Here is a 114,051-nt window from a genome sequence, read left to right as displayed (position 1 = left end):
GGCGTGCCGCCCGCGGCGCGGGAGAGGTCCCGCAGGACCTCGACGCCCGAGTAGGAGCCGCGCGCGATGGTCCTGCGCAGTTCCGCCTGGATGTCCCCTGCCGCCTCGGCGAAGGGCCGCCCGGCGGTGAGGTCGACGTCCAGCAGGACGGAGCTGCTGAAGTCGCCGATGAGCAGTTCGGTGTCGGGCCGGCTCAGGTCCCGGTGGAACAGGGGGAGGTTGAGCAGGAACCTCGGCTCGGCGCTCCAGGCCGCGAGCACCTCGGCGAACGCGGCGGCCAGTACCGCCGTCGGGGTCAGCCGGTGCTGCCTGGCCCGTTCGGTCAGGATGCTCATGCGCCGGGACGTCAGGTGGTGGTGCAGGCGAGTGGTGCGGTGGTACCGGGGTGCGGCGGATTCCGGGCTGAGCGGGTCGATGACCGTGGGCAGTTGAGGCGGAGCGCTCAGTCCGTCCAGTCGTTCGCGCCACCAGTCGCGCGCGGAGGCGACATCGGCCTTCCGGTCCGCCCGGCTCTCCCGCAGGTAGTCCCGGTAGCTGTGGCCGATGTCCGGCAGGGGGGTGTCCGGATCGTCGTAGAGGTGCCGGAGGTCGGCCAGGAGGACGCGCATGCTGGCGGCGTCCGCGCCGACCATGTCGAGGTCGATGTGGAGGCGGGTCCGGCCGTCGGGCAGCAGGCTGAGGGCGACGTCGAACACCTCGCCCCGCTCGACGTCCATGCGTCGGTGGGTGTAGTGCTGCCGCAGCCGTTCGAGCGTCTCGGCGCAGTCGTCTGCCGGTTTCCGGGTGAGGTCGTGCACGGTGACCGCCGGCTGCGACGGCTCGGCGAGGATGCGCTGCCGTCCGTCGTCGAGCACCTCGACGCGCAGCATCTCGTGACGTCGGCGCAGCTCGGTCACGGCGTCGGCGAGGCGCTCGGGGTCGAGGCCGGATCCGTCGAGTTCGGCGTAGAAGTGGGCTCCCACACCGCCGAGGGGCTGGTCGTCCTGGCGGCCGATCCAGTAGGCGTGCTGCATGACGGCCAGGGGGAAGGCACCGTCCGGCTCGGTCTCTTCCCGCCTCCCCGCGTCCGCTCCGGGCAGGTCGGCCCGTACCGGCTCGGGGGTGTCCGGCTCGTCCGACGCCGCTGTCCTCGGGGCGGCGTTCAGGAGTGTCAGCCAGTCCCGCAGCGTCGCCGCCTCGGCGAGCTGTTCGTAGCCGACCCCGATGCCCTGACGACGCCAGTCGGCGGTGAGCCGGATGAGTCCCAGGGAGTCGAGCCCGAGCTCGAACGGGTCGGCGTCGAGGTCGAGTTCCGTGCGGGGGACGTCCAAGGCGTCGGCCACCGCCGCCAGTACCTGCGTCCCCTCCACCTGCCCCGGTGTAGGCGCTTTGCTCACGAGTTCCAGTTCCTCCCTCACCACACCGCCCGGTGATTCAAATGACAATCATATTCACTTAGCCTAGCCTAGATGTGCGGCTCTGTGGGGCACCACCACCAACATCCGCACCACGCCTCGGAGGAGAAACATGGGAACGACCTCGGTACAGGGAGCGCTGTCCGGCAGACCGGACTGGCCCGGCTGGCCACCGGAGGCCGCACGGCACTACCGCCAGGCCGGCTACTGGCGGGACGAGGTCTTCGGTGATCTCCCGGCCCGGCAGGCGTCGGCACGTCCGACGGCCACGGCCCTGGTCGACGGAGACCGCCGCTGGACCTACTCGGCACTGGAGGCCGAAGTCGAGGGCCTGTACCGGTCCTTGCACCGTCTCGGACTGCGCCGGGGCGACCGGGTCATCGTGCAGCTGCCCAACCGCGCGGAGTTCGTGCTGCTGTGGTTCGCGCTGCAGCGGCTCGGCGCCGTACCGGTCCACGCCCTGCCCGGACACCGTCGCCACGAGATCGCGCACCTCGCCCGGATCACCGAGGCGGTCGCCTACGTGATCCCCGACCGGCACGCCCGCTTCGACTACCGCACGCTGGCCGCGGACCTCGGCGCCGACCACGCGTCACTGCGCCACACGATCGTCGTCGGCGACACGGGGGACCACAGCGGCTTCGTCCCCTTCGAGACGTTGCTCGATCCACGGGCACCCGCCGTCGCGTCCCCCGAACCCCCCGTCGAGTCCGGTGACTTGGCTCTCCTCCTGCTGTCCGGAGGCACCACCGGCACGCCCAAGCTCATCCCGCGGACACACCAGGACTACGCCTACAACGCGCGAGCCGCGGCCGAGGTGTGCCGGCTCGACGCGGACTCGGTCTACCTGGCCGTCCTGCCGATCGCCTTCAACTTCACGATGAGCTGCCCGGGCGTTCTGGGAACGCTGCACGCCGGCGGGACCGTGGTGCTCTCCCCCAGTCCGAACCCCGGCACCGCCCTCGAGCTGATCGAGCGCGAGAAGGTCACCATCACCGCCGTCAATCCACCGCTGGTCCCCTACTGGCTGCGGGAGTTCGAGGAGCGGCGGCCGGACGTCTCCAGCCTCGCCGTCCTCCAGGTCGGTGCGGCGCGGCTGGCCGACGACCTCGCGCGCCGTATCGAGCCCACGCTCGGAGCCCGGCTGCAGCAGGTGTTCGGCATGGCGGAAGGACTGCTCAACCTGACCGCGCTCGACGACCCGGACGCGATCATCTGCTCCACGCAGGGCCGCCCGGTCTCACCGGCGGACGAGGTCCTCGTCGTCGACGGGGACGGCGCGCCGGTTCCCGACGGGCACGTCGGAGAGCTGCTGACGCGCGGTCCCTACACGCTGCGCGGGTACTACCGCTCCCCCGAACTGGCGAGGACCCACTTCACCGAGGACGGCTTCTACCGCACCGGAGATCTCGTCCGGCGGCTCCCCACCGGACACCTCAGCGTGGTCGGCCGCGTCAAGGAGCAGATCAACCGGGGCGGCGAGAAGATCGACGCCACCGAGGTCGAAGAGCACCTGCTCGCCCATCCCGGCATCGACTCCGTGGCACTCGTGGCCGCGGCGGACCCCGAACTCGGCGAACGCTCCGTGGCCTTCGTCGTGTGTACGGGCCCGGTGCCCGGAACCCGGGAACTCGCCTCCTTCCTGCGGGAACGCGGTCTGGCGGCCTACAAGGCACCGGACCGGGTGAAGGCGGTCGAGCGGATGCCCCTGACCCCCGTGGGGAAGACGGACAAGAACGCGCTGCGGGAGACGGCACGGCTCGAGGACGGGCAGGCCTGATGACGCCCGCCACACCGCCCGGGCCAGACGCTGCCCGGGCCCGCGGGAAAGGAGACCTGGTGCGCGTATCCGTGGACCGCGATGTCTGTGTAGGTGCCGGACAGTGCGTACTGTCCGCCGAGTCCGTGTTCGACCAGGACGGAAACGACGGGCTCGTAGTGCTCCGGACACCGGAACCCCCCGCTGCGGTGCTGGACGGCGTCCGCGACGCGGTGGACCGGTGTCCCGCGAGGGCCATCACGCTGAACGAGGGGTGACCTGCTCCGAGACGAGCGGCTGGGCGCGGCAGAGCTGCCGAACGACGTCGCGGCGCGACTCCCGAGGTCCCCGGATCGGGAATCGCGTCGCGTCGGCTCCCGCGCCCACGCGCACGCCTTCTTGTCGTCGCGGGGTGGGTAGCCCGGCGCGGCGGCCGGCGAACTCCCCCTTCGGCCTGACGACCGGGTTGCCGTCGTGGCCGAGCCCGCATTCCGTACGGCGTGCTGCCTGAGCAGGTCTCAGGTCTCATCCACACCTGGCACAGTTCCCTCACGGCCCGGCCCGGCCGCCCGGCGGGCGCGGGTGCGGGTCGGCAGGAACGAGCGTGCCGTCCATCAACTCCAGGCGTCGGCCCGCCGTGGCGGCGACGGCCTCGCTGTGCGTGATGAGGAGTACGGCAACGCCCCGTTCCTGTCGCAGCTTCGCCAGCATGCCGAGGACTTCCCGCTCGGTGGCGCCGTCGAGGGACGCGGTCACCTCGTCGCAGAGCAGCACACGGGGCCCGGCGGCGACGGCCCGGGCGAGGTTCGCCCGCTGGCGTTCTCCCCCGCTCAGCTCGCCGGGGCGACGGTCCGCGGCCTTCTGGGGAAGGGAGACCGCGCTGAGGAGTTCCGCGACCGGGGACGGGACGAGACCGCCGCGGACGGCCGCCCGTCGTGCTCTCTCCAGGGCCGTGCCGACGGTCTCGCGCGGGTTGAGCGCGGCACGGCTGTCCTGGTCCACATGGGCCACCAGGAGCCGGTCGGCGGCCGTTCTCCGGGCGACGGGCCACGGCTGTGGTGTTCCGTCCAGCCAGAGACGGCCACCGCTCGGTTCCAGCGTGCCCGCCAGCGCCCGCGCCAGCGTGGTCTTGCCCGCTCCGGAGGCGCCCATGACGGCCACACACTCACCGGCGCTCAGTGCCAGGCTCGCACCCCGCAGTACGGGTTTCGCGCCGGGCCCTCCCCGGACGTCGTCGGCGCTCAGCACGAACGTCTCCCCCTCCGGCGCACGAGGAGCAGGTGCCGCTGCGACCGGTCGCCGGGGAGCGCGCGGCCGCCCACCGCCGCCGAGGCCGGCCACGGTGTCGTCGGTGAGCGTGCCGCGGGACAGGGCGACCCTGCGGTGGGTGAGGCGGTCGACCACATCCAGGTCATGGCTCACCACCAGCATCGCGGCATGGCCGGCGGCGGTGGTCAGGAGGTGGATCAGATTCTCCGTCGCCCTCGTGTCCAGGCCGCTGGTCGGCTCGTCGAGGACGATCAGCTCGGCGCCTACGGCCAGCGCCGCGGCCAGGGCCACGCGTTGGGCCTGGCCTCCGGAGATCTGGTGGGGAAACGCCCGCGCCAGGTCCGCGGGCAGCCCCATCCGCTCCAGTGCGTCCGTACGGAAGGAGGTGAGTTCCGCACGTCCCGTTCCGGACCGGCGGGCCGCTCGGTCCAGCACCCAGCCGACCCGGTGTTCGGCGGGGAGCGCGCTGGCGCAGTCCTGCGGCAGGTACGCGGCCAGGCGCCCACGCACCCGCCGTGCGCCGGCGGGTGAGAACGGGTCGTGGTCCGCGACCCGGACCGTGCCGCCGACCCGTGCCAGCCCCTGCCTCGTATAGCCGAGCAGGGCGTGTGCCAGTGCCGTCTTGCCCGACCCCGACCGGCCGACCAGGCCGACCCGTTCTCCCGGCCGTATCGTCAGCGAGCAGTCGGACAGCACCGTCCGCTCGGCGGACGACAGGCTCAGGTTCGCGACCTCCACCAGGTTCATCGCGCGGTGTTCCGTTCGTCTCGTGGGCGCCCGACGGGAGACGTGAGGCGGTCCGCGGCCAGGGTCATACCGAGCGCGAGCATGACCAGCAGCAGGGCCGGAGCCAGCACCGGCCACGGCTGGGCTCCCGCGCCCACCGCGTTCTCCCGTACCAGCCGGCCCCAGTTGGCGGCCGGCGCCGGTGCGCCCAGGCCCAGGAATCCGGCCGTCGCGCAGAGCTGAGTGGCGGCGATGAAGCGAAGACCGGCCTCGGCCCACGCCTCGGAGGCGATGTTCGGGACGATGTCGTGCCGAATGACAGCGAACCTGCTGTCTCCGCGTGCCAGCGCGGTGCGTACGTAGGACAGCTCGGCCAGCCGGGCGGTGGCCGCGCCGATGACACGCACGGAGAACGGCAGGCTCACCAGGGTGACGGCCACCAGTACGGCGAGCTCGCTGCCGGGCCTGCCCGCCGCGACCAGCAGCATGATCAGGAGCGGGGGGACGACGGCCAGGCCGTCCACGACGCGCAGTACGCCCTTGAGGGGTCCCCGTCTGGCCAGGCCGGCCCAGGTGCCGATGGTCAGTCCGGCGATGCTGCCCAGCGCGGTCGCGGCCAGCGCCTGCAGTACGAGGGTCCGGCCGCCGTGCGCCGTCCTCGCCAGCGCGTCGCGCCCCAGCATGTCGGTGCCGAACGGCCGCGACCAGCTCGCCGGTTCGAAGGGGACGCCCACCCGTTCGGTCGGTGAGGGCAACGGAAGCCACGGTCCGGCCAGTGCGACCGCCACCGTCAGGACCGGGACGGCCGGCAGCAGCCATCGGAGCATCGTGCGTGTCATGACGTCCTCCGTCCGGCCCGGAGCCTCGACGCGGGGCGGGAGCGGACGTTCAGCCATCCGGCCAGCAGATCACCCGTGAAGAGGATCAGCAGGGCGGCCCCCGCCAGGACCAGCCCGAGCCCCTGCACCATCGCTACGTCCCGATAGGCGACCGCGCGGGCCAACTCGCTGCCCACCCCGGGGTAGTTGAACAGCGTTTCGACCACCAGGCTGCCGCCGAGCAGCCCGGCCGCCATCACGGCCAGTCCCTGGATGCCTGGCGCGGCGGCTGCGGGCAGCACATAGGACCACGCCAACCGCACCCCCGACTCGCCGTCCAGACGGGCCTGCTCCACCACGGGGCTCTGCGCGGCGCCGACCACAGCGGCGCGGACCAGACGCGTCGCCACCCCGAGACCCGCCAGAACCAGCGCGGTCACGGGCAGCACCAGCATGTCCGGATGCTGCCAGGGGGCATCGCCCGGCGGGAACAGCGACACCGCCGGGAACAGCCCTCCCTGGTGGGCCAGCACCACGACCAGACCGGTGGCCAGGAGGAACTCCGGCAGTGCGATCAGTGTCACCGTCATCGACGACAGCAGCCGGTCCTCGAGCCGGCCGGCCCGGAGACCGGCGAGCAGCCCGAACGTCACCGCGAGCGCGGCGATGCCGGCCACCGCGAGTCCGACGAGAACCACCGAATTCCCGAACCGCGAGGCGAGGACCTCACTCACCGGCCGGCCGGCGGCGGAGGAGCGGCCGAGGTCGCCGGTCAGCGCGTCGCCCAGCCACGACACGTAGCGTGCCGCGGCGGGCCGGTCCAGCCCCAGGCGCTCCCGGATCTCGGCCCGTTCGCTCTCGGTGGCGTCCGCGCCGGCGACGACTCCGGCCGCGTCCCCGGGCAGCACCTCGGTCGAGAAGAAGAGCACCGCCGACAGCAGCAGCATCATCGCGGCGGCCGTCACGCCGCGGACCACCCCGAACCGGATCACGCCGAAGCGAGTTCGGCGGCCGAGAGGTCGGGGAACTGCTGAACCCGCACACCGCTCAACCTGTCGGTGTGGGCGTCCACCGTGGGGACGAACACCGGGACGATCTCGTTCCCCTTCTCCCACAACAGGCGCTGCGCCTCGTGGGAGGCCTTCTTCCGGTCCGCCTCGGCCGGCGCGCTGCGAGCGGTGGACACCAATCTGTCGATGTCCGGGAAGGTCCCGGGCGTGTGGTTGGCCTCGAAGGGTGCCGGCGGGTTGTAGCCGGCGGCGAACGGGAGGCGCTGGTAGGCCTCGTAGTCCGCGAAGAGCTGCCCGGCCGGCAGTTCCTTCAGGCTCGCCTTCACCCCGATCGCCCGGAGGTTCTCCACCATCAGTGTGGCCGTCTCCACCATGCCGGTCAGCTCGGGGCCGGCGGTCAGCTCGATCGACATCCCCTCGTGACCCGCCTCGCGCAGCAGCGCCTTCACCTCGTCCGGGTCGTGGGACCGCTGCTCCAGGCCGGCGTGGTAGCTGGGGAAGCCGATCGCCGGGACGTCGTTGCCGATCTCGGCGCGGCCGAAGTACACCGTGTCCACGATGGCCTGACGGTCGATCGCCAGGCGGAACGCCCTGCGCACGCGCTCGTCCTTGAACGGCGCGTGCGACATGTTCATCTCGAACCGCAGGTTCGACACGTACGGCGGCTCACCGGCGCTCACGGTGAACCCGCGGTCCTTCTCCAGGCTGCGCGCGGTGAAGGGTGACACCCCGCTGACGAAGTCGGCGCGCCCCCCTCGCAGCGCGTTCACCCGCGCCTCGGCGTCGCCTATGGACAGCAGGTGGATCTCGTCCAGGTGCACGTCGTCCCCGTAGTAGTCGGGGTTGCGGCGCAGCAGCGTCTGCTGCCCCGGCTCGAACGCCTCGATCACGAACGGCCCGCAGGACGGCGTCCCGGGGGTGAACTCGGTGGTGCCGTCCTTGATGACCAGCATGCTCTGGCACAGCAGGAGGCGCCCGTCCGCGATCGGGCCGGCGGTGGGCAGGCGGAGGGTGCGCCGGTCGAGCTCGCGGGCGGCGGCGAGGTCGAAGTTGCGCCCCACGAGGCGGGTGAACGGCAGACCCTCCAACTCGTCCGGCGCGCGCAGCGAGTAGAGCAGGTCGGCGGCGGTCACCGGGGATCCGTCGGTGAAGGTGACGGAATCACGCAGTCGCAGGGTGTACGACGTGAGGTCGTCGCTGGTCTCGATCGTCTCCAGGATCCCGTAGGCGACGCCGTCCGGCTGCCCCGTGTCGATGGCCCCGAGGGGTGCGTGGACGAGCCGCGCCCGGACGAAGTCGAGGGCGGTCGGTCCGACGAGGTAGTTCAGCGTCTCGCTCGACCCGCCCCCGGCGAAGGCCGCGCGCAACGTCGTACCCGCGCCGTCGCCCCCGTCGTCCGACGGGGAGGAACAGGCGGTCAGCAGCCCGGAGACGCCCGCGGCGGTCAGGGCGCCGAACCCGAGGAAGGCGCGACGGGAAAGATTACTCACAGTGTGTCCTTGTTTGCCGGAGGAGAGACGGGTGCCAGGCACAGGCCTGTCCCGACCTGGGCGCGACGGAGGGGCGCCCGAGCGAGCGCGTCGGGCAGCCGGAAGCCTCGGCTTCGGCCGGCTCACGCCCGGGACCGTGGCGCCTCGGCCACCAGCATATGGAAACCATAATCGTTCCCAACTAGGTTTACATGAAAATGATTACCAATTAAGCTGCTCGGCATGGTGGATGTCGACGAGGCAATGCTGACGACGTATCTGAAGACCAACCGGGCGTTCATGGCGCCGGTCGTCGAGCAGGCCGTCGGCCTGCTCGGCCTGGAAGGCCGGCGCCGCGTCCTCGACGTGGGCACGGGCGCGGGGGGCGGTCTGGTCGCTCTCGCCCGTGCCGCCGGCGGCCGGGCCCGCGTCCTGGGCGTGGACCGCAACGAGGGCGCGCTCGCGCTGGCCCGCGAGCACGCGAAGGAGGCGGGCGTCCTCGACCAGGTGCACACCGAGACCGCGGACCTGGACGACGTTGCCGCAAGAGCCTTGGGGGACAACCGTTTCGACGCGATCTGGGCGAGCGACGTCATCTGGCCGGGGAACGTCGAGGACCCCGCGGCGGCAGTCGCGCGGCTGGCCGGGGCGCTGTCGGCGGACGGCGTGCTCGCGCTCTTCACGAGCAACTACTACAGCTCGACGTTCCTTCCCGGTCACACCCGCCTGGAGCGGCGGCTGCTCACCGCTTCGGAGCTGAACTGGGGGATTCCCGCCGACGGTCCGGACCACTACGCGCGGCACGTGCACTGGATGACCGCGGCCGGCCTGCGGGACGTGCGGCTGCACGTCCTTCCCCGGGTCGGCTTCCCCGCGGACGCCGACCCGACGGTCCGTCCCTATCTGGAGAAGGTCGTGTGGCCCGAACTGCTGGCCGCCGCCCGGGCACGGGGGGAGGACGCGGGGATGAGCAAGGAGGACATCGCACGGTGCGAGGCCCTGCTGACCCCCGGACATCCTCAGTACGTGGTCGACGAACCGGGCTACTACCTGGTTCATCCCACTCTGCTGGTGACCGGACGCCGCTGATCCCCCCGGCGTCACCCCTACCCCTCACTGGGCACGCCTTCCGCCGCCGTGGCGAAGCGGCCGCCCTCATCGACCTCGCACGGGAAGGCACTCGCACATGCCCAGGGCCATGGACGGCGTCGCCGACGGCCTGCACGCACATGTCGTGGAGTTGGACGCGGCCATCATCGAACTGGTCCGCCGGCGTACCGAGATCTGTGCCCAGCTGGCGGCCCGGCGCCGGGCCGCCGGAGTACCGGCGATCGAACTCGCCCGGGAGAACGCGGTCCTGCGGCGATACGGCGAGGCACTCGGGCGCCCCGGCGTTCCCCTGGCGATGTGCCTGACGGAGCTGGGGCGACGGTAGTTCCGGTGTGCGCCGCGCGCGTCCCGGGCAAGGCGTGCGCGGCGCCGGCCACCGGCAGGGCTCGGAACCTCTGAAGGGCGGGAGCTACGGAAGTCGCCAGTCCACCGGCTGAGCACCCTGCCGGACCAGCAGGTCGTTGGCCCTGCTGAACGGACGGGAGCCGAAGAACCCGCGGTCCGCCGACATCGGCGACGGGTGGGCGGACTCGACCGCCGGGAGGTCCCCGAGCAGTGGCCGCAGATTACGCGCGTCACGGCCCCACAGGATGGACACCAGCGGCGTGCCGCGGGCCACCAGCGCTCGGATCGCCTGCTCGGTGACCTCTTCCCAGCCCTTGCCGCGGTGCGCGGCGGGCTTGCGCGGCGCCGTCGTCAACGCCCTGTTGAGCAGCAGCACCCCCTGCTCGGTCCACGGTGTCAGGTCTCCGCTGGACGGCCGGGACAGTCCCAGGTCCGTATGCAGTTCCCGGAAGATGTTCTCCAGGCTGCCCGGCAGGGAACGCACCTCGGGCGCCACCGCGAAGCTCAGCCCGATCGCCATCCCCGGGGTGGGATAGGGGTCCTGACCGACGATCAGGACGCGGACGTCGTCGAACGGCTGCTGGAAGGCCCGCAGGACGTTGGCCCCCGACGGCAGGTACGTCCGTCCGGCCGCTACCTCCGCCCGCAGGAAGTCTCCCATCGCGGCGATGCGTCCAGCCGCAGGTTCCAGAGCCTTCGCCCAGCCTGCTTCAACAAGTTCATGCAAGGGTCGTGGTGCCACGGCGCGTCACTCTACTGGCAGACAACCGGTCCCCGCACAAGCACCGGGGCCCCTCCCCCGAGGACGCCGCCCTCGGCGCTACTCTTCCTCTCACGTCGAGGTCGTCGAGCCGGTCCGGCGGACCGCGGCATCGCCGCAGTCGGTCACCGGTCACCGGGAGGCGGGGAGTCTGTTGGATCCAGTGGCCGAGCCGCTCCGCCGGGGTCATCACGCCCTGCCGGCCCGTCGTCGCCGATACCCGGCCCCCAAAAGCCCCGCCCACGCGATGAGGCCGTGCCTCGTCGCGTGGGGCCGTGACCACCGGTGCCTGCCGTGACCGGCGGCTTCCTGGCCGTGGACTCCGGCGGTTCGGGGCTGCGCGTCGTCGTCGGTGCGGCGGGAGGCGACGGACGCGGCCCGGACGGGCTCGGGCGGCGTGCGTCGCGGGAACCGGTCCGCACCGGTGCGCGCGGCATCGATCCCGGGCATCTGCTCGCGCAGCTGCTGCCGATGGCCAGGGAGCTGACCGCCGAGACCGGTGTGACCCGGCTCGGCACGGTCGTCGTCGGGGCCGCCGGACTGGCCACCCTGGGCGACGCCCTGCGCGCCGAGCTGCCGGGCGCGCTGGCCCGCGAGCTGGGCGTGCGGACGGTCGCCCTGGTCGCCGACGCCGTCACCGCCTACGTCGGCGCCCTCGGGCCCCGGCCCGGAGCCGTGGTCGCCGCGGGCACCGGTCTGATCGCGACCGGCACCGACCTGATCCGCTGGCGCCGGGCGGACGGCTGGGGCCATCTGCTGGGCGACTGCGGCGGGGGCGCCTGGATCGGGCGGGCCGGCCTGGAGGCGGCGCTGCGGGCCCACGACGGGCGACCGGGCGGCTCGGCCCTGCTGCTCGCCCGGGCCGAGGAGCGTTTCGGCCCGGTGGCGGAGCTGCCCGGGCAGCTGTATCCGCGTACGGACCGTCCCGCCGTCCTCGCCTCCTTCGCTCCCGAGGTGGTCGCCTGCGCGGCCGGCGACCCCGTCGCCGCGGACGTCCTGCGGGCCGCCGCGCGGCACCTGGCCGACTCGGCCGCCGCGGTGTGCCCGTCCGGCGGCGAGCCCCGCCTCGCGGTCACCGGTGGCCTGCTGAAGATGGGCGACCCCCTCGTCGTACCGCTGGAGGAGGAGCTGGCGAAGCGGCTGCCGCACGCACGACGGACGACCGCCGAGGGTGATCCACTGCACGGTTCGGTGCGGATCGCGACCGACCTGGCGGCCGGCTCGCTCGTCCTTCCGAGCGACGACAAACTGCTGTGGGTGACGACTGTGCCGGGCGGCCGGCAATTCGGTCCGCCGGCGAGGTGAATAGTGCCGATGTCGGCCGATCCGTACATCACTCATCAGACAAAACCGGACGGATACCGCTCACCTGCACCCTCCCCGAACAGGGAAACCCAGGAAACCAGTAACATGCGGCGCCATGAGCTCCCCCACTGGGCCCGCGTCCGGCCTGCCAGTACGAATGCCGCGCCCCCGCCAGCCCGGACGGCACCGCCGTCCCGAACCCCTGGTGGCTCCCGAGGGCGCGCCGGCGCTCGTCCTCGCGGTGCCGGGGACGCCCAGTAGCGCCACCCGAGGCCTCGCGGACGAGGTCATCAGCATCGCCCGGTCCGAGCTGCCCGGCCTCGACGCCCGGATCGGCCACCTCGACGGGGACGACGAGGAGTTCCCCTCCCTGTCGACCGTCCTCGTGCGGGCCGCCGAGGAGCGCACCGCCCGCTACGAGCAGGCGCGCGCCGCCGGCCTGGAGGTGAAGGAGCCCGAGGGCCCCGTCGCCGTCGTCGTACCGCTGCTGGCCGGCCCGGACGGCGCGCTGCTGCGCCGGATCCGGCAGGCCGTCATGGACAGCCGGATCGCGGCCGAGCTGACCGACGTGCTCGGCCCGCACCCGCTGCTGGCGGAGGCGCTGCACGTGCGGCTCTCCGAGGCCGGCCTGGCCCGTGCCGACCGTGCCCGGCTGTTCACCGTGGCGACCGCCGCGGACGGCATCATCCTGGCCTCCGTCGGCGGGGACGAGGCCGTCCAGGCGGCCGGGATCACCGGCATGCTGCTCGCCGCGCGCCTCGCCGTGCCGGTGATGGCGGCGGCGCTGGACGAGGAGGGCTCGATCGCGTCCGTGGCCGAGCAGCTGCGTTCCTCGGGCTCGCAGCAGCTGGCGCTCGCGCCGTACCTGATCGGCCCGGAGATCGAGGCGTCCCTGCTGGCGGAGGCGGCCGAGGAGGTGGGCTGCTCCACCGCCGAGCCGCTCGGCCCGTACCCGGCGATCGGCAAGCTGGCACTGGCCAAGTACACGACCGCGCTCGGCATCTCGCCGCAGCAGCCGCAGGGCGCACCGGTCCGCTGACCCACGGGCGCCCACCCGCGCCCCGTATGCCCGGCCGAAAGGGCCCGCTCACGTACCGGAGCGGGCCCTTCGCCGTGCCGTACGGCCGCCGGGGGCGGCCGGCGCAGCCACGCGGGTCCGCGCCGTGCGCCCATGGGCGGGGCACCGGCCTGTCCGGGGCACAGCCCTGGTCGTGCCGTACGGGTGGACGCGGGTGAGCCGTGCGGCACGTGCACGGGCCGCACGGCGCGGGGCGCGACGGCGGACCGCCGCCCCGGTCAGCCGAAGACGACGCAGGACGCCGCCGGTACCGCGAGGGAGCCGGCGCGCCGGGGTACGCCGGTCTCCGGGTCGAGCGCGAACCAGGTCACGTCTCCGGAACGTTCGTTGGCCGCGTACAGGAAGCCGTCCGACTCGGCGATCTCCCGCGGCCAGTGCCCGCCGCAGGGCACGGTCCCGAACAGCCGCAGCCCGTCCGGCTCCACGACGAACACGGACAGGACGTCCTCGCCGCGGGTCGCCGTCCACACGAAGCGGCCGTCGGGCGAGACGACGACGCCGGACGGGTAGGCGTCGCCGGACGGGGCCCCGGGCAGCACCGGCACCTCGGCGAGGGGCTGCAGTACGCCGTCGGCGGCGTCCCAGCGGCAGACGGTGACGGTGGGCGCCAGTTCGTTGACCACGTAGGCGCGGGAGCCGTCCGGATGGAAGGCGAGGTGGCGCGGGCCCGAGCCGGGGCGCAGCGCGATCTCCCGGTGCACGGCGAGGGAGCCGTCCGTCAGGGTGCAGACCCGCACCGAGTCGGTGCCGAGGTCCACGCTGACGGCCCACCGCCCGCTCGGGTCGGGCCGCACCTGGTGGGCGTGCGGCCCCTGCTGGCGCTGGGCGTGCGGGCCCGATCCGGTGTGCCGCAGGACGCCGGACGCGGACCGGGCGAGGCCGCCGTCGGGACGCAGGGGTACGGCGGTGACGCTGCCGGAGCCGTAGTTGGCGGTCAGCACGTGCCCGGCGTACAGACTGAGGTGGGTCGGCCCGTCGCCCCCCACGGGCACCGGCCGCCCGACGGGCTCGGGTTTGTCCCCCGTCACCCGGAGGGCGGCCACCGCGCCCTCGGCCGTCTCGCTGACGGCGTAGAGCATGTCCCCGCCGGCGGCCAGGGCCAGGTAGGAGGGGTCGGGTACGCGGTCGGTGCCGCTGAGGACCGTGAGCGCGCCACTGCCGGGTGCGACGGCCGCCGTCACGATGCCGGGGCCGCCGGCCGCCGTGAACGACCCGATGAACGCCCGCCGCTGCCGCCTGCCGCCGTCTGCCACCGCTGCTCCCTCTCGTCCCGCGCCGTTCCGCGCCGTCCCGCGCCTCGTCGAGTGCCGACTGATTCGTCTGCCCCGGGGCGACGGTAGCAGTCGGTCAGTTGCGGTCCAGACCAAACGGGTGGCGCGGGGCCGGAGGGCTCAGGCTCCGACGAGCGGCGAGCCGGAGGGGGTGCGCAGGGGCGCGGCGAGGTCGGCCAGGGCGCGTTCCAGGCCGTGGAGGTGGGCCAACGCGGGCTCGGCGGCGCGCGGGCCGTCCTCGTGCGCGGGGACGGCGCCACCGCCGGTGAGTGCCTCGACCGCGCTCTCGACACGCCAGCAGGCTGCCGCCAGCCGGGCGTCGTGCGAGGCCTCCGGATCGGCCGCGACGGCGACCAGGCCGCGGATCTCCCGGGCGCAGTCGTCGAGCAGGGCGAGTACGCGGCGGGCGCGTCGCTTGCGGCCGTACATCGGGTTCAGCGGGTGCACGAGCGGGGCGACCGACAGCCGCACCCGGCCCAGCAGCTGCTCCAGCTCGGCCACGCGCGGCGCCGGGTCCGCGCCCTCGTTCCCGGCGAGGCGGGCGGCCGCCTCGCCGGTGCAGGCGTGGACGCAGCGCAGGGCGCGCTGGATCCAGGCGTCGGTGACGGCGTGCGTGGTGACGGGCAGGACGAAGAGCACGGCGAGGGCGGCGCCGAGCGCCCCCACTCCGGTCTCGGCGAGCCGCAGGGCGAGCAGGCCCGGGCTGAGGAAGTCCAGGAGGCCGTAGAGCAGCTCGGCGAGCAGCGTCACGCAGAGCATCATCCAGGTGTAGGACACCGCGGCGGAGTAGAAGATGCCGAAGACGCAGGCCGCGGCGAGGACGGCCGTGGGCAGCGCGGATCCGGCCAGCGGGAAGGCGATCAGGAAGCCGAGGCCGATGCCGACGACGGTGCCGAGGACCCGGCGGAAGCCGCGGACCAGGGTCTCGCCGCGCGAGGTGGTGTTGACGAACACCCACCAGGTGGCGCCGACGGCCCAGTACCAGCGCTCCTCGGACACGAGCTGGCCCACGACCAGGGCGAAGCCGGCGCCCGCGGTGGCCTGGACGGCCTGGCGGGTGGTGATGCGGGCGAGTCCGGTGGCGGCGGGCGGCGCGGGCACGGCGGGCGGGGGCAGGCGGCGCTCGTAGCACCACAGGCCGAAGCGCACCGCCGCGGCGGCGGCCACGGACAGCAGGACGGCGGCGTACATCTCGGGGAGCCGGTCCGTGGTCGCGTGCAGGAACTGGGCGATGAAGAAGGTCATGAAGGCGAACACGCCGAGGCTGTGTCCGCGCGGGCCCCAGCGGCGCGCGTACACGCCCGCGCCGACGACGGCGAGGAAGGTGAGGTCCCTGGCCACGGGGTGGTCGTGCAGCGCGGCCGCCGCGGTCAGCACGGGCAGTCCGGCCACCGGCAGCAGCGCGGTGGTGACCGCCTGCCCCCGCACGGTGGCGTCGGTGACGGTGAACAGCGCGAGCAGCGCGGCGAGCCCGCCGATGACGGCGCCCACCAGAGACGTACCGGCCAGGCCGCACACGACGACGGCCAGCCCGATGCCGAGCACGCCCCGCGCGGCGAACCGCAACCGCGACCGTCCCGGGTCCGGGCTCACGAACACCCTCTTCAGCACTGATTACCGCCCCCTCACGTACTGGCGCCCACCGGCCCGAAGCCACTGGCATGAAAAAGGCGCCGCGGGATCCGCAGCGCCATCGACCCTTCTATAGGAGCATCTCCGGCACCAGTGGCTCAACAGGCTCGTTCGGAAGTGCGCCATTGGTACAGTTCTCACGGCATGCCTACGGCCATCGAAGAGCCAATGGCCGACGAGGGGACCCGGACACCCATGGCCGTCGACGAACTCGACACCCGCATCCTGCGGCTGCTGCTGGAGCAGCCGCGCACCAGCGTGCGGGAGTACGCCCGCCTCCTCGGGATCGCCCGCGGCACGCTCCAGGCCCGGCTCGACCGCCTGGAGCGGGACGGCGTGATCACCGGGACGGCACCGTCCCTCTCCCCCGCCGCGCTGGGCCACCCGGTGCTCGCGTTCGTGCACATCGAGGTCACCCAGGGCCACCTGGACGAGGTGGGCGAGGCGCTGGCGGCCGTACCGGAGATCGTGGAGGCCTTCTCCATCACGGGTGGCGGCGACCTGCTCACCCGGGTCGTGGCCCGCGACAACGCACACCTGGAGGACGTGGTCCAGAAGCTGATCAGTCTGCCGGGAGTGGTCCGCACCCGCAGCGAGGTGGCGCTGCGCGAGCGCGTCCCGCACCGGCTGCTGCCCCTGGTCGAGTCGATCGGACGTACGGCGCGGAAGTGACCGCCGGGTCCTTGGCATCCTGTACCCCATGAGCACTCTCGGCGGCATCTCGGTCATCTTCGATCTCGACGGAACGCTCGTGGACAGCGAGCCGAACTACTACGAGGCGGGCCGGCAGACCCTCGCCGAGTTCGGCGTACCCGACTTCACGTGGACCGACCACGAGGGATACGTGGGCATCAGCACCCAGGAGACGGTCGCCGACTGGAAGCGGCGGTACGGCCTGCGCGCCCCCGTGGAGGAACTGCTCGCCGTCAAGAACCGCCACTATCTGGAGCTGGCCCGCACGTCCGCGCGCGCCTACCCGGAGATGCGGAAGTTCGTCGAGCTGCTGGCGGACGAGGGCGTGCCGCTGGCGGTGGCGTCGGGTTCGTCGCCCGAGGCCATCGCGGCGATCCTGTCCCGTACCGGGCTGGACGCGCAGCTGCGCACGGTCGTCTCGGCCGACGAGGTCGCGCGGGGCAAGCCCGCACCGGACGTCTTCCTGGAGGCGGCGCGGCGGCTCGGGGCGGCCCCGGCCGACTGCGTGGTCCTGGAGGACGCCGTTCCCGGAGCCGCCGCCGCGCACGCGGCCGGAATGCGCTGCATCGCGATCCCGTACGTCGCGGCACAGGCCGACGCGCCGGAGTTCGCCGCCGCCGGTCTGCTGGTGCGCGGTGGCCAGGGCGAGTTCACCGCGCGGGCGGCGTACGACTGGCTCGTACGGACGGCACGGCCGGCCTGACCGTACTCGTCAGTACCGTTGACGCTCCCGTACCCCTTGCCTATCTTCTGGGCGATCTTTCGAACGGCATTCGATATTTCGAACCGAAGAAACGAGGAGCACATGGCAGCGCCCCTCTCCCGGCGGACCCTTCTGCTGGCCACGGCGATCGCCGCGGGAACGCCCGCGGTCTCGTACGCGGCGGGCGGCCGGCCCGGCGCGGCGCCGCGGGCGCCGGCCGCGCTCGCCGGCCCCGCGGCACCGGCGGCCTGGTCCGTACGGCCGTTCGGACTTCAGGACGTGACGCTCGGCCGGGGCGTCTTCGCCGACAAGCGGCGGCTGATGCTGGACCACGCCCGCGGCTACGACGTGAACCGGCTGCTCCAGGTCTTCCGCGCCAACGCCGGTCTCCCCACCCTCGGCGCCGTCGCCCCCGGCGGCTGGGAGGGACTGGACGGCGAGGCCAACGGCAACCTCCGCGGTCACTACACCGGCCACTTCCTGACCGTGCTGTCCCAGGCGTACCGCAGCACCGGGGAGCGGGTCTTCGCCGAACGGATCGACACCATGGTCGGCGCGCTGACCGAGGTGCGCGAGGCCCTGCGGCACGATCCCGCCGTACTGAGCACGGACGGACGGTTCGGCGCCGCGGCGGAGAACGTGCGCGGCTCCCACCAGTACGTCGTCCTCCCCGCCGGTGTCCTCGGCGACACCCCGGCGATCACGCTGGCCGCCTGGGTGAAGCCCACCCACGACGGCGACTGGGCCCGTGTCCTCGACTTCGGCGACGACACCCACCGCTACCTCTACCTCGCCGCCCGCAACGCCGACGGCGTGCCGCGCTTCGCCATCACCGGCAGCGGTGCCGCGGGCGAGCAGGGCCTCGACGGCACGGCCGCACTGCCCCTGGACGAGTGGAGCCACCTGGCCGTGACCCTCGCGGACGGCACCGGCACCCTCTACGTCGACGGCGTCGCCGTGGCCCGGAACACGGCGATGACCGTGACCCCGGCGGTGCTCGGCCCGCTCGCCCACCACTGGCTCGGCCGCTCGCACTACCCCGCCGACCCCGTCTTCGCGGGCGCCTTCGAGGAGTTCAACGTCTGGTCGCGCGCCCTGAGCGCCGCCGAGATCGGCGCGTTGCGGGACAGCCGGGCCGCCGACACCCCGGCGGGCCGGGGCGACCTGGCGTCGTACGCCTTCGACGAGACCGGCGGCGGGTCGTTCGCGGACGCCTCCGGCCGGGGTCTGACGGCCACGCTCCGCCGCACCTGGGGCGGGCCCAGCCATCCCGGCTTCCTCGCCGCGTACCCGGAGACGCAGTTCATCCAGCTGGAGTCGATGACCGGCAGTGACTACACCAAGGTCTGGGCGCCGTACTACACGGCGCACAAGATCCTCAAGGGTCTGCTGGACGCCCACCTCGCCACCGGCGACGACCGGGCGCTGGACCTCGCGTCGGGCTTGTGCGACTGGATGTACGCGCGGTTGTCCGCGCTGCCCGCGGCCACCCTGCAGCGGATGTGGGGCATCTTCTCCAGCGGGGAGTTCGGCGGCATCGTCGAGGCGATCTGCGACCTGCACGCGGTCACCGGTGAGGCGGACCACCTCGCGCTGGCCAGGCTGTTCGACCTCGACCGGCTGATCGACGCCTGCGCCGCCAACACCGACGTCCTCGACGGCCTGCACGCCAACCAGCACATACCGATCTTCACCGGCCTGGTGCGGCTGTACGACGAGACGGGCGAGGAGCGCTACCTCACCGCCGCGAAGAACTTCTGGCGCATGGTCGTACCGCACCGCATGTACGCCATCGGCGGCACCAGCACCGGCGAGTTCTGGAAGGCGCGGGACGTGATCGCGGGCACCATCGGTGCCACCACGGCCGAGACCTGCTGCGCGTACAACCTGCTCAAGCTGAGCCGGACGCTGTTCTTCCACGACCAGGACCCGGCGTACATGGACTACTACGAGCGGGCCCTGTACAACCAGGTGCTCGGCTCCAAGCAGGACAAGCCGGACGCGGAGAAGCCGCTCGTCACCTACTTCATCGGGCTGACACCCGGCCATGTGCGCGACTACACGCCCAAGCAGGGCACGACCTGCTGCGAGGGCACCGGGATGGAGAGCGCCACCAAGTACCAGGACTCCGTGTACTTCGCCGCGGCCGACGGCAGCGCCCTGTACGTCAACCTCTACAGCCGGTCCACGCTCACCTGGGCCGAGCGGGGCGTCACCGTCACCCAGACCACGGACTACCCCGAGGAGCAGGGCAGCACGCTCACCATCGGCGGCGCCGACGCCTCCTTCGCGCTGCGGCTGCGGGTGCCCTCCTGGGCCACCGCGGGGTTCCGGGTCACCGTGAACGGCCGTGCCGTACCGGGGACTCCGGCCCCGGGCAGCTACTTCACCGTGTCGCGGACCTGGCGCCGGGGCGACACGGTGCGGATCCGTGTGCCCTTCCGGCTGCGGGTGGAGAAGGCAGTCGACGACCCGTCGTTGCAGGCCCTGTTCTACGGCCCGGTCAACCTGGTCGGCCGCAATCCGTCCACGGACCTCCTGGAGTGCGGGCTGTACCGCGACGCGGGTCTCTCCGGGGACCTGCTGCCCACGCTCACCCCCGTGTCCGGCAAGCCGCTCCACTACACGCTGGACGGCACCGAGTGGGCCCCGTTCGCCGAGGGGACCGAGGACCCGACGCACGCCTGGTTCCGGCGCGCGGAACCCCGGGTGGTCCTCGGCGGCACCGACTCGGGCGTCGCCAACCCGGCGAAGGACGACGGCACCACGCTGCTCGACGAGATCTGGGCGGCGGCGCCGTTCCGCGGCAAGGGCGCGCTGCTGGCACACGTGCGGTCCACGGTGGACGCGTGGGTGGGGGCCGGGCTGCTCGGGGCCGACGACGGCGAGCGGGTGCTGCGGACCGCGCGGAGGGCGTCGTACGCGGACTGACGGCGGCGAGTTTTTACCCGCGGAAGTGATCGGTTCGCGGCCCGCGTCCGTACCTCCTGGTGTCCGAGCCCGTCCTCGCCCCAGGAGGCACGATGCGCATCACGCGCACCACGGCAGGGACCGCCTTCGTGGCCGGTGCCCTGGTCCTCACCCTCACCGCGCTCGCCTACCCGGCCGTGCTCGGAGTGCGGAACACGGCCGGCAGCCAGGACCGTGTCATCACCAACACGGTGTTCGGGCCGCTCACCGAGGCCGACCGGGACTTCGTGGTGAAGGTCCGTGCCGCCGGGCTGTGGGAACACCCGCTGGGGCTCATGGCCATCGAGCGGGGGACGACGCCGGAGATGAAGGAGGCCGGCGAGCACCTGGTCGTCGGGCACGCCCGGCTCGACGCGACCTGCCGCAGGATCGCGCCCGAGCTGGGCATCACCCTGCCCAACCAGGCGTCCCCGCAGCAGCAGCAGTTCGTGACCACCGTGGACGGGACCACGGGCAGGCAGTTCGACACCACCGCGGTCAACATCATGCGCATCACGCACGGCCAGATCTTCCCGGCCATCGCCGAGATCCGCGCCAACACCAGGAACAGCCTGGTGCGGCAACTGGCCGACCAGGCCAACGACACCGTGCTCGACCACATCACCGTGCTGGAGAAGACCGGCCTGGTCAACTTCGACCAGGTCAACTTCCAGCAGTCGGCCCCGCCGAACCTGCCCGGGGTTCAGCTCACGCCGCCGGCGCCGCAGCAGGGTGAGCCGGTGCTCTCCCTCACCGCACCACCCGGACTGGAGGTCGACACCTCGGCGCCGACCCCCGGTCCGACGGTCCGCTGACCCGGGAGGCGGCTGCCGCGTCAACCGCGGCGGGGCTTGCCGCGCCTGCCGCCCTTGGGGCCGCCGCCCTTGCCGCCGGTCCTGGTGCCGCCCTTGCTTCCGCCCCTGGCCCCGCTCCTGGTGCTGCCGCCGGCGCCGCGACGATCGCCGCCGGCCTGCTTCCCGGCCGCCGGTTTGCGCCGCGCGGACGCCGTTTCGGTGCGCTCGCCCTTCGCCGGAGCGGCCTGCCGGCCACGGGTGCTGTTGACGGTCCGGCCCCGGACGATGCCGATGAAGTCCTCCACCCGGTCCGTGTGCGCGTCCTCGGGCCAGGACAGCGCCACGCTCGACTCGGGGGCGTCCGTGACCGTCCGGTACGTGAGGTCCTTGCGGTGGTGCAGGCGCGCCAGCGACAGGGGCACGAGCAGCACCCCGATCCCGGCGGCCACCAGCTCGACGGCGTCCGCCGTGGTGGCCGGACGCTCGAGTGCGGGCCGGCCCGGCGGCCGCTCCCAGCCGAGGACGTCGTCCAGGGGGTGCAGCACGATCTCGTCGGCCAGGTCCTCGACGGTCACCTCGTCGGCCGCGGTGACGACGTGGTCCTTGGGGACCACCACGACCGTGGTCTCGGTGTAGAGCGGGATCGCGCTGAGGGCGGTGCGGTCCACGGGCAGCCGCACCAGCCCGGCGTCGGCGTCGCCGCGCAGCAGCGAGCCCCCCGCCTCGGCGGCGGTGACCTGGGTCAGGGACAGCGGGACGCCGGGCAGCCGCTCTTTCCAGATGCGCACCCATTTGTCGGGCGTCACCCCCGGAACGTACGCGAGCCGGAACGCGGGGGGTTCTTCCGAGCCTGTCACCCGGCCAGGTTACCGGGCGTGGTCGGCGACGGCGGCCACCGGGCACGGCCGGCGGCCTCGGTCACCGGGCGTGGTCGGCGGTCGCTCGGACGCTCGATACCCTTGACACCATGACGTCGCACCAGAACACCCAGACCATGAAGCCCGCGACCGCGGCGAAGAAGCTGGGTGTGTACCTCGAGGCCACACCCGCCGAGTTCCGGGAGGGCGTCGTCACGCGCGCCGAGCTGAACACGCTCCAGGCCGACCCGCCCGAGTGGCTGCGGGACCTGCGGCGCGACGGTCCGCACCCGCGGCCGGTGGTGGCCGCCAAGCTCGGTGTCTCCATCGCGGGACTGCACCGGGGCGGAGTCACGGAGCCGCTCACCACGGAGCAGATCGAGGCGCTCAAGCAGGAGCGCCCCGAGTGGCTGGAGCGGGAGCAGGCCGTCCAGGCCGACGTCCGCAAGGAGGCGGCCCGGGTGAAGAAGCTGCACGCCGAGCGCGCGGAGCGGGCCGCACGCGCGGAGCGCGACTGACGCTCACCCCTCGGCCTTCTGCTCCGTCACGCTCCACGCGTACTGCAGCCAGTCCGACAGCACTACGGCGCTCAGGCCCGCGCACAGCAGCCTCGCGGCCCGGGGAGCGACGGCGTAGGTGCCGACGAGCCCTCCGGCCACCCAGGCCGAGGTGCAGAACGGGCAGGACACCAGGTCGCCGACGGCGCGGCGCAGGCCGCTGCCGCGCGGGGCGTCCATCACCTCGTCCGCGTCGCTGTCACGCTCGCGGCGGGTGAACGGAGCCCGCAGGAAGCTGGTGACCTTGTCCTTGGTCAGCAGCCGGGACGCCTTGAACGTCGCCGTCCCCAGCAGGGCCACGTCCCAGGGCGGGACGGTGTCGGGCAGTCGCAGCCCCCGCCGCCGCGCGGTCACGGCGAACACCGCGACTGTGGCCGCGAACGTCGTCGTGAGCGCCGCGTATCCCCCGAGGGGGGTCTCGTCGTCTTCGCCGTAGCCTTCGCCGGGGCGCTGCTCGCCGTCCGTCATGGATACCTCCTGTGCGGGGCCGCTTCTTCGCCGGGGCCGGGTGCCCGTTTCCTCCCGTCTCCCACATGTGCGCGAGCCGCGGTCAGTACGGTGCCGGTCCGCCGAAGAGGTCCGCGCAGTCCGGGGAGAGGCCGGCCAGGAGATGGTCGACCCGTTCGCCGGGCACCGCCTCGGTGAGGGTGGAGAGCACGGCACCCGCGTCCCATTCCGCGGTGCGCGGCCGGGCGCCGGTCTGCTGCGCCACGCGCCGCAGGAACTCCTCGCGGCCGAAGGACTCGGGACGCCCGCGTTCCAGGCGCAGCACGTCGTCCAGGGGCGCCGGCAGGTCCGAGGCCAGACCCGCGGCCTCCTCCGGGTCGATGCGGGACGCGATCACCCAGAGGACGGCCGTACTGACCTGCTCGGCCTCCTCCTTGCTGTGGTACTCGCCGCGGTCGCGGACCAGGGTCAGGAATTCGTCGAGCCGCACGGCGCCGCCTCCTTCCGCCGGTTCTCGCTCCGGGCCCGGGTGCCCTCCGCCCGGGCCGGGAAACGGGCGTGGTCTCACCTGCGTGCCCGCCGGGCGTCGGCGACGGAGGCCACCCGGGTCATGGCGTCCTCCCTGAACAGGGCGTGTCCCGCGGCGATCCGCTCCCGCCGGGCCGGCCCCGGGGCGGTGAGCCGCCGCAGTGCGCCGAGCAGCGCGGTCTCGTCCTCGGCGACGTCCGACACGCCGAGCGCGGCCATCCGCCGGACACCGTCCGCGCCGTGGCCGGGTATCGGGCGGTACCCCACGACCGGCAGTCCGGCGGCGAGCGCCTGTACGGCGGTCTGGCCGGCGGCGTTGTCGACCAGGGCGCGGGCGGCGTGCATCAGGCCGGGCATGTCCGTCACCCAGCCCAGCGCGAGTACGCCGGGTGTGCCGGACAGTTCGCGGCGCAGCCGTTCGTTGTCCCCGCAGAGCGCGACCGGGAGGAGGCCGTGGTCCGTGAGGAGCCGGACGGTGGCGTTCAGGCGCGAGCCCACTCCCCAGGCGCCGGCGGACAGCACCACGGCGGGCCGCCCGGGGCCGAGACGGTCGAACAGCCCCCGCCACCCGGCCGCTCCGGGGGCGTCGGGAGACTCGGCGAAGAACTCCGGGGCCACGACCGGACCGCACGTCCACGCGGAGGTACCGGTGCTCTCCCGCACCTCACGCGCCGCGTCCTCCGTGAGGCACAGGCAGTGGTCGTTGCCGGGGTGGAGCCACTGGCGGTGGACGGCGAAGTCGATCACGAGGACGACACTGGGCACGGACAGCCGGCCCCGGGCCCGGAGGTGACCGGTGAGCTGGGCGCCGAGGTGGAAGACGGGTACGACCACGTCCGCGCCGGTGCGCTCGGCCAGCTCGCGCAGCCGGCCGCCGGCGAGCCGGGCCAGGGGCGTGGCGCCGGGGCGGTGCCCGGCGCCGGGGCGCAGGAAGAGGCGGTACAGGGCGGCGTAGGCCCAGGGGAAGTGGCGTACCGACCCGCGGTAGAAGTGCCGCAGCGCACCGCCCAGACCGCACGGGAGCAGCGCGAGGACGTCGACGACGAAGGCGTCGTCACCGCGTTCCCGGGCCCGGCGGACCAGTTCGTCGGCGACCGTGTCGTGCCCGGCGCCCATGCTCGCGCTGACCACCAGCAGCCGTCTGCCGTCCCGTGGGGCGTACGGGCCGGCCGGGCGGCGGGGCGCTGATGAGCTGCGAGGATGCACGGCGGTCCAAGTTGCCCGGCCGTCACATTCCAAACCACCACACAAGCGGGCGTTTCGGGCGCCGTATCAGGGATACTCCGTGACCGCCCGTCCGGCCGGACGCCGGAGCCCGACCACCTGGTCGGTCGCCTCCCCGGTGTCCGCCCCGAGTCAAGGTGGTGCCCATGGTCCATGCCTTCTCCCGCCCCCGCTCCGCTCCGGGGCCGCAGGTCGTCGCGCCCGACGCGGACCACGCCAGGCCCCGCCGGGAGCCCGTCGGTGACCGGGGCCCGCGGACGCGCACGGCGCTCGTGACGGGGGCGTCCTCCGGCATCGGCGCGGCCGTGGCCCGCCGGCTGAGCGACGAGGGCGGCTGGCGGCTGGTGCTCAGCGGGCGTGACCCGGCCCGGCTGCGCGAGGTCGCCGAGGAGGCGTCGGCCACCGCCTTCGCCGCGGACCTCACGCTGCCCGGCGCCGACCGGCAGCTCGCCGACTTCGCGCGGTCCACGGTCGGGCCGGTGGATCTGCTGGTGGCGGGTGCCGGGGTCGGCTGGGCCGGGGAGTTCCTGGACATGCCGCCGCACACCATCGACGAACTGTTCGACATCAACGTGCTGGCCACGCTGCGGCTGGTGCGGCTGGTGCTGCCGGGCATGGTCGAGGCGGGGTCGGGGCGGGTGGTGCTCGTCGGCTCGCTGGCGGGCAGCGTGGCGGTGCGCGAGGAGGCCGTGTACTCCGCCGCCAAGGCCGCGGTCGGCGCCTTCGCGGACGCCCTGCGCTACGAGCTGCGGGGCACGGGCGTGGGCGTCACGCACGTGGTGCCCGGTGTCGTCGACACACCGTTCTTCGAGCGCCGCGGCGCTCCCTACCTCCGGTCCAGGCCGCGTCCGGTGCCCGCCGAGCGCGTGGCCGAAGCGGTACGGGTCGCGGTGGTGCGGGGACGGGACGAGGTCTACGTCCCCGGCTGGCTGCGACTGCCGTGCCGGGTACGGGGCGCGGCTCCGGGGCTGTACCGGCGGCTGGCGGCGCGGTTCGGATGAACTCCGGATGAGCGGGAGCGCGCGACGGTGAGTGTCCTCACCGTCGTCCTGGCCCTGTTCGCGGCGTTGTCCAACGCGGCGGCGTCGGTGCTGCAGCGCCGGGCCGCGGCGCAGGACGAGGGCCGGGCGGGCGCCGTCCACACGGTGGTGCGCTCGCTGCTGCGGCTGGTGCGCGACCCGTACTGGGTGGGGGGCGCGGCGCTGCTCGCGCTGACGACGGTGCTGCAGGCGGCCGCGCTGGCGGTGGGCAGTCTGGCCGTCGTCCAGCCGCTGATGGCCAGTGAGCTGCTGTTCACCCTGATGGTCGGCAGCATGGTCTTCCACCGGCGGCCGGACCCGCGGACCTGGCTGGCGTTCGTGGCCCTGGCCGTGGGGCTCGCGCTGTTCCTGGGGGCCGCCGCGCCGTCGGCCGGCCACGACACCGCGACGCCGGGCCGGTGGGGCTGGGCGGGCCTGGCGCTGTTCGTCGTGGTGACGGCCCTGGCCTCGATCGGCACCCTGGTACGGGGCGCGCCTCGCGCCGCGCTGTTCGGATCGGCGTCCGCGGTGGCGTTCGGCGGGACGGCGGGACTGCTGAAGGAGGTCACCGGGCGGCTCCCCCAGGGGGTGGGCGCCGTCCTGACCCAGTGGCCGCCGTACGCCACGGCGGTGGTCGGGGTGATCAGCTTCCTGCTGCTGCAGAGCGCGCTGCGGGCGGGAACCCTCGCGGCGTCGCAGCCGGCGCTGACCCTCGGCGACGCGCTGACCAGCGTCGCCCTGGGCTGGGCCCTGTTCGGCGAACAGATCGCCCTCGGGGTGCGGGTGCTGCCCGAGCTGACCGGCGTGGCGCTGATCGGGCTGGGCAGTGTCGGGCTGGCCCGCGCGCCGTCGGTCCAGGGTGCGTGGGACACGGTGCCGGCCGCACGGGACGGACCCGGGCCGGGCGGGCGGACCCGGGGGCGGCGGGGGGCATGACCACGCTGCGCCGAACGGCGGCACGGCGCGACGGGCGCGTCGGACGCGGCCGCGCGATGGTGGAACAACGGCAAGACGCCGCGACGGAAGGACTCGGTACGGGAGGGCTCGGTACGGGAGGGCTCGGTACGGAGGGCTCGGTACGGGAGGGCTCGGTACGGAGGGCTCGGTACGAAAAGACGCGGAACGGAAAGACGGCGCACGGACAGGAGACACACGGATGCGCGAGGGGTCGCACGCCGGACCGGCGGTGTACGCCGTCGCGCCGGTCGTCGTCGCCGCGCTGGCCCACATCGGCCCGGCCGCGACCTGGCTGCCGGAGCTTCGCCGGCGCCGCTTCCCGGGCCTGGCCGGACAGGGCCGCCCCGACCACGTCGCCCTCACCTTCGACGACGGCCCCGATCCCGCGTCCACGCCGCACTTCCTCGACGTACTGGACGGGCTCGGGGTACGGGCGACGTTCTTCCTCCTCGGCGAGAACGTCGTACGCCACCCGGCGCCGGCCCGCGAGCTGGCCCGGAGGGGGCACGAACTCGCCGTCCACGGCTGGGCGCACGACCGCCCCTGGCTGCCGGCGCCGGCGCGGGACGCGCGCGAGCTGGCGCGTGCCGTCACCGCGGTGGGCGAGGCCGCCGGACGCGTCCCGCGCTGGTACCGCCCGCCCTACGGCATCCTCACCTCCGGACGCTGGGCCGCCGCCCGCCGGGCCGGACTGCGGCCGGTGCTGTGGACCGCGTGGGGCAAGGACTGGCGGCAGGACGCCACGCCCGCCTCGGTACGGGCGACCGTCGCGGCGGACCTGCGCGGGGGCGGCACGATCCTCCTGCACGACACCGACCACGTCTCCGCCCCGGGCAGCTGGCGCGCCGCCCTCGGCGCCCTGCCGGACATCGTGCGCGACTGCCGTGCGGCGGGGCTGACGGTGGGGCCGCTGGCGGAACACGGGGTGGTCGGGTCCGCCCCGCCCCCGGGAGACGGGGCGGCGGTGCGGGCCCCGGTGACCTCGGGGGCGCCGCCGTTTCGGTCTGCGGCGCCGGGACAGCCGTAGGGCCATGACGGACCGGGACGATCAGTGCGCCGAGGCGCCGGAACCGGCGCGCCCTCCCCCGGGGCCCGCGCGAGCAGGCCGTGCCGCCGAAGGAGCACGACGTGCGCCGGCGGCGGCTTCGCGGCGATCTCACGCGGGCCTTCGTGCACGCGATGACGCGGGAGTACGCCGTCCGCCCGGCCGGCGGGTCGACGCCTCCCTGACCCGTCCGCCCGGCCCGCGACTCGACGCCTCCCTGACCCGTCCGCCCGGCGACTCGACGCCTCCCTGACCCGTCCGCCCGGCCCGCGAGTCGACGGCGCCCTGACCCGTCCGCCGCCGGTCCGCGTCAGGCGGCCGCCCCGGTCAGGTCCCGGTGGATCGGCGCCGCCCCGCCCGTCAGGGGCGCGCCCGTGCCGCCGCGCCGGGTGGCGACGATCTCCGCCGCGATGGACAGCGCGGTCTCCTCGGGCGTCCGGGCGCCGAGGTCCAGGCCGATCGGCGAGCGGAGCCGGGACAGCTCGTGTTCGCCGAGGCCGGCCTCGCGCAGCCGCCGATTCCGGTCCTCGTGGGTGCGGCGCGAGCCCATCGCGCCGACGTACGCGACCGGCATCCGCAGGGCCTCCGTGAGCAGCGGTACGTCGAACCTGGCGTCGTGGGTGAGGACGCACAGCACCGTGCGCCCGTCGGTCGGGGTGCTCCGCAGATAGCGGTGCGGCCAGTCGACGACGACCTCGTCGGCCTCCGGGAAGCGGGCCGGCGTCGCGAAGACGGGCCGGGCGTCGCAGACCGTCACGTGGTGGCCGAGGAACTTGCCGGCCCGCACCAGCGCCGCCGCGAAGTCGACCGCGCCGAAGACGATCATGCGCGGCGGCGGCACGCTGGACTCGACGAGCAGGGTGAGCCCGCCGGGGCAGTGCGAACCGTCCTCGGAGAGGCCGACCGTGCCGGTGCGGCCGCTGTCCAGCAGGGCCCCGGCCTCGGCCACCGCGGTGCGGTCCAGGTCCGGATGACCGCCGAGGCCGCCCTCGTACGAGCCGTCGGGGCGGACGAGCAGGGCCCGCCCGAGGAGACCCGCCGGGCCCTGGACGACCCGGGCGAGGGCCGCGGCCCGGCCCCGGGCGGCGGTCGACAGCGCCGCCCGGAACACCTCCCGCGAGGGCGAGCCCGCGCCGACCGGCGTGACCATCACGTCGATGACCCCGCCGCAGGTCAGCCCGACCGCGAAGGCGTCCTCGTCGCTGTAGCCGAACCGTTCGCGGACCGTCTCGCCGTCCCGGAGGGCCGCGGTGCACAGCTCGTACACCGCGCCCTCCACGCAGCCGCCGGAGACCGAGCCGATCACCGTGCCCTCGCTGTCCACGGCGAGGGCGGCGCCGGGGCCGCGCGGTGCGCTGCCGCCGACGGAGACGACGGTGGCGACGGCGAACTCCCGGCCCTCGGCGAGCCAGCCGTTCAGCTCGTCGGGGATGTCAAGCATCCGTCCCGCCCCCGACTGCGGGCACGGTCGCCGACAGCACGCGGTCGGGCCGGATCGGCAGGCTGCGGTGGCGTACGCCGGTCGCGTGCCAGACGGCGTTGGCGACGGCCGCCGCGGCGCCCACGATGCCGATCTCGCCGACGCCCTTGATGCCGACCGGGTCGTCCGGATCGGGGTCGTCCACCCAGTCCGCCTCGATGTCCGGGACGTCGGCGTGCGTGGCCACGTGGTAGCCGGCGAGGTCGGGGCCGTAGAGGCCGCCGCTCGCCCGGTCCCGGACCGCCTCCTCGTGCAGGGCCATGGAGATGCCCCAGACCATGCCGCCGACGAGCTGGTTTCGGGCGGTGAGCGGGTTGACGATGCGGCCCGCGGCGAAGATGCCGAGCATGCGGCGCACCCGCACCTCGCCGGTGGCGGTGTCCACGGCGACCTCGGCGAACTGCGCCCCGAAGGCGTGCCGCTCCTTCTGCGCGAGCGCGCCGAGGGCCTCGGTGGTGTCGGACCGTACGGTGATGCCCTCGGGCGGGACGGTCGTGCCCAGCGCGAGCCGCTCCCGCAGTTCGCCGGCCGCGACGGTGATCGCCCAGGCCCAGGAGCGGGTGCCCATCGAGCCGCCCGCGATCATCGCCGGTCCGAAGTCGCTGTCGCCGATGCGGACCCGGACCCGCTCGGGCGTGACCTCGAGTGCGTCGGCGGCGACCAGGGTGAGCGCGGTGCGGGCGCCGGTGCCGAGGTCGGCGGCGGCGATCCGCACGGTGAAGGTGCCGTCGGCCTCCGCGGTCACGAGGGCGGTGGACGGGCCGGCGCCCGCCGGGAAGGACGCCGCGGCCGTACCGGTGCCCAGCAGCCAGCGCCCGTCGCGGCGCACGCCGGGGCGCGGATCGCGCTCCGCCCAGCCGAAGCGGCGCGCTCCCTCGCTGAAGCAGGCGGCCAGGTTGCGGCTGCTGAACGGCAGACCGGAGACCGGGCCGGCCTCCGGCTCGTTGCGCAGCCGCAGTTCGACCGGGTCGACGCCGCAGCGCTCGGCGAGTTCGTCGAGGGCCGCCTCGATCGCGAACGACCCGGGTGCCTCGCCCGGCGCGCGCATGAAGGTCGGGGACGGTACGTCGAGCCGTACCACGTGGTTGGCCGTGTGGTGGGCGTCGGCGTCGTACATCACCCTGGCGACACTGGCGCCGGGCTCGACGAACTCGTAGACGGTCGACGTCTGGTTGAGCGAGCGGTGTTCCAGGGCGCGCAACCGGCCGTCGGCCCCGGCGCCGAGCCGGACGCGCTGGGTGGTGGGGCTGCGGTAGCCGGCCAGCGAGAACATCTGGCGCCTCGTCATCACCACCCGTACCGGCCGTCGCAGCACGGTCGCGGCCATCACGGCGGACACCTGGTGGGCGCGCAGGCCCTTGCTGCCGAAGCCGCCGCCGACGTGTTCGGAGCGCACCCGCACCGAGGACTCGTCGAGGGAGAACATCTTCGCGAGTTCGCTCTGGACCCAGGTGGTGCCCTGGTTGGAGTCGACGACCTCCAGGCGGCCGCCGTCCCAGAGGGCGGTGGCCGCGTGCGGCTCCATCATGCTGTGATGCTCTTCGGGGGTGGTGTACTCCTCGTCCACCACGACGGCGGACGCGGCGAGCCCGGCCGCCAGGTCGCCCTTCCCGGTCTCGGCGGGCATGTGTCCGTCGGCCGGGTAGGCGTCGGGACGGCCGGCGGTGAGCGTGGTGTCGTGCGGTTCCACGTCGTAGGTGACGACGAGGGCCTCGGCGGCCTCCCTCGCCTGCTCGGGCGTCCCGGCGACGACGAGGGCGACCGGCCAGCCCGCGTGCGGCACCCGGTCGTTCTGGAAGACGGCCGCGGTCGGGTCCGGCGCGATGCCCAGCAGGCCGACGTAGTCGGTGTCGACGCGCGGGGCGTTGCCGTGGTGGAGGACGGCGAGCACGCCGGGCATGCCGAGGACGGCGTCGGCGTCGATCGAGCGGATGCGGCCGCGGGTGACGGTGGACAGCACCAGCCAGCCGTGCGCGAGGTCGGCGAAGGGGATCTCGCCGGCGTAGCGGGCCGCTCCGGTGACCTTGTCGCGGCCCTCCACGCGCGTGTGCGCGGTGCCGACGGCGCCCTTCACCGGTGTACGGCCGGTCGTGGCGGTCGTCATCGGGCGGCCTCCTCGGCGAGTTCGGTCAGGACGGCCACCACGAGGTTGCGCATGAGGGTCACCTTGTATCCGTTGTCGGGCAGCGGCCTGGCGGCCGCGAGTTCGGCGTCCGCGGCGGCGGCGAAGGTCTCGCCGCCGGCCGGCGCGCCGATCAGCACCTGTTCGGCCGCGCGGGCCCGCCAGGGCCGGGAGGCGACCGCGCCGAAGGCCAGCCGCGCGTCGCGTACGACACCGTCCTCGACGTCGAGCGCGGCGGCGACCGAGCCGATCGCGAAGGCGTACGAGGCGCGCTCGCGCACCTTGCGGTAGCGGGAGCGGGCGGCGACCGGGGCGGGCGGCAGGACGACGCCGGTGATCAGCGCGCCGGGGGGCAGCGCGGTCTCCCGGTGCGGGGTGTCGCCGACCGGGAGGTAGAAGTCGGCGAGCGGCGACTCTCCCGGTCCGTCGGGGGTTTCGTAGGCGACGACGGCGTCGAAGGCCGTCAGGGCGACTCCCATGTCCGAGGGGTGCACGGCCACGCAGTGGTCGGAGGCGCCCAGGACGGCGTGGTTGTGGTGCTCACCGGTGATCGCGGGACAGCCACTGCCGGGAGCACGCTTGTTGCACGGCTTGCTCACGTCGGTGAAGTAGCCGCAGCGGGTGCGCTGGAGCAGGTTGCCGCCGACGGTGGCCATGTTGCGCAGCTGCCCCGAGGCACCGGCCAGGACCGCCCGCGTCAACGCCGGGTAGCGGCGGCGTATTTCGGGGTGGGCGGCGAGGTCGCTGTTGGTGACGGTGGCGCCGACACGCAGGCCGCCGTCGGCGGTCGGCTCGATGCCGTCCAGGGGGAGTTCGCGGACGTCGACGAGCCGGGCGGGGCGTTCGACGCCGGTCTTCATCAGGTCGACGAGGTTGGTGCCGCCGCCGAGGTAGCGGGCGTCCGGGTCGGCGGCGAGCAGCGCCACCGCGCCGGAGACGTCTTCGGCACGCTGGTAGCCGAACTCCCTCATGCCGCTGCCTCCTTCGCGGTCTGTGGCCGGGACGACGGCCGGGACGGGTCCCCGGCCTTCTCATGGGCCTCCGCCGCGCGGGCGACCGCCTGGACGATGGACACGTAGGCGCCGCAGCGGCACAGGTTCCCGCTCATCCGTTCCCGGATCTCGTCCGGTGTCAGAGGGGGCGGCCCGGCCTCGGGCCGTACGTCGTCGGTGGCGGCGCTGGGCCAGCCGGCCGCGTGTTCCTCGATGACGGCGACGGCCGAGCAGATCTGGCCGGGTGTGCAGTAGCCGCACTGGTAGCCGTCGAGATCGAGAAAGGCCTGCTGCACCGGGTGCAGCCGGTCGCCCTCGGCCATGCCTTCGATGGTGGTGATCTCCCGCCCCTCGGCGGCGACCGCGAGGTTCAGGCAGGAGACGGTGCGGCGCCCGTCGACCAGGACGGTGCAGGCGCCGCACTGTCCCTGGTCGCAGCCCTTCTTGGTGCCGGTGAGATCGAGGCGCTCGCGCAGGGCGTCGAGCAGGGTCGTGCGGTGGTCGACGGTCAGCTCGTGCTTCTCGCCGTTGATGTGCAGGATGACGGCGCTGGACGTCGACGAGGGCGCTGGGGCCATGATCAGCCTTCTTTGGTGTCTGGTGACAGTGAAAACGGGCTGGAGGCGGTGGGATTCGTGCGTGGCCGGGTCCGCCGGCCGTATCCGCCGCTAGAGTGGGCGAATAACCGGACAACTGTCCGCTCACTGGAAACGTAACGGACAGCTGTCCGCTTAGCAAGGACGGGATTCGGCCACGAATCCGGAAGGAAGACAGTGCCTCAGTCGGAGAACGAGAAGCCGGACAGGGACCAGAAGGACACTCCCCTGCGCTCGGACGCCCTGCGCAACCGCGAGCGCATCCTGCACGTGGCCACCGAGGAACTGACGCGCCGCGCGGACGCCCCGCTGAGCGCCATCGCCAGGAAGGCGGGCGTCGGGCAGGGCACGTTCTACCGCAACTTCCCGAACCGGGAGGCTCTCGTCCTGGAGGTCTACCGCTACGAGATGCGACAGGTGGCCGATGCCGCACCCCAGCTGCTGGCCACGCGGGAGCCCGAGCAGGCCCTGCGTGAGTGGATGGACCACCTCGCCCGGTTCGCCATGACCAAGGCCGGCCTGGCGGACGCGATCCGGCTGGTCACCAGCGCGCCCGGCGGGCCGGCGAAACCGGGCCCCGCCCCGGTGATGGAGGCGGCCCGGCTCCTGCTGCGCGCCAACGAGGAGGCCGGCACCATCCGGCCCGGGGTCTCCGCGGACGACTTCTTCCTCGTCATCGGCGGTCTCTGGCTGATCGATCCCGACGAGGACTGGCAGCCGCGGGTCACCCGGTTCCTGGACTTCGTCATGGACGGACTGCGGGCGGGAGCGCCAGGCCGGTGACCGCGCCCCGGAAACGGTAACGGCGCTCGGGGCGGCCCGCCACCCCGTAGCGCAGGGAGACCTCCGCGCTGCCGACCGTGTGGAAGTACTCCAGGTAGCGGCGGGCGCTCACCCGGGAGACGCCGGTGCGGGCCGCGCACTCGCTGGCGGACAGGGTGCCGTCGGCCTCACGCAGCGTGCGTTCCACCAGCTCGGCGGTCTCCACGCTCATGCCCTTGGGCAGCGCCGGGACCGCGGCGGCCGGCGCCGCCGCTCCCGCCAGTACCCGGTCGACGTCGGCCTGGCTGCGCACCACCGTGCCGAGCAGCCGGCCCCGCTGGGCCGCATAGCGCTCCAGCCGGACCCGCAGGTCCTCGAAGTCGAACGGTTTGAGGAGGTAGTCGACCACGCCGTGCCGGACGGCGCCGCGCACCGCGTCCGCCTCCCTGGCCGCGCTGACGACCATGACGTCGCAGTCGTGGCCGGCGGCGCGCAGCCGGGGGATGACGTCGAGGCCGAAGACGTCCGGCAGGTACAGGTCGAGCAGGATGAGGTCGGGACGCAGTTCCCCGGCGGCGGCGAGCGCCTCTTCCCCGGTACCGGCGACCCCGACGACCCGGAAGGGCGCGACGCGCTCGACGAAGGCCCGGTGGACCCGGGCCACCATGAAGTCGTCGTCGACGACGAGCACGCCGATCACGGCGCCGGCGACATGGGGCGCGGCCTCCGTCGCAGCGGTCGTAGCCGTCACAGCCGCCGTAGCCGCCGTAGCCGCCGTAGCCGCCGCGTGGACCGTACCCGTCGTAGTAGCCCGGCCCGCCGTAGCCGCCGCGTGGACCGTACCCGTCGTAGTAGCCCGGCCCGCCGTAGCCGCCGCGTGGACCGTACCGGTCGTACCGGTCGCGTCGGCCGTGCCGCTCCTACCCGTCATGGTGCTGCTCCTTCCGCCACCGCGTCGGTGAGGTGGCTGACGGTCATGCGTGCGGTGAACATGGCCCCCTCGGGGGTGTTGGTCACCGAGATCTCACCGCCGTGACGCTCGCAGACCAACCTGGTCAGCGCCAGGCCGATACCGCGCTCGCCCTGCCGGGCGGCCTTGGTGGTGAAGCCGTGGGAGAAGACCTCACGGGCCAGTTCGGGCGCCACGCCGGGCCCGGAGTCGCGGACCACGATCTCCACGCTGGAGGCGTCCTGTCTCAGCTCGACCTCGACCCACGCCTCGTGGTCGGTGCCGGGCGCCGCGGCGGCGTCCACGGCGTTGTCGACGAGGTTGCCGACCACGGTCGCCACGTCCGCGGCGTCCTCCGGGGCGAGCCGGTCCAGGGCCGTGCGGTCCGATACCCGCAGGGCGACCCGGCGTTCGGCCGCGAGGGAGGACTTCGCCGTCAGCAGCGCGGCGACGGCCGTGTCGCGGACCCGGCGGCTGAGGGTGACGTCCAGGGACTGGCGGCGCTGGTTGAGCGCGCGGATGTAGCGCACCACCTCGTCCTGCTCGCCGATCTCGATGAGCCCGGAGATGGTGTGCAGCTGGTTGGCGAACTCGTGGGCCTGGGCGCGCAGCAGCTCGGAGGTGCTGCGGAAGGAGCCGATCTCCCGTTCGAGGCGGGCGAGTTCGGTGCGGTCGCGCAGGGTGGTGACGGAGCCGAGCGGCCGGCCGTCCTTGCTGACGGTCATGCGGTTCATCACCAGGACCCGGCCGTGTCGGACGACGACCTCGTCGCGCGGCTCGGCCGTGTCCGCCGTGGCACCGGCCAGGACGTCGCGCAGCCTTCCGTCGATACCGAGTCCGTCCAGGCTCTGGCCCACGCAATCGGCGGGCAGGCCGAGCAGGCGCCGGCCCATCTCGTTGACCAGGGTGAGCCGGTGCTGCGGATCGAGGGCGACGACGCCCTCGGCGATGCCGTACAGCATGGCCTCCCGGTGCTCGGCGAGCCCGGCGATCTCGCGCGGCTCCAGGCCGAGGGTCTGCCGTTTGACGCGCCGGGCGAGCAGCCAGGAGCCGGCCACGCCCAGGCCGCTGGCGATGCCGAGGTAGGCGAGGAGGTAGGAGGAGGCGCCATTGAGGCGCTGCCACACCGTCGGGTCGGCCTCGCCGACCATCACCGTGCCGAGGTGCCGGCCGAGGGTCTGGCGGGTGGCGCCGAGCACCGGGACCTGGGCGACGAGCTCCCGGCCGCCCTGCACGGTCAGCGGGCCCGACCAGCCGCGTCCCCCGACGGCACCCTCGCCACGGGGCAGCAGGCCGCCGATCATCGTGGGGTCGGTGGAACTGACGACGCGGCCGTCGGCGTCGGCCACCGTGACCGAGGTGACCCCGGACTGGGTCTGGGTGGAGTTCACCAGAGGGGCCAGGGCCTCCCGCGGCACGGGGCGCAGGAGCTGGCTGCGGACCAGGGGCGTGGCGGCCAGCTGTTCGGCCAGGGCGGCGACCCGGCGGCCCTCGACGCGGTTGAAGGTGGCCTTGGACTGGGCGAGCGAGACGGCGGCGACCGCGAGCAGGACCACCACGACGATGGCGAGCTGGAGGACCAGCATCTCGCCCGCGAGGGTCTGACGGCGGAAGGTGGGGGCCACGGCGGACTCGATCTCGACTGGCGGAAGACGGGGGCGCGGGACGGCGGACGCAGGCGGGGACGGGGGACGGGGCAGGGACGACCGGCGGGTGTGCCGGGTCGCCATCATGGCGCCCACCTGCGGCGAAAGAAAGAGATGTGCTGTCTTCGCAACGAACCGGCGACCCACCGGCGACCCACCGGCGACCGCAATGACCACAACCTCCCTTGGTTCCGGAAGGAAGACAGGGCGCCGCCGCACGGGCACCATGTGGCCCACGTCACCCTCCCCCACAGGGCTCCCCCCGTACCGCTCTACCCAACCGACAGGTGGTGTCATACGTGCGCCTGCGCACCCCCCTTGCCCTGCTCGGGGCCGCCGTGCTCGTGCTCGCGGGACCGCCGTTGCTCTCCACGGGCAGCGACTCCGAGACCGGCACGCAGATCCCCGGCCTGCGCTTCATGGTTCCCAACACGCCCGGCGGCGGATACGACATCACCGCCCGCACGGCCGCGAAGAACGCCGAGGACGCCGGGCTCACACACAACATCGAGGTGTTCAACCTGCCCGGAGCGGGCGGCACCGTCGGCCTGAGCCGGCTGGTGAGCGAGCACGGCAACGGCAAGCTCGCCATGTCCATGGGCCTCGGCGTCGTCGGCGCCGTCCGCTCCAACCACGCGCCCAAGACCCTCGCCGACACCACGCCGATCGCGCGGCTCACCGAGGAGCAGGACGTCGTCGTGGTCGGCAAGGACTCGCCGTACAAGACGATCGACGAGCTGGTCACCGCCTGGAAGAAGGACCCCGGCAAGATCCCCGTCGGCGGCGGTTCGTCGCCGGGCGGGCCCGACCATCTCGCGCCGATGCTGATGGCGCAGGCCGCCGGGATCTCCCCCAAGTCGGTCAACTACATCCCCTTCGACGGCGGCGGCGAGCTGCTCGCCTCGATCCTCGGCAACAAGGTCGGCTTCGGGGTCTCCGGCGTCGGCGAGTACCTGGACCAGATCAAGGCGGGCGAGCTGCGGGTGCTCGCGGTGACCGGCCCGGAGCGGGTCGACGACCTGAAGGACGCGCCGACGCTGAAGGAGTCCGGCTACGACGTGGACTTCACCAACTGGCGCGGCATCGTCGCCCCGCCCGGCCTGTCGGAGGCGGAACGGGACAAGCTGGTCCGCCTGGCCGAGGAACTGCACGACTCCCCGGAATGGAAGAAGTCGATGGACCAGAACGGCTGGGACGACGCCTTCCTGACGGGCGAGGAGTTCGGCGCGTTCCTGGACGCCCAGGACAAGCGTGTGGTGTCGGTACTGAAGGAGCTGGGACTGTGACGACGCCGACGACCGAACCCACCACGCGGACGGCCTCGGGCCGGCGCGCGTGGCTGCGCGACCACTCCGAACTGGGCGTGTGCGTACTGCTGCTGGCGCTCGGCGCGCTCGTCCTGACCGACGCGCTCACCATGGACGTCGACCTCACGCAGCGCGGGCCGGTCGGCCCCAAGACCGTCCCGATCGCGGTCGGCGTCGGGCTGCTGCTGATCGCCGCGCTGCTCGCCGTCGACGTCCTGCGCGGCGGCCGGGGCGAGGCCGAGGGCGGCGAGGACATCGACCTGTCCGAGCCGGCCGACTGGCGCACGGTGCTGCTGCTGTCCGGGATCTTCCTCGGCGCGGCCGTGCTGATCGAGCCGGCCGGCTTCCCCGTCGCCGGGGCGCTGCTGTTCTGGGGTGCCGCCTTCGCCCTCGGCAGTCGCCGCGTGGACCGCGATCCGCTGATCGCCGCGGTGCTGTCCCTGTTCACCTACGTCGTCTTCGACAAGCTGCTCGGAGTGCCCTTGCCCGGCGGTCCGCTGATGGGAGTGCTCTGACATGAACGCCCTGAACTCCCTCATGGACGGCTTCGGTACGGCCCTCACCCCGCTCAACCTCCTGTGGGCCGCCCTGGGCGTGCTGCTCGGCACGGCCATCGGCGTCCTGCCCGGCATCGGCCCGGCGATGGCGGTGGCGCTGCTGCTGCCGGTGACGTACGGGCTCGATCCGGTCGCCGCGTTCATCATGTTCGCCGGCATCTACTACGGCGCGATGTTCGGCGGTTCGACCACCTCCATCCTGCTCAACACGCCCGGCGAGAGCGCCGCCGTGGTCGCGGCCATGGAGGGCAACCCCATGGCCAAGGCGGGGCGCGGCGCCCAGGCGCTGGCGGCCGCCGCCATCGGTCACTTCGCGGGCGGCATGATCGGCACGATCCTGCTGGTGGCGCTGGCGCCGACGGTCGCCGACCTGGCGGTGGACATCGGCGCGCCGGACTACTTCGCCATCATGGTGCTGGCGTTCATCGCCGTGACGTCGGTGCTCGGTTCGTCGCGGGTCAGAGGCCTGGCCTCGCTGCTGATCGGTCTGACGATCGGCCTGGTGGGCCTGGACCAGATGACGGGACAGCAGCGGCTGACCTTCGGTTCCCTCCAACTCGCCGACGGCGTCGACGTGGTGATCGTGGCGGTCGGCCTGTTCGCGATCGGCGAGGCGCTGTGGGTGGCGGCCCACCTGCGGCGCGGGGCGGCCGAGCCGATCCCGGTGGGCCGCCCCTGGCTCGGCCGCGCCGATGTGAAACGGACCTGGAAGTCCTGGCTGCGCGGCCCGTTCATCGGCTTCCCGTTCGGCGCGATCCCGGCGGGCGGGGCGGAGATCCCCACCTTCCTGTCGTACGTCACGGAGAAGCGCCTGTCCAAGAACAAGGACGAGTGGGGCAAGGGCGCCATCGAGGGTGTGGCCGGCCCGGAGTCCGCGGCGTCGGCCTCGGCGGCGGGCACGCTGGTCTCCATGCTGACCCTGGGTCTGCCGACGACGGCGGTCGCGGCGGTCATGCTGGCCGCCTTCCAGCAGTACGGCATCCAGCCCGGCCCGCTGCTCTTCGAACGCGAACCAGAGCTGGTGTGGGGCCTGATCGCCTCCCTCTTCGTCGGCATGGTGCTGCTCCTCGCGCTCAACCTGCCGCTGGCACCGGTGTGGGCCAAGCTGCTGCGCATCCCGCGCCCGTACCTCTACGCGGGGATCATGTTCTTCGCGGCGGTCGGCGCGTACGCCGTCGGCGGCGAGGTCGTCGACCTGGTGACCCTGCTGATCATCGGCCTGGTCGGCTTCGGCATGCGGCGCTACGGCCTGCCGATCCTGCCGGCCGTCATCGGCGTCATCCTCGGCCCGAACGCCGAGCAGCAGTTGCGCCGGGCCCTGCAGATCAGCGACGGCAGCGTGACGGGCCTGGTCAACACGCCGTTCGCGGTGACGGTGTACGCCGTGATCGTGCTGCTGCTGGCGTGGCCGTTGCTGAAGCGGCTGGTCCGCCGGGGGCGTGGCTGACCCGGCGGTCGGACGGGGCGCAGGTCCTGCGACCACGACGTGATCACCGCCACGGCGACCAACTCGCCGGTGGCGGCGCGTCCCAGCCACAGACTCAGCCCCTCCCCTCCCCCTCGGCCACGCGATCGGCACCATGGAGTCGGGGGATTCGCGTCCGGGACTGGAGGCACGCTTGTCCGGAGTCATGAGAAGTGACTGCCCTGTCCGGTGAGCTCAGGCGATCAGCTTCTGGGGGTGCGGATCGAACGCGATACGGGGGGCGAGCGCCCGTAGGAAGTCGGGAGCGTCGAACATCTCGCCGGCAGAGGTGACGCCTACGGCCTTGGTGCGGCCGGTGAGGACGCGGTCGAGGGCTTCGACGACGAGGGGCGCGGTGATGGCGTAGATGTCCTGACCGGCGGCTGTGGCCCGGCGTTCGGTGCCCCCTGAGCGGACGACGACGTCGACGAGGAAGGTCTGGTCGGAGCGGCCGCTCTCGTCGGCGGCGGTCGGGGCCGGTGTGTCCGGGGCGGTGACGTCGCGGGTCGCCTCGACGTTCATGTAGGTGGTCACGTCGGGAATGGCCAGGTGCTGGGGGACGGTCACGACGTCGGCCATGGTGAACTCCGCGACCACCGGTCGGCGTCCCACCGGCTCCGGGAAGGCCCACTGCACAGTGGGCGCGGCATCGGTGCGGCGCTCCCACTGTCCGCCGCGGTAGCGCAGGCGGAAGTCGCCGCGCCGCTCGCGGGAGACCGCGCCCGACAGCCGGGTGCCGGCGGTGGGGCGCCAGTCGCTGAGCGCGTAGGCGATGCGGGCCTCGTCGGCCGAGGTCCAGTCACCCATCGCCGCGGTGGCCAGCAGGTCGCCGAGGCCGCCGAAGAAGGCCATGGCCGGGACGATCACCGCTCTCGCGTCCCGGGCCCGCTCGCGGAAGTGCGCGAAGGTGTCGAGGTTGGCCTCGATCTCGGCGGCCACATCCAGGTACGGAATCCTGGCCCGGAGCGCGGCTTCGATCAGCGGGCCGGTGGTCGAGGCGAACGGGCCGGCGCAGTTGATGACCGCCACCGCGCCGGCCAGGGCCAGATCCAGCGAGGCCGGGTCGTCGACCGACGCCACCCGGGCTTCCAGCCCGTGTACGTCGGCCAGTTCGCCCAACGCCCGTGTGTTGCGCCCGGACGGCACCGGAGTGAACCCGCGCGCCGCGAGCTCCGCGACCACGAACTGTCCGGTGTGACCGTACGCGCCGAAAACCGCCACCAGCCGGCCTGTCTCCATGAGACTGCTCCCGTGTACTCGATCGTCCGCTGCGACGTCGATCCGCCGGCGGTCTGACACCCACATCCTGTCCGTTCGACGGGACTCGCACGATCGTCGGAAACGACATGCCCCATACACTTTCGGACATGCCCCGCATCGCGTTGGCCGTCACCGACGGCATGCTCCACTACGAACTGTCCGTGGCCCTCGAGGTCTTCGGAGCCGACCTGACTCATGTCGTGGACCCCTGGTACGACTTCGCCCTCTGCGGACCCGGCCCGGTGCGCGTCGGCCGCTTCCACCTGGAGCCCGACCACGGGCTCGACCACCTCCCGCGGGCGGACACCGTGGTCGTGCCCGGCTGGGCCGACACCGACCGCGAACCACCGGCGCAACTGATCGACGCGGTGCGCGCGGCCCACGCGGCGGGTGCTCGGGTGGCCTCCCTGTGCACCGGCGCCTTCGTCCTCGGTGCCGCTGGCCTGCTCGACGGGAAACGCGCCACCACGCACTGGGCCCACACCAGGGAACTGGCGCGGCGGCACCCGGCCGCCACCATCGATCCGGACGTCCTCTACGTCGACAACGGCGACGTCCTCACGTCGGCGGGCAAGGCCGCCGCCATGGACCTGTGTCTGCACCTGGTCCGCCTCGACCACGGCTCGGCCAACGCCAACAAGGTCGCCCGCCGCCTGGTCGTCCCCCCGCACCGCGACGGCGGTCAGGCCCAGTTCATCGCCACGCCCGTCCCCGAGCCGGGCAACCATCCCCTCGGCGAGCTCTTCCCCTGGGTCCTCCAACGCCTCGACCAGCCCCTCACCGTCGAGGACCTCGCCCGCCGGGCCGGTCTGAGCTCACGCCACCTGGCCCGCCACTTCAGGCACCTCACCGGCACCACGCCCCTGCAGTGGCTGCACACCCAACGCATCCGCCGCGCCCAGGAGTTGCTGGAGACCACCGATGCCACCGTCGACACCGTCGCCGAGGCCGCCGGAATGGGCACCGCCACCACCCTGCGCCGCCACTTCCAGCGCACCGTCGGTGTCCCGCCCGACACTTACCGCCGCACCTTCCGCCCCTGAAGGAACCGCTCACCCTGATCCCGGCATCCCGGCGCCCGCGAAGTACGCAGAGGTCTCCGCCGGACTGTGCGAGGAGCCGCCGGGCCGCCCGGCGGACGCGGTGATCGAGCTGTCCGGCCCCTGCTCACCGACGGTGGACGCTGACGGCGTAACCGCCCCCGTCGTAAGGGTCGGCGTCCCAGGTGGCGAAGCGGTCGACGAGGGTGAGGCCGGACGCGGCGCAGCAGTCGTCGTACTCCGGCAGCGTGAGGCTGGGCGGCACGGGCAGGTGGGCTTCGTCCAGGCCGAAGCCCGCGACCATCAGGCCGCCCGGGCGCAGGGCGGCGGACAGGCGCTCGACCACCGTGCTCTCCGTGCCGGAACTGAGCAGCGGGATCACATTGCCCGCGGCGACGACGAGGTCGAAGCCCGCCTCGAGGCCGAGCCGGGCGGGGTCGAACTCGGCCAGATCCGCCTGGAACCAGGGCAGTGCCGGCGCCTGCTTCCGCGCCACTGCCAGCATCGACGCGTCAAGATCCACCCCGACGCAGTCGTACCCGAGCTCCGCGAGCCGGATCGTGACCCGCCCGGTGCCGCACCCGGCGTCCAGCACCCGCGCCCCGGGAGGCACGAGGGCCGCGCAGAACCGCGCCTCGCCGTGCACGTCCTCGCCGCTGCGGGCCAGGGTCTCGAACCGTGCGGCGTAGTCCTCTCCGGATGTCTTCCCTGCCAAATCCGTCCAGCGGCTCATGGGGCCCACTGTAGCCCGGCCGTGTCGCCCCTCGAAGCGGCGGCCGGGCCCGCCCGCCGCGCGGCCCGTTACGGCCTCGGGGCACGGGGCACTCGCCGCCCATGGCATCCATACATGGCACCCGCCGTTCGCACGGTTCCGGCCGAGGACCGGCCGCGTCCGCCGCGATCGGTGCCGCGGCAGGCCTGACGGCCGCGGCCGGTCTCCTGCTCGGCCGCAAGGCGGCCACGATCAGCAAGGTGGGCAAGGGGCACCCGCTCAAGCACCGCGCGCTGGACCTGGCGGCCGGCGCGGTGCAGACGAAGTACCCGGTCGAGGCGATGAGCACCTACCTCAACGGCTTCCACATGTACGCCGACGACATGGGCCGCCAGGTGGAGGCCACGCACTTCTGCATCCACCTCCGGCACGACCTGCACCAGTGCGTGATCTTCGACCGGAACGCACCCGACGCCCGTCTGATCGGCATCGAGTACATCATCAGCGAGGAGCGCTTCCGTTCCCTGCCCGAGGACGAGAAGCGGCTGTGGCACAGCCACCACTACGAGGTGAAGTCCGGCAGCCTCATCGCCCCAGGCATCCCCGACCTGGCCGAGCACGCCTACTTCGAGGACCTCGTGACCACCTACGGCAAGACCTTCCACACCTGGCAGTACGACCGGGACGACTTCCCCTACGGCATCCCGCAGCTGATGATGGGCTTCACCGAGGACGGGCAGGCCTCGGACGAGATGATCCGGGCCCGGGACGACAGGCTGGGCATCTCCACGTCCCGCAAGCGGCGGAACCGGGCGGACATCCCCATGCCGGAAGTGGTCCCGGGCGCCAACGCCTGGGAGAGCGGCCGGACCGTACAGACCCGCGTCGAGGAGATGGATCTCAAGCGCTGACCGCCCCGCGCTCACCGCCTGGGCCAGCCGGAGGTGACGCCTGAGCCGTACACCGCCGAGGGCACCCGAACACCTGTGTCCGGTGAGACCGGCACCGTGGAAGCGGTCGCCACGGTCGCGGCCTACGGCATGGTCTCCCGCTTCCTGACGGCACTGGCCGCCCGAAGCGCCGTTCCGGGCGGCTGCCCCCTCAGCGCCTCCCGCCCCGCCCGGACCACCAGGTCGAGCGCGGTGTCGATGTCGGACGTGGTGGTGGCCGGGTTGACGGTGCACATCCTGAGGACCGTGCGGCCCTGGACGCGGGTGGTCAGCAGCAGTGCCTGGCCCGTGGCACGGACGGCGTCGCTGACGGACTGCTGGAGGCGGTCGACGGCGGGCGGGTCGACGGGGCAGCCCGGGGGCCGGCAGCGGAAGGTGAGGATACCGAGGCCGGGTGTGCTGGTGAGGTCGAGGTCGGGGTGGGCGGTGATGCGGGCGGCGGCGTGGTCGGACAGGTGCAGGCCGTGCTCGACGGCACGGCGGAAGGCCGCGGCGCCGAAGGTCTTGAGCGAGAGCCACACCTTCAAGGCGCGCAGGCCACGGGACTGCTGGGGGCCGAGGTCGTCGAGGTTGACCTCGTCGTGACGGGCCTCGGCGGGGTGGAGGTATCCGGTGTCGAGGTGGTGGCGGGCCATCCGGAAGGTGGCCCGGAGAAGCTCCGGGTTCCGGACGAGGACACAGCCGGTCTCGTAGGGCTGGAACAGCCACTTGTGCGGGTCGAAGGTGAGGGAGTCGGCGTGCCCCAGGGCGTCGCGCAGGTCGTGGCCGCGCTCGGAGAGGGCGAACGCCGCCCCGTGGGCGCCGTCGACGTGCAGCCACAGACCGTGACGGCGGCAGAGCCGCGCGAGGTCCGTGACGGGGTCGACGGCGCCGGTGCTGGTGGTGCCGACGGTGGCGACGACGGCGAAGGGACGCAGGCCGGCGGTGAGGTCGGCGTCGATCCGGGCGGCCAGGCCCCGCGGGTCGAGGCGTTGGCAGGCGTCGGGTTCGAGGGCGATGAGCTGGTCGCGGCCGAGACCCAGCAGGTGGACGGCGCGGGCGACGGAGGGGTGGGCCTGGGTGGAGCAGTAGAGGCGGGCGCCGACGGGATCACCGTCGAGGTGGTGGTCGCGGGCTGCGGCGAGTGCCGTGAGGTTGGCGACGGAGCCGCCGCTGACGAACAGGCCGCCCCAGTGTCCGGGCAGGCCCAGCAGCTCCTTCAGCCAGTCCAGGGCGGTCAGTTCGACGCGGGTGGGGCCGGAACCGACCAGCCACGCGCCGGGGACGCTCAGGTGGGCGGTGGAGAGCAGGTCGGCGAGGACCGCGGGATAGTTACCGGTGGTGGGCACGAAGGCGAAGCAGCGGGGGTGGTCGAACCGGATACCGAGCGGTAGTACGTCGTGGGCGAGGTGGTCGAGCAGTCCGGTCAGGTCGCCGCCGTCCTCGGGCAGCGGTTCGTCGAGGAGTGCCGCGAGCCGGGCGGGATCGGCGACGGTGTGCGGCGGGCCGTCCGCCACCGTGCACAGCCGCTGGACGACGAGGTCGACGGCATGGTGGCCGGCGTTCCGCATCTCCTCGGCGGACAGGGCGAGTTCACCGGGGCGGTAGGGGTGCGAGGTCCCACCGGGGCGGTGAGGGTGCGCGGTCCCACCGCCGCTCGCGGAGCGGGCCGACGGCACCGGGCCGGCGTCCGGGGAGACGCCGACCGGAGGCCCCCCGGCCGGGGAGGCGTCGACCGGGGGGCCTGTGCCGGTGGACGGGGTGTCGCTGGTCATACGGGATCACCTGTCGTGGTTCGGATCTCCTGGGTGAGGAGTCGTTCGGTCCAGGACCGGCCCCAGGGGCCGAGGGCGGGTCGCGGGGACACGTCGCAGAGGTGGTGGCCGGTCTGCACCAGCGCGAGTTCGTCGCCGGGCAGCACAGGGCCCGGGGAGGCGTGCGGCCAGAGCAGGGCCGTCCCGGCCTCCTGCCGTGGGAGGGGATCCGGGAGAGCCGTCTCCTCGAACGTGCCGGTCCCCTCGAGCGGTCCGAGCAGTTCGAGGGGCCCCTTTCCTGTCAGCCGGTAGTGACCGGGGCGAGGCAGGCCCGTGACGTTTCCGGGCCGCCGGGCGTGCACGACGAGCTGGGCGAGCCGCGGCACCGGCCGCGTCGTGGCGCGGACGGGCGGCAGTTCGGGCAGCAGACAGGCCAGCACGTGCAGCCCCAGCAGGGGCAGCAGTCCGGCGGCGGTCTCGGCCGCCTGGGCCAGGGAGGCCACCGTCTGGAAACGCGGGTTGATCTCGATGACCACGGGCGTCCCGTCGCCGACGACGAGATCGAGGCCGAAGACGCCCCGGAAGCCGTGCCGTCGCAGCACGTCGCCGACGGCGCGGGCGGTGTCCCGGACGCGGGAGAGGAGCGGCGCGGACAGGTCGGTGTCGTCCAGGAGCTGGTTGCCGCAGTGGGTGCCCCATCCCGGGGTCAGTTCGGGCAGGCCGACGAGCTGGTGGGAGACGGCGGAGACGACGGTCCGGTCCGCTCCCGCGCAGGCGCTGACGGTCAGCGGCAGTCCGGACACGCGTCTGCTGAGCCGCAGGGTGTGGCCGGCCCACGCGTCCAGGGCCGCGGGCAGCGCGTCCGGTGTGTCGACGGGGACGGTGCCGCGGCCCGCCAGGTTGTTCTCCCGACGTTGGAGCACCGCGGCGTCCCAGCCGTCCGGCCAGTGGGCGGCGGCCGACGGCTGCCGGTCCGCCGGGACGACCACGTGCTCGGGGACGGCGACACCCGCCTCGGCCAGCAGTTCCAACGAGTCGATCTTGTCGGAGGCGCGGGCGGTGATGCCGGCGGGCGGGGCGAGCAGGGGGCAGCCGTGCTGCCCGGCCCAGGCTCGCGCGTGGTCACCGTGTTCGGGGGCGAAGGCGACGGCGACCGTCCGCGCACCGGTGCGGTGTGCGGGCCGCGGCGGGGGCGGGGCCGTCAGCAGCGGGGAGACGGGCTCGTGCCGTACCAGTCCGGTGGCGGGCCGGCAGGTGGCCGGCAGGAACGCGGAGCGGTCGAGGAAGACGATCTCGTCGGCCAGCCGTTCCAGGCGAGCGGTTCCCTCGTCGGCCGCGACGCCTTCCAGCGTGACCGGGCGGGGACCCTCCGGTTCCCGTACCGACGGGAAGGCGACGGGCGCGGGCCCGGGCCGAGGCCGGGGCCGGGCGGGTGGCGTGGCGTTCGGGCGCACGATCAGTTCCTCCGGTGGTCGACGGCTTCGCGGCGGCGCGGCACGGGCGGCGGGGCGACGTCCGGCCGCAGCAGCCTGCCGCGGGAGACGGCCAGGCGGTCCAGGGTGTGCAAGGCGTCGGCGCCGGTCCCGAGCAGGGAAGGGCCGCGGCCGACGAAGCGGGCGCAGATGCCGTGGTGCGCGGCGTGCACGTCCGCCAGGGCGGCACCGAGGACACGTCCCGGAACACACCCCGCGGGGCAGGCCTCGGCGTGGGCCCTGCCCCAGATCCCCAGCTGCCTCACGAGGGCCCGGTGGTCGGCGGACCACAGTCCGGAGAAGCCGTCCCGCTCCTCGGGTGGTTCCATCGACGGCCGCACCTCTGTCTCGTAGGCGTGCGGGGCGAAGGACGCGGTCGCTTCCATGGCGGCCGCACTCGCCCGGAGCAGGACGGCCGCGTCCCGGGTCGCGGCCGGTCCGGGGTGACGTCCCACGGGTCGGGCGGTGGCGTCCCGCAGGGCGACGACGGTGACCGCGGTGAGCGCGAGGAACAGCCGGTGCCCCGCCCTCCAGCGGACCGTCGCGGTCCCGGCCGGTGCGCCGGCGGGGACGGGCGGTGCGCCGGCGGGGGCGGGCGCGCTCGCCCCGCAGACCGCCAGTGCCGTGTGCAGGGCGGCCCGGTCCTTCGCGGAGACCCAGGCACTCGCCTCGGCGGTGGTCCGCAGCAGTGCCCGCAGCAGGGTGTCCGCCGGGTCGCGGGAGGTACGTGCCACACCGAAGTGCGCGTCGTACACGGCTTCCCTGGGGTCCGCGAGGGGTTCGGCGTCCCCGGGACGGAGGGCGGCACCGGAGCCGGGCACCGGCCCGAGGCCGTCGCCCGGGGCGGGCTGCCTCTCCGCCGCGCCGCGGAGTGCCGAACGGGCGTCGGGCAGCAGTTCGGGCGGGGGCAGCCACACGGGGCTCGTACGAGTGATCATGACTCCATCGGGTGTGGACCTGGGCTGTCGCGCCTCTAATTTCCGCACATGAACGAGCACGCTTTTCGGACCGCCGCGGCTGACGCGGCGGGCCGCCTGGCCGACCACTGGCGGTCCCTGGCCTCCTGCGAACTCCCCGTGGTGCCGCCCGGTCCGCCGGGCACCACGCTCAAGGCACTCCCGGAGACGGCGCCCGAGCGGGGCGAGGACCTGGCCGGCATCCTCGAGGACACCTGGCACACGATCGTGCCGCAGCTGATGCACTGGCAGCACCCGAACTTCCTGGGCTACTACCCGGCCAACAACTCGCCCGCCTCCGTCCTGGCCGAGCTGGTCACGGCGGGCCTGGGCGTCCAGGGCATGATGTGGTCGACGTCGCCCGCCGCCACGGAACTGGAACAGCGGGTGTGCGACTGGCTCGTCCGCGCCCTGGGGCTTCCGTCCCGTTTCACGCACGCGTCCGGGCAGGGCGGCGGCGTGATCCAGGACTCGGCGTCGTCGGCCGCGCTGGTCGCCGTGGCCGCCGCCCTGCACCGGGCCTCCCGGGGCCGGTGGCGCGAGCACGGGACGGAGGGCCGGCTGCGCGTCTACTGCACGGACCAGGCCAACCACAGTGTGGCCAAGGTGGTCCGCATCGCCGGCGCCGGCGAGCCGGTCCTCGTCCCGACCGTCCCCGGCACGCACGTCATGGACCCCGTCGCCCTGGCCGACCGCCTCGACGCCGACCGGGCCGCGGGTCTGGTGCCCGCCGCCGTCGTCGCGACCGTGGGCACCACCGCCACCTGCGCCATCGACCCGGTGCCCCGGATCGGCGCCGTCTGCCGGGAACGCGGCGTCTGGCTGCACGTCGACGCCGCCTACGCCGGCAGTGCGGCGCTCTGCCCCGAACTGCGGGTCGAGGACGCGGATTCGGAACTCGCGGACTCCTACGCCGTCAACGCGCACAAGTGGCTGCGCACCGGCATCCCCTGCGACGTCCTGTGGGTCGCCGATCGGAAGGACCTGACCGACGCCCTCGGCGCGACCTCCTCCTACCTGCGCAACGACGCCACCGACTCGGGGCAGGTCGTCGACTTCAAGGACTGGCAGGTGCCGCTCGGCCGCCCGATGCGGGCCCTGAAACTCTGGTACGTCCTGCGCGCTCACGGGCTGGAGGAACTGCGGGAGGTGATCCGGCGCGACATCCGGCTCGCCGCCCTGCTCGCCTCGCTGGTCGAGCGGGAGCCCGGCTTCCGTCTCGTGGCCCACCGGCTGGGGCTCGTCGTGCTCCGGGCGGAGACCGACGAGTCGACCCGTGAGGTCACCCGTCGTCTCGCGGGGAAACCCGAGGTCCTGTGCACTCCCGCCACCGTGGACGGCCGGCCGGTGCTCCGCGCCGCCCTGGGGTCCCCGTACGCCGACGAGACGACCGTCCGCCGGGCCTGGGACACCGTCCGGGCCTGCGCCCCGCCCGCGTCCTGACCGGCCGGACGGCCCGCCGGGACCGGCCGGAGGCACTCCCCCGGCCGGTCCCGGTCCGGCCGGCGCCGGCCGGCCGGACCGCTCCGTCACAACAGACTCGGACGGACACCGATGAAGTCGACCAGCGTGTGGCTGACGCTGTCCTCCTTCACGATGCTCTGCCCGCTGGCCTGCAGGGCCTGGCATCCGTCGCCGACCTGGGCGCCGGGCGAGAGCAGCACGATGTTGCAGAGCATCACCGGTTTCTGCTCGGTCTGGTTGGAGTCGGCCGCGGCCTCCGTCCCGTTCGCCAGAACGGCGGCGAACGCCGTCAGCGACAGGCCGGCCGCACGCATCACGCCCCTGGAACGTCCTGCCGTCATCTCAGGCCCCCAGGGCGGCCGGGACGGCGACGTCGAGCCGGTTGACCAGATCGACGTCCTCGGTGTGGGTCTTCAGCACGCCCTGTTTCACACTCTGCCGTGCCTCGCACGAACTGTGAGCGGTGGTGGCGGCCGCTGGTCCGGTGTCACACAGCATCGACGGGCTGTGGGTGTTGATGTTGGTGTCCGCCGCGGCCACTCCTGCGGCGGCCGGCACCAGCACCCCCGCGGCCAGGGCCGCGGCTCCGACGAACTGACGGGTACGCATCGATGAACTCCTGAACTGAACGGGAACACCCGCCCCGGCTTCTCCGGCCGGACGCGGGGGAAGACGGAAGCCTCAGGGCAGCAGGCCGTCGAGCGGCGTGATCACGTCGGCGAAGTCGACGACGTCGAAGCTCTTGCTGTGGTGCTTGACCATCTGCTGGTCGACGTGCTGGTCCGTGACGCACGACTGCCCCTCACCGCTCACCGAGAGCAGCCCCGAACCGCACTTCATCGGCGGGTCGGCCAGATTGTCGTTGCTGTCCGCGTGAGCCGTCCCGCCCGCGCCCGCCACCATCAGGCCGCAGCAGAGCGTCAACACAACGCGCCTGCACCCATTCGCCATGTGCGCCATCTTCATCACCTTCACCGGTAACTCACAGCTTGTACGTGGTGACAACGGGGTACACCGGTTGGAGGACACTGCCCTGTGAAAAGCGGTTTTCCCGGCAATACGTTCGGGTGGCCCGGAGCACCGCCGGCCCGGTGCCGCCGTGCTCGGACCGAACGGCCGATCGCCCGGCTCTTCGGCGGTGCGGCTCGCGGCCGGTCCCCTCGTACCGCGCCCGTCCGCCCGCACGGTCCGCCACCACGTCCCTCCCCCGGCCCGCTCCTTGTTCGGCCGCCTCCTCAACCGTCCGGGAACCCCCTCCCGTACAGGGGCGTTGACAGGGGTTGCGGGGCGGGCGAGGGGAGGAGAACTGTGACGCGGAGACACGCACGGGATCCTTGGCGGCTGCTGCTGGTCGAAGACGACCGGGAGCTGGTCGGCATGCTCTCCGGCATACTGCGCGACGAGGGGTACGCCGTCGACGTCGCGGCCGACGGCCAGCGGGGCCTGCACCTCGGCCTCTCCCGGCAGTACGACGTGCTCGTCGTCGACCGGCGCCTGCCGGCGCTCGACGGCCTCGACCTCGTGAACCGGTTACGGTCCCGCGCCGTCCGGACGCCGGTCCTGCTGCTGACCGCGATGGGGACGGTCCACGACCGGGTCGACGGGCTGGACGCCGGTGCCGACGACTACCTCGTCAAACCGTTCGAGCTCGACGAACTGAGCGCCCGATTACGGGCGTTGTGCCGGCGGGCGCTCGACGCCACCGATGTCCTCAGGATCGGATCGGGACACCTGCACGTCGGCCGCCGCGAGGTCGAGCTGGCCAGTGGCGAGCAGGTAGCCCTCGCGGCCCGGGAGTTCGCGCTGCTGTGGGTGCTCGCCTCACGCCCCGCGACCGTGCACTCGCGGGCGGAGCTGCGCCGGCTGGTGTTCCAGGAGGCGCCCGCGTCGTCCATCGTCGACACCTACGTCTACTACCTCCGCCGCAAGCTCGGCCGGCAGGTCGTGCGCACGGTCCGCGGTCTCGGTTACCGGCTGGGGACACTGTGAGGCCCTCAGCTCCCACCGAGTGGGCGGCGGTGCGCCGGGCGCGGCTGCGGATCGCCGTGATCACCGGGGCGATCATCACGCTGCTGATCACGGTCGTCGGCGGCATCGCGCACACGGTCATGGTGCACGCACAGAACGATCAGGTGTGGCGTGAGCTGCGCTACGGCGCGGGCTACGGCGATCTGACCAGCCCGCCGGTCTGCACCTGGCTGTACGCGCCCGGCGTGGCCCCGCTGTCCAACGCCCCGGACGGATTCCCGTTGCGCGCCGACCTGAACCGGGTGCGCGGCACCCACGAGGCGGTGGAACGCACCGTGGAACGCAACCACACGGTCTACCTGGTGCGCACGCAGCTCCGGGCGGACGGGGACGTGGTGCAGGCGGTGTTCGACCTGCGCTTCCAGCTGGCCGACCGTAACCATCTCTGGTTCGCGCTGGGTGTGGCCGAATTGGTGGGGCTGCTCGCCGCGGCCGTCACCGGGGCACTCCTCGGACGGCGGGCCGTGGCCCCGCTGGCGGAGGCCCTCACCCGGCAGCAGCAGTTCGTCACGGACGCCAGTCACGAGCTGCGCACCCCCGTCACCCAGGTGCACACGCGGGCGCAGGTGCTGGCCCGGCAAGCGGCTGACCAGGATCTGCCGGTCCCGCATCGCGACGGGCTGGCCCGGCTGGTCACCTCGGCCGGCCGGCTCGGCGAGGTGCTCGACGACCTGCTGCTGTCCGCGAGCCTCGCGGCAGGCCCGGCACGGCCGTCGGAACGCCGGCCGGTCGATCTGGCCGCGCTGGCCCGGGCAGTGGTGGCCGAGGAGTCGGACCGGGCGCGGGCCCGGCGCCTCACCGTCGTCGTGGACGGCCCCCCGCGCCCCCTCTTCGTCGACGGCATACAGTCCGCGCTGCGTCGCGCCGTCGGTGAGCTGCTGTCCAACGCGATCAGCCACACCCCGGCCGAGGGGCGGATCGAGGTGACGCTGTCGCGCTCCGCCGGCATGGTCGGGCTGGCCGTCACGGACACCGGGCCCGGCTTCGACCCGGCCACGGTGGAACAACTGTTCCAGAGATTCCACCGTGGCGGCGGCGACGGCGGACGGTACGGGCTGGGGCTCGCGCTGCTGCGGGAGGTCGTCACGCGCCACCGGGGCACGGTCACCGCCACCGGCCGTCCGGGCCACGGCGCCCGGTTCGTCATCCGGCTGCCGGAGTACGAGCCCCTGCCCGGCGTCCCGGCCCCGGCGGGTCCGGTCACGGCAACTCGCGCGTGGCGAGCAGGCGTGCCGCGGCGCGGACGTCCGCGTCCAGCGGACGGTCCGGCTCGACCGGGGGGATCACCTCGATGAGAGCGTCGAGGAGTTCCGCGCACCGGGGCGCGGTGGGACGGCGGGCGCCGACGTGGACGGCTTGGCGCAGACCGAGCGCGAGGGAGCCGGACAGCAGGACGAGCAGCTCCGCCATGTCGTAGGAGCGCAGGGCGGCCTGGGTGCCGAACGGTACGACGTCCTGGTTGTGCAGGTTCGTCGGCAGGCTCTGCATCCCGGCCGGGGTCGCGTTGCGGCGGATCTCCGCGACGAACGCGGTGGCCGCCAGCTGTACGCCCTGGAGACCGTGCTGCAGGCCCGGTTCGGTGGCGAGCATCGGCGGCAGCCCTCCGTTGCGTGCCGGGTCCGTCAGCAGGTCCAGCTGGCGTTCGGCGAGGTTGCCCAGCTGGGCGGTGACAGAGGCGAGCAGGTCGGCCGCGAACGCGGCGGGCTGCCCGAAGAAGTTCCCGCCGTGCACCACCTTTCCCTTCTCCGCGTCGTCGTCGGGGAAGAGCAGCGGGTTGTCGCTGACGCCGCCGAGATCCGCGGCGACCACACCGTCGACGTAGCGCAGCGCGTCCTCGGCGGCGCCGAGCAACTGCGGGGCGCAACGGATGCTGTACGGCTCCTGCAGCGGCCGGGTGCCGGAGGGGTCGATGCCGGTGAGCGTCCGCCGCATCCGCGCGCCGACGTCGATCGCGCCGGTGTGGCCGTAGACGCGCAGCAGGTCCCCGTCGAGGAAGCCGGGCTCGCAGCCGAGGGTGTCGGCCAGCAGACAGGTGAGGGCCATGAGGGAACGGTGCGCCGTGCGGACGGTGTCGCGGGCGAGTGCCGTCGCCGCGGTGGTGACGGAGGTGCCGTTGACGAGGGCCAGCGCGTCGCGGCCGTCGAGAGCGAGCGGACGGAGTCCGGCGGCGGTCAGTGCCTCGTCGGCCGGCATGCGGCGGCCGTCCACGTAGGCGTGCCCCCGGCCGCGCAGGGCCTGGGTGGCGTAGGCGAGCGGGATCAGGTCACCACTCGCCCCGACGGAGCCGTAGCGCGGGACGGCGGGCGAGAACGTCGTGGCGAACATCGCGGCGAGCCGGTCGACGACCTCTGCGGACACACCGGAAACACCCTGGGCGAGGGACCAGGTGCGCAGCAGGAGGGCGGCGCGGCAGATCTCGTGCGGCAGGTCCGGTCCTTGACCGGCCCCGAGGTGGGCCAGGGTGTTGTCGCACTGGTCCGCCTCGTCGGGACGGCCGGCGTACCCCACGAGTGCGCCGAATCCGGTGGTGGCGCCGTAGATCCGGGGGGAATCGCCACCGTGCCGCAGGCCGTGGAGGAACCGGCGGCCGCGGTCCAGCCGCGCCCGGACCCCGGCGTCCACGCTGACGGTGAGTGGCGTCGCCGCGCGGCGCAGGGCGGCGGAGTCCAGAGGGTGGGTGAGGGAGACCGTGTCCGTAGTGGTGAGCACGTCCGGAAACATAGGCGGGCAATCTCAGAGCGCTCTGAGATCCGGTGACTAGCTTCCGGAGCATGACCCATGACTACCTGATCATCGGCGCGGGGCCCGCCGGGCTGCAACTTGCCGCCTTCCTGGAGCGGGACGGCGCGGACTACGTCGTCCTGGAGCGCGGCAGTGGTCCGGGCACGTTCTTCACGCGGTTCCCCCGGCACCGCTTTCTGATCTCGAACAACAAGGTGCACACGGGGTACGACGATCCGGAGCTGCGGCTGCGGATGGACTGGAACTCCCTGCTGAGCGACGACCCCGAGCTGCTGTTCACCCGGTACAGCCCCCGCTACTTCCCGCCGGCCGACGACCTGGTGCGCTACCTGACGGACTTCGCCTCCCGGACCGGGGTGCGCGTGCGGTACGACACCTCCGTCGAGAAGGTCTCCCGCGACGCCGGGGGCTTCACCGTCACCGACCACACGGGAAGGGCGTGGCGTGCACGGCGTCTGGTGGCCGCCACCGGAGTGCCCGTGCCGAACCTGCCGTCGGTCCCGGGCATCGAACTGGCCGAGCGCTACGACACGATCGACACCGACCCGGAGTCCTTCACCGATCAGCGGGTGCTCATCATCGGCCGGGGCAACTCCGCCTTCGAGACGGCCGAGAACCTGATGGAGACCGCGGCGGTCATCCACGTCGTCGGCTCGGGCTCGCTGAAGATGGCCTGGCGGACGCACTATGTGGGACACCTGCGCGCGGTCTACAACAACTTCCTGGACAGCTACCAGCTGAAGTCGCAGAACGCTCTCCTCGACGGCCGGGTGCTCGCGATCAGACGTGAGCCGGACGGCTTTCACGTACCGGTCTCCTTCGAGCGGGTCGACGAGGTGGTCAAGGAGATCCGCTACGACCGGGTGATCGTCGCGACCGGCTTCCGGTTCGACGGCTCGATCTTCGACGACACCTGCACGCCGGACCTGGTCGTCGACGGCCGTTTCCCGGAGTTGACCCCTCTCGGCGAGTCGGTCAACGTACCCGGTCTGTACTTCGCGGGGACGCTGATGCAGGGCCGTGACTTCGGGAAGTCCACGACCGGCTTCATCCACGGCTTCCGCTACGCGGTGCGGGCGCTGCACCGTGGACTGCGGCAGCAGCACGACAAGGTGCCCTGGCCGACGACGGTGCTCGGGGACGCCACGGAGCGGGCCGTCGACGCGGTGATCACCCGGGTCAACCGGTCCTCCGCGCTGTGGCAGCAGTTCGCCGTCCTCGGTGACCTGCTGCTCCTCGCCCCGGACGGCACGCTGCGCTACGCCGAGGAGGTGCCCGTCGGCCACGTGCCGGGCGCCGTGCGCGCCGGGGACTTCGGTGAGGTGGACGCCTACGCGGTGATCACCCTGGAGTACGGGGAGGACCACGACCGGGTGGACCCCTTCGACGTCACCGCGGGCCGCAAGTCCCAGCAGGACGTGTCGGGCCTGGACGGACGCTATCTGCATCCGGTCGTGCGCTGGTACCGGGACGGCGAGTTCGTCGCCGAACACCACCTCGCCGAGAACCTGGAGAACGAGTGGGACGGCGAGGAGGTCCACCGCGCCCCGCTGGACGCCTTTCTCACCGCGCACCGGAGCCCGGCCGCCCCGGTGGCGTCGTGACGCTCCGAGAACTGCACGACAGCGCACGGAAGACGCTGGATCCGGTCTCCTACGACTACGTGGCGGGCGGCGCGGGCGAGGAACGCGTCCTCGCCCGCAACGAGAAGGCGTTCGACCGGTACGCGCTGCTGCCGAGGGTGCTGAGCGGCAGCGAGACGCGGGACACCGCAGTCGATCTTCCGGGAGCCCGGCGGGTGGCGCCGGTGATCGTCGCACCTACCGCCTTCCACCGGCTGGTGCACCGGGGCGGCGAGCGGGCCACGGCCCGTGCCGCCGCGGCCGAGGGAGCCGTCCTGGTGACGGGGACGGCCGCGACCACCGCGGTCCTCGACGTCGTCGCCGCGGCGCGCGAAGCGGCGTCCGACCCGGCCGTGTGGTTCCAGCTGTATCTGCACCCCCGCGGGGAGGTCACCGCCGCTCTCGTCCGGCGCGCCGAGGAAGCGGGCTGCACGGCACTGGTGATCACCGTCGACTCGCCGGTGTTCGGCCGGCACACCAGGGACCTGCGGAACGGGTTCACCGACCTGCCGCCCGGACTCGCCGCGGAGAACATGCGCGGCCTGCCCGGTGCCGGACCGGGCGCGCTCACCGCCATCCCCATGTCCCCGGCGGTCCGCTGGCCGGACTTCGCCGAGGCCCTGCGCGCTACCTCACTTCCCGTGCTGATCAAGGGAGTACTGCATCCGGAGGACGCACGGCTGGCCGTCGAGCACGGCGCGGCCGGGGTGATCGTCTCCAACCACGGGGGCCGCCAGTGCGACGCGGTACCGGCGGCCGTGGACTGCCTGCCCGCCATCACCGAGGCGGTCGCGGGCCGGGTGCCGGTCCTGCTCGACGGAGGGGTGCGCCGGGGCAGCGATGTCGCAGTGGCGCTCGCCCTGGGCGCGAGCGCCGTCGGCGTGGGACGCCCGGTGGTGTGGGGTCTGGCCGCCGAGGGGGAGACGGGAGTACGGCGGGTCCTGTCGACACTGCGGGAGGAGTACGACCACACGCTCGCCCTGTGCGGCGGGCGCCGGAACGCCGATCTGACGGCCGACATGGTCGTACGGAACGGGGGGACGTGGTGAGGAACCGGACGAGGACGCGGGCGTGGTGGCTGCCGCGCGCCGTGGTGGCGCTGCGCGTACGCATCTTCGAGAAGGTCAACGGCGACCGGGTGGTGACCCTGCCCAACGCCACCCACGGGCCGGAGGTGTTCGAGCGGGTCTACGCCCACCCGGCCGCGAACGGGCGGAGCGAGGGGGCGGGCCTGTCCGACCTGTTCTGGTACTGGCTGGCGCCGGGGCCCGAGGTGCACCAGGAACACCTGGAGCCCGGCGAACGCTACGAGGACGTGGCCGCGACGACGCGGCGCATCGTCGCCGGGAACTCGGCCGATCTCACGGCGGCGGCGGCCCGCGCGGTCGCCGGCGCGCTGGACACGCTGCCGGACACGCGGATCAGCCTCGTACGGCTGCGGGACCTGGTGATGCCCGCGTGGGCCGGGTTCTGCTACGAGCTGGTCTTCCGGGAGCCGTGCCCGCCGCGTGCCCGGGACCTGATCACCGCTCACGCCGATGACGTGATCACCGCCCTGAAGTGCACCGGTCTACGCCATCCGCGGCGCCGGGCCCGGCTGACCGCCTACCTGCGGGACCGGGTCGCGGCCGGCCACGTACCGCACCCGCTGCCGGCCTCCCTGTCGGTGCCGGAGCAGGTGCACTACCTGCAAGGGACCTTCTTCAACACTGCGGTCGTGCAGCTGTCCGAGGCGACCGCGCACGTCCTGCTCGCCCTCGCCCACCACCCGCGGGTGCAGCAGCGCCTGGCCGCGGATCCGGAGGACGACCGGTACCTGACGCAGGTGCTCGACGAGACGATGCGGCTGTACCCGCTGTTCGGCATCGCCCACCGCATCACCACGGGTGAGATCCCGCTCGACGAGGCGACGGTGCTGCCGGCGGGCTCCGTGGTGTGCTTCAGCTACCCCGACTACCACGCCACCGGATACGACCGGCCCGAGGTGTTCGACCCCGACCGCTGGCCCCGCCTGACCGCCAGGGACGTCCACCACATCCCGTACGGCTTGGCAGCCAACCGCCCCTGTCCGGCCTGGCGGATCTCGCCGCTCGTACTGCGCGCCGCGGTCCGCGAGGTGCTGGGCCGGTTCCGGCTGGACTCGACGGCCGCGCACACCCGCTCCATTCCACACCGGGCGCCGTGCCTGCTGATTCCGCGCGGCCTGCCTCCCCGGCCCCGCCGCCTGGAGGCGTTGCGGAGCTTCGTCCGGCTGCGGGACGGGGTGGAGGACGTGACCCGGAGCGTACGCCAGTTGGTGCTCGGCACGGTCATGGTCCTGCACGCCCGCCGGCGGCGTCCGGCGGCACGGTACTTCGAGGAGCAGCGGGCCGGGCGCTGTCCGGTCCGCCACCCGGGGAAGGGCGACGGATGACCGGCACGGAGCTCGGCCCCGCGTTCGTTCCGGCGGTCGTGGTGATCCCGGCCGGCTGCCGGGTCGTGAGCCGGTGGCCGCGACCGGACGGAACGCCGCCCGTCGCCGAGGCGGGCCGCTTCCGCGGGGAGCCGCGTCAGAGCTTCTACAGGGCGGAGGACTGACCTTGCCCGCGCAACCAGCTTCGCTGATACCCCGGCCCTTGATGTTCTGGACCGGCGTCGCCCTCACGTGCGCCGGCGTCGGCCAGCACGTGTGGATGTTCATCGATTCCGCGTCCATGGGATTCCACATGGCCATGATGGGGACGTCGGAGGTGATGTGGGCCGCCATGGCCGCCATCGTCGTGGGCGTGGTGATCTCCGGGTTCGCGGTCGTGCAGCCCCCCGGAGCAGGCCCCGCGGCCACCCCCGCTCCGGCCCGGACGACCCGGGCGAGCCGGCACAGCCTCATCGCCGTTCTGAGCTTCGCGCTGATGGTGGACCAGATGAAACCCGCCACTCTGGCGTTCATCCAGCCCGGCATGCGTGCCGAGTTCCATCTCAGCGCCGCTGAGATCTCGTGGCTGCCCACCGTGGCACTCAGCGGCACGGTACTGGGATCACTCGTGGGGGGTCGTGCCGCGGACCGTATCGGGCGCAGGGCCACGATCCTCATCGCGTCCCTTCTCTTTCTCGGTACGACGGTGTGCGGCGCCATGACGACCTACAGCGGCATCCTGGTCATGTGCGCTCTGATGGGGATGGCGGCCGGAGGCATGCTGCCCGTCGTCTACGCCCTGATGACCGAGAGCCTGCCGCCCGGACGACGCGCGGCCGTCATGGTGCTCCAGGCCGGGCTCACCACCACTGGCGGCTACATGGCGGCCGCCGGACTGGCCGCGGTGCTGATCCCGCTGACCGGGTGGCGTGTTCTGTGGTTCGCCCAGCTCCCACTGGTCCTGATCCTGATCGCGCTGAACCGCTGGATTCCGGAATCAGCCGCCTTCACCGCCCAGCGTTCACAGGCCGGGCGCGTCCCCGCCTCCACCCTGTTCAAACGCCCCCAGACGGCCAAGACTCTGGTCGTCAGCGGTTACGCACTCGCCTGGGGCCTCGTCTACTGGGGTTTCATCACCTTCCTGCCCAGTCAGCTGGAGGCCTCGAACGAGGGGGGCATGTCCGCCGCCACGCTGCTGTTCGTCTCGTCACTGTTGTCCATCCCCACCTGCGTCGCGGCCGCATGGCTCTACATGCGCTGGTCGGCGAAGGGCACCATGGTCGTCTACGCGGCCCTCACCGTCGCGGCGCTGCTCGCTCTGGCCGCCGTCGGGACGGACGGCAGCCGGCCTGTCCTCCTGACCGCCGTGATGCTGCTGTTCGCCGGGACCGCCGGTGTCATCGCACTCATCGGCCCCTACACGGCGGAGATCTACCCCATGGCCATCCGGGGGACCGCCGGCGGTTGGGCCGCGGCGGTCGGCAAATCAGGCGGAGCCTTCGGGCCCCCTCTCATCGCTCTGGTCCTCTCCGCGCCGGGAGGCATGCGCACCGCCGCGGTGCTCGTCGCTCTTCCCATGGCCATCGCGGGGGGAGCCGTCGCCCTCCGCGGGAGTGACCCGCAGGCCGCTGCCCGGCATCCCGAAGACGCCGGGCTGAACGCCGAACTCGACGATCTGGTGCGCGGCGAAGCCGTTGCCGCCGAGAAGACCGTGCCGGCAACGCCCGCACCGGGCAACGAGGGCACGGCACCGTGAGCGGCGGCGCCCATGGCGGCGCACTCGCCGCCCCGTCCCTCCCGCCTCCCCGGGCACGGCCCGGGACGGGGCCCGGCACGCTAGCCTCCGGCCGCGAGACGCCGCTTGTCGGGTTTCCCGGCGGCCGTGAGCGGTACCTCGCCGATGAGGGTGAGCCGGGTCGGAGCGCAGGCCTCCCCCAGCTCCGCTGCCACGAGCGTGCGCAGTTCGCCGAGGTCCGGGGTACGACCGGCCGAGGGGACGACGAAGGCGTGGACGGCCTCGCCCGTACTGTCGTCGGGCACGGCGACGACGTACGCCTCCGCCACCGCGGGATGCCCGGCGAGCAGCCGCTCGACGGGCCCGGCGTAGTACACGTTGGCGTTGACGATGATCACGTCCCGGACCCGTCCCGTGAGCCACAGCCGGCCCGATGCGTCGAGACGGCCGAGGTCGCGGGTGCGCACCCACCCGTCGCGGAACACCTCCGCCGTGAGGGCGGGTTCGCGCCAGTAGCCGGAGCTCTGCGACGGGGTGCGGACGAAGAGTTCGCCGTCGGTCCCCTGCCGGACCGGGCGGCCGGAGGTGTCGCGGATCTCCAGCTCGACGGGCGGCACCCCGAGGGAGCCTGCCGGCTCCTGTGGGGTGGCCATGGAGATCATGCCGGTCTCGGTCTGTCCGTAGCCGTGGAAGACGACCGGGCCGAGCACCTCGACCGCCTCCCGCAGCCGTCCCGGCTCCAGCGGTGACCCCGACACCATCAGCGCGCGCAGACCACCGAGGTCCACCGGCGACTCGCGCTGATCCGCCACGAGTCTCGCCAGCCGGGCGACCGTGATGACGCTCGCGGTGGCCCGGTGCCGCACCAGGGCGTCGGGGAAGTCCGGTGGGTCGGCGGTGACCAGGGTGCCGCCGGCGGCAAGTGCCAGCAGCCCGTACTCCATCATCACCTGGCTGGCCAGGGTGCCGAACACCAGGAACCGGTCCAGGTGCCCGGCGAGTCGGCGGACGGCGGGCGGCCAGGCGTCCGGCCGGTGCGCCCAGCCCGCGGTCATCGCCGCGTAGGTCTGGGCGCACGCCTTGGGGACGCCGGTGCTGCCGCTGGTGTGCAGGAGCCGGGCGACGTCCTCGGGCCGTGCCAGAACCCGTGGCCGGACACCGTCGTCCTCCGCCGACAGCAGGCGGTCGAGCGCGAGGACGGTCCCGGTCCCGCGGACGCCGGGACCGTCGGGCCGGTCGGTGACCCGTACCGCGGCATCCCTCAGGAGGTGCTCCTGCTGGCGCCCGGTCAGGCCGGGCCGCACCCCGACGACGCGGGCCCCGACGACGTGGGCGGCGATGATCGCTGCGAACGGCCCGGGGCCGACCCCGAGCAGCATGGCGACGCCGTCGCCGGGCCCGACACCGCGGCGCCGCATGCCGTTCACCGCGCGCCGCACCATGCCGAGGAGCCGGGCTCCCGAGACCTCCCGGCCGGCGTGCTCGAACACCGTACGGTCGCCCGCCGCGTCGAGGAGGTCGAGTACGGCACCGGGGAACTGCTCAGCCAAGGCTCTCCCTCACAAACCTGGTGAGCGGCTGCCGGTGGACCGCCGGGAGGTTCCAGTCGTTCTCCAGGTTCTCCGCCAGGTGGTGGGTCCCGGCGAGTACGCCGTCCCGGTAGTGGCGGACAACGGGATGGAGGTAGGTGGAATCCATGGCGTGGTCGACGTCGTTCTCGACCACGCGCGGGACACCGATGTCGAACGGGTCGGCCTGGTCGTGTTCGGGTCCGTACTCCAGATCGACGACGAACCGGTGCGGTGCGGGCCCGAGACCGCCGTCGGTGACGTAGTCGAGCGGGACCTCCTCCTGGTACACGGCGCGGTCGCCGTCCACGCCGACCACGTCACCGAGGAACCCGAACTGCTGCCACAGGCCCGACGAGCGGTTGACGCGGCCGATGACGGCGTCGGCGATCGCCTCCGGCGTGGCGGTGAGCGTCCGGGCGGGCCAGGGGGTACCGAGATGGCGAGCGCCCAGGATGCGGTGCAGGGCACGCGTCGCGTAGCGGAAACCGTGGATGAAGCCGTTGGTGGACTTCTTGAAGTCCCGCTGCTGCATCAGGGTTCCGGCGAAGTACAGGTCCGGTACGTTGACCGACTCGAAGGACGAGGTCTGCTCGGGGAACCGGTCGTTGATGACGAGCGCGGGGCGGCAGGTGTCGTCGAAGACGGACGCGTCGAAGCGGAAGCCGGTGCATACGATGATCCGGTCGTAGTGCAGTTCGCGCAGCGGTTCCGTGGTCCGCGCATAGCGGAGCATCACCCGGAAGCCGCCGCTCCCGGACTTCTCGACGCTCTCCACGGTGCCGTCGAGCACCGCGTTCTGCGACTTGAGCTGGTAGGTGTCCAGGAAGTTGTTGTTCACCGCGCGCAGATGCCCGAGGTAGTGGGTCTTCCAGGCGAGTCTGACCGAGTGCGGGCCGGCGACGTGGATCACCGCGGCCTTCTCCACGAGACCGTCGGCGGTTTCGAACGCGGAGTTGCCCTTGCCGATGACCAGCACCCGCTGGTCGGTGAAGGACGCCGGGTCGGGGTCGAAGGTGTCGTACCGCTCGGCGAGTTCGAGGCCCGGGACGGGCGGCTCGTAGAGCCGGGAGATACCGGTCGCCATGACGAGCCGCTTGGCCTGCCAGGTGCGTCCGTCGTCGTCGGCGACGGTGAAGACGCCGTCCGTGCGGGAGACCTGGACGACCTCTGTCCCGTACTCGACGCGCACTCCGGTGCCTGCCGCGAAGTCGGCCAGATAGCGCACCAGGTCGTCCGCCGGTGGGAAGTAGCGCTCGCTGTACCGGGTGAAGAGCAGCTCCGGGTCGTCGCTGAGCAGTGAGTTCCAGTCCATGCGCAGGTTGAGTTCCGGGTCCGTGAAACCCGTGTGCACCTTGTTGGTCGATATCAGCTGCCGATGGCGGGGGTACCGGGTGAAGAACGTCCCCGGTCCGCTCCCCCGCTCCAGGACGACGTAGTCGCGCCCGTCGCGTTCCAGCAGAGCGGCAAGTTGGAGTCCGGCCGGTCCGGCCCCGATGATGAGATAGTCGCGCACCATGGCCCGGACGGTAGTGACGGGAAATCAGAAGGCTCTGAGATTCGGCAGCCCGCACCACGCTGCCGAACTCGGTCGGGAGCCCGGTCGCTCCGACGGGCCCGCCCGCTGTCAGGGGCGGGAGGCGGCTCGTCCTCTCGCAGACACGAGGGCACGGCCGGCTCCGGCCGGGCCGTCGGCTTCTTCGCCTGCGAGACGGCTCGCACGGCCGTCCCGGGGCCAGGTCCGGCCCTCCCGCTCGGTACGGCCGGGCATCGCCGCCACAGTCTCCGCTGCCCCGGAGCTACCCCAGGGTCGAGGATGACGTGCACAAGGTGCTGGGGCTCAACGTGAACGCACCGGACCATCCGTCTTTCCCAGTCACGGCAATGTGTACGGGCCGGTCCGGTGGAGTTCCAGGGTTGTGGCGAGGCGGATGACGGCGGTGTGCCAGTGGGAAGTGGCGGGGGCCGGGCCGTGGGTGCGGAGGGTGGTCGTCACAGCGGAGACCTTGTCCGCGGTGGTGTGGAAGCCGGTTCGGTGCAGGAGGGCGGCTGCTGATGCGAGGGTGTCGTGGTCGGTGGCAGTCAGGTTCTTCAGGCCGTGGTGGGCGGCCTCGGCGAGGGCTGCGAGGGCCTGTTCCAGGGCGGTGGTGAGGGGGTCGTCCGGAAGGTGCGGGGCGACGGGGAGGGCGGTGTCGCCGTCGCCGGGGGCGAGGTCGGGGACGAGGACGCCGTGGGAGGTACGGACGGCGAGAGGGGCGACGAGGACCCTGCCCCGGTCATGGCGGAGGGAACCGCTGATCCGGTCGACGGTACCGGAGGCGAGGGCGTCGGCCAGGGCGTCCAGGGTGCCGGGGCAGTGGGGGTTGTGCGCGGTGCTCAGCAGGGCCTCGTTGCCGGCCGGGTCGTGGAGGACGGCTTCGAGGCGCTGTGCGGCCGGGTCGTACCGCACGGGTCCGGCCTCCGCGACGGCGAGGACGCGCATGGACTCGGCCTCCACCCGAGGGCGGACGAGGCGGGGAGGGAGGGCACCGGGGGCGGGGAACTGCGCGGCGAGGTCGGTGACCAGCAGCCCGGGCGGCAGGTCGTCCCAGGCGGTGCCGACGGGGGTGACGGAGGTGGTGGCGATCCGGCCGCGGGAGATCTCCACGGCGCGGCCGGCTGTGCGGGAGGTGGCCTCGCTGACCACGTTGGCGGCGGCAAGGGTGCGCAGGTTCGTACCGAGGATCCTGCGGGAGCCGAGGTCGTGGCCGGTGGGCGCCTGACCGTCGGGCAGCTCCCAGCGTTTGTGCAGAACGAGGACGATACCGGCATCGGGGTGGGCGAAGAAGACGTCGGCGGTGCGGTCGCGGGCGGAGCCGTCGACGTGGCAGCCGAGGGCGACGAGGCGGACGCGGCGCAAGGCCGTGCGGGCCGTCTCGGCAGTGCCGAGGACGGCTGCGGGGTCGGTGGGGGCGGCGCGGTGGCGGGCGTGGAGTTCGGCGAGGAGCAGGGCGTGGGTCTCGCGGTCGTGGCGGGCGCCGCGGACGGCGTGCTCGGCGAGTTGGTGGCGTATCCCCTCGAGGGCCGCGGCGGGCCAGTGGCGTCCGGCGGCCGTGAGGGCGGCGCCGGCTCGGCGGAGGGTTCCGTCCAGGACGGGGCCGGCCTGGGGGACGCCTTCGACGAGGAGTTCGTCGACGAGGTCCATGGCTGCGCGGTGGGCGCTGTCGCCGTTGTCCGGGGTTGTTTCCTTTCCTCCGACGGTGACTCGGTCGCTGCCCTCGGTGTCGGCGGCGCGGAAGGCCCAGACGGCAAGTACGACCGTCACACCGCGCAGCGGCTCGGCGGCGTCGGTGACGGCGAAGCCGGGGCGGTGGGGCACGGGGAAGCGGACGGTGCAGGCGGGGAGTTCGACGGCGGGAACCGGGTCGGCGGGGGTGGGGCGGTGGAGGACGGCCTGGTAGCCGCGGTCGCGGGTGCGCCGGGCCGCGGTGAGGGCGGGCCGGCCGAAGGCCTCGGCGAGGGCGGTGTCGTCGATGCTTCCGGGGGACCAGTCGGTGAAGGGCGGCGGGGTGTCCGCTGCGGTCGCGGTGCGCTGGTAGGCGAGGACGAGGCCGATGCGGTGGCGGCAGACTCCGTGGGCCTCGCAGCTGCAGCGGGCGTCCTGCAGCGTGGTGCCGGGCGGCAGTCGGGTCTCGGTGCCGTCGGGAAAGCAGCCGTGCACGGTGTGGTCGCCGGTGACGTCCAGGTCGGGGCCCGCTCCGGCGTCGAGGTCCTTGGCGGCGCGTTTGACCAGGCCGCGGTTGGCGAGGGCGGCGAGGGTATCGGGGGTGAGGGCGAGCAGGTCGGTGCGGGTCATGCCGTTCGTCCTCCGTGGGCCATTGTCTCGGCGACGAATTCGGCCAGGTGGCCGGGGGTCATGGCGCCGATGTGTGCGCCGGCCTCGGCGAGGCGGCCGGCCAGGTCGCGGTCGTAGGAGGGGGCGGCCTCCTCGTCGAGGGCGGCGAGGCCGAGGACGGTGACGCCCTGTCCGGTCAGGTCGCGGACGGTGCGGGTCAGACGGTGGGCGTCGCCGCCCTCGTAGAAGTCGGTGATCAGGGCGACGATCGTGCGGCGCGGGTTGTCGACGAGGCCGGCGGAGTAGTCGACGGCGCGGGCGATGTCGGTGCCACCGCCGAGCTGGACCTTCATCAGGAGTTCGACGGGGTCGGTGACGTCACAGGTGAGGTCGACGACCTGCGTGTCGAAAGCGACCAGGTGGGTGCGCAGTCCGGGCAGGCCCCACAGGCAGGCAGCGGTGACGGCGGAGTGGATCACGGATCCGGCCATGGAGCCGGACTGGTCGACGAGGAGGATCAGCTGCCACTGCTCGACGTGGCGGCGGGTGCGGGAGTGGAAGTGCGGCTGCTCGATGAGGATGCGGCGGTCCTCGGGCCGGTAGTGGGCGAGGTTGGCGCGGATGGTGGCCCTGAAGTCGAAGTTCCGGGCGAGGGGGGTCCGGCTGGGGCGGCGGGAGCGGGTTCCGGTGAGGGCGCGCCGGATCTCGGGCCTCAGCCGCTCGGTCAGGTCGCGCACGACGGCTTCGACGATGCGCCGGGCGGCGGCCAGGATCTGCGGGTTCATCAGGTGTTTGGTGCGCAGCACGGCCCGCAGCAGGCTGGTGCTGGGTTCCACGCGGAGGAGAACGTCGGGATCGGTGACGATCTCGTCGATGCCGTAGGTCTCCACGGCGTCGCGTTCGAGGCGTTCGACCGTCTCCCGGGGGAAGAGACGGTGGATGTCGTCGAGCCAGTCGACGACGGCGAGCGTGGAGGGGCCGTCGCCGCCCTCCCGGCCGTCGGCGGTGCCGCGGCGTTCACCACGGCGGGCGAGGTCGTCGTCGCGGCCGTAGAGCCACTGGAGGGCGGTGTCGCGGGCGGCGTCCGGGCCGTCGAGGCCGCCGGTGCGGCGTTCGGCGGGGGCGCCGAGGATCAGCCGCCAGCGTTCCAGTCCTGCGCGGGGGTCGTCGGGGGTCATCGGGGTGCTCCGAGGGCGTGCCGGTCGAGCAGGAGGTCGGTGTGTTCCTCGAGGGCCGCCGCGCGGGCGAGGAGCAGCGGGTCGGCGGTGGTGCGCAGCAGGGTGCGGGCGGAGCCGTGCAGGTTCCGGCGGTCGAGGAGGAGTTGGGCGACGCGTTCGCGTTCACGGGGCGGGAAGAAGGCGAAGGCCTGACGCAGGGCGGGCAGGGCGTGGAGGAAGACATCGTCGGTCATGGTGGTGACGACGCCGTCCAGGGTGTCGAGCAGGGACTGCTCCCCCTTCGGGGCGGGCCGCAGGACTTCTTCGCGGGCGAGGGCGAGTAGGCCGGCCAGCCAGTCGCCGAGGACGGAGGGGTCGGCCGCGACGGCGAACGCTTCGGCCTCGCCGGCGGGTTCGGCCAGGGCTCCGAGGGCGCGGCGCAGGCCGAGGGCGGCGCCGCGCAGGTCGGCGGGGGCGTGCCGGTCGCGGGCGATACGGGCGGCGGTCGCGGCGGCGGTTTCCGGGGTGAGAGCAAGGGCGGGCGCGGCGTGGAGGAGGGCGTCGCGGGCGGCGGCCAGGGCGCGCAGGCGGGGGACGTCGACGCCGGGCGGGCCGCCGTGGAGGCCCTCCACCAGGTGGAAGAGCCGGTCGACGGCGTGGTCGAGGACGGTGCCGAGCAGCGGGTCACGGGCGGTGCCGAAGACGCGGTCATGGCGCCAGAGGCCCAGGACCACCGCGAGGGCCCGCCCGAGAGGGCCGGGGTCGGCGGTGGTACGGATCCGGTGGGCGAGGCCGTCCAGGAGGTCGCGGGAGAGGGCTCCGGCTCCGCAGAGGACGGCGTCGAAGAGGAGGGCGGCGGTGGTCCCGGCGTCGGCGGCCGTACCGGTGTCACGGAGGCGGCGGGCGAGGAGGGCTGTGGCGGCCTCGTCGGGGCGGGCTCCGTAGGCGCCGGCCTCGGTCAGTGCGGCGTCGCGGCCGGTGCGGGGGCAGGGTTCCCAGGTTTCGTGGTCGCGGGGGTCGGCTCCGTGGTCGGGGCCGGTGAGGCGGGTGTGGCCGGGGATGCCGAGGATGCGCAGCTGGTGGAGGAAGCGGCTGCGTTCGAGCCCTCGGGGGTTGGTGAGGTCGAGGTCGAGGCTGCGGTCGCCGTCGAGGCCGAGGCGGATCTCCTCGGCGGTCACGTGGTGGACCAGGGGTGGCAGCGGGGTGTCGGGGTGGAGGCGGCCGGTGCGGTCGCCGGTGCAGGCGACGACCGTTTCGACGACGGCGGGGTGGGCGCCGGGCCTCAGGGGGCCGTCGGTGTTCCAGGGGAGCGGCTGGTCGAGGTCGTCGGTGATCAGTGCGGCGGCGAGGCCGTCCAGGACGTCGACGCGGGCGGGGCGGGAGTGTCCGCGGAGGGCGGCGAGGCCTTCGGTGAGGGTGTGGGCGGAGATCAGGGCGGCGGTGGAGGCGGGGAGGCCGCGGGCGCGGAGCCGTTCCACGACGGTGCGACGGAGGGTTTTCGCGGCCGCGTCGGGGCCTTCGTCCCACAGGTGCTGGTAGTAGCCGGGGGACGGCATGCCGGACTGGTAGCCGGCGAAGGCGTCCATCTGGCGGAAGGAGTAGGGCACCAGGAAGCTGCCGCCCGCGGCCCCGTCGGGTGGGACGGGCACCGGGGGCCATGCGGTGGGTTCCGCGCCCGCGGACGTGCCGGGGGCGGCGGTGAGGGCGCGCAGGGCGGGCTGATGGAAGCCGCCGGTCACCACCAGGACCGGCCGGCTGCCGGCGTGTGCGACTGCGGCACGGACCCAGGAGGCCATGTACTGCTCGCGGGCGCGGTCTCCGTCATCGGCCTCGGTGTCGCCGCGCACCAGGGCGAAGTAGGCGTCCAGGCGGTCCTGCAGGCCGTCCGGATCGGCGATCTCGAAGACGCGGTCCCACAGGGCGTCCACGGTGTCGACCCGGTAACGGGCGCGGAGCCGTTCGGTGGCGCGGCTGTAGCGGGCCTCGGCGTCGGCGTAGCGGTTGGCCGCGCCGTCGGGGCGGTCGGTGAAGGCGCGGTGCCAGGCGGGCAGGTCGATGAACCGGACCTCGGCGCCCGCGGTACGGCCCTCGGTGAGTGCCACCCATTCCGGCGAGTACGCGCACAGCGGAGCCCAGGAGGTGGCGACCCGTTCGGTGCCGCGGTAGTGGCTGAAGACGGCGATGGGCAGTTCGTGTCCGAGGAGCAGTTCGCCGATCCGGTCGTTCATGTCGGCGGGGCCCTCGACCAGGACGTATGCCGGGCGCAGTTCGCGGATCGTGCGGCGGACGAGGCCGGCGCAGGCCGGTGAGTGGTGGCGCACCCCCAGGAAGGTGACGCGGGCATCGCTCACCGTTGGTCCAGCAGGTGCCGGGCCTCGTGGAGGGCCTGCCACTGGGGGCCTCGGCGCAGGCGGGCCTGCTGTTCGAGGAAGCGGCGCAGGAGGGCGAGGTCCTCGGGGCTGTCCTTGGCGGCGGTGCCGGCGAGACAGGAGACGATGTCGGCGGCGTTGCCGGCCTCGCCGCGCAGGAACCAGCCGCGCAGGCCGACGGCGTGGGCCGTGGAGACGGCTTCGGCGGTGCTCATCACCGCGGAGGGCCGGTCGCCCTGGCCGGGTGCGCCGCGCAGTTCGCGGAAGGTACCGACCAGTACCTCGAGGACGTCCGGGTCGGGTGCCCGCTCGACTCCGGACTCGCGGAGCAGGGCGGTGGACTCGGCTTCGACGAGGGCGAGTTCGGTGTCGAGGTCGGGTATCGGGAAGACCGTCTCGAAGTTGAAACGGCGTTTGAGGGCGGCGCTCATCTCATTGACGCCACGGTCGCGGGTGTTGGCGGTGGCGATGACGTTGAAGCCCTGGCGGGCGAAGACCATGCCGTCGTCGCCGTCGAGTTCGGGTACGGCGACGACGCGTTCGGAGAGCAGGGAGAGCAGGCAGTCCTGGACCTCGAGGGGGCAGCGGGTGATCTCCTCGAAGCGGACGATGCGTCCCTCGGCCATGCCGCGGAGCATGGGGGCGGGAACGAGGGAGCGGCGGGAGGGGCCTTCGGAGACCAGCAGGGCATAGTTCCAGGAGTACTTGATCTGGTCCTCGGTGGTGGCCGCGCCGCCCTGCACAGTGAGCGTGGAGGTGCCGCTGACTGCTGCCGCGATGAGCTCGGAGAGCAACGACTTGGCAGTGCCGGGTTCGCCGACGAGCATCAGACCCCGGTTGGTGGCCAGGGTCACCAGGGCCCGTTCGACGAGCGAGGGGCTGCCGACGAACTTGCGGCTGATGCCGGCGTCGGGGTCTCCGACCACGAAGCGGAGGGCGGCACGGAGGCTGAGCTGCCAGCCGGGCGGCCGCGGGTCGGTGTCCCCCGCACGCAGCTCGGCGAGTTCGTCGGCGTGGCGCACTTCTGCGGGCGGGCGCTGCAGGCGGGGCGGGTGCGGGTCGCTCACTGTGGTCATGGCGGGGCTCACTTGGCGGTGATGTCGGTCAGGTCGGCGAGGATCTCGGAGGCGATGACGGGGTCGATCTCTCCGAGGCGGTGCGGGTACGTGTGGCTGCGCCAGTAGTCACCGGGGGCGGTGTCGATCCATATGGTCTCCAGGGTCTGGTCGGGAAACTCGGCGACCATGCCGACGGCGATGCCGTCGTCGAGGGCGATGACGAGGTGGCGGTCGCGGGCGATCGGGCGGGAGAACCAGCGTTCCACGCCGTTGTCCTCGGGTGTGCCGCGTTCCCAGCCGCGCTTGGTGAGGCCGAGGAGTTTGCCGACGGGGACGGTGGCGCCCTCGAAGCGGGTCAGCCGGTGGCCGGTGGCCTCCGCGTCGGTGAAGGCGTGCACGGGGCGCCCGAGCTGCGGGAAGGGCTGGAGGATCTCGTAGTCGGCGAAGAGGTCGGCCCAGGCCTCGGTTTCGTCTCCCAGATGGAGGGGGTGGGCGAGGCGCACGGTGGCGTCGGTGGGGAGGGTCCATGCGTCGTCGTGGACGTCGGCGAGGGTGAGGTCCTCGGCGACACGGAACGCGGTCACCATGCCGTCGCCGTCGCCGAGCCAGACCAGGCGGCGCACCAAGTGGCGCAGAAGGGGGTGTTCGACGAGCAGCTCGCGGAACTCGGCGGCGGTCCAGGAGCGGCCGGTGACCATGGCGGCCTCCAGGCGGCGCAGCTGGTCGGAGGCGATGGTTCGGACCTCCTTCTTCAGGGCGGCGAACCGCTTGCGCTCGGCGGGGGCGAGTTCCGGGTCGTCCTTGACGCCCGGGGCCGGCAGGGCCTTGCGGAGCTTGCCGGTCTCGTCGCGGACACAGGGGCGGAGCTGTTCGTCGAAGGTGACGGTGAAGCGGCGCGGGCCGTAGTCGATGACGGTGCTGCCGTCGCCGGCGAGGCCGAGGTCGGGGACCAGCCGGTCGGCGAGCTGGTCGGTGGTGAGGCCGAGTCCTTCGGCGACCTCGTCGATCTTCTCCCGGGCTCGCTTCTTGAGGGCCTTGAACGGCACCCGCTGGGAGATGCCGTGCAGATGGCGCAGGGCGGTGTCGGTGCCGATCGCGGCGAGGACGGTGAGGCCCTCGACGGCCCGGTGGTGGGCGTTCTCGCCGGGCCAGGCACGCACGAGGGGGGTGAGACGGCGGACGGTCTCGTCGTCGCCGAGGAGGCCGAGGGCGTGGAGGGCCCAGCTGTCCTTGGCCGGCATGCCGTGGAACCGCCACGTCTCGAAGAGGGCCCAGGCGAACTCGGCGAGGGAGCCGGTGTCGCAGTGCTCGGTGACGGTGGCGAGGCCGGGGTAGACGTCGCCGGGCTTGGAGATCTGCAGCATGGTCGTCACGTGGCGGACGGCGTCGGCGGGCAGGGCGCCGCGGCCGCCGGTGAGCCGGATCTGCGGGAACAGGGCGGGGTCGGCCCAGGTGCAGGGGGACGGCATCCTCGCCGGGAGGGCGGCCTCCAGCGGATCGCCGGCGAGGAGGTCGGCGACGATCTCCTCGGCCTCGGCGCCGCAGCCGGCGGCGATCTCCCGCACGGCCTCGGCGCCCACCTCTGCGGCGAGTTGCCGCAGGGCGTGTTCGGCGTGGGTGCGGGGCGTGCCCGCCGGGCCGACGGCGTCGGGAACGAGGAAGGCGGCCGCGGCCCGGCCGTGGCGGCGGAGCCAGGCGAGGACCGTGGGCCTCAGCGACTGGCGGCGCACCAGCCACTCGGCCATCTGCCGGGCCACCTCGACGCTGCGGTAGGGCAGCAGCAGGCCGCAGGCGGTGGCCGGGTAGCGGGCGGCGAGCCGGCTCAGCATCGGCAGGGCGTGCAGGCCGTGGCGGGCGGCGACGGGCCTGAGGTGGCTCTCGGTGTCCCAGACGTGCTCGGGGGCGAAGGCGTCGAGCAGTGGGCGTACGACGTCCTCGGGGCCGGTGACGAAGAGGCGGGCGGCGTGGATGTTGCCCCGCCACGTCCCCTGCTGCATCTGCCGGATCTCGCGGGACCAGTCGTACTCGCGCCACCAGGGGGTTTCGGCGATGACGGTGGCCGCCCAGGCCTCCTGCTCCCCGGGCTTGAAGGCCACCTCGGCCTGCGGTGCCCCGGGGACGTCGCGGGCCACGCGGGCCTTGCGGCTGGTGCGCTTCCGGGTCCACGGCGGGGCGACCAGCAGGGCGGGGAGCGCCTCCGCAGGCGCTTCCGCGTCCCGTTCGCCCCGCTTCAGCAGCGGGGCGACGACGGCTGCGGACGCCTCGGGCAGGGCGGGCAACGTCTCCTTCGTGAGCTCCGGGTGGGTCACCACGTGCAGGGGCAGCAGCATCCGGGAGAGGGACGCCTGTTCGCTGTCGCCCGCCGCGGCGGCGGAGAGCAGCCGCAGGGCCCGACGAGGGTAGCGGTTCATGGCGTCGAGCAGGGCGGGGCGGACATTGCGGTCGCCGCCGTTCTTCAGCAGCAGGCGGAAGGCGTCGTCGGTGGGCAGTTCGGCGGCCCAGCCCGCGACGTCCCGGTGCCCGTTGGATCCGTAGGCTCCGTCGAACGCGTCCTCCAGCAGGGACCCGACGTCGGGACCGAGCCGGTTCGCGAGGGTGGCGAGCAGTTGGAGGTTCCAGCCGTTCCAGCCGAGTCGTGCTCCTTCGCCGATGCGGGCGATCTGCTCCGGCCGGTACAGCGAGAGAAGGAGCATGCGCCGCAGGACGGAGTCGTTCGGTATCGGGCCGTCGCAGCACTCGTCGACCCAGGCATGCTCCTCGGGTACCAGGTAGGAGACCACGATGCGGCGCTCGGCGCTGTCCCGGAGGCCGGCGAGGGCCTCGACGGCCCGCTGTCGGGTCTCCTCGTCGACCGCCGCGAGCAGGTCCCGGATACGGGCGGCGGTCTCCCGCACGTAGTAGGTCTGGTATCCGGCCTCTCTGCGCAGCGCCGCGTCGTACCGTCGGGAACCCGCCTGCATGTAATGGGGGTTGACGCATCCCAGCTCCACGACGGCACGGGCGGCGAACGGCAGGCCGTGTTCGGTCACGCAGGCGTCGACGAGCACGTCCACCATCGCGTAGTGCCAGCCAACGGCGATCTCCACGGCGGCTCCGAGCGGAGAGGGACTGCCCTCCCGGTGGGCCCGGCCCTCCTTCACCAGCTCCGGGTCGCTGCCGGAGGAGGAGAACATCTCCTCGAACCAGGCCGCCTCCTGCGCGTAGCGGCGAGCGGCCTTCTCCACCGCGTCCTCGGCCGGCTTCGCGGCGGCCCGGAGCACGGGCAGGGCCCGCAGCCAGGCGGCGGGCATCTCGAACCGGTCCTCGTCGGCGATTTCCTGGTGCATGGCGCTGTTCCTCCCCGTCACCCGTTGAACGGGGACCTCATGAGCAGTTACCGATCACGTTAGACCGCGGCACTGACAACGGTCGGGCCCGTGCACGCCCGGGCGGCGGCACATCCGCATCGCAGGGTCGCCTGCCTCACGATCAACTTCCTTGCGCTGCTGGCGATTTCGGCCTGCATCAGGTGTACGCGGCGCTGTCTTCCCGCAGATCGCCTCCCGCACCGATCGCCGCACCGGCGAGGTGCTGTGCGACTGGCAGACCAACGGGGCTCCGGCATGGCTGTACAAGGCAGGTCCACGGGCCGACGAGCGACTGCCATTGCCCCACGCAGACCTCGGCTCGACGACGCTCCGGCCGCCGCTGTGGAGGAAGCCGGCCCATACGAACGGAGACGGGAGAGCTCGACACCTCCCAGCGGAGGACGCCCCTCACGGCATGCCGGGGAGTGATGTGTGCAGGTCACCACGACGGCGGCACGGACGACGGACAGCGGCAGGACCTGGACCCGGACAGCCGCGCTGATCGTCCCCTGCATCGCTCTCTTCGGCGCCTACCTGACGTACCCCTCGGTCAGCGGGCCGTACGCAGGGAAAGCCGCGCCAAGACCTTCGCCGAAGCACTGACCACGGTCGAGGAGTACCTGGAGATGCCGTACCGCACACGGCGCCGGCCCCAGTCATCCCCCGCCGTGCGACAGCAGCTCACCGACGAGGTCAGCGACCTGCTCGCACGGATGGCACTTCGCCAAGCCTGGCTGCAGATCGAGGCATCAGCCGTCGCGGGCCCCTGCTCGGCTCTCGTAGCGACGGCCCGAGCGGATGCCGGCGCGCGGATGAGCCTCGCCTGGCAGCAACCCCCGATCACCACCTACAGCGGGATGAACCTCGGCGTGCCGTATCCCCGGGACCGATCAATCGCGGCTCGAGCCAATTGCATCGCAGTGATGCGCCGGCACCTCTGACGCCGACCACGCTCGTGACGTCAGCTCCCCGGCGACCGGTGATGCCCGTCGGTCTCCACCAGACACGAGCAGACCGCGCGGTGGGGCGAAGGCCAGTCCTCGCGCACGGTGGAGCTCCGGTCCGACTGTGGCGATGCCCTGACGGGAGGAACCGCCGGACGGAGCGGCTATGACCGCTCCGAAGGGCGCCTCGTTCGTGCGGCCGGATGCCACTCCTACAGTGACGTCAGACGCGGCACTATCCGAGGAACGACAACCTCACCTGACGGTTGTGATTCGAGACGTTCGTGTCCACCAGGCACACCGACTGCCAGGTGCCGAGTTCCAGGCGTCCGCCGATCACCGGCAGCGTGGCGTGCGGCGGTACCAAGGCGGGCAGGACGTGGTCGCGGCCGTGGCCGGGGCTGCCGTGGCGGTGCTGCCAGCGGTCGTCGGCGGGGAGCAGGGTGTGCAGGGCGGCCAGCAGGTCGTCGTCGCTGCCGGCGCCGGTCTCGATGACCGCGATGCCGGCGGTGGCGTGCGGGACGAAGACGTTGAGGAGACCGTCGCGGCCGGCCGCCGCATCGCGCAGGAAGGACTCGCAGTCACCGGTGATGTCGGCGACCCGCTCCGACGAGCCGGTGACGAGGTTCAGGACTCGGGTGGTGAAGGCATCTGGCATGCCCCCATCCTGACGTACGCGGCGAGCCGGACGGGGGAGCGTCGGGCCCGTGATCGTCCTGGGGCGGACCGGGGGAAGACCGGGACGCGCGAATCCGTTGGTAGAAATGTGAACAACACACAGGAGGTCGAGGTCGTCGTCATCGGTGCCGGTCAGGCGGGGCTCGCCGCGGCCCATCACCTGCGGCGCGCCGGGTTCGAGCCCGAGCGGGACTTCGTGGTGCTCGACCACTCGCCCCGGGCCGGCGGCGCCTGGCAGTTCCGCTGGCCGTCGCTTACGTACGGCAAGGTGCACGGCATGCACTCCCTGCCGGGTATGGAGCTGACCGGCGCGGATCCGGCGCGGCCGTCCGCCGAGGTCGTCGGCGAGTACTTCGCGGCGTACGAGCGGACCTTCGATCTGCGGGTGCGGCGGCCCGTCGACGTGCGGGCGGTGCGCGAGGGGACGGGCGGGCGGCTGCTCGTCGAGACGTCGGCCGGCCTCTGGACGGCGCGGGCGCTGATCAACGCGACCGGCACCTGGGACCGGCCCTTCTGGCCGCGCTTTCCGGGGCAGGAGACCTTCCGGGGGCGGCAGTTGCACACCGCGCAGTACGCCGGCCCCGAGGAGTTCGCCGGGCAGCGCGTGGTCGTGGTGGGCGGGGGCGCCTCCGGGACGCAGCATCTGCTGGAGATCGCCCCGTACGCGGCGGCCACCACATGGGTGACCAGGCGGCCCCCCGTCTTCCGTGAGGGGCCCTTCGACGAGGACGCGGGCCGGGCCGCGGTGGCGCTCGTCGAGGAACGGGTGCGGCAGGGCCTGCCGCCGAAGAGCGTGGTGTCGGTGACCGGACTGCCGCTGAACGACGCGATCCGGGCGGGTCTGGAGTCGGGGGTGCTGGACCGGCGGCCCATGTTCGACCGGATCACGGCCGAGGGGGTCGAGTGGAGCGACGGACGGCGGGCGGCCGCCGACGTCATCCTGTGGGCGACCGGGTTCCGGGCCGCGATCGGCCATCTGAGGCCGCTGCGGCTGCGGGAGGCGGGGGGCGGGATCCGTGTCGAGGGGACGCGTGCCGTCGCCGACCCTCGGATCCATCTCGTCGGCTACGGGCCGTCGGCCAGCACCGTGGGCGCCAACCGGGCCGGACGCGCGGCCGTACGGGACATCAGGCGACTGCTGGCCGAACAGGAACCGGTCGCCACGTGACGCCGGCCGGTCACCGCGTCTCGGCGGGCTCCTTCGAGGCGCTCTGCCGGATGCGGTTGAACTCGGCGACGTTGCGCTGGTGTTCGGCGTAGTCGGCGGTGAAGCGGGTGTCGCCCGGCTTGACCGTGACGAAGTACAGCCAGTCGCCGGGGGTCGGCGTGATCGCGGCGCGGATCGCCTCGTCGCCCGGATTGTCGATGGGCGTGGGAGGCAGGCCCATGCGCTGGTACGAGTTGTAGGGGCTGTCGATCCTGGTGTCCTCGGTGGTGGTCTTCAGGGTGGAGCGGCGCAGGGCGTAGTTGATGGTGGAGTCCATCTGGAGCGGCATGCCGCGTTCCAGCCGGTTGAAGATCACCCGGGCGACCTTCCCCATGTCCTCCTCGGTGGCGGCCTCGGCCTGCACGATGCTGGCGATGGTGACCGCCTGATAGACGTTCAGCGCGTTGCGCTGGGCGCCCGCGGCGATCGGGGCGCCGTTGAACCGCTCGTTCGCCGTGTCGACCATGGCCGTCAGCAGTTTCTCGGGCGTCGGGTTGTCGCCGAGCGGATAGGTCGCCGGGAAGAGATAGCCCTCCGGGTTTCCCTCGGCGTCGTTGGGCAGCTCGAGGTTGGCCTTGGCCAGGGACTTCTTGGTCGTGCCGGGGGCCAGAGCAAGGGTCTTGTCGACGGCCTCGTAGACCTGGGTCGCGCGCCAGCCCTCCGGGATCACCAGGGAGGTGGGGCGGGAGTCGCCCTCCTCGTCCGTCACCAGCAACGGCACCGCCACCGCGGTACCGGCCACGACGGCGCCGGTCACGATCAGGGCGATACGGCCCCGGCGCGTCAGTCGGATCGTTCTCCCGGTGCCTCTCGTGCTCCGTCTCGGAGTGTTCGTCTGCATGCGGGCACGGTAACCCCCGTTTGCACGCAAACCCGGCATATCGTCATCTTGTCGGCTCCAGTCGGGCGTCCCGGCGGACCAGGGCCGCGTACCGCCCGTTCCGCTCCAGGAGCTCCTCGTGCCGGCCCTCTTCCGCCAGGCGCCCGGAGTCGAGGACCACGATCCGGTCGGCGCCCCGGACGGTGGACAGGCGGTGCGCGATGGTGATCGTGGTGCGGTCGGCGGACAGGGCGTCGATGGCGGCCTGCACAGCGGCCTCGGTACGGGTGTCCAGGGCGCTGGTCGCCTCGTCGAGGACGAGGACGGGCGGGTCGCGCAGGATGGTGCGGGCGATGGCCAGGCGCTGCTTCTCCCCGCCGGAGAAACGGTGCCCGCGCTCGCCGACCACCGTGTCGTAGCCGTCGGGCAGGGCGGCGATGTGGTCGTGGATCTGCGCCGCCCGCGCCGCCGCCTCCAGCTCCGCGTCGGTGGCGTCCGGCTTGGCGAAGCGCAGGTTCTCGGCGACCGAGGCGTGGAAGAGGTACGTCTCCTGCGAGACGACGCCGACCGCGCGCGCGAGGGTGTCGAAGTCGAGGTCGCGCACGTCGACCCCGTCGAGGGTGACCCGGCCGGCCGTCACGTCGTACAGCCGCGGCACCAGGTGGCCCAGTGTGGACTTGCCGGCGCCGGTCGGGCCGACGACGGCGAGGCTGCTGCCCGCGGGGACGGTGATGTCGATGCCGTCGAGGACGGGGCCGCTCTTGCCGTCGTAGCGGAACTCGACGCCCTCGAAGCGGACCTCGCCCTTGATGCGGTCGAGGCGGACGGGGTCGGCGCGCTCAGTGATGTCGATCGGCAGGTCCAGGTACTCGAAGATGCGCTGGAAGAGCGCGAGCGAGGTCTGGATCTGGACGCCGGTCGACAGCAGGCTCACGGTCGGGCGGAACAGTCCCTGCTGGAGCGAGACGAAGGCGACGATGGTGCCGAGGGAGACATCCGGGCCGCCCAGCTGGAGGGCGATGCCCGCGGTCCAGTAGATGACGGCCGGCATGGCGGCCATGACGATCGTGATGACGGCCATCCGCCAGCGGCCCGCCATGTTCGACTTCACCTCGAGGCCGACCAGGCTCTCGGACTCGTCGGCGAAGGCGCGGGTGAGCGAGTCGGAGCGGCCCATGGTGCGGCCGAGCAGGATGCCGCTGACGGAGAGCGACTCGGTGACCGTGGCGGCCATCGCGGCCATCTGCTTCTGGCGCCGCGTGGTGATCTTCCTGCGTTCCCTGCCGACGCGACGGCTGATCCACACGAAGACGGGAAGGAGGAGCAGCGAGACGACGGTCAGGCGCCAGTCGAGGACGACCATGGCGGCGATCGTGGCGACCACGCTGGTGAGGTTGGAGACCAGGGAGGTCGCCGTGGAGGTCACGGTGGCCTGCATGCCGCCGATGTCGTTGGCGATGCGGGACTGGACCTCGCCGGTGCGGGTGCGGGTGAAGAAGGCGAGGGACATCTGCTGCAGCCGGCCGTAGACGGCGGTGCGCAGGTCGTGCATGACGCGCTGGCCCACGGTCGTGGAGATCAGCGTCTGCAGCACACCGAAGACGCTGGTGAGGACGGCGCCGAGGATCATGCCGAGGGCGAGCAGGCTCAGCAGGCCCGTGCGCCCCTCGGGGATCGCGACGTCGAGGATCTCCTTCAGCAGGAAGGGCGTGGCGACCGACACCAGCGACGCCGCGCCGACCAGCAGCCCGACGATCATCAGGCGGCCGCGGTAGGGACGGAACAGCTTCAGGATGCGGCGCACCTGCCGGGGCTGTTCCCTGGCGTCGGCGGGTGCGGTCCAGGTGGATTCGCGACCGGGGTGCATGGGCTCCTTCGGAAGACGGCGGGAGGGAGGCCGACGCGGCCTGCCGCCGGGCAGACGTGCGCGGATCTCACGGATCATAAGTCATTGTTACCTATACTCACAATGAACATCATCCTGATATTGTTCCCCCATGACCGCCCCCGATCCCGACGGCCTGCTCGCGGAGCAGCTGCTGCGGCTCACCCGCCGCGTGCACCGCATCCAGAAGCGCCATCTCGAGCACCGCGACCTCGGCATCACACCGGCCCAGTCCCGGCTGCTGCGCACCCTGGCGCACTACGGCTCGCCGCCCCGTATGGCCGATCTGGCCGAGCGCCTGGAGGTCGTGCCGCGGGCGGTGACGACGCTGGTCGACGGACTGGAGGCGGCCGGGATGGTGCGCCGCGTACCGGACCCGGCCAATCGCCGGGTGATCCGGATCGAGCTCACCGCCGCAGGGCACGCGGCCCTGCGGGAACTGCACGGCGCACGCCGGTGCGCCGCGGAGGAGATCCTGGCCCCGCTGACGGACGAGCAGCGCGCGGTGCTCGGCGGCCTCCTGGACACGCTGATCGACGGGCCCGACCTCGGGCGGGGCCGACGGACGGCGTGACCGGCGGACGGCGTGACCGGCGGACGGCGTGACCGGCGGACGGCGTGACCGGCGGACGGCGTGACCGGCGGCTCGCGGTCACGCCATTCAGACACGTGGCCAAGCCTTGAGGTGGTGTCAGGCCTCGGGATGCGCCCATCGCCGGCTTGCGCAGGCCGACGTACCGCCGCCGTGGTCCATATGCAGCCAGATGCCACCGCCCTCGGCTACGTCCTCCGGGCGGGTCGGGTCATGCGGCGAGGTGCCCTTGACCCGGTTGTGGTCGATGGCGATGACGTGGTCGAAGTCGTGCCAGTACTGCCTGGGCCACCACCGCGGCGCGCCGCGAAGGCGGCGGACCGGGTGTACGCCGCCCACCTGCCGCTCCGCATCGGTCCGCGTTCGCACACGCACCGCACCGCACCGCACCGGCGCGGCAGGTGGGTGGCGGAGGCAGCCGGATTCGTACCCCACCGCGGAAAACCGCTTGATTTTGGGCATGCCGCGACGCGAACCTTTCACGGTTTGCAGCCTCTTGATGCCGTCGTGAACGGCACCCCCTGACACGAGCCACTGGGATGCCATGCAGATCCGAGACCTTCCGTTTCCCGACCCGGGCGTGCCGGACGCACGTTCGGGTCCCCGATTCCTGTGGTGGCTGTTCCGGAACCAGCTGGGCGGACAGCTCAAGTCGCTGGCCTGGGGCCTGCTGCACTTCGCCTCCGTCTCCGCCCTGCCGTTCTGCGTCGGTCTCGCCATCCAGGCCGTGGTCGACCGCTCCGGCACCCGGCTCGCCCTCGCCGGCGGGGTCATGGTGCTGTGCTGCGTCGGCAACGCGGTCGGCGACACCTTCCTGCACCGCAGCGCCATCACCAACTGGATCACCGCCGCGGCCCGCGTCCAGCAGCTGCTGGCCCGCAAGACCGCGGTGCTGGGCTCGGCACTGACCCGTCGCGTCGCGGCCGGCGAGGTCGTGGCCGTCTCCACCGGCGACGTCGAGAAGATCGGCTGGTTCGTGGAGGCCGTCTCCCGCTTCACCGCGGCCGCGCTGACCATCGTGCTGGTCTGCGTGGCCCTGCTCGTCTACGAGCCGGCGCTCGGCGTCGTCGTGATCCTGGGCCTGCCGGTGCTGGCCCTCGCGGTACTGCCCCTCCTCCCCCGGGCCACCCGTCGGGCCGACGTGCAGCGCGAGAAGGCCGGCCGCGCCACCGAACTCGCCTCGGACACCGTCGCGGGACTGCGCGTGCTCCGCGGCATCGGCGGCGAGGAGCTCTTCCTCGACCGCTACCGCAGCGCCTCCCAGGAGGTACGCCACGCGGCCGTGCGCAGCGCCCGGATGTGGTCACTGATCTCCGGGATCCAGGTGCTGCTGCCGGGGCTGCTGCTGGTCGCGGTGGTCTGGCACGGCGTCCATCTGGCCCGCGAGGGCAGCATCGGCGTCGGCGAACTGGTCACCGTCTACAGCTCCGTCATGATCCTCACCTATCCGCTGCGGCACTTCGAGGAGATCGCCATGGCGTACTCCTTCTCCCGGCCCTCGGCCAAACGGGCCGCACGGGTCCTGGCGCTGGAGCGGGCCACCGACACCGCGGGGTCGCGTCCCGCCGAGGTCCCGGCCGGGGACCTGTACGACCCGACCACCGGTCTCCTCGCGCCGAAGGGCCGGCTCACCGCCGTGGTGTGCGGCGACCCCGACGCGGCCGGCCGGCTGGCGGAACGGCTCGGCGGACACCCCTCGGAGGAGGGCACGTCGGCCCTGCTGGGCGGGGTTCCGCTGGACGAGCTGCCACTGAAGTCCGCTCGCACCGCCGTGCTGGTGCAGGACAAGGACCCGGTGCTGCTCTCCGGCACGCTGCGTGAACTGCTCGACGTACCCGCGTCCGGCACCGTCGGCGCCGAGGACGCGCTGGCCGCCGCCCAGTGCGGGGACGTACTGGCGGCACTCGCGCAGGGATCACTCGGCGCCGACGACCCGATGGACGCCCGCATCACCGAGCGGGGCCGCTCGCTGTCGGGCGGCCAGCGCCAGCGGCTCGCGCTGGCCCGGTCCCTGATCACGGACCCGGAGGCGCTCGTCCTGGACGAACCGACCTCCGCCGTGGACTCGCACACCGAGGCACGGATCGCGGAGGGCGTGCGGACGCTGCGGGCGGGACGCACCACGGTGGTGTTCACCTCGTCGCCGCTGCTGCTGGACCGCGCGGACCGGATCGTGTTCCTGCACGACGGCGAGGTCGCCGCGGTCGGCGCCCACCGGGACCTGCTGCACACCGAGCCCCGGTACCGGGCGGTGGTGACCCGCGAGACCGACGAGGAGACAGCGTCGGACCGGGACGCGACCGCCGGGGACAAGCCGGCGAAGGCCCTGGACGACGACGTCCTCGGCGACGACGTACTGCACCGACTGGAAGAGATCGAGGAGACGGCATGATCGGCGTCGCGCCACCGTCGTACGACCCGGCGGCCCCGACGACGGCGAGCACCCTGCCTGTCGGCGCGCCCGCGACCGTACGCGCGTACGCGGGAGAACTGCTGCGCCGGCACCGCCGCGCGTTCCTCTTCCTCGTCACCGTCAACACCGTCGCCGTGATCGCCTCGATGGCGGGGCCCTATCTGCTGGGCGGGCTCGTGGAACGGGTGTCGGACGACGCCCGCGAACCGAACCTCGGTCTCACGGTCACGTTCTTCGTGATCGCCCTCGCCGTGCAGGCCGTGTTCGTGCGGGAGGTGCGGCTGCGCGGGGCCATGCTCGGCGAGCGGATGCTGGCCGATCTGCGTGAGGACTTCCTCGTGCGGTCGGTCGGGCTGCCGCCGGGCGTGCTGGAGCGGGCCGGCACGGGTGATCTGCTCTCCCGGATCACCACGGACATCGACCGGCTCGCCAACGCCATGCGCGAGGCCGTGCCGCAGCTGGCGATCGGCGTCGTGTGGGTGGTCCTGCTGCTGGGCGGGCTGGTGGTCACGGCGCCCGAGCTGGCACCGGCTGTGCTCATCGCGGTGCCGCTGCTCGTCATCGGCTGCCGCTGGTACTTCCGGCGGGCGCCCTCCGCATACCGTTCGGAGGCCGCCGGGTACGCCGCCGTGGCCGCCGCGCTCGCCGAGACCGTGGACGCCGGGCGTACCGTCGAGTCCCACCGTCTGGACGCCCGCCGCATCGAGCTGTCGGAGCGCCGGATCAAGGAGTGGACCGCCTGGGAGCGCTACACGCTGTGGCTGCGGTCGGTGCTCTTCCCGGTCGTCAACGTCACCCATGTGACGGTGCTCGCCTCCGTCCTGCTGATCGGTGGTGTGTTCGTCCTGCAGGGCTGGATCGGGGTCGGTCAGCTGACCACGGCGGCTCTGATCGCGCAGATGCTCGTCGACCCGGTGGGCATCATCCTGCGCTGGTACGACGAGCTCCAGGTGGCCCAGGTGTCCCTGGCCCGGCTGGTGGGCGTGCGGGACATCGAGCCGGACGCCGGTGACTCGTCCCTGGCGCCCGACGGACGGCACGTGCACGCCGACCGTGTGCGTTTCGGCTACGTCGAGGGCGTGGACGTCCTGCGCAAGGTGTCGCTGGAGGTCGCTCCCGGCACGAGACTCGCCCTGGTCGGGCCCTCGGGCGCCGGCAAATCCACACTGGGCAGACTGCTGGCCGGCATCTACGGTCCCCGCGACGGCCGGATCACGCTGGGCGGCGCGGAACTGTCCCGGATGTCCGCCGAAGCGGTCCGCTCGCACGTCGCCCTCGTCAACCAGGAGCACCACGTCTTCGTGGGCTCCCTGCGCGACAACCTCCGCCTCGCCCGGACCGGCGCCACCGACGCCGAGCTGTGGGCGGCGCTGGGCGCGGTCGACGCGGCCGACTGGGCCCGCGCCCTCGACGAGGGACTCGACACCGAGGTCGGCTCGGGCGGTTTCGCGCTCACTCCGGCACAGGCCCAGCAGATCGCGCTGGCCCGCCTGGTGCTGGCCGACCCGCACACCCTGGTGCTGGACGAGGCGACGTCCCTGCTCGACCCCCGGGCCGCTCGCCATCTCGAACGGTCCCTGGCCAGGGTCCTGGACGGCCGCACAGTCGTCGCGATCGCCCACCGCCTGCACACCGCCCACGACGCGGATGTCATCGCCGTCGTCGAGAACGGCCGGATCAGCGAACTGGGCAGCCACGACGAGCTGGTCGCGGCGGACGGCGCGTATGCCGCGCTGTGGCGGTCCTGGCACGGGTAGCACGCTCCGCTCGGCAACCGCCCGGGCGGGGCGATACGCCCGGCCCCGGCGGTTGCCCGCGATGGCCGGCTGCGGTTGCGGTGCCGATGCGGACGTGACGGGGCGGCTGGGCGCGGTGTGGGCGGTGTGGGCGGCGGGCGCCGTGAAGGGCGGCTGGTACTCACTCAGGCCCCCCGGTGTTCGGCCGGACCCAGCCCATCGGCTTTCGGCGGAGTCGGCCGGTGTTCGTCCGGAGCCGACCGGAGGCCGAGTCGACCGGAGGCCCGAGTCGACCCGAAGCCCGAGTCGACCCGAAGCCCGAGTCGGCCGGTGTCGACCGGACGGGGCCGACCGGACGGGGCCGACGGAAAGGGCCGACCAGAAAGGGTCGACCGGACGGGGTCGGTGCTCGGCAGGTTCCGGCCCCTGGTCCGGCCGGTGCAGGGCCACTGGCCGGCCCGGGGGCCGGGGCGTCGGGTGCCCGGTCGGCGGCCGTGCCGTTGCGGGGTCCCGAACGGGAGTGGAAGGGTGGAAGGAGGCACCGGCTCGGAGCAGGCCCTGGACGAGTGCGGTACTGCGACGGGTGGCGCCTGTGCCCCGTGCAGCGGCGGCCGCCGTGGTCCACGGAGAGAACGGGCCCGCCCCACCCCCCTGGAGGTACCCGTGAACAGCGCCGACGGATGGGGAGATGACGTCTACCAGCCCGACGGATCCGAGCAGAGGGAAGACACCGGGCTGCTCGACGGCGAGGACACCCTCGAGTACGACGGTGTCGACGATCCCCTCGACCGGGGCTGGTCCCCGCCCGAGCGCCCTTGGGCGGTGGAGCACACCGGTGTGACTGCCGCCGAGCGCCGTCAGGGCGAGACACTGGAGCAGCGGCTCGCCGAGGAGCGGCCGGACGTGCTCGCACCCGATGGCGACGGACTGGGCGACTCGGACGGCACCGACGGCGAACTGCTGGACAACGAGGTCGGCACGGACCGTTCCGGTCGGCTCGTGGCGCCCGACGAGGGAGCACACGAGGACGAGGAGCCCGCGCTGGTCGCCATGGACGTGGGCATCGACGGCGCGGCTGCCTCCGCCGAGGAGGCCGCGATGCACGTCGTCGACGAGGACTCCCTGCCCGGCTGACACCACCCGCGGCGGCGCTTCCGCGTCGTCGCCCCGATGATCCGCGCCGCACGAGGAGCAGCCATGCAGCAGGACAAGCATCCCGAGTACCGGCCCGTCGTCTTCCGTGACCGCGGCGCCGGGTACGCCTTCCTCACCCGGTCCACCGCGACCAGCGATCAGACCATCGCGTGGGACGACGGCGAGACCTACCCGGTCGTGGACGTGGAGATCTCCTCCGAAAGCCACCCCTTCTACACGGGCAAGGCGCGGACGGTTGACTCGGAGGGGCGTGTCGCCCGCTTCGAACGGCGCTACGGCGCAGGCGAGGGGCAGGGCGCCGACGGGACCGGCTGACCTGGCCGGATGCCCCGCGTCCCTCAGATGAAGTTGAGGGCCGCCGCGCCGCCCACTCCCCCGAGCAGCATGAACGCCGGCATCAGCACCTTCAGCTCCACCCAGCTGCCCGCCCGGAACCGCATGGCCTTCGGCGGGCCGATGGGGTACCAGCGCTTGCGGCCGATCGGTATCGGCCAGAGCACGGGGCAGCCCGAGACGGTCAGCGCGTCCCCGATGTCGTGCACCAGCGCGCCGAGCACGATCGGCAGCCCCAGCCACAGGTACTCCTGGCCCGGCGCGGTGAACAGCCAGTCCGCGCCACCGTCGGGTTTGTCCAGTATCCCGGCGAGGATCCACGCGCTGGTCGCGGCCAGCAGCCAGACCAGCACATCGCTGCTGGAGCCGCGAGTCGCCCGCCAGAGCAGGCCCTCGATGGCCAGCACCATGTGCACGAAGAGAATCGCCAGGACCGCCCAGCGGCCACCCGTGATGGCCAGAACCGACGTGCCCCCGCCGATGAGGACCGCCCACAGCCAGGTGTGCGTCAGCGTGCGGTGCCCGCCGGAGCGGCGCGGGTCGCCCTGCTTCTTCGTCGCCTTGTAGACGGCGTACGACAGCTTGTCGACGATCTCGCACAGGCCCCGTGAGACCGGTCCGAAGGCCCGGGAGATGGTGGCCGCCTTGTGGTCGAGATCCGGAGCGAGCGCCGCGCCGGCGCAGATCAGGGCTCCGGCGAGCAGCACCGGCCAGGGCATCGGATGCCCTGCGGCGGCGGTCGCCGCCCCGACCCCGAGCCACGCCGCGGCGCCCGACAGTGAGTGCGCTGGTCCCATCATCGCCGTTGCCCGCCCCATTCCTCGTGTACCACTGTGCAGTTGTCCGGGTCCACCGATGTCTCGTCGGCGACCCAGCGTAGCGTTCGTGATCTTCATGCGGACAGCCGATTCCCCCATCACGACTCGGGGCAGGCAAGATGGGGGCGTGACCCTCATCGACCAGCTGCCGCGGACCGCCGACCCCGATGCCCTGTACGAAGCCTTCGAGGCGTGGGCCCAGGAGCGCGGTCTCACGCTCTACCCCCACCAGGAGGAGGCGCTGATCGAGGCGGTCTCCGGCGCGAACGTGATCGTGTCGACGCCCACCGGCTCCGGCAAGAGCATGATCGCGGCAGGCGCCCACTTCGCCGCCCTGGCCCGGGACGAGGTCACCTTCTACACGGCCCCGATCAAGGCGCTGGTGTCGGAGAAGTTCTTCGAGCTGTGCAAGATCTTCGGCACCGAGAACGTCGGCATGCTGACCGGCGACGCCTCCGTGAACGCCGACGCCCCCGTCATCTGCTGCACCGCCGAGGTCCTGGCGTCCATCGCTCTGCGTGACGGCAAGCACGCGGATGTCGGCCAGGTCGTCATGGACGAGTTCCATTTCTACGCGGAACCGGACCGCGGCTGGGCCTGGCAGATTCCCCTGCTGGAGCTGCCGCAGGCCCAGTTCGTCCTGATGTCGGCCACGCTCGGTGACGTCTCCTTCTTCGAGAAGGACCTCGCGCGCCGCACGGGCCGTCCCACGGCGGTGGTCCGCTCGGCCACGCGGCCCGTGCCGCTCTCCTACGAGTACCGCTACACGCCGCTCACCGAGACCCTCACCGATCTGCTGGCGGCCCGGCAGGCTCCCGTCTACATCGTGCACTTCACACAGGCGCAGGCCGTGGAAAGGGCACAGGCGCTGATGAGCATCAACATGTGCACGCGTGAGGAGAAGGAGCGGATCGCCGAGCTGATCGGCAACTTCCGCTTCACCACGAAGTTCGGCCGCAACCTTTCCCGCTATGTCCGGCACGGCATCGGTGTCCACCACGCCGGCATGCTGCCCAAGTACCGGCGGTTGGTGGAGAAGCTCGCGCAGGCCGGCCTGCTGAAGGTGATCTGCGGAACGGACACGCTCGGCGTGGGCGTCAACGTCCCCATTCGTACCGTGCTGTTCACGGCGTTGACCAAGTACGACGGCACCCGGGTGCGGACGCTGCGGGCCCGGGAGTTCCACCAGATCGCCGGCCGGGCCGGGCGCGCCGGGTTCGACACGGAGGGCTTCGTCGTCGCCCAGGCGCCCGAGCACGTCGTCGAGAACGAGAAGGCGCTCGCCAAGGCCGGTGACGACCCGAAGAAGCGGCGCAAGGTCGTCCGCAAGAAGGCTCCCGAGGGCTTCGTGGCGTGGTCGGAGAGCACGTTCGACAAGCTCATCACCTCCGATCCGGAACCGCTGACGTCCCGCTTCCGCGTCACCCACACCATGCTGCTGTCGGTAATCGCCCGGCCCGGCGACGCCTTCGCGGCGATGCGGCACCTGCTGGAGGACAACCACGAGCCGCGCAAGCAGCAGCTCAGGCACATCCGTCGGGCGATCGCCATCTACCGCTCGCTGCTGGACGGCGGCATCGTCGAGAAACTCGATCAGCCGGACGCCGAGGGACGCGTCGTCCGTCTCACGGTGGACCTGCAGCAGGACTTCGCGCTGAACCAGCCGCTCTCCACGTTCGCCCTGGCCGCCTTCGAGCTGCTGGACCCGGAGTCGCCGTCGTACGCGCTGGACATGGTGTCCGTCGTCGAGTCCACGCTGGACGACCCGCGGCAGATCCTCGCCGCCCAGCAGAACAAGGCGCGCGGTGAGGCCGTGGCCGCGATGAAGGCGGACGGCGTCGAGTACGAGGAGCGCATGGAGCGCCTCCAGGACATCACGTACCCGAAACCGCTGGAGGAACTGCTCTTCCACGCCTACGACACCTACCGCAGGAGCCACCCCTGGGTCGGTGACCATCCGCTGTCGCCGAAGTCCGTCATCAGGGACATGTACGAGCGGGCGCTGACCTTCACCGAGCTGGTCTCCCACTACGAACTGGCCCGTACCGAGGGCATCGTGCTGCGCTACCTCGCGAGCGCCTACAAGGCCCTCGACCACACGGTGCCGGACGATCTGAAGTCCGACGACCTGCAGGACCTGATCGAGTGGCTCGGCGAGATGGTGCGCCAGGTCGACTCCAGCCTGCTGGACGAGTGGGAGCAGCTCGCCAACCCGGAGGAGATGACCGCCGAGGAGGCGCAGGAGAAGGCCGACCAGGTGCGGCCGGTCACCGCCAACGCGCGCGCCTTCCGTGTCCTCGTCCGCAACGCCATGTTCCGCCGTGTCGAGCTGGCGGCCCTCGACCAGGTCGAGGCGCTGGGCGAGATGGATTCCGACGCCGGCTGGGACGCCGACGCGTGGGGCGAGGCCATGGACAAGTACTGGGACGAGTACGACGACCTCGGCACCGGCCCCGACGCCCGCGGTCCCAAGCTGCTGGTCATCGAGGAGGAGCCGCGAAACGGCCTGTGGCGTGTGCGGCAGATCTTCGACGACCCGAACGACGACCACGACTGGGGCATCAGCGCGGAGGTCGACCTCACGGCCTCCGACGCCGAGGGCCGGGCGGTCGTCCGCGTCACCGATGTCGGCCAGCTGTGAACACAGGAGAATCCCACTGATGACGAACCCGGCCGAGAGCCTCGTCGCCCTGCTCGACCTGGAGCAGATCGAGGTCAACATCTTCCGTGGCCGCAGTCCCGAGGAGTCGCTGCAGCGGGTCTTCGGCGGCCAGGTGGCCGGCCAGGCGCTGGTCGCCGCGGGCCGCACCACGGAGGGTGACCGCCCGGTGCACTCGCTGCACGCGTACTTCCTGCGGCCGGGGCGCCCGGGCGTCCCGATCGTGTACCAGGTGGAACGGGTGAGGGACGGGCGGTCGTTCACGACCCGCCGGGTCACCGCGGTGCAGCAGGGCCGCACGATCTTCAATCTCACCGCCTCCTTTCACAAGCCTGAGCAGGGAAGTTTCGAGCACCAGCTGCCGCCGGCCCGCAAGGTGCCGGATCCCGAGTCCCTGCCGACGGTCGCCGACGAGGTGCGGGAGCATCTGGGCGCGCTGCCGGAGCAGTTCGAGCGGATGGCCCGCCGCCAGCCCTTCGACATCCGCTATGTCGACCGGCTGCGCTGGAACGCCGATGACGTCCGGAGCGCCGAGCCCCGGAGCGCGGTGTGGATGCGCGCGGTCGGGCCGCTCGGCGACGACCCGCTCGTGCACACCTGTGCCCTGACCTACGCCAGCGACATGACCCTCCTGGACGCCGTGCGCATCCCGGTGGAACCCCTGTGGGGTCCGCGGGGTTTCGACATGGCGTCGCTGGACCATGCCATGTGGTTCCACCGGCCGTTCCGCGCGGACGAGTGGTTCCTGTACGACCAGGAGTCGCCGATCGCCACCGGCGGGCGGGGCCTGGCCCGGGGGCGGATCTACGACACGGAGGGGCGCATGCTGGTCTCCGTCGTCCAGGAAGGGCTGTTCCGGGCCTTGTAGGTCACGCGGCTCTGCGCCGCAGTCGGCCGAGCAGGCTGCGGAACCGTCCGGTCGGCTCCGCCTCGTGCCGGGTGGATTCCCGGTCGGGCGGGGGCGGCACCGGGCGAAGGGCCGGGCGTGGCACTGGGCGTGGCGCCGGACGCTGACCGCGAGCGGCTTCCACCGCGCCCGCCAGGTCCGTGCGGAGCCAGTCGATCTCGTCCGGGTCGGCCGCCGTCATGATCTCCTCCACGAGCTGCGCGGCCGGGGAGCCGGGCGAGCCGTGGGCCGGCGGCGCCGGACGGAACCGGTTCAGATGGGAACGCTCGTAGGGGTCCCTGACGACCTCCGAGACCTCGACCGGGTCGAGCAGCGACGCCACGGCCGCGGCTCGGGCCCACGGGTCGTCGGCCTGGCGGAGCAGGAATCCCAGGTGCCGGCCCCGCCAGTTGCGGGGTCGCAGGTCCAGGCCTTCGGCCAACTGGTCCCGCAGCCCCTCGGGTGTTCGGCCCCTCAGCAGTGCGGAGATCCTCTCGTCGGCCGCGAACTGCCGTAGGTCGTCGGCCAGGTAGAGCCAGACGACGGCGCGGTAGCGGTTGACGTAGAACGCCACGGGCACCAGCAGCCCCAGCCGTGCGAGGCGGGTGAACCTGGCCCTGGTCACTCCCATGAGGGCCGCCCCCTCCGTGGTCCCGACGGCTCGGACGCTCTCCCTCAGCGCCTCGGTCAGGCCCTCCTCCGCCCGGATCCGCTCGATCTCGTCGCGGGCGACGCGCCGGCCGCCCCCTCCTCCTCCCTCGTCGGGTACGGTGCGGATGCGGCCGAGACGTACCGCGAGGTCGAAGTCGCGGCGCTTGAGGCCGAGTTCTCGCGCCGCGCGGCCCGGCGTGAGCGAGTTGTCGCGACTGGTGCCGCAAGGGGCGCCGATCTGCTCGGTGGTGGCCGTGATCTCGTGCCCGATGGTGTTGCCGGACATGCTCGTCTCCCCCGTGGAGTGTGCGGCCGACGCCGTCCGCGCCCGCCTGACACAAAAAACCGTAGCCGCTGTCGCGACATTCGTGGCGGGCCTGTGGACAACTCCGCGGCCGACCCCACGGGTGCTTTGAATGCCCAGGTCAGAGCTCTGTGGGCGATATCCGGCCTGGCTGTCGCGCATCGATGTCGAGGTGCTCACCGACCCGGTTCACGAGCAGCGTCATCTCGTAGGCGATCTGTCCGATGTCGGTCTCCGCGCCGCTGAGCACGCACAGGCAGCTGCCCGAGCCGGCGGCGGTGACGAACAGCACGGCATCGTCGAACTCGACCATCGTCTGGCGTACCTGTCCCGCGCCGAAGTGGCGGCCCGAGCCCTTGGCCAGGCTGTGCAGTCCGGACGAGACGGCGGCGAGGTGCTCGGCGTCCTCGCGTCGCAGACCCGTACTGGCTCCGGTGACCAGCCCGTCGTTGGACAGGACCAACGCGTGCCGGACGTGTTCGACGCGCTCGGTCAGGTCGTCCAGCAGCCAGCCGAGTCCCTGGTTCTGCACCATGATCCGATCTCCCCGTGTTGTCCCCGTGTGCATGGTCGCCCCCTCTGGTCGGAGGATCTGCCCGCCAGCCTTCACCACGCTCGTGCTACGGGCAAGGAGGATGGGGGCATGGCACACAAGATGACCGATGAGGAATGGCGGGCGTTCGTCTCGGACGGCACCCGCACCGGGAAGCTCTCGACCGTTCGGGCGGACGGCAGCCCGCATGTGGCGCCGATCTGGTTCCTGCTGGACGGGAACGACGTCGTGTTCAACACCGGCAAGGACACCGTGAAGGGACGCAATCTGGTCCGTGACGGCCGGGTCGCCCTGTGCGTGGACGACGACCGGCCGCCCTTCGGTTTCGTCGTGCTGCAGGGAAGCGCCCGGATCTCGGAGGACCTCGACGACCTCCGTCACTGGGCCGCCCGGATCGGGGCCCGGTACATGGGCGAGGAGCGCGCCGAGGAGTTCGGGGCCCGCAACGGCGTTCCGGGCGAGCTTCTCGTCCGTGTCACCGTGGACAAGGTCCTGGCCCAGAAGGCCGTGGCGGACTGAGGCCGTCCCGGCCGGGAGAGCCGCTCCGGTCAGCGCGTGGAGTCGGGCAGCCGGGCGGTGTGCATCCGCCCGGCACACTCGACGGGCAGAATCAGCACCTCCTTCCCCGTGTCGCGGTCCCGGGCGTCTCACCGCGCGACCGGGGTTCCCGGCTCGAGCACGAGGTCGCGCGGGGCGCCGTGGGTCGTCGTAGCGGCGTGCCGGCGCGGGGGCAGCCGGCCCGGGGCGGCGTGGTCCAGCTGCCCCATCCCATGGCCCCGGGACGCCGGTCCCGGCAAGGGCGCACTGCGGGGGCGGATGCCGGAAGCCGTCGCTGTCTGCCCCAGGAAAACGACGGATCGACCGCACCACACTCGAACATGTGCCCCGCGGCACCTGCTGTGCCTTTGGGGGATCATGCGGAGATGAGCAACGACCACACGCACGTCCAGGAGTTCTTCGGCGCCCGTGCCGCCGACTGGGACAGCCGGTTCCCCGACGACGGCCCCGCCTACGCGGCCGCGGTCGCCGAGCTGGGCCTGCGCCAAGGGGCCCACGTGCTCGACGCGGGCTGCGGCACCGGACGCGCCCTGCGCCCGTTGCGCTCGGCCGTGGGACCGTCGGGCCTCGTCGTCGGGGCCGACCTGACACCCGCCATGCTCCAGGCCGCCGTACGGGCGGGGAGGGACCGTGACGGACAGCTGCTGCTGACCGACGTCGCGGCGCTGCCGCTGCGATCCCGGTCGCTCGACGCCGTATTCGCGGCGGGCCTCGTCGCGCACCTGCCCGATCCCGCGGAAAACCTACGGGAGTTGGCTCGCGTCGTGAGACCCAGCGGTGTGCTGGCGCTGTTCCACCCGATCGGAAGGGCGGCGCTCGCGGCCCGGCAGGGGCGGCGGATCACGCCGGACGATCTGCGTGCCGAGTCCAATCTCCGGCCGCTGCTGGCCGGTTCCGGGTGGCGCATGACGTCGTACGTCGACGAGGACGTCCGCTTCCTGGCCCTGGCCGTGCGCGAGGACCTGACCGCTTGACCGAGGGCGAGCGGTCAACTCCGTCCCGCGACCGCCGCCGCGAAGGCGTCGGGACGGTCGAACATCACGTCGTGCCCGGCCCCCGGCACGGTCACCACGCGCACGCCGGCGGCTTCCAGCGCTTCGCGGCCCTCCAGTTCACCGCTGAGCTCGCCCTGCAGGTACACACGGTCGATCGGAAGCCCTTCGAGGAGGGTGCGCACCACGGGCGTCGTCCCCCGTCGGAGTCCGACGGCGGAGCGGTGCAGGGCTCGTGGGTCGGCCAGCCGCATCGTCGCCGCCCACAGAGCGCCGACGCTCTCCAGCACGCGCACGTGGCCGCCGTTGACGAAGTCGTCCTCCTCGTAGGAGGCGATGCGGCTGCTGCCCGCGGTCGGCGGCGGGGAGGCGTCGAGGTTGGCCTCCGTGAGGACCAGGCGGGAGACCAGCTCGGGCCTCCGGTGGGCGAGGACGACGGCGACGGCGACCGCCCACTGGGCGCCGAGGAGGTGGACGACCCCTTCCGGCGTGGCGTCCTGACCATCGCGCGAGCCACCTCCCGGGCCGAGCTCAGCTGGCTGCGCGAGACGATCGGTTCACTCGGCGCCTGACGTGCCGAGGTGGCGGACCGGGCAGCTCCGTACGCCCGGGACCGGGCGGGTGCCCAGCTCCGCCAGCCGGTAGCCGTTCGGATAGCCCTTGATCTCCCGGTTCTGCCGGGCGTGGTGCGGGGCCTGCCTCGGCGGCATCAGGCGCACCGCGCGGCCGCGCAGCCGCACGGCGCGGCGCACGAGCGTGCGGGTGGCGGGACTCGGCGGGGTGTACCGGAAGGCCCGCAGGAGCGGCTCGTCGAGCAGGGCGAGGGTCCCGATCCGCAGGAGCGGGGCGAGAGGACTCGGGTACCAGGAGGCCATGAGGTCGAGGGTGGCGTCGGAGACCCGGCGCGCCCCCTCGTCCCACGCGAAGTGGGCCTCCTCGTAGGCGTCGAGGCAGGCTTCGAACTCCTCGTAGGAACCGGGGATGTCCTTGATGCCCATGTGCCGCCCCAGCGTGCGGTAGTGGACCGCGGAGGCGATGGTCTCGTGGCGCGACATCCTTCGCCATCCGTAGGTGTCGATCCAGCGTTTCGGAGTCACGACGAACGTGCACAGGACGTACCGCATGTCGTCGTTGGTGATGTCGTAGCTGCGGTGCATCTGGTTGATCCGCCGGATGGCCGTGCGGCCCTGCTCGCTGCCGAATCCGTGCTCGACCACGGCATCGAGCAGCAGCGCCGTGTCGTCGTACCGCTTCTGCGGCCGGCCCGTGAACTCCGCTGTCTCGGCCAGCAGCCGGCCGATGCTCGGAACGGCGTAGGTGCGGTAGAGCGCCAGCTCGAGGGCGCGGGCGAAGTCCCAGGGGAACTCATAGGCCGAAGCCAGGCGGTAGATCTCCGAAGCATCCCTGTAAGGGTCCATCCGCCGGATCTGTGCCAGCCGTTCGAAACGCCTCACCGTGACCGTTCCCTTCTGCCGCCGGAGTGTCAACACTACGTTGAACAGGGGGAGATGTACGTACGGCCGTGGCCGTTGGCAGGGAGGGGTGGTCCGTTTGTTCGGCAGGATCCGCGAGGCCTGGGAGAGAACTCGCGCCGCTCGGCGAACTGGGGGCGACACGAGAGGGGAGCAGCGCTCGCACAACCTGTTCGAGGCCGCGGCCGCGTACGTATCGGCGTGTGCGGACGACGACCAGGAGCGGATCGACGAGGCGGCGGGCTGGGTGTCACCGGAGGCTCTGTCGTTCGGCGTGAACGAGCTGGCGTGCCGGGCCGTGATCACGCTCGCGCGGGAACGCGGCCAGTCGCCCCGGGACGTGGCCCGCGAGCTCCTGGGACTGCCCACGGGCTGACCCTACGGTCCGGCGCGAGTGGTCGATTCGCCCCCGTCCACCCGGAAAAGCCGCAGCTCGGGTGCGTCTGGGAGTCGTGACAACGGCTTCCCGACCACACTAGGGTGCGCGCCATTGGGCGAACCGATGGGGAGGCTGGGATGGCCGGGACGGACGAGGACGCCGTCGCCACCGCGGACGACGCGCTCTACGTGCTCACGGCGGCGCTGCTGACACCGGCGCAGTTTCCGAGTGTGCTGGGCGACGACTACCCGCAGGCGTGCGCGGCGATCGGTCTCCCACCGCTGGCCGACGGCTACGGCCTGGTGCTCGGTCAGGACGGTGACGGCGCCCGGTGGACCGTCGTCATCGACGACGTCTCGCTGGTCGCCGTCGCCGTGGCGTCCTGGGACTGCGGCCTGGAGCACGACCTGTCGCCGGACGAGCGTACGGTCGTCGCCGCGCTGCCCGGCTGGCCTCTCGCGGTCGCCGTGGCGGCCCCCGGCCTGCCCGCACCGCACGATCCCGGCCCCGAGTCGGCCGACCAGCCCGCGCTGTCGCCGCCGGACACCACTGTCTGGGGGCCCGCGCAGCGGCGCCTGGGAGCCGACGAGATCGCCCTGCAGTGGACGCAGTGGCGGAAACAGGTCGACGACGCGGAATCCCTGGTGGCGCGCGGCGACGACGATTCGGCGGGCGGCACGCCGGGCAGTGGGCCGGTGGGGAGCGCAGGCGCCGGCGAGGACGTCGCGAACGACGCCACGGACGAGGCCGGCGCCACGAACAAGGCCGACGCCGGTCGGTCCGGACACGGCGGTGTCCGGCGGGTGCTCGCGGAGGCCCGCGCCTACGTCGACACGCCTCCGCCGCTCGGCCGGGTCCGGTCGTCGTTCGCGCCGGGGGACGCGCGGACGCTGCGTGCCGACGGCCCCGGCTGGTCGCTCGTCGCCAGAACCGACGACATCGCCTTCGTCCTGCTCGACGAAGAACCCGGTGAGGTCCTGCCGGTGGGCCGGGGTCCGCTGCTGCCCGGACTCCTGGAGGCCCTCGACGCGATGGCCGTACGGCCGAGCTGACCCGCGCCGAGGCCGCCGGCTCCGACGGGTGCGCGCACACGGTCGGCACTGCGGTCGAGGCGAGCCGCACCGCTGCCGCACGGCCCGCGGCGGCACGCACGTCGACGGTCCGGGCGGCAGGGAGCCCGGGAGACCGTGGCCGGTCCTGTCCTGCTCCCGGTCGGCGTTGGACGCGCAGACGGCTTGGGTGGGGCGGGGCCACCGCGCCGCCGGCGGACCACACGACCGGCAGGACCGCGGACGGCGGCGCCGTCCGCTCCCTGGCCCTTGCCGAGACGGCCTCGGCGCCGCGTCAGCGCCTCAGCGGCCGATCTCCTTGCGCGTGACGCGGCGCAGCCTGCGCCGCTGCGCGGGGTCCAGGATGAGGTACGCGGCCGCCGGGACTCCCAGAACTATAAGCAGGGCGGCCCACCAGGGCAGCCAGATCAGCAGGATGAGCCCGGCCGCCACACCCCCTGCTGCGACCTTGGCGTTCTTCGACATGGTGTCGCCTCCTTCGCGGCCACTGCCGCTCTCTGTCCTGAAAACGGGCCCGCGCTCCCGGCGGTTCCGTACCGCGACCCTGAGACGCCCCTGAGGCCGTACCCTTACGCACCCCTGAGGTCCCTTGCACACCTCCTGAAATCCCGTCGCATCGCTGAGATCCCTGACGCATCCGCGAGACCCCGTCGGCCACTCCCTCCGGAGAGAGCATCCCCCACCTGAAGAGTGACTCACGCCACAGCCCGACCGCACCCCGAAGCCTCGGCAATCATGTACAGCCAGCGACCGCGTCCCCAGCTAGTCAAATTTGAGGAATACATCATCGCTGCGCAGACCACCCTCCCGGCGACACTTTCCGAGATCTCCGAACTCGCCCGCTGCTGTGCCGTTTTCCTGCCCGGCGACCCCGCCCGCACCGGCAAAGTCGCCTTCTGGCGGCCCGACGGCGAGGTCCCCGCGGCCCTGTCACCGGGGTCCGCGGAAAACCTGACGGTCGTACTGCCCGACGGTGACGGCGTTGCCGCGGTGGGTGTGCCCGCGGTGCTGCTGCCGGTGCGGGCGGCCCTGCCGGTCCTCACGCGCGCGCGTGCCGGCGCGGACGGCCACCGGGCGACCGTGTTCTGGGGCGCCGTCGCCGTCGAGGCACTGCACCTGGTGGCGCGCGGGCTGCTGCTGCCCGGCCTGTCCGCGACCGACCACGACGCCTGGCGCATGGGCCCGCTGGGGGCGGAGGAGACCGAGCGGGTCCGCCATCTCGCCGCCGCCATGCCGCCCGAGGCCCACGCGGTACCCGTCGACGATGTCGAACCCCTGCGGCTGCCCGACCCGGAACGGCTGGTGCGTGCTTTCCTGGACGCCCTGGCCGACACACTCCCCCGCTCCCCCGCCGCCGAACTCGTGACGGCCGGGCCCGCCTACGCCTCGCGGGAGCCCCGGCGCACGCCCGAGCTGAGCGAATGGGCCGCCGACATCGCCGCGGGACACGACATGGGCGTACGGCTGTCGCTGCGTGTCGAGGTGCGTGGCCTGTCGGCCGCGGCTTCCCAGGACACCGGGCCGGCGTTCCGGGCCGTGCTCCAGGTACACAGCGTGAGCGACCCCGCGCTCGTCGCGGACACCGCCGAGGTGTGGGCGGGTGGCGTGGGCGACGCGTTCGGCACGCGCGCGCGGATGGACGTGCTGCTCGCACTCCGCCGTGCGGCACGGGCCTGGCCCGCTCTCGCACCGCTGCTCTCCGCCGCCGTGCCGGACGCCGTCGAACTCGCCGACGAAGAGGTCACCGAGCTCCTCGGGCGGGGCTCCCAGGCACTCGCCGGCGCGGGCGTCGACGTGCACTGGCCGAGAGAGCTGGCCCGGGACCTGACCGCCCGCGCGGAGGTAGGACCGCCCGACGACGAGCCGGCGCCGCGCACGGCCTCGTCGGACACCGGCCCGTCGTTCCTGTCCGCCGACGCGCTGCTGGCCTTCAACTGGTCCTTCGCCCTGGGCGAGCAGCGGCTCACGCGCGAGGAACTGGAGCTGCTGGCCGAGGCCAACCGTCCCGTGGTACGCCTGCGCGACCAGTGGGTGCTCGTCGACCCCGAGGAGGCCCGCCGCGCCCGTACCCGGCAGGACCACAAGGTCACGCCGGTCGACGCGCTCTCCGCGGCCCTGACGGGCTCGACGGAGGTCGACGGGCACCGTGTCGAGGTGCGCCCCACGGGATGGCTGGCGGCCCTGCGGGAGCGGCTCGCCGACCCCGAGGCCCAGGATGCCGTCGAGCAGCCCGCCGCCCTCGACGCCACACTGCGCGACTACCAGCGACGGGGGCTCAACTGGCTGGCCCGCATGACGTCGTTGGGCCTGGGCTGCTGTCTCGCCGATGACATGGGCCTCGGCAAGACCATCACGCTGATCGCCCTGCACCTGCACCGGCAGACCGACGCGTCGGCCGCCGGACCCACTCTGGTGGTGTGCCCGACCTCCCTCATGGGCAACTGGCAGCGCGAGATCGAACGGTTCGCACCCGGCACGCCAGTACGCCGCTTCCATGGTGCCAGGCGCGACCTGGAAGGGCTGGCCGAGGGCGAGTTCGTGCTCACCACCTACGGCACGATGCGCCTGGACACCGACCGGCTCTCCGCCGTGCAGTGGGGCATGGTCGTGGCCGACGAGGCCCAGCACGTGAAGAACCCGTACTCGGAGACCGCGCGGCAACTGCGCTCCATCGGCGCACGCGCGCGCGTGGCGCTCACCGGCACCCCGGTGGAGAACAACCTCTCCGAACTGTGGGCCATCCTCGACTGGGCCGCCCCGGGGCTGCTGGGCCGGCTCGGCACCTTCCGCAGGCACTACGCACAGGCCGTCGAGGGCGGCCAGGACCCGGCGGCGGCGGAACGGCTGGCGCGGCTCGTACGGCCGTTCCTGCTGCGGCGCCGCAAGTCGGATCCCGGAATCGCCCCAGAGCTGCCGCCGAAGACCGAGACGGACCACCCGGTGTCGCTGACCGCGGAACAGACCGGGCTGTACGAGGCGGTGGTGCGCGAGGCGCTCGCGGAGATCGCCGGAGCCGACAGCATGGCGCGTCGCGGCATGATCGTGAAACTGCTGACGGGTCTCAAGCAGATCTGCAACCACCCGGCACAGTTCCTCAAGGAGGAACAGCCGAGGATCACGGGCCGCTCGGGGAAGCTGGAACTGCTGGACGAACTGCTCGACACCATCCTCGCCGAGGAGGCGAGTGTGCTGGTCTTCACGCAGTACGTGCAGATGGCACGTCTCCTCGAACAGCACCTGGCCGCCCGCGGCGTGGCCTCGCTGTTCCTGCACGGCGGCACGTCCGTCACGGGTCGGGAGACGCTGGTGCGGCGGTTCCAGGACGGCGAGGTCCCGGTCTTCCTGCTGTCGTTGAAGGCCGCGGGCACCGGACTGAACCTCACGCGCGCGGAGCACGTCGTGCACTACGACCGCTGGTGGAATCCGGCCGTCGAGGCGCAGGCCACCGACCGCGCCTACCGCATCGGCCAGACCCGCCCCGTGCAGGTGCACCGGCTGGTCGCCGAGGGAACCATAGAGGACCGCATCGCCGCCCTGCTGAACCGGAAGCGGGAACTCGCCGACGCGGTGCTGGGAACGGGTGAGGCGGCGCTCACGGAGCTGACGGACGCGGAGCTGGCCGACCTGGTCGAGCTGCGAGGGGGTATGCGATGACCCGGTACGACGATGACACGGAACGGACGTTCGCCGCGCTGCCGCCCGCACACGGGCGGGGCTTCGCGCAGACCTGGTGGGGTCTGGCCTGGCTGAAGGCACTGGAGGACGCGGCTCTGGACACGGCACAGGTGAAGACGGGCCGCCGGCTCGCGCGCGCGGGAGCGGTCGGCGCGGTGTCGGTACGTCCGGGACGCATCACCGCGGTCGTCCAGGACCGGGACCGCACGGCGCACCGGGCCGACGTCCTGCTGGAGAAGCTGTCCGACGCCCAGTGGGACCACTTCGTCGACATGGCGATCGAGCGGTCCGGGCACGTCGCGGCGTTGCTGGACCGCGACATGCCGCCGCACCTGGTGGAGGACGCCGCGAACGCCGGGATCGACCTGCTGCCGGGACTGGGCGACCTGGAACCGGAGTGCGACTGCGGCGCCTGGGACCACTGCGGGCACACGGCGGCTCTCTGCTACCAGGTTGCCCGGCTGCTGGACCAGGACCCCTTCGTCCTGCTGCTGATGCGGGGACGCGCGGAGCGGGCCGTACTCGACGCCCTTCAGACGCGCGGCGACACACCCTCAGAGGGCGATGCCTCGCGCCCTGAGGGCGTGGACGCCGCGGAGGCGTACGCGGCGGGGCACGTACTGCCTCCGCTGCCTGTCCCGCCCGACCTCCGGGAGGGTCCGGGTGTACCACCGTCCCTGGACACCGAGAGCGCGCCGCCCCCGGGCGTCGACCCGGCCGCCCTGGCCTTCCTGGCCTCCCGGACCGCGGCGGAGGGCCACCGTCTGCTCGCCGAGGCCCTGCACAGCGCGCACGGTCGGCTCGCGGTGGGCGAGGAAGCGACCTGTTCGCAGGACGCGGTACGCCTGGCCGCGGGCGACCCCGGGACGGAGGTGCTGCACCGCCTCGGCGACGGCTCGGGGCGCGGCCAGGAGGCACTGGCCGTCGCCGTACACGCGTGGCGGCTCGGCGGCGGAGCCGCTCTGTCCGTGCTCGAGGAGGAGTGGACGGTTACGGGCGACACGCTCGCACGCGCGCGTGCGGCACTGGAATCGGCCTGGGACGAGGACGAGCGGCCGTCGTTGCGGGCGCGGGCAAACCGGTGGACCGTCGTCGGCGCGCCGCACCAACTCCGCCTGGACCCCGACGGCCGCTGGTGGCCCTACCGCAAGGAGCGCGGCCACTGGATCCCCGTGGGCGGCGCCACTCAGGATCCGGCGACGGCGCTGGCCACGGCGGTGCTCGCCGCCGGGGACGAGCCCTGATACCCGGCCCCGACGTCGGGGCGGCTCCGGCCTACGCGGGTACCGGGACCGAGCGTCGGGGCGGCCCCGGCCTACGCGGGTACCGGGACCGAGCGTCGGGGCGGCCCCGGCCGACGCGGGTACCGGGACCGGGCGAGGAACAGACCGTTGCCCGGGACGAGGGCCGGCGCAGGACCGTCCCGGCATCGGCGACAAGGTGCCGGGGCTGGGGCAGGGCCGGGCGAGGAGCACCAAGCACCACCTGCGACGAGCGCGGATGCCGGGCCCTGCCGACCTTGGCACGCATGCGGAGCGGGGGCGCGGAGAGGTTCCGAACGGCGCCCGGCAGCTTCCGTGAACCGCCCGGGATGCCTGCCCCCCGTGGATGCGCGGCTTCAGGACGACGAACGACTCGGACTCCCACGCCGCACCGGCCCGCCTGACCGGCAGCGGCAGCGGCAGCGGCAGCGGCAGCGGCAGCGGCAGCAACGAGACCCGGTGACCGATCGTGCGGCTGCGCACGGGTTCTCACAGCCGGACGGGCTCCGGCCCCGTCCGTGAACCGTGCGCTGTGGGCGAATCCGTCCGACGGCCGCCAGGCACCTGCCCTGGGGCCTCGGTCGGAGCGAGTGCCCCGGCGAGAAGCGCGCACTCGGCGCGTCGCCGGGGACCGCCGCTCCGCTCGGCGTCATGCGACGGGATTCATCAACAGCGTCCGTGAACCGGAAGGGGCCGGAGCCTTCGCACAGCGGCCGGACCGCTCAGCGGGCGCCGAGGAGGTGGTCCATGGCGAGCTGGTCGAGGTGTTCGAAGGCCATGCCGCGGGCAGCGGCCGCGTCCACGTCGAACGTGTCGAAGGCGGTCGGGTCGGCCAGCAGCGCCGCGAGACCGTCCTCCGCGGTCGGGCGGGCCAGTTCGTCCAGCCGAGCCGCGGCGAGGGCCTCCTGCACCTGCGGGTCCGCGCGGAAGGCGGCAGCCCGGTCCTTGAGGATCAGGTAGTTGCGCATGCAGCCCGCGGCCGACGCCCACACCCCGTCGAGGTCCTCGGTCCGCGGCGGCTTGAAGTCGAAGTGCCGCGGCCCCGCGTATCCGGCCCTCTCCAGCAGGTCCACGAGCCAGAACGCGGATCGCAGGTCGCCCGCGCCGAACCGGAGGTCCTGGTCGTACTTGATACCCGACTGGCCGTTGAGGTCGATGTGGAACAGCTTGCCCGCCCACAGCGCCTGCGCGATCCCGTGGGGGAAGTTCAGCCCCGCCATCTGCTCGTGGCCGACCTCCGGGTTCACGCCGTACAGCTCCGGCCGCTCCAGCCGCTCGATGAACGCCAGCGCATGGCCCACCGTCGGCAGCAGGATGTCACCGCGCGGCTCGTTCGGCTTGGGCTCGATCGCGAACTTCAGGTCGTAGCCCTGCTCGGTGACGTACTCGCCGAGCAGGTCGAAGGCCTCCTTCATACGGTCCAGCGCGTCCCGCACGTCCTTGGCCGCGCCGGACTCCGCGCCCTCCCGGCCGCCCCAGGCGACATAGACGCTGGCGCCGAGCTCCACCGCGAGATCGATGTTGCGGATCGTCTTGCGCAGGGCGTACCGGCGCACGTCCCGGTCGTTCGCGGTGAACGCGCCGTCCTTGAACACCGGATGCGTGAACAGGTTCGTCGTCGCCATCGGCACCTTCATGCCCGTCGCGTCCAACGCCTGCCGGAACCGCTTGACGTGCTCCTCGCGCTCGGTGTCGCTCGACCCGAACGGGATCAGGTCGTCGTCGTGGAACGTGACCCCGTAGGCGCCCAGCTCGGCCAGGCGCCGCACCGACTCCGCCGGGTCCAGCGCCCGGCGGGTGGCGTCACCGAAGGGGTCCCGACCCTGCCAACCGACCGTCCACAAACCGAACGTGAACCTGTCCTCGGGAGTGGGCTGGTAGTTCATTCCGTGGCTCCTCGCTCGCTGCCGATCACTTGCCGCCGACTATTTCGTCATGGCGCTTTACAAATTAGTATGCACACACGGTCCTGGGAAGAGACAAGGCGTCCCCGAAGGAGTGACGTCCGAGTCACGAGGACCGAGGAACCGCGAAACCCCTGCTCAGTGCAGGTCCGTCCAGGCAAGTCCAGTCAGATCCCCGCAGAGCCGCGGAAGAGGGAGAAGTCCGATGTCAGCAGCCGAGGGTCCGCTCGTCGTCGGCGTGGACACGTCCACCCAGTCCACCAAGGCGCTGGTCGTCGACGCGGCCACCGGCCGGGTCGTCGCAAGCGGCCAGGCCCCCCACGTCGTGTCCACCGGAGCCGGGCGCGAGAGCGATCCGCGTCAGTGGTGGGACGCGCTGCGCGAGGCCCTGCACCAGTGCGGTGACGCCGCGCGTGAGGCCGCCGCGGTGTCGATCGGCGGGCAGCAGCACGGACTCGTCACGCTGGACGTCCACGGCGACCCGGTGCGTCCGGCCCTGTTGTGGAACGACGTGCGCTCCGCCCCGCAGGCCCGTCGTCTCATCGAGGAACTGGGCGGCCCCAAGTTCTGGGCGGAGCGCACGGGCAGCGTGCCCAGCGTCTCGTTCACGGTGACCAAGTGGGCTTGGCTGGCTGAGCACGAGCCGGAGGCCGCGCGCTCGGCGAAGGCCGTACGCCTCCCCCACGACTACCTCACCGAGCGCCTCACCGGTGAGGGCACCACCGATCGCGGCGACGCGTCCGGCACCGGATGGTGGGCGTCCGGCACCGAGGCGTACGACGAGGAGATCCTCGCGCGCGTGGGGCTCGATCCGGCACTGCTGCCCCGAGTGGTCCGGCCCGGGGAGGTGGCCGGCACCGTGCGCGACGGCCACGACCTGCCGTTCTCCAGGGGCACCCTGGTCGCCGCCGGGACCGGCGACAACGCGGCAGCCGCGCTGGGACTCGGGCTGCGTCCCGGCGTACCGGTGATGAGCCTCGGAACGTCCGGCACCGTGTACGCCGTTTCGGAGCGACGCCCCGCCGACCCGACCGGCACCGTGGCGGGCTTCGCCGACGCCCGCGGCGACTGGCTGCCGCTGGCCTGCACTCTCAACTGCACACTCGCAGTCGACCGCGTCGCGGCCCTGCTGGGCCTGGACCGGGAAGCCGTCGAGCCCGGCACCGACATCACGCTCCTGCCCTACCTGGACGGCGAACGCACGCCGAACCTGCCGCACTCCTCCGGCCTTCTGCACGGCCTGCGCCACGACACCACCGCCGGCCAGCTGCTCCAGGCGGCGTACGACGGCGCCGTCCACTCGCTGCTCGGCGCGCTCGACCTGGTCCTCGACGCCGACGCGGACCCGTCCACGCCACTGCTGCTGATCGGCGGCGGCGCACGCGGGACTGCCTGGCAGCAGACCATACGACGGCTGTCGGGGCGTCCGGTCCAGATCCCCGAGGCCAGGGAACTGGTCGCCCTCGGCGCCGCGGCGCAGGCGGCCGGCCTGCTGACCGGCGAGGACGCGGCGGCGGTCGCCCGGCGCTGGAACACGGCTGCCGGGCCGGTACTCGACGCCGTGGAACGGGACGAGGCGACACTGACCAGGATCAGCGGGGTACTCTCCGACGCGGCACCGCTGCTGGAACGGAACGCGGACTCCCGCTGAGGACGCGTTCACGCGGGCGACGCCATCGACGGGCACCGTCACGGGCTGCTCCCGCGGGGCACCGGGCGCGGGGCGTCGCCGGGCATGCCGACGTGACGGGCGGCCTGCGCACACTCTCGGAGGGTGTGCCCGGGCCGCGATCACGTTCACCGGTGACGGAGACGTCCACCGTGGAAACGCGCCCGGCACGCGCCGACGGAGGACAGCCAAGCGGGCAGCCAGAGGGCCCGCGCGACCCGACGCTCGTCGTCGCAGAGCGTCCTGGGCCAGGCCGCCCAGGGGGGCGTCGCCCGTGGACGTTCCCGGCTGTCCTCCGGCAGTGCCCTCGGCGACCGCCGGGCGCTGTCGGAGACGACGTACGTCCGGCGGGCCCGCGCCCAGGCGGTACATGGCCGAGGATGGGACCGACCGGGGCACAGGCCGATGACCGACCGACGACCGACCGACCGATGACAGACCGATGACAGACCAGGGGCTGACGGAGGCATGACCGCACCGCCACACGAAGCACACCCGGCCCGCCCCGGGCGCCCGCTGCCGGACACCCAGCAGGGGATGCGCCGTCGCAACCTCGCCCGGGTGATGCACACCGTCAGCGCCGAGGGCCCGCTGTCCCGGGCAGCCGTGGCCTCACGGATCGGGCTGACGCGTGCCGCGGTGTCCACACTCGTGGACGAGCTCATCCGCTCGGGCCTGCTGGAAGAACTCGGCCCCGAGCGTCCCGGCCGGGTGGGGCGTCCCGGGTCGGCGCTCGCTGTCAGCGCGAAGGGCCCGGCCGGCATCGGGGCGGAGGTCGGCGTCGACCACCTCGCGGTCTGCGCGGTCGACCTGCGTGGCCAGGTGCGGTCACGAGTCGTGCGGTACGGCAGCAATCGGGGCCGCTCGCTGGAGCCGGTGATCGAGCAGCTCACCGGCCTGGTGCGACAGGTCGTCTCGGAGACGGAGGCCGAGGGGCTGTGGCCGGCCGGGCTCGCGGTCGCCGTGCCCGGTCTCGTGGCGCGGGACGCCCGTACCGTCGTACGCGCGCCGAACCTGGACTGGCACGACGCGGATCTGGGCGCACTGCTGCCCGCGGACCTGCCGCTGACCGTGAACAATGAGGCCAACTTCGGCGCGCTGGCCGAACTGTGGCTCGGCGAAGGCACCCCACGGGACTTCCTGCACGTTTCGGCCGAGATCGGCATCGGTGCGGCCGTGGTCGTCGACGGACGGCTGCTGCGCGGTACCCGGGGATTCGCCGGCGAGCTCGGGCACATGCCGGTCAGCCCCGACGGGCCGGAGTGCCCCTGTGGCGGGCGCGGGTGCTTGGAGCAGTACGCCGGTGAGAAGGCGGTACTGCGTGCGGCGGGCGTGGAGCCGGGCGCGGATCGCGTCGGGTTGCTCGCGGGGCGTGCCGCCGAGGGCGACGAGGCCGTACGACGTGCCCTGCGCGACGCGGGCACGGCGCTCGGCATCGCGCTGACCGGGGCGGTCAACCTGCTCGACCCCGAGAGCGTGGTGCTGGGCGGCGCGCTGGCCGGACTCGCACCCTGGCTGCTGCCGTCGCTGCGGGACGAACTGGCCCGGCGCACGGCGGGACCGGCCTGCCCGGTCTCCGTGTCGGAGCTCGGCCCTCAGGGACCGCTGCTCGGCGCCGCACACTCGGTTGTGCGCGCTGTCCTGGACGACCCGGCGGTGGTGGCGGAGCGGGCCTGACCGGACCGGCTACGGCTACGGCTACGGCTACGGCTACGGCTACGGCTACGAACCGAGCCTGGAACCGATCACCGCCGCGAGGCAACGCCCCGAACCAATGACCGCCGCGAGACAAACCCGAACCCGCCGCCATGACCGCAGCGAGGCAAACCCGATCCCGGCCCCGAACCATCACCGGCGGCGGTGACGGAACCAAACCGGCCTCGACCATGGGCGCCCGAACAGCCCCGCTTCACACCCAGGCCACTCGATCGAGTGAGCGCGGTGTCCACAAGGCGGCGGCCGTCCACGGAACGGCGCGGCACCCTTCTGCGCAACCCCCGCTGCCCGTACGGTGATTCGCGCGGATGTCCCTCGCCAGGAGGGCGGCGAACGTCCGCGTCGCGTTCTCCTTCCCTGCAACGTCATGCAGCGGAGCACCCTGCACCCCCCACAGGGCTCGAGGCCCACCGACGAAAGGCAGTCCCCCATGGAAAGGAAAAGGACAGCACCGGTTCCGACCAGGCGACGGCTCCTGACGGGCGCCGCGCTCGCCGCCGTCCCCCACGCCCTGCTCTCCTCCACACGGGCCGCCGCTCGGCCCCGGGCCGTCGACTACCCCTCCGCCGAGTGGCAGCCGGCGAGTACGTCCAACTACACCCGGTCGAGCCGCCCCTCGGCCTATCCCGTCGACCACGTGGTCATCCACGTCACACAGGAAACGTACGCCGACACCCTCTCCATCTTCCGCAATCCGCAGAAGCAGGTGTCCGCGCACTACGTGGTCCGGTCCTCCGACGGGCACGTGGCGCAGTGTGTGCGTGAGGCGGACATCGCCTGACACGCGGGGAACTGGGACTACAACACCCGCAGCATCGGAATCGAACATGAAGGGTGGGTGGACCGGCCCGAATACTTCACCAACGCCCTGTACGAACAGTCGGCCCGGCTCACCGCGGCGATCTGTACCGCGTACGGCATCCCCAAGGACCGCGCGCACATCATCGCGCATCATGAGGTACCCGGCAGCGACCACACCGACCCGGGGCCCCTGTGGGACTGGACCCGCTACATCAGGCTGGTCAACTTCGCCTGACCGCCGGCGGGCCCGCGTCCGGGGTGATCCGGCTGGTCCAAGAGGTTGTCGGCGCGTTTCCGCGGAGTGACGATGTCCGCAGCGCGTCACCGTCAGCATCACCGCCCGGGGAGGCCGAGTTGCCTGATTCATGGCTGGCTCTGGAATCGGGGGCCGATCCCGTCGAACGCGCGCGCACACTGCGGCGCGCACATGCGACGTTCACCGAGGCAGGGACGGTGCCGCGGCCCGTGCGTGCCGTGGTGGCGGAGTCGTGGCGGCGGTCGGTCCGGGCAGGTGTCGGCCCGGACGGCACCGCGAGCGTGGAGCTCACGGACGGTGACCTCGGCGCCTTTCGGGCCGAGCATCCGCTGGCCCGGGTGATGCCGCTGATCCGCGAGCTCCTGGGCACGTTCGCCGCCGACGGCGATCACCTGCTCGCGGTGTGCGACGCGCACGGCAGGCTGCTGTGGGTCGAAGGGCATCCGGCCATCCGCCGCCGGGCCGGACGGATGAACTTCGTGCCGGGTGCCCGGTGGGCGGAGTCCGCGGTCGGGACGAACGCGCCGGGCACGGCGGTGGCCGTCGGACGGCCGGTCCAGGTCTTCTCGGCGGAGCACTTCATACGGCGGGTCCAGCCGTGGACGTGCGCGGCGGCTCCGGTGCACGACCCCCGCACCGGGCGGGTACTCGGCGCAGTGGACATCACCGGCGGGGACGATCTGGCGCACCCTCACAGCCTGGGCTTCGTCCAGGCGGTCGCGCGTGCCGCCGAGTCGCAGTTGGCACTGCTCACCCCGGAACAGTCCCCGGCCGAGGCGGCCGAGTTGACCGCGCTGGGCCGTGACGAGGCCCTGCTGAGCGCGGAGGGTCACAGAATACGGCTGAGCCGGCGGCACAGCGAGATCGTCGTGCTGCTGGCCCACCACCCGGAGGGCCTGACCGGCGACGAACTGCTGTGCGCACTGTACGAGGACGAGTCGGTGCCGCCGGTGACCCTCCGTGCCGAACTGGCCCGGCTGCGCGGGATCCTGGGGCCCGGCCGGCTGGCGTCCCGGCCGTACCGGCTCGCGCTGCCCGTCGAGACCGACGCCACCGTCGTCGAACGTCGCCTGCGTGCCGGTGCGGTCACGGGTGCCGTGGCGGCGTACGCCGGCCCGCTGCTGCCCGGGTCGCAGGCTCCGGCGGTGGTGCGGCTCAGGCACCGGCTCGCCGACGGTCTGCGCGCCGCGCTGATCGCTTGCCGCGATCCCGACCTGCTGGCCGACTGGGCGCACGCACCGTGGGGCGAAGACGATCTCGACGTGTGGCGCGCGCTGGCCGCGGTCCGGCCCACGCCGGCGGTCCGGTCCCGGCTCGCCGCGCTGGAGTCCGAACTGGCGGCGGCGCCTCACGCGTGGTGACCGCCGGCCGGCAGCCGACGGTCGCGGGCACGGTTCCCGCCTCCGGTCGGTGACCGCCGCGCACGCAACGTCCCTGCAACGTCCCGCTGCCTAGCCTCACGCGCAGAGCTGTCCAACGGCGGGCAGCGCTGGACGAGGGAGGCAGACAGGATGACCCGTTACGCGGCGCCCGGCACCGAGGGCGCGATCGTCTCCTATCAGTCGCGCTACGACCACTTCATCGGCGGCGAGTACGTGCGGCCGGCGCGCGGGCAGTACTTCGAGAACCCGTCACCGGTGAACGGCCGGCCGTTCACGGAGGTCGCGCGCGGTACGGCGGAGGATGTGGAGCGGGCGCTCGACGCCGCTCACGAGGCCGCTCCGGGCTGGGGCCGCACGTCGGTGACGGAGCGTTCCGGCATCCTGCTGAAGATCGCCGATCGTATGGAGGCGAACCTGGAGCGCCTGGCGGTCGCCGAGACCTGGGAGAACGGAAAGCCGGTGCGCGAGACACTGGCGGCCGACATCCCGCTCGCCGTCGACCACTTCCGCTACTTCGCGGGCGCGATCCGCGCGCAGGAGGGTTCGCTCGGCGAGCTCGACGACGACACCGTGGCGTACCACTTCCACGAGCCGCTGGGTGTGGTCGCGCAGATCATCCCGTGGAACTTCCCGATTCTGATGGCGACCTGGAAGCTGGCCCCCGCCCTCGCCGCCGGCAACGCCGTGGTCCTGAAGCCCGCCGAGCAGACCCCGGCGTCGATCCACTACTGGCTGAGCCTGGTCGCGGACCTGCTGCCGCCCGGCGTCCTGAACATCGTCAATGGCTTCGGCGCGGAGGCGGGCAAACCGCTCGCGGCCAGCCCGCGGGTGGCGAAGGTGGCGTTCACCGGGGAGACCACCACGGGGCGGCTGATCATGCAGTACGCCTCGGAGAACATCAAGCCGGTCACGCTGGAGCTGGGTGGCAAGTCGCCGAACATCTTCTTCGAAGATGTCTGGGCGCGGGACGACGACTTCCGCGACAAGGCGCTCGAGGGCTTCACGATGTTCGCGCTCAACCAGGGCGAGGTGTGCACCTGCCCGTCCCGCGCGCTGGTCCAGCGCGGCGCCTACGCCGAGTTCATGGAGGCGGCCGTCGCCCGCACCGAGCTGATCGAGCCGGGGCATCCCCTGGACACCGACACGATGATCGGCGCGCAGGCGTCCAACGACCAGCTGGAGAAGATCCTCTCCTACCTGGACATCGGCCGGCAGGAGGGCGCCAAGGTACTCACCGGTGGCGAACGCGTCGAGCACGACGGCGAGTTGAGGGGCGGCTACTACGTGCAGCCCACGATCTTCGAGGGCCACAACCGCATGCGGATCTTCCAGGAGGAGATCTTCGGCCCGGTCGTTTCGGTCACGCCGTTCAGCGACTTCGACGACGCGATCGAGACCGCCAACGACACCCTGTACGGCCTCGGCGCCGGGGTGTGGACCCGCGACATGAACACCGCCTACCGCGCGGGCCGCGCCCTCCAGGCGGGGCGTGTCTGGACCAACTGCTATCACCAGTATCCGGCGCACGCCGCCTTCGGCGGCTACAAGCAGTCGGGGATCGGCCGGGAGAACCACAAGATGATGCTGGAGCACTACCAGCAGACGAAGAACATCCTTTGTTCCTACAGCCCTCGGAAGCTCGGGTTCTTCTAGCGCTCATGCCGACCGCGGGCCGGCCCGTGCCGGCCGCGGTTCCCCTGAAGTGAAGGAGCAACAGGCTCCGGGGGATGGTGCTGCCCGGCATGGGGACACCGGCTCGCTGGAGAGGCGTTTCCTGCCGCCCCCGGTGACGGGCAACCGGATGTACCACCACGAGGGCATCGAGGGCGCCGAGACCAGGACGGCGTCCGCGGAACGGATCCGTGCCGCTGTGGACGACGTCCTGCGCCTCGGCACCGAGCACCAGATCCTCGTCACGCACGGTTTCGCCCTGACCTTCGTGGTGGCGGCCCGGTCCTGCCTCCCCATCGAGGCGCTCGGCTACGGCACCGCCTGACGCTCTCCGTCGAGGACGGGGTGCGCACCGGAGGGGTGGGCGCGGCGCTGGCCCAGGCGTGCGCCGACGCCCGGGTGCCCGCGCCGGTGCACGCCCTGGGGCTCCCCCGCGGCTTTCTCAGCCAGGGTGCACAGGGCTGTTCGAGACGGAGATGATCTATGTCGTCGCGCTGGCCGGAGCCCTGGACACGGCGGCGCTCACCGCATTCTGCGACGGCGGCCGGCGCTCGCTGCCGGGCGGGGAGTTGCACCGCGTGCGTCGTGTGTCTACGGCACCAGGACGACCTTGCCCACCACCGTGCCGGATTCCGCCAGCCGCACCGCTTCGCCGACCTCGGTGAGCGGGAGGCGCGCGGCGACTTGGGGGACGAGTTCGCCCTCGGCGAGCAGGGCGAAGACGTGGCCCAGGTCGGCGTGCAGCTTGGCGCGGAAGGTGCCGAGCCGGCGCCGACCGGCCCAGATGTTGTAGAAGTGGGCGCTCTTGCCGTTGGGGAGCGCGTTCCAGACCATCAGGCGGGCGAACAGCTTGAGGACCGGCGCCTTCGACGAGCCCTGGACGTCGCGGGTCGAGGCGGTGCCGTAGGCGACGAGGGTGCCCTTGGCGGCGAGCAGGCGGTAGGAGGCGACGATGCCCTCGCCTCCGACGTGGTCGAACACCGCGTCGTAGCCCCGCGGAGCGTGTCCGCGCAGTCGGCCCTCCAGGTCGGGGGCGCGGTAGTCGACGGGGACGGCGCCCAGCGCCCGGACGGCGTCGTGGTGCTTGGCCGATGCGGTGCCGACGACCCTGGCACCGGCGATGCGGGCGAGCTGGACGAGGGTGGAGCCCACGCCGCCGTTGGCGCCGTGCACGAGGACGGTCTGGCCGTGCCGGATCTTCGCGATGCGGTGCAGCATCTGCCAGGCGGTGATGCCGTTGACCACGAAGGTCTCCGCCTCGGCGGAGTCGACGGACTCGGGTACCGCGCTCAGGTCGCCGGCGTCGACGGTGACGTGACCGGCCCAGGCCCCGGTCTTGGTGAGGACCGCGAAGCGCCGCCCCAGCAGCTCGCCGGGTACGCCCTCTCCCACGTCGACGGCCCGTCCGACGAGGTCGTAGCCGGGGACGAAGGGGAAGGGCGGCTGGTCGAAGTACTTGCCGCGGCGCATCTGCTGCTCGGCGAAGGAGATTCCGGCGGCCTCCATCGCCAGCACGACCTGTCCGGGGCCGGCCGGGCGGACGGGCCGGGTGCGGATCTGGATGCCGTCCGGGTCGACGATGCCAGGCAGCACCGCCTCGGTGGTCATGGTGCCGGCGGAAAAGGGGGTGTGGGAGTCGTACATGGGAGAGCTCCTTGTCACGTGTCGTGCGAGTCGGCGAGTGCTGGGCGGGCCGGGGCGGGTCAGAGGGCGGCGTCCGGGATCCACGAACCGTGGATCGTCGCGGGCACCCGCCGGGGGAGGTGGATCGTGGCGACCGGGGGCACGGTGAGGTCGGAGGCGTCGAGGACGACCATCCGGGACGCGTCGGCGTTGAGGTCGCTCACGATGGTCATGAGGTATCCCTCGTCCTCGCCGGTGGTGCCCTCCGCCTGGACGAAGACCGCCTCGCTGGGCAGTTGGCCGGTGCCGAAGGGCAGCAGCCGGCGGGCGCCGGTGGAGCGGTCGTACTTCACGAGGGTGTGGTTGCCGATCCCCTGGTCGTCGGGGAACGACAGCGCGTACTGGAAGCGGTGCTCGCTGCCGGTGAAGCGGTCGTTGATGGTGGGGAACTCCACCGTGAGGTCGTCGGTCTGCTGTTCCTCGACGGTGCCCGCGGCCAGGTCGACGGTCCAGCGGCGGCTACGGGAACCGGAGTTCGGCTCGGCGCCCCGGTCCGCGGCGCCCACCCACCAGTTCCAGGAGCGCTGCCAGCCCTCGCGGCCCACTGCGGGGCCCTCGACGACGATGTGCCCGCGGGCGTCCTCGTAGGCGTTGGCGAAGTGCATGGCGTATCCCTGGCCGATCTCGAACCAGCGGGTCTGCCGGGCGCCGCCCGCTCCGCGCGGCATGACGGCGATCCGTGAGGCCTGCGCGTCGCTCCAGCCGTAGGGGATTCCGGAGTGTTCGCCGGGGTCGAAGGTGACCGAGCCCTCGAGGAAGACGACGTAGTGCTCGGTGATCGCGAAGTCGTGCTTCAGCGCGGCGCTCGCTCCGGGTACTTCCTGGCTGTCCAGTGCCTGGCCGTCGGCGGAGGCGACGTGGTGGATCAGGTACGGGGGGAACGGGGAGGAGGAGAAGAAGTGCAGCTCTCCACTGGCCGGGTCCTCCTTGGGGTGGGCGGTCATGGTGGAGGTGAGCTTGCCGCCGAAGTCGTAGGCGTCCACCGTCTCCCGATCGGCCGTCAGCTCGAAGGGCAGCGCCGCCTCCGACAGGGCCAGGAGCCGCCCGCCGTGCTCGATGACGTGCGTGCCGGCCGTGCTGACCGTCAGGTCGGGTCCCTGGTCGGTCATGTAGGGGGCACCGTCCAGGGCGGGGGTGTGGACCCAGCGGTTGCGGTACCACTCGGCACGGCCGTCGCGCAGCCGCACGCCGTGCACCATGCCGCTGCCCTTGAACCAGTGGGTGGGGGTGATGCCGGGCTTGGGGTTGTGGCTGTTGCGGATCAGACGGCCGGTCAGTTCGGGCGGCAGGGTGCCTTCGACGGTCAGCTCGGCGGCGGTGATCTCGTCCGTAACGGGAGCGTAGTGACCGGTCAGGTAGGGCTTGCTGGCCATGGCGGACCTCGGTTTCGGTTTCGGTTTCGAGAGAAGGGGTGCACTGCGGGGTGGTGTGTGGTTGAACACTCACTCCTCGGCCCAAAAGAAGCGGCCACCGGGTACGCCGACACGGGGCCGCCTGTGAAGAGCGTGTCAGTAGTGCGTGATCCCGGCGGCCAGGGTGCGGGTCCAGGGTGCGGAGACCGCCTCGGCGTCGATGGAGACCAGCAGGTGGCAGAGCATGCCGACGGCGAAGAACTGCTGGACCTGCTGCTCACTGCCCCCCGAGGCACTGCGGACGTACTCGACGGTGCGGGCGTACCCCGCCCGCACCGCCTCCCTGATCGCCGGCTCGGAGACGGCAGCCGCCTGGGCGTGCAGCTGGACGAGCATGAGGTCGTTGTCGCTGATCAAGCGGGCATAGGCGTCACCCATCGAGTCGAGGACCACTTCGGGGGCAGCGCCTCCGGCGTTCGCCGCGCCACCTTCGAGAGCGGCGCGGACCCGGACGAAGCAGTGGTCGACGACCGCGGTGAACAGCGCCTCCTTGTTGGGGAAGAGGCGGTAGACGTAGGCCTGCGAGATACCGGCGGCCTTCGCCACCTCGGTGGTGGTGGTCCCGAAGTACCCCCGGGCCGCGAACGCCCCGATGGCCGTGCGCAACACCGTCTCCCGGCGTTCTTCGGCTGTGGACAGTTGCCGGCGTTCCGTCTTCATGTGAGTACTCAACCACTCACTCTCCTGGGTCGTCAACCGCTTCACCGGTTTCAAGCGCCTCGCCGTCCGCCGGGAACGACGCCTGGACCTCCACGACGGACTCGCCTCGCTCACCTGCGGTCCGGCCCACCGCATGACGTCGCCGCCAAGGCCGTCCCGTGGTTGAGCAGCATCCGGACGGTGCAGAGCCGGGTTCGGCCACCTAGGTCTTCGCCTTGAAGTGCTCCTGGAGCTTTCGCTGGATTCCCTGGAGTACCTCGCTGGTTTGTTTCAGTCTTGACAGGCGGGATTCTGCCGTTCGAGCGTAGTCCTCATCCTCCCTTTCCACAGCGAACAGATACCCACTGAGAGCGTCCACAGCCGATTCCGCGTCTGCACCATGACCAGTCTTGAGCAAAAGGCGGTCCAGTGGAATCCTGTCGTCAGCGACCACATTGGCGACCACCGACGGATGCCAGTCTTCGGCATTGGTAAGCGAATGGTGCGTATCGAACCTTACGGTGACCAGTTCTCCTTCGGGAACCTCAGCACTGTAACGACCCTCATCGTTGGTATACGTCTTGTCGATGAGAGTCCGATCACGATAGACGCTGACCTTGATCATCGCGATCGGCTCGTTATCGATGACTGCCCGCACTTGCCCATGCATGACACTTTCTCCGCAATTGAACTGCCGCCATTCATTTGTTATTCACTGCCGCTGCAATAGCGGCCATAAACTCTCTTGGACCGGCATGCTGCGCGGCCCCAATCTCAGTATCCTCCGGCCGTGGTGGTTCGCAACGCGTGCCGGGGGGAGGCAGGAATTCATGGATGACGACCCTGGCATCGGGGAATTCCC

Annotated in this window: 95 protein-coding genes and 5 pseudogenes (1 of these 100 cut by a window edge); 50 read left to right on the top strand and 50 right to left on the bottom strand. The window is 72.8% G+C overall.

The features are described 5' to 3' along the window. Positions 1-1,376, bottom strand: partial view of an amino acid adenylation domain-containing protein gene (locus ACP4J0_RS13870; protein WP_426598962.1) — the 5' end (the start) only. 5,287 nt of this gene lie to the left of the window's left edge; the window shows 1,376 of its 6,663 coding nt (coding positions 1-1,376); its start codon is at positions 1,374-1,376; its stop codon lies off the left edge, out of view. 130 nt (positions 1,377-1,506) lie between these two features. Between ACP4J0_RS13870 and ACP4J0_RS13865 the strand changes: the two genes are divergently transcribed. Together ACP4J0_RS13865 and ACP4J0_RS13860 are read left to right on the top strand one after the other, a co-directional pair. Beyond that, positions 1,507-3,174: a (2,3-dihydroxybenzoyl)adenylate synthase gene (locus ACP4J0_RS13865; RefSeq protein ID WP_426598961.1), complete on the top strand. Its 1,668-nt coding sequence runs from the start codon at positions 1,507-1,509 to the stop codon at positions 3,172-3,174. 59 nt (positions 3,175-3,233) lie between these two features. Beyond that, positions 3,234-3,431, top strand: a complete 198-nt coding sequence (locus ACP4J0_RS13860) for a ferredoxin (RefSeq protein WP_426598960.1) — start codon at positions 3,234-3,236, stop codon at positions 3,429-3,431. Positions 3,432-3,702: 271 nt separating this feature from the next. Here ACP4J0_RS13860 and ACP4J0_RS13855 read toward each other — a convergent pair whose 3' ends face one another. The 4 genes from ACP4J0_RS13855 to ACP4J0_RS13840 are packed head-to-tail and all read right to left on the bottom strand — an operon-like array spanning position 3,703 to position 8,466. After that, a complete protein-coding gene (locus ACP4J0_RS13855) occupies positions 3,703-5,169 on the bottom strand; it encodes an ABC transporter ATP-binding protein (protein WP_426598959.1) in 1,467 nt (488 codons plus the stop codon). Further along, positions 5,166-5,987: an ABC transporter permease gene (locus tag ACP4J0_RS13850; protein WP_426598958.1), complete on the bottom strand. Its 822-nt coding sequence runs from the start codon at positions 5,985-5,987 to the stop codon at positions 5,166-5,168. The genes ACP4J0_RS13855 and ACP4J0_RS13850 overlap by 4 nt, the downstream gene beginning before the upstream one ends. Next, complete coding sequence (locus ACP4J0_RS13845; RefSeq protein WP_426598957.1) at positions 5,984-6,958, bottom strand: ABC transporter permease; 975 nt, start codon at positions 6,956-6,958, stop codon at positions 5,984-5,986. Before ACP4J0_RS13845 ends, ACP4J0_RS13850 begins: the two co-directional genes overlap by 4 nt. Then, positions 6,955-8,466 (bottom strand): ABC transporter substrate-binding protein, encoded by a 1,512-nt coding sequence (locus ACP4J0_RS13840; RefSeq protein WP_426598956.1) that lies wholly within the window; start codon positions 8,464-8,466, stop codon positions 6,955-6,957. The genes ACP4J0_RS13845 and ACP4J0_RS13840 overlap by 4 nt, the downstream gene beginning before the upstream one ends. Before the next feature lie 222 nt (positions 8,467-8,688). On the opposite strand from ACP4J0_RS13840, the gene ACP4J0_RS13835 reads away from it, so the two are divergent. Together ACP4J0_RS13835 and ACP4J0_RS13830 are read left to right on the top strand one after the other, a co-directional pair. Further along, positions 8,689-9,534, top strand: a complete 846-nt coding sequence (locus ACP4J0_RS13835) for an SAM-dependent methyltransferase (protein ID WP_426598955.1) — start codon at positions 8,689-8,691, stop codon at positions 9,532-9,534. Positions 9,535-9,631: 97 nt separating this feature from the next. Then, positions 9,632-9,880 carry a chorismate mutase gene (locus tag ACP4J0_RS13830; protein WP_426598954.1) on the top strand — a complete coding sequence of 83 codons (249 nt, stop codon included), beginning with the start codon at positions 9,632-9,634 and terminating at the stop codon, positions 9,878-9,880. Between the two features lie 84 nt (positions 9,881-9,964). On the opposite strand, the gene ACP4J0_RS13825 is transcribed toward ACP4J0_RS13830, so the two are convergent. Continuing rightward, complete coding sequence (locus ACP4J0_RS13825) at positions 9,965-10,642, bottom strand: uracil-DNA glycosylase (RefSeq protein ID WP_426598953.1); 678 nt, start codon at positions 10,640-10,642, stop codon at positions 9,965-9,967. Between the two features lie 312 nt (positions 10,643-10,954). Here ACP4J0_RS13825 and ACP4J0_RS13820 point away from each other — a divergent pair, with 312 nt between their 5' ends. Together ACP4J0_RS13820 and ACP4J0_RS13815 are read left to right on the top strand one after the other, a co-directional pair. Further along, complete coding sequence (locus ACP4J0_RS13820; RefSeq protein WP_426598992.1) at positions 10,955-11,965, top strand: N-acetylglucosamine kinase; 1,011 nt, start codon at positions 10,955-10,957, stop codon at positions 11,963-11,965. Between the two features lie 115 nt (positions 11,966-12,080). After that, positions 12,081-13,004, top strand: a complete 924-nt coding sequence (locus ACP4J0_RS13815; RefSeq protein ID WP_426598952.1) for a sirohydrochlorin chelatase — start codon at positions 12,081-12,083, stop codon at positions 13,002-13,004. A gap of 257 nt (positions 13,005-13,261) precedes the next feature. Here ACP4J0_RS13815 and ACP4J0_RS13810 read toward each other — a convergent pair whose 3' ends face one another. Both ACP4J0_RS13810 and ACP4J0_RS13805 read right to left on the bottom strand, forming a co-directional pair. After that, the gene (locus ACP4J0_RS13810) at positions 13,262-14,296 is read right to left on the bottom strand and encodes a lactonase family protein (protein WP_426598951.1); all 1,035 of its coding nucleotides are present in this window, start codon (positions 14,294-14,296) and stop codon (positions 13,262-13,264) included. Between the two features lie 138 nt (positions 14,297-14,434). Beyond that, positions 14,435-15,925: an FUSC family protein gene (locus tag ACP4J0_RS13805; RefSeq protein WP_426598950.1), complete on the bottom strand. Its 1,491-nt coding sequence runs from the start codon at positions 15,923-15,925 to the stop codon at positions 14,435-14,437. Between the two features lie 216 nt (positions 15,926-16,141). Here ACP4J0_RS13805 and ACP4J0_RS13800 point away from each other — a divergent pair, with 216 nt between their 5' ends. From ACP4J0_RS13800 to ACP4J0_RS13785, 4 genes are all read left to right on the top strand, one after another. Then, the gene (locus ACP4J0_RS13800; protein ID WP_398132421.1) at positions 16,142-16,618 is read left to right on the top strand and encodes an Lrp/AsnC family transcriptional regulator; all 477 of its coding nucleotides are present in this window, start codon (positions 16,142-16,144) and stop codon (positions 16,616-16,618) included. A gap of 28 nt (positions 16,619-16,646) precedes the next feature. Further along, complete coding sequence (locus ACP4J0_RS13795; RefSeq protein WP_426598949.1) at positions 16,647-17,342, top strand: HAD family hydrolase; 696 nt, start codon at positions 16,647-16,649, stop codon at positions 17,340-17,342. Between the two features lie 102 nt (positions 17,343-17,444). Continuing rightward, positions 17,445-20,273, top strand: a complete 2,829-nt coding sequence (locus ACP4J0_RS13790) for a beta-L-arabinofuranosidase domain-containing protein (RefSeq protein ID WP_426598948.1) — start codon at positions 17,445-17,447, stop codon at positions 20,271-20,273. 92 nt (positions 20,274-20,365) lie between these two features. Continuing rightward, positions 20,366-21,106: a DUF4142 domain-containing protein gene (locus tag ACP4J0_RS13785; RefSeq protein WP_426598947.1), complete on the top strand. Its 741-nt coding sequence runs from the start codon at positions 20,366-20,368 to the stop codon at positions 21,104-21,106. Positions 21,107-21,126: 20 nt separating this feature from the next. On the opposite strand, the gene ACP4J0_RS13780 is transcribed toward ACP4J0_RS13785, so the two are convergent. Continuing rightward, positions 21,127-21,942, bottom strand: coding sequence for a LysR substrate-binding domain-containing protein (locus tag ACP4J0_RS13780; RefSeq protein WP_426598946.1), 816 nt, complete (start codon positions 21,940-21,942; stop codon positions 21,127-21,129). A 110-nt stretch (positions 21,943-22,052) separates the two neighbouring features. Between ACP4J0_RS13780 and ACP4J0_RS13775 the strand changes: the two genes are divergently transcribed. After that, the gene (locus ACP4J0_RS13775) at positions 22,053-22,460 is read left to right on the top strand and encodes a DUF5997 family protein (protein WP_426598945.1); all 408 of its coding nucleotides are present in this window, start codon (positions 22,053-22,055) and stop codon (positions 22,458-22,460) included. A gap of 3 nt (positions 22,461-22,463) precedes the next feature. Here the strand turns inward: ACP4J0_RS13775 and ACP4J0_RS13770 are convergent, their stop codons facing one another. The 3 genes from ACP4J0_RS13770 to ACP4J0_RS13760 all read right to left on the bottom strand — a co-directional run bounded on the left by ACP4J0_RS13770 (position 22,464) and on the right by ACP4J0_RS13760 (position 24,680). Then, positions 22,464-22,967: a DUF1360 domain-containing protein gene (locus tag ACP4J0_RS13770; RefSeq protein WP_426598944.1), complete on the bottom strand. Its 504-nt coding sequence runs from the start codon at positions 22,965-22,967 to the stop codon at positions 22,464-22,466. Positions 22,968-23,049: 82 nt separating this feature from the next. Then, positions 23,050-23,436 (bottom strand): DUF2267 domain-containing protein, encoded by a 387-nt coding sequence (locus tag ACP4J0_RS13765; RefSeq protein WP_426598943.1) that lies wholly within the window; start codon positions 23,434-23,436, stop codon positions 23,050-23,052. A 74-nt stretch (positions 23,437-23,510) separates the two neighbouring features. After that, positions 23,511-24,680, bottom strand: coding sequence for an MGDG synthase family glycosyltransferase (locus ACP4J0_RS13760; protein ID WP_426598942.1), 1,170 nt, complete (start codon positions 24,678-24,680; stop codon positions 23,511-23,513). A 164-nt stretch (positions 24,681-24,844) separates the two neighbouring features. Between ACP4J0_RS13760 and ACP4J0_RS13755 the strand changes: the two genes are divergently transcribed. The 3 genes from ACP4J0_RS13755 (at position 24,845) to ACP4J0_RS13745 (ending at position 27,701) form a co-directional block, all read left to right on the top strand. Continuing rightward, the gene (locus ACP4J0_RS13755) at positions 24,845-25,699 is read left to right on the top strand and encodes an SDR family NAD(P)-dependent oxidoreductase (RefSeq protein WP_426598941.1); all 855 of its coding nucleotides are present in this window, start codon (positions 24,845-24,847) and stop codon (positions 25,697-25,699) included. Positions 25,700-25,726: 27 nt separating this feature from the next. Beyond that, positions 25,727-26,653, top strand: a complete 927-nt coding sequence (locus ACP4J0_RS13750; RefSeq protein WP_426598940.1) for a DMT family transporter — start codon at positions 25,727-25,729, stop codon at positions 26,651-26,653. Positions 26,654-26,873: 220 nt separating this feature from the next. Continuing rightward, positions 26,874-27,701 carry a polysaccharide deacetylase family protein gene (locus ACP4J0_RS13745; protein ID WP_426598939.1) on the top strand — a complete coding sequence of 276 codons (828 nt, stop codon included), beginning with the start codon at positions 26,874-26,876 and terminating at the stop codon, positions 27,699-27,701. Positions 27,702-28,029: 328 nt separating this feature from the next. Here ACP4J0_RS13745 and ACP4J0_RS13740 read toward each other — a convergent pair whose 3' ends face one another. Genes ACP4J0_RS13740 through ACP4J0_RS13725 form a run of 4 tightly spaced genes read right to left on the bottom strand, consistent with a single transcriptional unit; the run spans position 28,030 to position 32,891 of the window. Then, complete coding sequence (locus tag ACP4J0_RS13740) at positions 28,030-29,160, bottom strand: XdhC family protein (RefSeq protein ID WP_426598938.1); 1,131 nt, start codon at positions 29,158-29,160, stop codon at positions 28,030-28,032. Continuing rightward, entirely contained in the window at positions 29,153-31,303 is a 2,151-nt protein-coding gene (locus tag ACP4J0_RS13735) for a xanthine dehydrogenase family protein molybdopterin-binding subunit (RefSeq protein WP_426598937.1), read from the bottom strand. The genes ACP4J0_RS13740 and ACP4J0_RS13735 overlap by 8 nt, the downstream gene beginning before the upstream one ends. Further along, the gene (locus ACP4J0_RS13730) at positions 31,300-32,292 is read right to left on the bottom strand and encodes an FAD binding domain-containing protein (protein WP_426598936.1); all 993 of its coding nucleotides are present in this window, start codon (positions 32,290-32,292) and stop codon (positions 31,300-31,302) included. Before ACP4J0_RS13730 ends, ACP4J0_RS13735 begins: the two co-directional genes overlap by 4 nt. Further along, a complete protein-coding gene (locus ACP4J0_RS13725; RefSeq protein ID WP_426598935.1) occupies positions 32,289-32,891 on the bottom strand; it encodes a (2Fe-2S)-binding protein in 603 nt (200 codons plus the stop codon). Before ACP4J0_RS13725 ends, ACP4J0_RS13730 begins: the two co-directional genes overlap by 4 nt. Before the next feature lie 195 nt (positions 32,892-33,086). On the opposite strand from ACP4J0_RS13725, the gene ACP4J0_RS13720 reads away from it, so the two are divergent. Next, the gene (locus tag ACP4J0_RS13720; RefSeq protein WP_426598934.1) at positions 33,087-33,692 is read left to right on the top strand and encodes a TetR/AcrR family transcriptional regulator; all 606 of its coding nucleotides are present in this window, start codon (positions 33,087-33,089) and stop codon (positions 33,690-33,692) included. Here the strand turns inward: ACP4J0_RS13720 and ACP4J0_RS13715 are convergent. Then, positions 33,655-34,422, bottom strand: coding sequence for a response regulator (locus tag ACP4J0_RS13715; RefSeq protein ID WP_426598991.1), 768 nt, complete (start codon positions 34,420-34,422; stop codon positions 33,655-33,657). The genes ACP4J0_RS13720 and ACP4J0_RS13715 overlap by 38 nt on opposite strands. Before the next feature lie 176 nt (positions 34,423-34,598). Continuing rightward, positions 34,599-36,245 carry an ATP-binding protein gene (locus ACP4J0_RS13710; RefSeq protein WP_426598933.1) on the bottom strand — a complete coding sequence of 549 codons (1,647 nt, stop codon included), beginning with the start codon at positions 36,243-36,245 and terminating at the stop codon, positions 34,599-34,601. Positions 36,246-36,565: 320 nt separating this feature from the next. On the opposite strand from ACP4J0_RS13710, the gene ACP4J0_RS13705 reads away from it, so the two are divergent. From ACP4J0_RS13705 to ACP4J0_RS13695, 3 genes are read left to right on the top strand one after another with little or no spacing between them, the layout of a single operon-like run. Beyond that, positions 36,566-37,552, top strand: coding sequence for a Bug family tripartite tricarboxylate transporter substrate binding protein (locus ACP4J0_RS13705; protein WP_426598932.1), 987 nt, complete (start codon positions 36,566-36,568; stop codon positions 37,550-37,552). Continuing rightward, entirely contained in the window at positions 37,549-38,088 is a 540-nt protein-coding gene (locus ACP4J0_RS13700; RefSeq protein ID WP_426598931.1) for a tripartite tricarboxylate transporter TctB family protein, read from the top strand. The genes ACP4J0_RS13705 and ACP4J0_RS13700 overlap by 4 nt, the downstream gene beginning before the upstream one ends. Position 38,089: 1 nt before the next feature. Next, positions 38,090-39,577 (top strand): tripartite tricarboxylate transporter permease, encoded by a 1,488-nt coding sequence (locus ACP4J0_RS13695; RefSeq protein ID WP_426598930.1) that lies wholly within the window; start codon positions 38,090-38,092, stop codon positions 39,575-39,577. Between the two features lie 213 nt (positions 39,578-39,790). Here the strand turns inward: ACP4J0_RS13695 and ACP4J0_RS13690 are convergent, their stop codons facing one another. Then, complete coding sequence (locus tag ACP4J0_RS13690; protein ID WP_426598929.1) at positions 39,791-40,834, bottom strand: saccharopine dehydrogenase family protein; 1,044 nt, start codon at positions 40,832-40,834, stop codon at positions 39,791-39,793. 128 nt (positions 40,835-40,962) lie between these two features. Here ACP4J0_RS13690 and ACP4J0_RS13685 point away from each other — a divergent pair, with 128 nt between their 5' ends. Further along, positions 40,963-41,898, top strand: coding sequence for a helix-turn-helix domain-containing protein (locus ACP4J0_RS13685; protein ID WP_426598928.1), 936 nt, complete (start codon positions 40,963-40,965; stop codon positions 41,896-41,898). A 124-nt stretch (positions 41,899-42,022) separates the two neighbouring features. Here ACP4J0_RS13685 and ACP4J0_RS13680 read toward each other — a convergent pair whose 3' ends face one another. Next, complete coding sequence (locus tag ACP4J0_RS13680) at positions 42,023-42,628, bottom strand: class I SAM-dependent methyltransferase (protein ID WP_426598927.1); 606 nt, start codon at positions 42,626-42,628, stop codon at positions 42,023-42,025. Between the two features lie 101 nt (positions 42,629-42,729). On the opposite strand from ACP4J0_RS13680, the gene ACP4J0_RS13675 reads away from it, so the two are divergent. Continuing rightward, positions 42,730-43,518 (top strand): OBAP family protein, encoded by a 789-nt coding sequence (locus ACP4J0_RS13675; protein ID WP_426598926.1) that lies wholly within the window; start codon positions 42,730-42,732, stop codon positions 43,516-43,518. Between the two features lie 122 nt (positions 43,519-43,640). Here the strand turns inward: ACP4J0_RS13675 and ACP4J0_RS13670 are convergent, their stop codons facing one another. Genes ACP4J0_RS13670 through ACP4J0_RS13660 form a run of 3 tightly spaced genes read right to left on the bottom strand, consistent with a single transcriptional unit; the run spans position 43,641 to position 47,700 of the window. After that, positions 43,641-45,311 carry a pyridoxal phosphate-dependent decarboxylase family protein gene (locus tag ACP4J0_RS13670; protein ID WP_426598925.1) on the bottom strand — a complete coding sequence of 557 codons (1,671 nt, stop codon included), beginning with the start codon at positions 45,309-45,311 and terminating at the stop codon, positions 43,641-43,643. After that, on the bottom strand, positions 45,308-46,744 hold the full coding sequence (locus tag ACP4J0_RS13665) for an ATP-grasp domain-containing protein (protein WP_426598924.1): 1,437 nt from the start codon (positions 46,742-46,744) through the stop codon (positions 45,308-45,310). Before ACP4J0_RS13665 ends, ACP4J0_RS13670 begins: the two co-directional genes overlap by 4 nt. Positions 46,745-46,746: 2 nt before the next feature. Continuing rightward, positions 46,747-47,700, bottom strand: coding sequence for a hypothetical protein (locus ACP4J0_RS13660; RefSeq protein WP_426598923.1), 954 nt, complete (start codon positions 47,698-47,700; stop codon positions 46,747-46,749). 48 nt (positions 47,701-47,748) lie between these two features. Here ACP4J0_RS13660 and ACP4J0_RS13655 point away from each other — a divergent pair, with 48 nt between their 5' ends. Further along, positions 47,749-49,161, top strand: coding sequence for a pyridoxal phosphate-dependent decarboxylase family protein (locus ACP4J0_RS13655; protein WP_426598922.1), 1,413 nt, complete (start codon positions 47,749-47,751; stop codon positions 49,159-49,161). 86 nt (positions 49,162-49,247) lie between these two features. On the opposite strand, the gene ACP4J0_RS13650 is transcribed toward ACP4J0_RS13655, so the two are convergent. The 3 genes from ACP4J0_RS13650 to ACP4J0_RS13640 form a co-directional block, all read right to left on the bottom strand. Beyond that, the gene (locus ACP4J0_RS13650) at positions 49,248-49,523 is read right to left on the bottom strand and encodes a hypothetical protein (protein WP_426598921.1); all 276 of its coding nucleotides are present in this window, start codon (positions 49,521-49,523) and stop codon (positions 49,248-49,250) included. A gap of 1 nt (position 49,524) precedes the next feature. Continuing rightward, positions 49,525-49,791: a hypothetical protein gene (locus ACP4J0_RS13645; protein WP_426598920.1), complete on the bottom strand. Its 267-nt coding sequence runs from the start codon at positions 49,789-49,791 to the stop codon at positions 49,525-49,527. Between the two features lie 72 nt (positions 49,792-49,863). Next, complete coding sequence (locus tag ACP4J0_RS13640; RefSeq protein WP_426598919.1) at positions 49,864-50,133, bottom strand: hypothetical protein; 270 nt, start codon at positions 50,131-50,133, stop codon at positions 49,864-49,866. Positions 50,134-50,490: 357 nt separating this feature from the next. On the opposite strand from ACP4J0_RS13640, the gene ACP4J0_RS13635 reads away from it, so the two are divergent. Beyond that, positions 50,491-51,171, top strand: a complete 681-nt coding sequence (locus ACP4J0_RS13635) for a response regulator transcription factor (RefSeq protein WP_426598918.1) — start codon at positions 50,491-50,493, stop codon at positions 51,169-51,171. Then, positions 51,168-52,505, top strand: a complete 1,338-nt coding sequence (locus ACP4J0_RS13630; protein ID WP_426598917.1) for a sensor histidine kinase — start codon at positions 51,168-51,170, stop codon at positions 52,503-52,505. Before ACP4J0_RS13635 ends, ACP4J0_RS13630 begins: the two co-directional genes overlap by 4 nt. On the opposite strand, the gene ACP4J0_RS13625 is transcribed toward ACP4J0_RS13630, so the two are convergent. Next, complete coding sequence (locus tag ACP4J0_RS13625) at positions 52,411-53,919, bottom strand: HAL/PAL/TAL family ammonia-lyase (RefSeq protein ID WP_426598916.1); 1,509 nt, start codon at positions 53,917-53,919, stop codon at positions 52,411-52,413. The genes ACP4J0_RS13630 and ACP4J0_RS13625 overlap by 95 nt on opposite strands. A 62-nt stretch (positions 53,920-53,981) precedes the next feature. Here ACP4J0_RS13625 and ACP4J0_RS13620 point away from each other — a divergent pair, with 62 nt between their 5' ends. From ACP4J0_RS13620 to ACP4J0_RS13600, 5 genes are read left to right on the top strand one after another with little or no spacing between them, the layout of a single operon-like run. Beyond that, positions 53,982-55,556, top strand: coding sequence for an NAD(P)-binding domain-containing protein (locus ACP4J0_RS13620; protein ID WP_426598915.1), 1,575 nt, complete (start codon positions 53,982-53,984; stop codon positions 55,554-55,556). Next, positions 55,553-56,623: an alpha-hydroxy acid oxidase gene (locus ACP4J0_RS13615; protein ID WP_426598914.1), complete on the top strand. Its 1,071-nt coding sequence runs from the start codon at positions 55,553-55,555 to the stop codon at positions 56,621-56,623. The genes ACP4J0_RS13620 and ACP4J0_RS13615 overlap by 4 nt, the downstream gene beginning before the upstream one ends. After that, on the top strand, positions 56,617-57,987 hold the full coding sequence (locus ACP4J0_RS13610) for a cytochrome P450 (protein WP_426598913.1): 1,371 nt from the start codon (positions 56,617-56,619) through the stop codon (positions 57,985-57,987). The genes ACP4J0_RS13615 and ACP4J0_RS13610 overlap by 7 nt, the downstream gene beginning before the upstream one ends. Continuing rightward, entirely contained in the window at positions 57,984-58,151 is a 168-nt protein-coding gene (locus tag ACP4J0_RS13605) for a hypothetical protein (RefSeq protein WP_426598912.1), read from the top strand. The genes ACP4J0_RS13610 and ACP4J0_RS13605 overlap by 4 nt, the downstream gene beginning before the upstream one ends. A 41-nt stretch (positions 58,152-58,192) precedes the next feature. Further along, entirely contained in the window at positions 58,193-59,722 is a 1,530-nt protein-coding gene (locus ACP4J0_RS13600) for an MFS transporter (protein WP_426598911.1), read from the top strand. Positions 59,723-59,802: 80 nt separating this feature from the next. Here the strand turns inward: ACP4J0_RS13600 and ACP4J0_RS13595 are convergent, their stop codons facing one another. From ACP4J0_RS13595 to ACP4J0_RS13565, 7 genes are all read right to left on the bottom strand, one after another. Further along, on the bottom strand, positions 59,803-61,251 hold the full coding sequence (locus ACP4J0_RS13595; protein WP_426598910.1) for a class I adenylate-forming enzyme family protein: 1,449 nt from the start codon (positions 61,249-61,251) through the stop codon (positions 59,803-59,805). Beyond that, positions 61,244-62,788, bottom strand: coding sequence for an NAD(P)-binding domain-containing protein (locus ACP4J0_RS13590; protein ID WP_426598909.1), 1,545 nt, complete (start codon positions 62,786-62,788; stop codon positions 61,244-61,246). Before ACP4J0_RS13590 ends, ACP4J0_RS13595 begins: the two co-directional genes overlap by 8 nt. Before the next feature lie 357 nt (positions 62,789-63,145). Continuing rightward, positions 63,146-65,104: a hypothetical protein gene (locus ACP4J0_RS13585; RefSeq protein ID WP_426598908.1), complete on the bottom strand. Its 1,959-nt coding sequence runs from the start codon at positions 65,102-65,104 to the stop codon at positions 63,146-63,148. Beyond that, the gene (locus tag ACP4J0_RS13580; RefSeq protein ID WP_426598907.1) at positions 65,101-66,261 is read right to left on the bottom strand and encodes a VWA domain-containing protein; all 1,161 of its coding nucleotides are present in this window, start codon (positions 66,259-66,261) and stop codon (positions 65,101-65,103) included. The genes ACP4J0_RS13585 and ACP4J0_RS13580 overlap by 4 nt, the downstream gene beginning before the upstream one ends. Further along, positions 66,258-68,591 carry a DUF5682 family protein gene (locus tag ACP4J0_RS13575; RefSeq protein WP_426598906.1) on the bottom strand — a complete coding sequence of 778 codons (2,334 nt, stop codon included), beginning with the start codon at positions 68,589-68,591 and terminating at the stop codon, positions 66,258-66,260. The genes ACP4J0_RS13580 and ACP4J0_RS13575 overlap by 4 nt, the downstream gene beginning before the upstream one ends. After that, the gene (locus ACP4J0_RS13570) at positions 68,588-69,685 is read right to left on the bottom strand and encodes an AAA family ATPase (RefSeq protein WP_426598905.1); all 1,098 of its coding nucleotides are present in this window, start codon (positions 69,683-69,685) and stop codon (positions 68,588-68,590) included. Before ACP4J0_RS13570 ends, ACP4J0_RS13575 begins: the two co-directional genes overlap by 4 nt. 8 nt (positions 69,686-69,693) lie before the next feature. Then, entirely contained in the window at positions 69,694-72,993 is a 3,300-nt protein-coding gene (locus ACP4J0_RS13565) for a DUF4132 domain-containing protein (RefSeq protein ID WP_426598904.1), read from the bottom strand. Positions 72,994-73,442: 449 nt separating this feature from the next. On the opposite strand from ACP4J0_RS13565, the gene ACP4J0_RS13560 reads away from it, so the two are divergent. After that, positions 73,443-73,955 (top strand): hypothetical protein, encoded by a 513-nt coding sequence (locus tag ACP4J0_RS13560; protein ID WP_426598903.1) that lies wholly within the window; start codon positions 73,443-73,445, stop codon positions 73,953-73,955. A gap of 238 nt (positions 73,956-74,193) precedes the next feature. Here ACP4J0_RS13560 and ACP4J0_RS13555 read toward each other — a convergent pair whose 3' ends face one another. After that, positions 74,194-74,616 carry a secondary thiamine-phosphate synthase enzyme YjbQ gene (locus ACP4J0_RS13555; protein WP_426598902.1) on the bottom strand — a complete coding sequence of 141 codons (423 nt, stop codon included), beginning with the start codon at positions 74,614-74,616 and terminating at the stop codon, positions 74,194-74,196. Positions 74,617-74,724: 108 nt separating this feature from the next. Here ACP4J0_RS13555 and ACP4J0_RS13550 point away from each other — a divergent pair, with 108 nt between their 5' ends. After that, positions 74,725-75,804, top strand: a complete 1,080-nt coding sequence (locus tag ACP4J0_RS13550) for an NAD(P)-binding domain-containing protein (protein ID WP_426598901.1) — start codon at positions 74,725-74,727, stop codon at positions 75,802-75,804. 10 nt (positions 75,805-75,814) lie between these two features. Here the strand turns inward: ACP4J0_RS13550 and mltG are convergent, their stop codons facing one another. Together mltG and ACP4J0_RS13540 are read right to left on the bottom strand one after the other, a co-directional pair. Continuing rightward, positions 75,815-76,684 (bottom strand): endolytic transglycosylase MltG, encoded by an 870-nt coding sequence (gene mltG, locus ACP4J0_RS13545; protein WP_426598900.1) that lies wholly within the window; start codon positions 76,682-76,684, stop codon positions 75,815-75,817. 43 nt (positions 76,685-76,727) lie between these two features. Further along, positions 76,728-78,530: an ABC transporter ATP-binding protein gene (locus ACP4J0_RS13540; RefSeq protein WP_426598899.1), complete on the bottom strand. Its 1,803-nt coding sequence runs from the start codon at positions 78,528-78,530 to the stop codon at positions 76,728-76,730. A gap of 130 nt (positions 78,531-78,660) precedes the next feature. Between ACP4J0_RS13540 and ACP4J0_RS13535 the strand changes: the two genes are divergently transcribed. Further along, positions 78,661-79,122 (top strand): MarR family winged helix-turn-helix transcriptional regulator, encoded by a 462-nt coding sequence (locus ACP4J0_RS13535; RefSeq protein WP_426598898.1) that lies wholly within the window; start codon positions 78,661-78,663, stop codon positions 79,120-79,122. A gap of 144 nt (positions 79,123-79,266) precedes the next feature. Here the strand turns inward: ACP4J0_RS13535 and ACP4J0_RS13530 are convergent. Then, positions 79,267-79,469: pseudogene (locus ACP4J0_RS13530) on the bottom strand (hypothetical protein); the annotation flags it as partial. A 215-nt stretch (positions 79,470-79,684) separates the two neighbouring features. On the opposite strand from ACP4J0_RS13530, the gene ACP4J0_RS13525 reads away from it, so the two are divergent. From ACP4J0_RS13525 to ACP4J0_RS13510, 4 genes are all read left to right on the top strand, one after another. Next, a complete protein-coding gene (locus ACP4J0_RS13525; RefSeq protein ID WP_426598897.1) occupies positions 79,685-81,532 on the top strand; it encodes an ABC transporter ATP-binding protein in 1,848 nt (615 codons plus the stop codon). After that, a complete protein-coding gene (locus tag ACP4J0_RS13520) occupies positions 81,529-83,310 on the top strand; it encodes an ABC transporter ATP-binding protein (RefSeq protein WP_426598896.1) in 1,782 nt (593 codons plus the stop codon). Before ACP4J0_RS13525 ends, ACP4J0_RS13520 begins: the two co-directional genes overlap by 4 nt. Positions 83,311-83,952: 642 nt before the next feature. Continuing rightward, entirely contained in the window at positions 83,953-84,423 is a 471-nt protein-coding gene (locus ACP4J0_RS13515) for a DUF5709 domain-containing protein (protein WP_426598895.1), read from the top strand. Positions 84,424-84,486: 63 nt separating this feature from the next. Then, complete coding sequence (locus ACP4J0_RS13510; protein ID WP_426598894.1) at positions 84,487-84,759, top strand: type B 50S ribosomal protein L31; 273 nt, start codon at positions 84,487-84,489, stop codon at positions 84,757-84,759. Positions 84,760-84,782: 23 nt separating this feature from the next. Here the strand turns inward: ACP4J0_RS13510 and ACP4J0_RS13505 are convergent, their stop codons facing one another. Further along, entirely contained in the window at positions 84,783-85,577 is a 795-nt protein-coding gene (locus tag ACP4J0_RS13505; RefSeq protein ID WP_426598893.1) for a metal-dependent hydrolase, read from the bottom strand. Between the two features lie 145 nt (positions 85,578-85,722). Between ACP4J0_RS13505 and ACP4J0_RS13500 the strand changes: the two genes are divergently transcribed. Then, positions 85,723-88,236 (top strand): DEAD/DEAH box helicase, encoded by a 2,514-nt coding sequence (locus tag ACP4J0_RS13500; RefSeq protein ID WP_426598892.1) that lies wholly within the window; start codon positions 85,723-85,725, stop codon positions 88,234-88,236. Positions 88,237-88,255: 19 nt separating this feature from the next. Further along, positions 88,256-89,122 carry an acyl-CoA thioesterase gene (locus ACP4J0_RS13495; RefSeq protein ID WP_426598891.1) on the top strand — a complete coding sequence of 289 codons (867 nt, stop codon included), beginning with the start codon at positions 88,256-88,258 and terminating at the stop codon, positions 89,120-89,122. Position 89,123: 1 nt separating this feature from the next. On the opposite strand, the gene ACP4J0_RS13490 is transcribed toward ACP4J0_RS13495, so the two are convergent. Both ACP4J0_RS13490 and ACP4J0_RS13485 read right to left on the bottom strand, forming a co-directional pair. After that, positions 89,124-90,077 (bottom strand): DUF6397 family protein, encoded by a 954-nt coding sequence (locus tag ACP4J0_RS13490; protein ID WP_426598890.1) that lies wholly within the window; start codon positions 90,075-90,077, stop codon positions 89,124-89,126. 139 nt (positions 90,078-90,216) lie between these two features. Beyond that, positions 90,217-90,630, bottom strand: coding sequence for a roadblock/LC7 domain-containing protein (locus tag ACP4J0_RS13485; protein WP_426598889.1), 414 nt, complete (start codon positions 90,628-90,630; stop codon positions 90,217-90,219). Between the two features lie 108 nt (positions 90,631-90,738). Between ACP4J0_RS13485 and ACP4J0_RS13480 the strand changes: the two genes are divergently transcribed. Further along, entirely contained in the window at positions 90,739-91,167 is a 429-nt protein-coding gene (locus ACP4J0_RS13480) for a PPOX class F420-dependent oxidoreductase (protein ID WP_426598888.1), read from the top strand. 29 nt (positions 91,168-91,196) lie between these two features. On the opposite strand, the pseudogene ACP4J0_RS13475 reads toward ACP4J0_RS13480, so the two are convergent. Further along, positions 91,197-91,337, bottom strand: a pseudogene (locus ACP4J0_RS13475) (ATP-binding protein); the annotation flags it as partial. Between the two features lie 234 nt (positions 91,338-91,571). On the opposite strand from ACP4J0_RS13475, the gene ACP4J0_RS13470 reads away from it, so the two are divergent. Further along, positions 91,572-92,180 carry a class I SAM-dependent methyltransferase gene (locus ACP4J0_RS13470; RefSeq protein WP_426598887.1) on the top strand — a complete coding sequence of 203 codons (609 nt, stop codon included), beginning with the start codon at positions 91,572-91,574 and terminating at the stop codon, positions 92,178-92,180. Positions 92,181-92,194: 14 nt separating this feature from the next. Here ACP4J0_RS13470 and ACP4J0_RS13465 read toward each other — a convergent pair. Continuing rightward, positions 92,195-92,644: pseudogene (locus tag ACP4J0_RS13465) on the bottom strand (alpha/beta fold hydrolase); the annotation flags it as partial. Between ACP4J0_RS13465 and ACP4J0_RS13460 the strand changes: the two are divergent. Next, a pseudogene (locus ACP4J0_RS13460) lies at positions 92,639-92,770 on the top strand (PadR family transcriptional regulator); the annotation flags it as partial. The pseudogenes ACP4J0_RS13465 and ACP4J0_RS13460 sit on opposite strands and share 6 nt — an antisense overlap. Here the strand turns inward: ACP4J0_RS13460 and ACP4J0_RS13455 are convergent. Next, positions 92,756-93,652, bottom strand: a complete 897-nt coding sequence (locus ACP4J0_RS13455; protein WP_426598886.1) for an oxygenase MpaB family protein — start codon at positions 93,650-93,652, stop codon at positions 92,756-92,758. The pseudogene ACP4J0_RS13460 and the gene ACP4J0_RS13455 sit on opposite strands and share 15 nt — an antisense overlap. A gap of 97 nt (positions 93,653-93,749) precedes the next feature. Between ACP4J0_RS13455 and ACP4J0_RS13450 the strand changes: the two genes are divergently transcribed. Together ACP4J0_RS13450 and ACP4J0_RS13445 are read left to right on the top strand one after the other, a co-directional pair. Continuing rightward, positions 93,750-94,046: a hypothetical protein gene (locus ACP4J0_RS13450; RefSeq protein WP_426598885.1), complete on the top strand. Its 297-nt coding sequence runs from the start codon at positions 93,750-93,752 to the stop codon at positions 94,044-94,046. A 140-nt stretch (positions 94,047-94,186) separates the two neighbouring features. After that, positions 94,187-95,101, top strand: a complete 915-nt coding sequence (locus tag ACP4J0_RS13445; RefSeq protein WP_426598884.1) for a hypothetical protein — start codon at positions 94,187-94,189, stop codon at positions 95,099-95,101. A 300-nt stretch (positions 95,102-95,401) separates the two neighbouring features. Here ACP4J0_RS13445 and ACP4J0_RS13440 read toward each other — a convergent pair whose 3' ends face one another. Next, a complete protein-coding gene (locus tag ACP4J0_RS13440) occupies positions 95,402-95,584 on the bottom strand; it encodes a hypothetical protein (protein ID WP_426598883.1) in 183 nt (60 codons plus the stop codon). Between the two features lie 270 nt (positions 95,585-95,854). On the opposite strand from ACP4J0_RS13440, the gene ACP4J0_RS13435 reads away from it, so the two are divergent. Next, positions 95,855-98,773, top strand: coding sequence for a DEAD/DEAH box helicase (locus ACP4J0_RS13435; RefSeq protein WP_426598882.1), 2,919 nt, complete (start codon positions 95,855-95,857; stop codon positions 98,771-98,773). Further along, on the top strand, positions 98,770-100,038 hold the full coding sequence (locus tag ACP4J0_RS13430) for an SWF or SNF family helicase (protein ID WP_426598881.1): 1,269 nt from the start codon (positions 98,770-98,772) through the stop codon (positions 100,036-100,038). The genes ACP4J0_RS13435 and ACP4J0_RS13430 overlap by 4 nt, the downstream gene beginning before the upstream one ends. A 740-nt stretch (positions 100,039-100,778) precedes the next feature. On the opposite strand, the gene xylA is transcribed toward ACP4J0_RS13430, so the two are convergent. Next, positions 100,779-101,942 carry a xylose isomerase gene (gene xylA / locus ACP4J0_RS13425; RefSeq protein ID WP_426598880.1) on the bottom strand — a complete coding sequence of 388 codons (1,164 nt, stop codon included), beginning with the start codon at positions 101,940-101,942 and terminating at the stop codon, positions 100,779-100,781. 223 nt (positions 101,943-102,165) lie between these two features. Here xylA and xylB point away from each other — a divergent pair, with 223 nt between their 5' ends. From xylB to ACP4J0_RS13395, 6 genes and pseudogenes are all read left to right on the top strand, one after another. Further along, positions 102,166-103,611, top strand: a complete 1,446-nt coding sequence (gene xylB / locus ACP4J0_RS13420; protein ID WP_426598879.1) for a xylulokinase — start codon at positions 102,166-102,168, stop codon at positions 103,609-103,611. A 486-nt stretch (positions 103,612-104,097) separates the two neighbouring features. Then, the gene (locus tag ACP4J0_RS13415; protein ID WP_426598878.1) at positions 104,098-105,306 is read left to right on the top strand and encodes an ROK family protein; all 1,209 of its coding nucleotides are present in this window, start codon (positions 104,098-104,100) and stop codon (positions 105,304-105,306) included. A gap of 469 nt (positions 105,307-105,775) precedes the next feature. Beyond that, a pseudogene (locus ACP4J0_RS13410) lies at positions 105,776-106,381 on the top strand (N-acetylmuramoyl-L-alanine amidase). Positions 106,382-106,500: 119 nt separating this feature from the next. Next, positions 106,501-107,763 carry a GAF domain-containing protein gene (locus ACP4J0_RS13405; RefSeq protein ID WP_426598877.1) on the top strand — a complete coding sequence of 421 codons (1,263 nt, stop codon included), beginning with the start codon at positions 106,501-106,503 and terminating at the stop codon, positions 107,761-107,763. A gap of 150 nt (positions 107,764-107,913) precedes the next feature. Beyond that, on the top strand, positions 107,914-109,437 hold the full coding sequence (gene exaC, locus ACP4J0_RS13400; protein WP_426598876.1) for an acetaldehyde dehydrogenase ExaC: 1,524 nt from the start codon (positions 107,914-107,916) through the stop codon (positions 109,435-109,437). A gap of 133 nt (positions 109,438-109,570) precedes the next feature. Beyond that, positions 109,571-109,780, top strand: a complete 210-nt coding sequence (locus tag ACP4J0_RS13395; RefSeq protein WP_426598875.1) for a hypothetical protein — start codon at positions 109,571-109,573, stop codon at positions 109,778-109,780. Between the two features lie 266 nt (positions 109,781-110,046). Here the strand turns inward: ACP4J0_RS13395 and ACP4J0_RS13390 are convergent, their stop codons facing one another. The 4 genes from ACP4J0_RS13390 to ACP4J0_RS13375 all read right to left on the bottom strand — a co-directional run bounded on the left by ACP4J0_RS13390 (position 110,047) and on the right by ACP4J0_RS13375 (position 113,847). Beyond that, positions 110,047-111,099 (bottom strand): medium chain dehydrogenase/reductase family protein, encoded by a 1,053-nt coding sequence (locus tag ACP4J0_RS13390; protein WP_426598874.1) that lies wholly within the window; start codon positions 111,097-111,099, stop codon positions 110,047-110,049. 59 nt (positions 111,100-111,158) lie between these two features. Next, entirely contained in the window at positions 111,159-112,511 is a 1,353-nt protein-coding gene (locus ACP4J0_RS13385; RefSeq protein WP_426598873.1) for a carotenoid oxygenase family protein, read from the bottom strand. A gap of 135 nt (positions 112,512-112,646) precedes the next feature. Beyond that, positions 112,647-113,210: a TetR/AcrR family transcriptional regulator gene (locus tag ACP4J0_RS13380; RefSeq protein ID WP_426598872.1), complete on the bottom strand. Its 564-nt coding sequence runs from the start codon at positions 113,208-113,210 to the stop codon at positions 112,647-112,649. 202 nt (positions 113,211-113,412) lie between these two features. Then, positions 113,413-113,847 (bottom strand): carboxypeptidase regulatory-like domain-containing protein, encoded by a 435-nt coding sequence (locus ACP4J0_RS13375; RefSeq protein ID WP_426598871.1) that lies wholly within the window; start codon positions 113,845-113,847, stop codon positions 113,413-113,415. Positions 113,848-114,051: the final 204 nt, after the last annotated feature.

It is taken from the genome of Streptomyces sp. WG7, assembly GCF_049975785.1.
Lineage (GTDB): Bacteria > Actinomycetota > Actinomycetes > Streptomycetales > Streptomycetaceae > Streptomyces.
This window is presented reverse-complemented; position numbering and strand designations above follow the sequence as displayed.

Excerpts from the sequence above, each read along its gene's own strand:
- ACP4J0_RS13855 (WP_426598959.1), bottom strand. The coding sequence starts at position 5,169 with ATGAACCTGGTGGAGGTCGCGAACCTGAGCCTGTCGTCCGCCGAGCGG.
- ACP4J0_RS13660 (WP_426598923.1), bottom strand. The coding sequence starts at position 47,700 with ATGATCACTCGTACGAGCCCCGTGTGGCTGCCCCCGCCCGAACTGCTG.
- ACP4J0_RS13800 (WP_398132421.1), top strand. The coding sequence starts at position 16,142 with ATGGCCGTCGACGAACTCGACACCCGCATCCTGCGGCTGCTGCTGGAG.
- ACP4J0_RS13390 (WP_426598874.1), bottom strand. The coding sequence starts at position 111,099 with ATGTACGACTCCCACACCCCCTTTTCCGCCGGCACCATGACCACCGAG.
- ACP4J0_RS13740 (WP_426598938.1), bottom strand. The coding sequence starts at position 29,160 with ATGCTTGACATCCCCGACGAGCTGAACGGCTGGCTCGCCGAGGGCCGG.
- ACP4J0_RS13580 (WP_426598907.1), bottom strand. The coding sequence starts at position 66,261 with ATGACCCCCGACGACCCCCGCGCAGGACTGGAACGCTGGCGGCTGATC.
- ACP4J0_RS13600 (WP_426598911.1), top strand. The coding sequence starts at position 58,193 with ATGTTCTGGACCGGCGTCGCCCTCACGTGCGCCGGCGTCGGCCAGCAC.
- ACP4J0_RS13685 (WP_426598928.1), top strand. The coding sequence starts at position 40,963 with ATGCCCCGCATCGCGTTGGCCGTCACCGACGGCATGCTCCACTACGAA.
- ACP4J0_RS13670 (WP_426598925.1), bottom strand. The coding sequence starts at position 45,311 with ATGACCAGCGACACCCCGTCCACCGGCACAGGCCCCCCGGTCGACGCC.
- ACP4J0_RS13815 (WP_426598952.1), top strand. The coding sequence starts at position 12,081 with ATGAGCTCCCCCACTGGGCCCGCGTCCGGCCTGCCAGTACGAATGCCG.
- ACP4J0_RS13535 (WP_426598898.1), top strand. The coding sequence starts at position 78,661 with ATGACCGCCCCCGATCCCGACGGCCTGCTCGCGGAGCAGCTGCTGCGG.
- xylA (WP_426598880.1), bottom strand. The coding sequence starts at position 101,942 with ATGAACTACCAGCCCACTCCCGAGGACAGGTTCACGTTCGGTTTGTGG.
- ACP4J0_RS13785 (WP_426598947.1), top strand. The coding sequence starts at position 20,366 with ATGCGCATCACGCGCACCACGGCAGGGACCGCCTTCGTGGCCGGTGCC.
- ACP4J0_RS13445 (WP_426598884.1), top strand. The coding sequence starts at position 94,187 with ATGGCCGGGACGGACGAGGACGCCGTCGCCACCGCGGACGACGCGCTC.
- ACP4J0_RS13835 (WP_426598955.1), top strand. The coding sequence starts at position 8,689 with ATGGTGGATGTCGACGAGGCAATGCTGACGACGTATCTGAAGACCAAC.
- ACP4J0_RS13605 (WP_426598912.1), top strand. The coding sequence starts at position 57,984 with ATGACCGGCACGGAGCTCGGCCCCGCGTTCGTTCCGGCGGTCGTGGTG.
- ACP4J0_RS13680 (WP_426598927.1), bottom strand. The coding sequence starts at position 42,628 with ATGAGCCGCTGGACGGATTTGGCAGGGAAGACATCCGGAGAGGACTAC.
- ACP4J0_RS13585 (WP_426598908.1), bottom strand. The coding sequence starts at position 65,104 with ATGACCCGCACCGACCTGCTCGCCCTCACCCCCGATACCCTCGCCGCC.
- ACP4J0_RS13745 (WP_426598939.1), top strand. The coding sequence starts at position 26,874 with ATGCGCGAGGGGTCGCACGCCGGACCGGCGGTGTACGCCGTCGCGCCG.
- ACP4J0_RS13505 (WP_426598893.1), bottom strand. The coding sequence starts at position 85,577 with ATGATGGGACCAGCGCACTCACTGTCGGGCGCCGCGGCGTGGCTCGGG.
- ACP4J0_RS13650 (WP_426598921.1), bottom strand. The coding sequence starts at position 49,523 with ATGACGGCAGGACGTTCCAGGGGCGTGATGCGTGCGGCCGGCCTGTCG.
- ACP4J0_RS13440 (WP_426598883.1), bottom strand. The coding sequence starts at position 95,584 with ATGTCGAAGAACGCCAAGGTCGCAGCAGGGGGTGTGGCGGCCGGGCTC.
- ACP4J0_RS13435 (WP_426598882.1), top strand. The coding sequence starts at position 95,855 with ATGTACAGCCAGCGACCGCGTCCCCAGCTAGTCAAATTTGAGGAATAC.
- ACP4J0_RS13695 (WP_426598930.1), top strand. The coding sequence starts at position 38,090 with ATGAACGCCCTGAACTCCCTCATGGACGGCTTCGGTACGGCCCTCACC.
- ACP4J0_RS13830 (WP_426598954.1), top strand. The coding sequence starts at position 9,632 with ATGCCCAGGGCCATGGACGGCGTCGCCGACGGCCTGCACGCACATGTC.
- ACP4J0_RS13590 (WP_426598909.1), bottom strand. The coding sequence starts at position 62,788 with ATGGTGCGCGACTATCTCATCATCGGGGCCGGACCGGCCGGACTCCAA.
- ACP4J0_RS13730 (WP_426598936.1), bottom strand. The coding sequence starts at position 32,292 with ATGAGGGAGTTCGGCTACCAGCGTGCCGAAGACGTCTCCGGCGCGGTG.
- ACP4J0_RS13790 (WP_426598948.1), top strand. The coding sequence starts at position 17,445 with ATGGCAGCGCCCCTCTCCCGGCGGACCCTTCTGCTGGCCACGGCGATC.
- ACP4J0_RS13675 (WP_426598926.1), top strand. The coding sequence starts at position 42,730 with ATGGCATCCATACATGGCACCCGCCGTTCGCACGGTTCCGGCCGAGGA.
- ACP4J0_RS13795 (WP_426598949.1), top strand. The coding sequence starts at position 16,647 with ATGAGCACTCTCGGCGGCATCTCGGTCATCTTCGATCTCGACGGAACG.
- ACP4J0_RS13495 (WP_426598891.1), top strand. The coding sequence starts at position 88,256 with ATGACGAACCCGGCCGAGAGCCTCGTCGCCCTGCTCGACCTGGAGCAG.
- ACP4J0_RS13520 (WP_426598896.1), top strand. The coding sequence starts at position 81,529 with ATGATCGGCGTCGCGCCACCGTCGTACGACCCGGCGGCCCCGACGACG.
- ACP4J0_RS13510 (WP_426598894.1), top strand. The coding sequence starts at position 84,487 with ATGCAGCAGGACAAGCATCCCGAGTACCGGCCCGTCGTCTTCCGTGAC.
- ACP4J0_RS13690 (WP_426598929.1), bottom strand. The coding sequence starts at position 40,834 with ATGGAGACAGGCCGGCTGGTGGCGGTTTTCGGCGCGTACGGTCACACC.
- ACP4J0_RS13480 (WP_426598888.1), top strand. The coding sequence starts at position 90,739 with ATGGCACACAAGATGACCGATGAGGAATGGCGGGCGTTCGTCTCGGAC.
- ACP4J0_RS13430 (WP_426598881.1), top strand. The coding sequence starts at position 98,770 with ATGACCCGGTACGACGATGACACGGAACGGACGTTCGCCGCGCTGCCG.
- ACP4J0_RS13655 (WP_426598922.1), top strand. The coding sequence starts at position 47,749 with ATGAACGAGCACGCTTTTCGGACCGCCGCGGCTGACGCGGCGGGCCGC.
- ACP4J0_RS13770 (WP_426598944.1), bottom strand. The coding sequence starts at position 22,967 with ATGACGGACGGCGAGCAGCGCCCCGGCGAAGGCTACGGCGAAGACGAC.
- xylB (WP_426598879.1), top strand. The coding sequence starts at position 102,166 with ATGTCAGCAGCCGAGGGTCCGCTCGTCGTCGGCGTGGACACGTCCACC.
- ACP4J0_RS13755 (WP_426598941.1), top strand. The coding sequence starts at position 24,845 with ATGGTCCATGCCTTCTCCCGCCCCCGCTCCGCTCCGGGGCCGCAGGTC.
- ACP4J0_RS13565 (WP_426598904.1), bottom strand. The coding sequence starts at position 72,993 with ATGCACCAGGAAATCGCCGACGAGGACCGGTTCGAGATGCCCGCCGCC.
- ACP4J0_RS13865 (WP_426598961.1), top strand. The coding sequence starts at position 1,507 with ATGGGAACGACCTCGGTACAGGGAGCGCTGTCCGGCAGACCGGACTGG.
- ACP4J0_RS13525 (WP_426598897.1), top strand. The coding sequence starts at position 79,685 with ATGCAGATCCGAGACCTTCCGTTTCCCGACCCGGGCGTGCCGGACGCA.
- ACP4J0_RS13775 (WP_426598945.1), top strand. The coding sequence starts at position 22,053 with ATGACGTCGCACCAGAACACCCAGACCATGAAGCCCGCGACCGCGGCG.
- ACP4J0_RS13850 (WP_426598958.1), bottom strand. The coding sequence starts at position 5,987 with ATGACACGCACGATGCTCCGATGGCTGCTGCCGGCCGTCCCGGTCCTG.
- ACP4J0_RS13640 (WP_426598919.1), bottom strand. The coding sequence starts at position 50,133 with ATGGCGAATGGGTGCAGGCGCGTTGTGTTGACGCTCTGCTGCGGCCTG.
- ACP4J0_RS13645 (WP_426598920.1), bottom strand. The coding sequence starts at position 49,791 with ATGCGTACCCGTCAGTTCGTCGGAGCCGCGGCCCTGGCCGCGGGGGTG.
- ACP4J0_RS13380 (WP_426598872.1), bottom strand. The coding sequence starts at position 113,210 with ATGAAGACGGAACGCCGGCAACTGTCCACAGCCGAAGAACGCCGGGAG.
- ACP4J0_RS13385 (WP_426598873.1), bottom strand. The coding sequence starts at position 112,511 with ATGGCCAGCAAGCCCTACCTGACCGGTCACTACGCTCCCGTTACGGAC.
- ACP4J0_RS13560 (WP_426598903.1), top strand. The coding sequence starts at position 73,443 with ATGTGTGCAGGTCACCACGACGGCGGCACGGACGACGGACAGCGGCAG.
- ACP4J0_RS13490 (WP_426598890.1), bottom strand. The coding sequence starts at position 90,077 with ATGTCCGGCAACACCATCGGGCACGAGATCACGGCCACCACCGAGCAG.
- ACP4J0_RS13540 (WP_426598899.1), bottom strand. The coding sequence starts at position 78,530 with ATGCACCCCGGTCGCGAATCCACCTGGACCGCACCCGCCGACGCCAGG.
- exaC (WP_426598876.1), top strand. The coding sequence starts at position 107,914 with ATGACCCGTTACGCGGCGCCCGGCACCGAGGGCGCGATCGTCTCCTAT.
- ACP4J0_RS13570 (WP_426598905.1), bottom strand. The coding sequence starts at position 69,685 with ATGACCACAGTGAGCGACCCGCACCCGCCCCGCCTGCAGCGCCCGCCC.
- ACP4J0_RS13620 (WP_426598915.1), top strand. The coding sequence starts at position 53,982 with ATGACCCATGACTACCTGATCATCGGCGCGGGGCCCGCCGGGCTGCAA.
- ACP4J0_RS13555 (WP_426598902.1), bottom strand. The coding sequence starts at position 74,616 with ATGCCAGATGCCTTCACCACCCGAGTCCTGAACCTCGTCACCGGCTCG.
- ACP4J0_RS13485 (WP_426598889.1), bottom strand. The coding sequence starts at position 90,630 with ATGGTGCAGAACCAGGGACTCGGCTGGCTGCTGGACGACCTGACCGAG.
- ACP4J0_RS13735 (WP_426598937.1), bottom strand. The coding sequence starts at position 31,303 with ATGACGACCGCCACGACCGGCCGTACACCGGTGAAGGGCGCCGTCGGC.
- ACP4J0_RS13725 (WP_426598935.1), bottom strand. The coding sequence starts at position 32,891 with ATGGCCCCAGCGCCCTCGTCGACGTCCAGCGCCGTCATCCTGCACATC.
- ACP4J0_RS13470 (WP_426598887.1), top strand. The coding sequence starts at position 91,572 with ATGAGCAACGACCACACGCACGTCCAGGAGTTCTTCGGCGCCCGTGCC.
- mltG (WP_426598900.1), bottom strand. The coding sequence starts at position 76,684 with ATGCAGACGAACACTCCGAGACGGAGCACGAGAGGCACCGGGAGAACG.
- ACP4J0_RS13415 (WP_426598878.1), top strand. The coding sequence starts at position 104,098 with ATGACCGCACCGCCACACGAAGCACACCCGGCCCGCCCCGGGCGCCCG.